Genomic DNA, 84,716 nt, shown 5'->3' with positions numbered 1-84,716 from the left:
GTGTGAGGCTTCTGATACTTCTGCCTGACAGCAGACTCCGGAGAATCCGCCGCCGCATTCCGCATCAAGCGCCCACACTTATCGACTGTTAGTTTTTAAAGATCGGTCCGCCAAACCCGCCGCGCCTCAACCACCCCTACCCGGCACTGCTTCGTTTGCGTCGCTGCGTCTGCAGCAGAGAGACGAGATTATGGAGAGCGGCCGACAACACGTCAATACCCTTCTCACAATTTATTTTAAAAAGTTGAAGAGCTTAAAAATTGAGCAGCGCCGCGTGCAACCTGAATTAGTTAGGCTTCCAATTGAATTCTCCGGAGCGCCGCGGCGAAAGGGAGAGATGAGTGGAGTTGCGAAAAGCCGTTAAGCAGCTTTTCCACAGAAAATGTTTGCAAGGCTGTGGATAACCGCTCCACAACCGCGGCAAGTGCTTGATCCAAAACCATTCTCGCGCGTTGCGCGCGAAGCATGGCCGCTTGCGCGGCCGCGTGTCACCGTCACAATCAGGCGGACTTCATCGTCACCCGCGCATTCGTACGCATAAAAGCGCTGCGCTCGACCATCGCGCCAAACAGCAGCCCGATCGTCGTCCACATGACCACCTGCATGCCGATCGCCGCGACGCGGAACTTCCACAGCAGCACAGCCGGGAACGCGGCCGGCACTTCATTGATGACCGGCATCGACAGTTGCACGGCCGCGATGATCACGACGAACAAGAGCCCCGCGACGATCGAACCGTTCCACGCACCCAGCTTCGCCGCCGCGCGACGCCGCACCTTCAGCGAAAACACCATCGTCGCGAGCGAAATCGCGATCATCAGAAAGAACAGGCCCGTGCGCGTGCCGATCGTCTCCGGATCACCGACCGACGGCGGATTGGCCGGATACTTGATATTCGGCACGATCACGAGCGTGATGAACGCGCCAAGCGCGAGCCACGCGGACAGCGCACGCACGCTCAACGTACCCGCGCGTCCATATGCATACGCAAACACCAGCGAGAACAGCCCGCCAAATGCCGCGCCATACGTGACCACGCCAGTCAGCAGGCCGAGGCCAGCCTGCGTCTGACGGCTCACGATTTCGGGCTCGGGCGCCTCGCCGCGCGCGGCGGCCGCTTTTTCTTCGAATGAAATGGCCTGATCGACCTGTGGTTCGCCGACGATTCGCGCGAACGCGAACGTGAGCAAGCCCGCGACGATGCCCGCGAGCATCCCGCGCACCAACAATTTACCTACCATGTCGAACTCCGTTAGTGGCAGGGAAAGCCGAGCAGATGGCGGCCGTCGTGCACGAACTCATGCACGTACATGCCGGGCACGAGCGACGTCGCGCCCTGTTCCGCACCAACGAAGTAAAGCGCGAGCAACAGCAGCAAGCCGCCGAACACGACCCACGGCAGCAGTTCGCGCAAAGGAATGGGAGTGGGCTGGGCCGCCGGTTGCGCGGCGCGATCAAGAACAGCTTCGGTCATGATGGACATCTCCTGGGGTGACGCGCCCCGAAAGTCGATTACAGAGGAATGGTGCGAAGCTCAGGTCTGGCTTTCGGCTCTTGTGGATTGCAATGCCGATTACAGTGGCGCGACCGCGCCGGGCTCTCACCGGCTTCCGTACTTCGCAGTGCCGCTATTCTACGCGCTAAACTGCGGCTTCCGTGACGGCGAGGGCTACCTCGCAACGCGCGCCGCGAGCCGATCAAACCACGCAGGCAAGTACGAATGAGGCGCCAAGGCAAAGAATGGATACGCGACTATTACTGGTGAGCCACGCGGCAACGGCCGCGCAACGCGCGGGCCGCTTCCCTGCCGACGATCCGCTCGACGCGCGCGGTCGCGCCGAAGCCGAAGCGGCGCGCGCGCGTCTCTCGCTTCCCGCCGACGCCGCCGTGTTCACCAGCCCCGCCGCCAGCGCGCACGAAACGGCCGCCGCGCTCGGTCTGAGCGCCACGCCTGCCGACGTATTGGCGGATATCGACTATGGCAAATGGCGCGGCCAGCGCCTCGCGGACATTGCCGACGCAACGCCCCGCGAACTCGCCGCCTGGACACGCGAGCCCGACGCCGCGCCGCCCGGCGGCGAATCGTTCGGTCAACTCGTGCAGCGGGTTGGAGAGTGGCTCGACGCGCAGCAGGCAGACGTGCGCTCATGCAATGCCGTCAACGAAGCAAGCTTCGCGGCCTTTGCGCACAGTCGAACCATCGTCGCCATCACCCACGCGGCTCTGCTGCGAGCGGCAATCGTGCACGCCCTCGGCGCATCGCCAACCGTGTTCTGTCGCATCGAGATCGCGCCGCTGTCGGTCGTCGAATTACGCCACTCGCGACGCGGCTGGTCGTGGTGGCCCGCCGCCACCGCCTGAACGGCACCGCCGCTTACCTGCCCGACACCACGAGCCGCAACCGGTTGGACCCCTCGGGCGTCAGCGTGATTTCGGTGCGTCGATCCTTCGCGCCGAGATAAAAGTGCTGACGCCCCGGCGAATTCAGATCGTGCGTTGCATCGGGCAGGCAGGACGCGACGTCGGCCGCGGCCGCTTCCAATGCATCCGCGTTCGAGCCCGCCGCCTGATGCGGCGTCCACGTGCACTGGAAACTTCGATGCGCGGCCGAACATTGCGCGTCATCGCCATAAGGTTGCGCAACGCCTTTGCCGTCGTCGGGTGTCAGCGAGGCGAAGCCGTCCGGCGCCGCGGCCACGATCCGTTTGAGCGCACCGCAAGGTCTGGGGCTATCGTCGGCGGATGCACTGACCGGCACCAGCGCAACGAGCGATGCCGCGGTAAGCGCGATAGCGGAAAGTCGACAGGTTTTCATAGTGTGCGTGAAGCTTCCCAAGTGCTGCTGAAGAAAAACTCGCAGCGAGCCACCTTTAACAGCACGCTTCATGCCCATGCGCGCGAGGCCCGAGCACGACGGCAATGCACGACGGCACACAAATTGCGTAGCGCCATACCGGCCGCGACATCGCGCCCGTTCCGATCAAAGCCACTGCCGACGTCATTTCAACCATCATGTCGACCACTACCGCCGCCCCTACCCCCGCTCGCATATCGTCGGGCATCGAAGGCATCGACGACATCCTCGGCGGTGGTCTTACGCCGAACCGCACGTACCTCGTGGAGGGTGTGCCAGGCACGGGTAAAACCACCCTCGCGTTGCAATTCTTACTCAAGGGCCTGCACGAAGGGCAGACGGGCCTTTATATCGCGCTGTCCGAAACCCGTGCTGAACTGCTCGCGATCGGCGTGAGCCACGGCTGGGATCTGAGCCGTTTCACGATACTGGAGCAACTGCCCGAAGAAGGGCTCGAACCGCAATACGAACAGACCGTGCTGCACCCGGCCGAAGTCGAACTCGGCGAAAGCGTGCGCAACGTGATCGAGCACGTCGACGAACTGAAGCCGGCGCGCGTCGTCCTGGACGGCCTGTCCGAACTGCGTCTGCTGGCGGAGAACCCATTGCGCTACCGTCGGCAGATTCTCGCGCTCAAGCACCATTTCTCGACGCGCGAATGCACGGTGCTGCTGCTCGACGACACGTCGGCCAGCGCCTCCGGCATTCAGCTTCACAGCATCGTGCACGGCGTGATCAGCCTCGAAAACGTCGCTCATGATTACGGCGGCAATCGCCGCCGTCTGCGCATCGCGAAGATGCGCGGCATCAAGTTCCGCGAGGGCTATCACGACTTCACGCTGAACACCGGCGGTCTGCGCGTCTATCCGCGCCTGGTCGCCGCCGAGCATCGCAGCGAATTCGGCACGAGCCCGATGAGCACCGGCACGCCCGGCCTCGACGCGCTGCTCGGCGGTGGCCTCGTCCCCGGCACCAATTCGCTGATCATCGGCCCGTCGGGGGTCGGCAAAACCACCACCGTCGTGTCGTGCCTGCTAGCCGCACTCGAACGCGGCGAGCGTTGCGCGTACTACGTATTCGACGAAACGCTCAGCACGCTGATCACACGCTGCGCGACGCTCGGCATGGATCTCGCGCCGCACGTCGAAAGCGGTCTGCTGATGCTGCGCCAGATCGATCCCGCGGAAATCTCGCCGGGCGAGCTGTCGAGCGACGTGCGCAACGCGGTCGAAAACGAGCGCGTGCGCTATGTCGCGGTCGACAGCCTGAACGCCTATCTGCAGGCGATGCCCGGCGAGCGCTACCTGCTGCTGCACATGCACGAATTGCTCGGCTATCTGAATCAGCAGGGCGTGGTCACGATGCTCGTGCTCGGGCAGCACGGCATCATCGGCGAAGTGCAGACTGAGGTCGACGTCAGTTATCTGAGCGACGTGGTCGTGCTGTTCCGCTATTTCGAGCACCAAGGCGAAGTGCTGACGGCAATAACCGCCGTCAAGAGCCGCGCGAACGATCATGAACGCACGATCCGCCAGTTCCGCCTCGGCACCGAAGGCGTCGAGGTCGGCGAAGCGCTGCGCGACTTCGAGGGCGTGCTGTCGGGCCTGCCCTCGTATCGCGGCAGCACCGCGATGCTCGGCGCGACGAACCATTTGATCGATACGTCAGGACAGTGAGCGATGGAGCAGCGTGTCCTCATCCTCGCACCGTTCGGCCGCGACGCCGAAGTGATCACCGCCGCTCTGCACAACGACGCACGCGCCTGCGTGACCTGCGACGACGCCGACGCGCTCACCACCGAGCTCGACGTCGGCGCGGGCACCGCGCTGCTCACCGAGGAAGCGCTCGCGAACGGCCACGGCTCGAACCTGTATGCGTGGCTCGAACGGCAGCCCGCATGGTCCGACTTCCCGTTCATCCTGCTGGCCGCCCGCAGCATCGGCCATCGATCCGCGCGCGGGCTCGAAGTGCTCGAACGGCTCGGCAACGTAGTGGTGCTCGAACGTCCGCTCAATTCGGAAACGTTGCGGCGCGCGGTCGCGTCGTCGTTGCGGGCCCGCGGACGGCAATATGAATCGCGGAGGCTGCTTGCCGAGCGCATCGAGGCACAGGACGCGCTGGAGCAGCTGAACGATTCGCTGGAAAGCCGCATCGCTGCGCGCACGCACGAACTTGCGTCAGCCAACGACCGGCTGATGGCCGAGATCCACGAACGCGCGAAGGTTCAGGCCGTGCTCGTGCAATCGCAAAAGATGGAGGCGCTCGGTCAGCTGACCGGCGGCATCGCGCACGACTTCAACAATCTGCTGAACGTGATCATGGTCAACGCGGAACTGATCGCGCGCGTGAGCGGCGACGAACGCCTGCGCGGCATGGCGGCCACCGTCAAGCGCGCGACCGAGCGCGGCGCGAAACTGACTGGCCAGTTGCTGACTTTTTCGCGCAACAGCAACCCGAATCTGAAAGCGATCGACGTGGTCGCGCTGCTGCAGGGCATGCGCGACATCATCGCGGTGTCGCTCGGCTCGAGCATCCGCTATGACAACGACTTCGAACGCACCGAAATGTGGACCCAGGCCGACGCAAATCAGCTCGAGCTCGCGGTGCTCAATCTCGCGATCAACGCGCGCGACGCGATGCCGGCCGGCGGGCGCCTCGACATCCTCGTGACCCTGCGCGACGCGCCCGACCAGACGCTGAAGCATGGCCGCTACGTCGTGATCGAAGTCGCCGACACGGGTGAGGGCATTCCGCCAGACGTCGTATCGCGCGTGTTCGATCCGTTCTTCACGACCAAGCCGATCGGCAAGGGCACGGGGCTAGGCCTGAGCCAGGTGTATGGCATCGCGAGGCAGGCGGGCGGCGCCGCGCGCATCTTCAGCGAAGAAGGTACCGGCACCACGGTGCAGATCTGGCTGCCGATGCGCGAGCGAGTGGCCGCGCACAGCGAAGCGGAGTCCGATGCGGAAGCGAACGCGGTCGGCGACAAGCGCGTGCTCGTGGTCGAGGACGACAGCGAAGTGCGCGCGATGCTCGTTGAATCGTTGCGCATGCTCGGCTATACGGTGACCGAGGCCGCCGACGGCCAGGCCGGCCTTGACCGCCTCGTCGACGATCATCCCGATCTGCTGATGGTCGACTTCGCGATGCCGGGCATGAACGGCATCGACGTGATCGCCGCGGCGCGCAAGCTTCGTGCCGATCTACCGGTGGTCCTGGCGACCGGTTATGCGGACGTCGACATTGCCGATCTCGCGGTCAAGCATTGCACGATCCTGCGCAAGCCGTTTCAGCTCGACGATCTGGCGCGCACGGTGCGGATCGGGCTGCTCGCGTGAATCAAGCTCAAGTGAATCAAGTAGACCACTTGCATCAAAATGCCGATTAAATCGCGGCGCACCGCACACCCAACGATTCTGTAAGCCCACCTCCTGGCCACCGATTTAATGCCGCTGTCGCATTCGCGCCGCAGACTCCTCCGGTTCGGCCACGATTTCCAATTCAATAGTTTGCTAACGAATATTTTGGAAATACAATACCGGCCATGTCGAATCTCGATGCCCTGCGCCGCACCGTCAGCAGCACGCTGGTCGTCGCCGCCAGAAAGTGGCGGCGCACCAGTCATGGTGTGCTCGCGGCCTTCAACGTATCCGAAGCGTGCGCGACGCCGCTTCTGACCGCGAGCCGGCTCGGCTCGGCGGTGCGTCAGGTCACGCTCGCCGATCACATCGGCATCGAGGGGCCGTCCCTCGTGCGGCTGCTCGACCAGTTGTGCGCGGCCGGCCTGATGCGCCGCGACGAAGATCCCGAAGACCGCCGCGCGAAGACCGTCGTACTGACCGACGAAGGCCGCGCCGTCACCGCGAAGATGGAAGAGGAGCTGGTCACGTTGCGCGCGCAGGCGCTCAAAGGCGTATCGCGCGACGATCTCGAAGCCGCCCTGCGCGTGCTCGGCGCATTCACGGCCGATGCCGCCGGACGCACCGAACCGGGAAGCGTCGAGCGCGACGCGCGTCACGAACGCGCGCAGCCGGTGCGCCCGGAATCGGTCAGGCACGAGGCGACGAAGCGCACCTCGTCGGCGAAGCGCGAGCCCGCCAAAGGCGAGGCGCTTGCCAGCAAGGTCAAACGGACGAGCGGCAAAAGCGCTGCCAAAACGGCCGGCAAATCACGCGGCACCGCCAAGGCGCGCAAGTCCACCAAGAGCGGCGCGCGAGCCACCGCGCCGCACAACGCCGATTCCGCGTAACGGTTTATGGTCTATCCCACTCTCCGCGACTGGCTGTTTTCCGTCAAAACGTTCGCCGCGGCCATGCTCGCGCTTTACATCGGCCTCGCGTTCGAACTGCCGCGGCCGTACTGGGCGATGGCGACCGTCTACATCGTGTCGAACCCGTTCGTCGGCGCGACCCGCTCGAAGGCGATCTATCGTGCGCTGGGCACTGCGCTCGGCGCGTCGGGCGCGGTGCTGCTGGTGCCGCCGTTCGTCGAATCGCCGTACCTGTTCAGCGTGATCGTCGCGGCGTGGACCGGCACGATGCTCTACCTCGCGGTGTCCGACCGCACCGCGCGCAGCTACGTGTTCATGCTGGCCGCCTATACGATGCCGATCATCGCGCTGCCGTCGGTGACGAATCCGACCGGCGTCTTCGATCTCGCCGTGAGCCGGACCGAGGAGATCATTCTCGGCATCGTCTGCGCGAGCATTGTCGGCAGCGCGGTGTTTCCGAGCCGGCTCGCGCCGACGATCATCGAGCGCACCGACGCATGGTTTCGCGACGCCGCGTTCTACGCGACCGAAACGCTGTCGGGCCGTATCGCAAGCTCGGCGATTTCCGGTGCCCGGCAACGACTCGCGAGCACGATCAACGGTCTCGAACTGCTGCTGAGCCAGCTCGCCTACGATCACACGCGGCCCGACGTCCTCGCGCGCGCGCATGAACTACGTGGCCGCATGCAACTGCTGCTGCCGATCATGTCGTCGCTCGCCGATCCGCTGCTCGCGCTCTACAACAACGGCCCGCAACACTGGCCCGAAGGACTTCAGACGCTGATCGACGACGTCATCAAGTGGTTCAACCAACCGCTGCCCGCGCCGAGCGAGGGTTATCACGCGGACGAGACCGCCAACGCGCTGCGCGCGCGCATCGCCGCGATGCACCCGCCCGCCGCCGCGCTCACGCATTGGGACGGCGCGCTGCTGTCGAATGCACTATGGCGCCTCGCGCAAGTGATCGACGTGTGGCAAGACTGCCGCTCGCTGCGCATCATCATCACGCGCGAGGAAGGTTCGTGGCGGCCGCATTTCCGTCACTGGCGACTCGGCGGCACCGAGCGCTTCTACGATCGCGGCATGATGCTGTTCGCGACCGTGTCGGCGGCCGCGGCTGTGGTGCTCGCGTGCGCGCTGTGGATCGGCTCGGGCTGGAACGACGGCGCGAGCGCGGTCACGCTCGCGGCGGTCGCCTGCTGCTTCTTCGCCGCGCTCGACGAACCCGCGCCGTTCGTGTTCCGCTTCTTCCTCGCGACTGGCGTCGCCGTCGTGGCCGCGGGTCTCTATCTGTTCGTCGTGCTGCCGCAGGTGCACGACTTCGCGATGCTGGTGATCCTGTTCGCCGCGCCGTTCATTCTGGTCGGCACGCTGATTCCGCGCCCGCAGTTCAACATGGTGACGGTGCTGGTCGCGGTGAACACGGCCACCTTCATCAGCATTCAGGACGCGTACGACGCGAACTTCCTGACGTTCCTGAACGCCAACCTCGCGGGCCTCTCCGGTCTGCTCTATGCATACCTGTGGACCCGCGTAACGCGCCCATTCGGCGCCGAGCTGGCCGCGGCGCGCCTGTTGCGCTCGAGCTGGGCCGACGTCGCGCTGAGCGCGTCGACGCGGCCGATCGAAGACCCGCGCAATCTCGCCGCGCGCATGCTCGACCGGCTGATGCAATTGATCCCGCGCCTCGCGGCCACCGACGACTACCGCCATCCGTCGATCGAGAGCTTCCGCGATCTGCGCATCGGCTTCAATGCGCTGGACCTGCGCCGCCTCACACGCAAGCTCGGCGGCGAAGCGGCCGGCGCGATCGACCATGTTCTCGATGGAGTGCGTACATACTACGAGAGCTGCATCGATCGACGCCACCGCGTTCCGGTGCCGGACAGCCTGATGTCGTTGATCGACGTGGCCGTCGCGCGCGTCACCGCGCAGGGGCTCGCCAATGCCGCGGCGCCGACCGAGACCTCGCAGACCTCGGCGCGTCAGTTGCGCGATGCGCTGCACGCGCTGGTCGGCTTGCGTCTTTCGCTGTTTCCGGCGACCCTCACGAAACCAACGCCGACCGAACCGGAGGCCGCCGCGTGATGCACCCATTCTTGCGCCCCTGCTTGCGCCCGCTTGCGCACCCCGCCCTCCCTTTTCCCAGTTCCCGCGATGATCGGTGAAATCGATATCTTCGGCGTGTTCGTACCGTCCGTGCTGGTGCTGATGTTGATCGCGTATCTGATCAACCTCGGCATTCGCACCGCGCTCGATTACACCGGCTTTTACCGCTTCGTCTGGCATCGCTCCATCTTCGATCTCGGCGTCTATGTGCTGGTGCTGGGCCTTGTCGTCGTCGTTTCGCACAGACTAATAACGTGAAAAAAACCTGGTTCTCCGTCGGTCAGATCCTGCTGACCCTGATCGTCGTAGTGGTCGCAGCATTGGTGCTGTGGAAACTCGTCAACTACTACATGTTCGCGCCGTGGACCCGCGACGGGCGCGTACGCGCCGACGTGATCCAGGTCGCGCCCGACGTGTCGGGACTGATTTCGTCGGTCGAGGTCACGGACAACCAGCAGGTCAAGCAAGGCCAGGTGCTGTTCAGGATCGATCAGGCGCGCTACACGCTCGCATTGCGTCAGGCCGAGGCAACGGCGCAGCAGCGCCGCGCGACGCTCGATCAGGCGCGCCGCGAATACGCGCGCAATCGTCAGCTCGGCAACCTCGTCGCCGCCGAAGTACTCGAAGAAAGCCGCTCGCGCGTCGAGGCGGGCGAAGCCGCGCTCGCCGACGCGAACGTCGCGATCGACACCGCGAAGCTGAACCTCGAGCGCTCGACGATCAAAAGCCCGGTAGACGGCTATCTGAACGACCGCGCGCCGCGCGTCGGCGAATTCGTCGCGGCCGGTCGCGCGGTGGTCGCGGTGGTCGACATGCATTCGTTCCGCGTCGACGGCTACTTCGAGGAAACCAAGCTGCGCGGCATCGACATCGGCCAGCCGGTCGACATCATCGTGATGGGCGAGCCGAAGCCGCTGCGCGGGCACGTGCAGAGCATCGTCGCCGGTATCGAAGACCGCGACCGCACGCAAAGCGCCAATCTGCTGCCGAACGTGAACCCGGCGTTCAGCTGGGTGCGGCTCGCGCAGCGCATTCCGGTGCGGGTCGCGCTCGATGAAGTGCCCGCTGATTTCCGCCTGATTGCGGGGCGTACCGCAACGGTGTCGGTGCGTGACCTGTCGCCGCTCAGGAGACGAGCCGTGTCGGGCACGGGTGGCGCATCTGGCACGGTCGCCGCTTCGGCTGCGCCGGTGGCGCCGGGTTCGTCGGTGGCGTCCGGGTCCGCTGGGTCTGGCACCGCACCGTCGGGCGCATCGCAATGAAGTTCGTGCGTACCTTGTCCTCGCTGGCGCCGCGCTTGCCGCTGCTGCCGCTGCTGCCGTTATTGCCGCTCACCGTCGCGCTGAACGGCTGCATCAACGTCGGGCCGAACTACACGCTGCCGAAACAGGCGCTCGTCAATGCCCCGCTCGCGAACGGAGCGATCGAGGGCGCCGATCCCAAGCTGACGTCAACCCTCAATCTGCCGACCGTCTGGTGGAAGCTGTACGACGATCCGGTGCTGAACGGTCTGGTCGACCAGGCGTTGAAATCGAATACCGACCTGCGCGTCGCGACCGCGAATCTCGCGCGCTCGCGCGAGGCGCTGGGCATAGCGCAAGCGCAGGGCGGTTTTTCGGGCAACGCGTCGGTGGCGATCCAGCGCGCGCAGGAATCGGCCGAGCAATACCTGCTCTTCGAGAAACTGCCGGTCGCCAACCTGGGTGACATGGGCATCAACGTCTCGTACGAAATCGACCTGTTCGGCAAGCTGCGCCGCGGCGTCGAAGCGGCGGCGGCGGACACCGAGGCCGTGGAAGCCGCGGGCGACCTCGCGCGCATCACTGTCGTCGCGGACGTGGTGCGCTCGTACGTCGAACAATGCTCGGCGGCCGAGGAGCTGCGCATCGCGCAGCAATCGCTCGCGCTACAGAAGGAGCGCGTGGACGTGTCGCGCCGTCTGCGCGACGCGGGACGCGGAAACCAGACCGCGGTCACGAGCGGCCAGACTCAGGTCGAGACTCTGACGGCCGACATTCCGCGCTACACCGCGCGCCGCAAGATCGCACAATACCGGCTCGCGATGCTGCTCGCCCAGGCGCCGTCGCAATTGCCGCCGGCCGTGCTCGCCTGCGACCGGCTGCCGCAAATCCACCAGCCGATTCCGATCGGCGACGGCGCCGGGCTGCTGCGGCGACGCCCGGACGTGCACGAAGCCGAGCGTCAGCTCGCGGCGTCGACGGCGCGCATCGGCGTCGCGACCGGGGCGCTCTATCCGAGCATCAGCATTGGCGCGTCGGCGGGCTTCACCGGCATTCTGGAAGACATTCCCACCTCGCCGACGGCGCGTTGGGCCTTCGGTCCGCTGATCAGCTGGACCTTCCCGGCCAATGGCGCGCGCCAACGGGTCCACGAAGCCGAAGCGTCGAGCCAGGTCGCGCTCGCGAAGTTCGACGGCGTGGTGCTGACCGCGCTGCGCGAAACCGAGACCAACCTCGCGACCTACGCGTCCGATTACGCGCGCGCCGAATCGCTGCGCGCGGCGCTGAAGTCGGCGGCGCAATCGGCGGATGAAACGCATCGGCTCTATCGCGCCGGGCGCGAGTCGTTCATCTCCGATCTCGACGCGACGCGCACGCTGACGGCCACGAAGTCGCAGCTCGCGGCGGCGGAGGGGCAGGTGGCGATCGATCAGGTCAATCTGTTCCTGTCGCTGGGCGGCGGGTGGGAAGTTGGCGGGCAAAGCACGCCGGGTGAAACGCGGCCGCAGCTGAAGGCAACACCTGTCGCGGCCAAGCCGTCCGCGAAGTCGGGAGCGTCGACGGCCGCAACTGAGAAAGCGCCTTGATCGGCAGACTTACGATTTATTTTTGACAATCTTTCTTTTTGCTTTCACTTTCGGTTAAATACGTGACACCACTTCACGCTACGAGGTCTCGTATGTCGCCATTCATGCAGGGTGCAGTCACGTTGGGCGGATGCATTGGTATCTTCACCGCGGTGGTCGCGGTGGTCGAAATGTTGGCTAATTAAGCTGGGCGGGCGGCGGACCGAAAGAGTGGCTAGCTGTTCCGCACTGTCGCCGCCGCCTGATGTATCGCCGCCCGTACCCGCGGATACGTGCCGCAGCGGCACACCACCGGCGTCATCGCCTCGTCGATGTCGGCATCGGTCGGATCGGGCTTGTGCTTCAGCAACGCGCAAGCCGCCATCAATTGCGCGCTCTGGCAATAGCCGCACTGCACCACATCGAGTTCGATCCACGCGGCCTTCAGCGCCTGCGCCTCGCGTCCCTGCAAACCCTCGATCGTCGTGATCTTCTGCGTATGCAGGCTCGACATCAACGTCTGGCACGCGAAGCACGCGGCATCGTCGAGATTGATCGTGCACGCGCCGCAGATGCCCACGCCGCAGCCGAACTTGGTGCCGGTCATGCCGAGATCGCAGCGCAGCACCCATAGCAGCGGCATGTCCGGATCGGCATCGACCTTCACCTTGCGTCCGTTGATATTCAGTACCGCCATGCTTGCCTCCTGAGTCGCCGCGCTACACCGCAAGCTTTTGCTCATCCACCGTCCATCATGCGAGCCGCAACGGCAGCGTCCGCAAACGCTGCCCCGTCAGTGCGAACACCGCATTGCCCACCGCCGGCGCGATCGGCGGCACGCCCGGCTCGCCGACACCTTGCGGGTGCAGCTGGCTCGGCATGATGTCGACCTCGATCGCAGGGCACCCGTTCATCCGCACGACCGGAAAGTCCACGAAGTTCTTCTGCTGCACCTGGCCGTTGACGATCGTGATCTCGTTCTGCAACGCGCTCGACAGCCCGAACACGATGCCGCCTTCCATCTGCTGACGGATCAGATTCGGATTCACCGGCAAGCCGCAATCGATCACGCACACCACCCGATGCACGCGAATCTGCCGGTTCGCGCCGATCGACACCTCCGCGACCTGCGCGACCACGCTGCCGAACGCCTCGTGCAACGCGACGCCACGAGCGCAACGCGCGCCATCGGCGGCGGGTTTTAGCGGACGCCCCCAGTCGGACAACTTCTCGACACGTTTCAGGACCGCCAGATGACGCGGATGCTGCGCGAGCAGCATCGCGCGAAACGCGATCGGGTCCTGGCCGGCCGCGGCGGCGGCTTCGTCGGTGAAGCTCTCGGTGAAGAAGGCCTGATGCGAGTGGCCGACCGAGCGCCAGAAGCCGATCGGCACCGGCAATTCGACTATCTTGTGCGACACGCGCGCGGCCGGCCACTCGTAGGGCTGATCGAACGCGCCTTCGCAGGTGGTCTTGTCGATCGGGATGTGCGGCACGCCGTAGTAACGCGCGAGCGCATCCGGCACGATCGCCTGACCCGCCGACTTCGCGTGCCAGGCGACCAGCGTGCCATGCTCGTCGAAGCCGGCCTGAAGCCATGCCGCGCATGCGGGCCGGTAGAAGTCGTGCGTGAAGTCCTGCGCGCGCGACCAGATGGTTTGCACCGGACGGCCATCGGCCTCGCGCGCGATCGCCGCGGCCTGCGCGACGAAATCGAGTTCGAGGCGCCGGCCGAACGCGCCGCCCAACAACTGCGTCTGTACATCGACGAGATCGACGTCGAGGCCGAGCACTTTGGCCGCATGATGCCGCGCCAGCCGCGGCATCTGCGTCGACACCCAGACGGTCGCAGCGCCGTCCGCGACCTGCACCGTGCAGTTCAGCGGCTCGACCGCGCCGTGCGCGAGATACGGTGCGTGATAGACCGCTTCGATCGTGCGCGCCGCGCGACTCATCGCGTTGTCGACGTTGCCGACGTGGTAATACACGTGGCCGTCCGTATGGTCGAGCGCCTCGACGAGGCGGCAGTCCACCGCCGCGCTCGACACCTTCGCGGCTGCGCCGTCATGCCAGGTCACGTTGATCGCCTCGACCGCGCTCATCGCGCGAAACGCGTTGTCCGCGATCACGGCCACGCCGCCGGTGCCGCCCGCGTACGGCGGCACGGCGAACGCCTTGATGAAGCCCCGTATCTTTTGCGCGGGCGTCGCGTCGAAATGCGCGACCGTGCCGCCGAGCGTCGGACACATCACGACGCTTGCATAGACCAAACCGTCGGGCAACACGTCGATGCCGAAGCGCGCCGCACCGTCGATTTTCGACGCGGCTTCGATGCGCCGCACGGGCTGGCCGATCAGCCTGAAGTCGGCCGGCTGCTTCAGGACGACGCTGCGCGGCAGCGGCTGGCGCGCAGCCATCGACGACAACTCGCCGAACGTCGCCTTGTGCCCCCACGGGTGCAGCACGTAGCCCTTTTCCGCGCGGCATTCGCGGACCGGCACGTCCCAGCGCTCGGCCGCCGCCTCGATCAGCATCACGCGCGCCGACGCGCCGGCTTCGCGCATCGGCGTCCAGAGATCGTTCATGCTCGAGGAGCCGCCCGTCATCATCGTGCCGATCTCACGCACTGCCTTGCTCGTGATCCACACCGTGCCGCGCCGGATGTAGCTGTCGTCGTCGGGGCGAAACGGCAGATCGTCGACGATGCTCTGCACCGCGTTGTAGATCCGGTCGATCGGCGCCTCTTCGACTTTCACCTGCGGCCAGTCGGCGTCGAGCTCCTCGGCGAGCAGCATCGCAAGCCCCGTATGGATGCCCTGCCCCATTTCGGCCTTCGGCACCATGATCGTCACGCGGTTGTCGGCGTCGATCTTGACCCAGCCGTTTAGCCCAACCTGAGTGCCTTGCGTCGGCAGCGGCGTCGACGTCATCAGGCGCTGGCGCGGCGGCACCACGGCCCAGCCGACCAGCAGCCCGCCCAACGCACTGGCGCCGCCAAGCAGAAAGGTTCTGCGCGTCAACATGGCATGGCTCGCCCGGCTGGCTCGATGGTAGGAAAGCGGCGACAGCGCCGATGCACCCGTCTTTGTCTGCGAATAGTAATAAGACGAATCGGCGAGCGTGAGACTTAAATGCGCGCGTGAACCTCGAGCGGCCATGCGGCGTGGGAAGGCGGGGACTGAAAGCGGCGGGGGAAAGTCGTGGGGTGTTTCATTAACTGCGACCGCGCAGAGGCGGCGGTGTGCCGGCGTAAGTCACCGCCGGTACACCGCGAACCTTGCGCTTGAGTCAATCAGGCGATCATGCGACCGGATCAACGGCGGTTCGAACCCGACACCACGTCGATCCACACGGCCAGCACGAGGATGCCGCCCTTCACGATCATCTGCCAGAACGCGTCGACGTCGAGCATGGACATGCCGTTGTCGAGGCTCGCCATGACGAGCGCGCCGATCAGCGCGCCATACACGGTGCCGGAGCCGCCGCGCATCGAGGTGCCGCCGATAAAGCACGCGGCGATCGCGTCGAGTTCGCCCATCGAGCCCGCCGACGGCGAACCGGCCGCGAGCCGCGCCGTGTTGACGATGCCGGCAAACGCGCACATCAGCCCCATCAGCGCGAAGATCGCGAGCTTCACGCGGTCGGTGTTGACACCCGACAGCCGCGTCGCTTCGAGGTTCGAGCCGACCGCGTAGATGCGGCGTCCGAACACGGTCTGCGTCGAAATCCACGTGAAGACGCCGAGCAGCGCGAGCAGCAGCAACACCGGCACCGGAATGCCGCCGTAAGTGTCGAGCATCGCGATGAAGCCGGCGAGAATCGCGCCTGCGCCGATCACCTTCGCGACGTCCTGCCAGAACGGCACGACGCGCAACTGATAACGCTGCCGATTCGCGCGCTGGCGGATCGTCAGGAATGCCAGCAGCAGGAACAGCACGACGGCGAGCGTGTCGCCGGCGAGCCGCGGCAGATAGCCCTGGCCGACGAACACGAAGCTGTCCGACACCGGCGCGATCGTCGACCCTCCGGTAATGCCGAGCAGAATGCCGCGATACGCGAGCATGCCGCCGAGCCCGACGATAAACGACGGCACGCGCCGATACGTCGACCACCAGCCGTTGAACATGCCGACCGCGATGCCGAGCAGCAACACGACCGGAATCGTCACGCCGATCGGCCAGTGCCGGTTCACGTCGAGAATCGCCGCAACGCCGCCGAGCAAACCGAGCAGCGAACCGACCGACAGATCGATTTCACCAGCGATGATCACGAACACCATGCCGCACGCGAGCATGCCGGTAATCGACATCTGCCGCAGTAGATTCGACAGATTGCGCGGCGTGACGAACGCGCCGTGCGTGAGCGCCGAAAAGAAAATCCAGATCACGGCGACGGCGATCAGCAGCGCGAGAATCTTGTAGCGCGCGAACAGTTGCTGGATCCGTTGCGTGCCGCCGAATGCGCCTCGCGGCGCGGCGTTGTCGGTGCGTTGGGAAGTTACTTCGGGAGTCATGCGGCACTCGCTGCGGTTGGGTTCGAAGATAGGTGCACGGGGCGGATCGCGGCGCCGAGAATGTCTTCCTGCGTGAGACCGTCGTTGATGAAGTCGCCGCGCAACTCGCCTTCGCCGATCACGAGCACTCGGTCGCTGATGCCGAGCACTTCCGGCAATTCGGACGACACCATCACGATCGACATGCCGCGCTGCGCCAGCTGGAAGATCAGCTTGTAGATCTCGTATTTGGCGCCGACGTCGACGCCGCGTGTCGGTTCGTCGAGAATCAGCACGGTCGGGTTGGTCAGCAGCATGCGCGTGAGCACGGCCTTCTGCTGATTGCCGCCCGACAGACTTGCAATCGATAACATCGGATTCGCGGCGCGCACGGAAAGCCGCTTCATTTCCGTCTGAATCGTGTCGAGTTCGGCCGCGGAATCGATACGTCCACCCGACGCGAAACGCTGCAACACCGCAAGCGTGATGTTATGGCCGACGCTCATGCCGGGCACGATGCCGTGGCGTTTGCGATCCTCGGGCACCATCGCGATGCCGGCGCGAATCGCGTCGATTGGCGCGCGAATTTTCAGCGGCTTGCCGTCGAGCACGACGTGCGCCTCGCTGATGCCTGCATACGCACCGAAAATCGCCTGCATCAGTTCGGTGCGGCCCGCGCCGACGAGCCCGGCGACACCGAGAATTTCGCCGCGCCGCAACGAGAACGACACGTCGTCCACGCGCTTGCGGCGCGGATTCGTCACGTCGAAACAGGTCACGTTGCGCGCTTCGAAGATCACGTCGCCGATCGGATGCGGCTCGCGCGGAAACAGGTTCTTGATCTCCCGGCCGACCATCAGCGAGATGATCCGCTCGGTCGTCAGGGCGTGCATCGGCTCGGTCGCGACATGGCGGCCGTCGCGAATCACGCTGATCGTGTCGCAGACGGCCGCGACTTCGTCGAGCTTGTGCGAAATGTACACGCAGGCAATGCCGCGCCGTTTCAGATCGCGCACGATATCGAGCAGAATCGCGATTTCGGAGGCGGTCAGCGACGACGACGGTTCGTCGAGGATCAGCAGCTTCGCGCGCTTGTTCAGCGCCTTCGCGATTTCGATCAACTGCTGATGGCCGCCCCCGTAGTTCATCACGGGCTGCGCGGCGTTGATGCCGCTGATGCCGAGTTCGCGCAACAGTTCGTCGGCACGCTGATACATCGCCGCGTAGTTCATGCGGCCGCCGGGCAGCGTGATTTCGTTGCCGAGAAAGATGTTTTCCGCGACCGACAACTCCGGCACGAGCATCAGTTCCTGGTGGATGATGATGATGCCCGCGCGTTCGGTGTCGCGCACGCTCGCGGCCTTCAGCGGCTGGCCTTCCCAGGTTATTTCGCCATCCCAGGTACCGTGCGGATACACGCCGGACAGCACCTTCATCAGCGTCGATTTGCCCGCGCCGTTTTCGCCGCACAGGCCCACGCATTCGCCCGGCGATACGGTCAGATCGATGCCGTCGAGCGCCTTCACGCCGGAAAAAGCTTTGACGATGCCGCGCATCGTCAGAACAGGTTGCGTCATTCGCTATGCCTCGCTGCAAGTTGGGCCAATGTTCGATCACGCTCCCGGGCGCGATGACCCGGGAGCGTGGCGTTCACATAGCCCGTCTCTGTGTTATTTGCTCGCGAGTTGCTCTTGCGTGTAGAAGCCGTCCTTCACGACGGTGTCGAGGTTCGCCTTGGTCAGCTTGGTCGGCTGCAGCAGCACCGTATCGACCTTCTTCTTGCCGTTGTCGTATTGCGCGTTGAACGCCGGCTTGTCACCCTTGGCAAGCGCGACCGACAGCTTCGCCGCTTCGCTCGCGATCAGCTTCAGCGGCTTGTAGACCGTCATCGTCTGCGTGCCGGCCGCCACGCGCTTCACGGCAGCGAGGTCGGCATCCTGACCCGAGATCGGTACCTTGCCCGCGAGGCCCTGCGCGGCGAGCGCCTGGATCGCGCCGCCAGCGGTGCCGTCATTCGACGCGACGACTGCGTCGATCTTGTTGTTGTTCGCGGTCAGCGCGTCTTCCATGATGCGCAGCGCGGTCGATGCGCTCCACTCCGGCACCCACTGCTGGCCGACCACCTTGATGTCGCCCTTGTCGATCGCCGGTTGCAGCACCTTCAACTGGCCCTTGCGCAGCATCTTCGCGTTGTTGTCGGTCGGTGCGCCGCCGAGCAGGAAGTAGTTGCCCTTCGGCCGCACGTCATAGACGCCCTGCGCCTGCATCTCGCCGACCTTCTCGTTGTCGAACGAGATATAGGCGTCGATATCGGCGTCGAGAATCAGGCGGTCATACGACACGACCTTGATGCCCGCTTTGCGTGCTTCGGCCACGACGTTGCCGAGCGTCTTCGAGTTGAACGGCACGATCACAATCACGTCGACGCCGCGCGAGATCAGGTTTTCGATCTGCGAGATCTGGCGCTCTTCGCTCGCATCGGCCGATTGCACCGACACCTTCGCGCCGAGCTTTTCCGCCGCGGCGACGAAATAGTCGCGATCGCGCGACCAGCGCTCGACGCGCAGATCGTCGATACAGAAGCCGATTTCCGGATGAGCCTTGCTGGCGTGCGCGAGCGGCGCGGCGAGCGACAGGCTGGCGAGTACCGCGCCGCACAACAGCGAACTCAGGACGTTACGACGCATTGCAAATTTCATTGATGTCTCCTTTTGTGTAGTGATAGCCGGAATACCGGACGTATCGGTCTGCGCTGCGAGCCGCAGACTCGGACAAGCGACAACCCACAGCTTGCTGGTGCGCGCGGTCGACGTGGCCGCGCGATCTTTATTCAACGTCCGCTATAAATCGCCTGATTTACGATGTTTTCCATGTGTTCCTGTTGCCCGCTCACATGCCGCGGATTCAGATCGCGCGCCAGCGTGTCCGCCGCAAGCGTCGACAGCGAGTAGTCGCCGGACAGGATCTTGCGGCCGAACTCGCCATCCCAGTCCGCGTAGCGTTGCCGCTTGAACTGCTCGAGGCGCTCGTTTTCGACCAGCACCGCGGCGCGTTCGAGGCCGAGCGCGAGGTTGTCGATCGCGCCGACGTGGCCATAAAACAGGTCTTCCGCATCGACACTCTGGCGCCGCACTTTCGCATCGAAGTTCATGCCGCCGCTCGTGAAACCGCCGTGGCGCAGGATTTCGTATAAGGCCAGCGTGAGTTCCTCGACGCTGTTGGGAAATTGGTCGGTGTCCCAGCCATTTTGCGGATCGCCGCGATTCGCATCGACGCTACCGAAGATGCCGAGCGCAAATGCGGTCGCAATCTCGTGATGGAACGAGTGCCCCGCGAGCGTCGCGTGATTCGCCTCGATGTTGACGCGAATCTCCTTGTCTAGGCCGTGCTGCAGCAGGAAGCCGTGCACGGTCGCGACGTCGTAGTCGTATTGATGCTTGGTCGGCTCCTGCGGCTTCGGCTCGATCAGCAGCGCGCCCTTGAAACCGATCCGGTGCTTGTGTTCGACCACCATGTGCAGGAAGCGCGCGAACTGCTCGCGCTCGCGCACGAGGTCGGTGTTCAGCAGCGTGTCGTAGCCTTCGCGGCCACCCCACAACACGTAGTTTTCACCGCCGAGGCGCAGCGTCGCGTCGAGCGCATGACGCACCTGGGTCGCCGCAAAGGCGAAAACTTCCGGATTCGGATTGGTCGCGGCGCCGGCCGCGTAACGCGGATGCGAAAACAGATTCGCGGTGCCCCACAGCAATTTGACACCGGTATCCTGCTGCTTGCGCGCGAGGTAGTCGGACACGCGCAGGAAGTTCTCGCTGTATTCCTTCACGCTCGCGCCTTCGGGCGCGACGTCGGTATCGTGGAACGTGTAGTACGGCGTGCCGAGCTTCGAGAAGAATTCGAACGCGGCGTCGGCCTTTTGCAGCGCCCGCTCCATTGCGTCGCCGGGTTGCTGCCACGGCCGCCGGAACGCGCCCTGACCGAAGATATCGATGCCGGGCCATACGAAGGTATGCCAGTAGCAGACGGCGATACGCAGATGTTCCTCGAGCGTCTTGCCGAGTACCTTCCTCGTTTTGTCGTAGTGACGGTACGCGAGCGGGTTGTCCGATTGCGGACCTTCGTAACGAATTTCCGGAATGTGTTCGAAGTAGGACATCGGCGTCTCCAATGTATGCTGCGTTGCAACCCACGCGAGAAGCCGCGCAGGCCGACAAAGTGACGCCATGCTGCCGCTTGCACGATGTGCCGGCAATTGCGAAATTGCGCAGCGCGCTTGATGTTTCTTACCGCCCGCGCGTTTGTTTACTGCCGTCGCGCGATTCGGCGCCTAGAATAACCAGACGCTTAAAAACGGGGTTGCTCCCAGGCACCCGACACAATGGAGACAAAGGCGCGTGGTCCATCGATCCACCCGCCGCTCACCGCCATGACCCGTCCACAAGCACCTCAGACAACCCATCGCATCGCGCTGCTGTTCAACGCGAACAAGGTCTACGATCGCGAGATCATCACCGGCATCGGCAACTACCTCCTGTCGACGCGCGTCGCATGGGATCTCTTCCTCGAAGAAGACTTCCGCTGCCGGCTCGCGGGTATCCAGCGCTTCGACGGCGACGGCATCATCGCGGACTTCGACGATCCCGCCGTCGACGAAGCCCTGCGCGACTGTCCACTGCCGGTGGTCGCGGTCGGTTCGTCGTACGAGGACCCGACGCAGTACCCCCCGGATTTACCCTATATCGCGACCGACAACAGCAAGCTCGTGTCGCTCGCGTACACGCACCTGATCGGCGCGGGCCTCGAAAACTTCGCGCTGTACAGCCTGCCGCAGGCGCAGGAAAACCGTTGGGCGCAACAGCGCGAACTCGCCTTCGCGCACCTGCGCAGCGCCAACGGACGCAGCGCGGCGCAGATCGATAGCGAGATCTATCGCGGTCTGTCGACGAGCGCGCCGTCCTGGAACCAGGCCATCGAACAGCTGACCACCTGGCTGCGGCAACTGCCGAAGCCGGTCGGCATCATCGCGGTGACCGACGCGCGTGCGCGGCATTTGCTGCAGGCATGTCTGATCGCGGGCATTCCGGTGCCCGAGGAAGTCGCGATCATCGGCATCGACAACGATCCGCTCACGCGGACGCTGACGCGCATTCCGCTGTCGTCGGTGATCCAGGGCACCGAGGAAATGGGCCGTACCGCCGCGCACATCCTGCATCAGATGCTGCACGGCGCGCGCTTTCCGGGGCGCCGCATTCTGGTGCCGCCGGTGGGCATCAACGTGCTCGAATCGACGCGGCATCAGCCGCTCGCGAGTCCTTACGTGATGCGCGCCCGCCATTTCATTCGCCAGTACGCGTGCCAGGGCATCCGCACCGAGCAGGTGGCCGACTATGTGGGCGTATCGCGTTCGTCGCTCGAAGAGTATTTCCGGCGCGAGCGTCAGTGCACCGTGCATCAGGAGATCCTGCGCCACAAGCTCGACGTCGCGAAGTCGCTGCTCGCGAAACGCGATGCGTCGAGCGCGGAAGTCGCGATCCGTTGCGGCTTCACGTCGCTGCAATACATGTACGCGGTATTTCGCCGCGAACTCGGCTGCACGCCGCGCGAATACCAGGAGCGCGTAGGCCCGAAGACCAAAACCGCTGGCTGAGCATGCTTTCTATTTTTTCTTCGCACTGACCACATGATCAGCATCGCACAACTCACTTCCGAGCCGTGGGGCACGCTGCAGGGCGGCGATCGCGTACGGCTTTACACGTTGCGCAACGCGCACGGCATGAAAGTCGCCATCAGCGACCTCGGTGCGACGCTGGTTTCATGGCACGCACCGGATCGCGCCGGACGTCTCGGCGATATTCTGCTCGGTCACGACACGCCCGCCGAATACGTGGCGGCCTCGACCTACATGGGCGGACTGATCGGCCGCTGGGCGAATCGCATTGCGGGCGCGCGCTTTTCGCTCGACGGCATCGAGTACACGCTCGATCGCAACGAAGGTCCGAATCTGCTGCACGGCGGCACGGTCGGTTTTCATCGGGCGTTGTGGGAGGTCGCCGAGGACGACGGCGCGTTGCTGATGCGGCTCGAGTCGCCCGAAGGCGATGCCGGTTTTCCGGGCAACGTGACGGTGCAAGTACGCTATTCGCTCGACGACGACGGCACGCTGACGATCGGCTACGAAGCGATCACCGACGCGCCGACGCCGCTCAATCTGACGAGCCATCCCTACTTCAACCTGACCGGGCGCGCGGGCACCGACATTCGCGGCCACGTGCTGTCGATCGACGCCGAGCGCTTTTTCGAAGTCGACGCGACGATGATTCCGTGCAAGCTCGCCGACGTCGCGGGCAACGCATTCGACTTCCGGCAGAGCGCGCCGATCGGCGGCCGGCTCGACTGGCCGCACGCGCAACTCGCGCGCGCTGGCGGCTTCGATCATTGCTACGTGCTGCGCGAGGCGCCGGCAAACGCGATGAAGGGCAACGACGGCCACGCGCCGCCGCTGCGCGAAGTCGCCTGTGCATACGATCCGGGCAGCGGACGCGAACTGACCGTCGCGACCGATCAGCGGGGCTTGCAGTTTTACACGGGCAACGCGTTGAACGGCAACCCGGGACGCGACGGTGTCCGCTATCAACGGCACGCCGGCTTGTGCCTCGAGGCGGGCGGTTTCCCGAACGAGGTCAATATGACCGGGCAGAACGAAGTGATCGTGCGACCCGGAGATACTTATCGGCAAATCACGAGTTATCGCGTCGATGTGCGCAAAGGTGTATGACCAGATTGACGGCCGCTTTTGCGCTGTTTTACGAGAACCCGCGACGGCGAGATTACAGCTCGCCGACTACCCGTTCTTTGCAATACTGAATTAGTCGGCTAGTGGTTTTCCCCAAGTTCACCCCCCTCTAGACTGCGCTTATGGCACCGGTATCGCTGCGGTGCCGGATAGACAACTACGGAGGGAAACATCATGAAATCGCTTATCCAGGCAGTTGCGCTTACGGCCCTGATCGCTGCGCCGGTCGCGTCGTTCGCGCAATCGGAACAGCCGATCACGCGGGCCGAAGTCAAGGCAGAGGTGCAGCAACTCGAACAGATTGGCTATAACCCGGCCATCGTGCTCGATGCCCAGTATCCCGCGGACATCCAGGCGGCCGAGGCACGCGTCTCCGCGATGAACGCGAAGGGCCAAGGCGACACGTCTGGCTATGGGTCGTCGATGGGTGGATCATCGCAAGCGGGCCATCATCCGATGTGGGTCAATCCGGACGGTCAGTGAGGAGTCGCGAACGTATAGCGAATGTCCGTAGCGAGGAAAGATTCTCGAGTTAACGGCCCTTTCCCCTCTTTGCGGTTTTCGCCGTTTCGAACCGGTATGAAGCGGGCGCATGTTTTCAAGGCATGCGCCCGCTCTTTACGTTTATGCGGCACTAACAACGTACCGCCAATTCTGACGCCGCGGCAGATTCACCCAGCCCGTGCCTGCGGGCATTCCGCCTGATACCAGATGTCCACCTGCCTCTGCGCGCGCTCGAGACTCGCCGGATAGTCAGGATCAAAGCGTCGTTCAGGGTGGTAGCCCGCTTGCCGCAGCGCTGTCAGTTCGCTCATGCTCCGCTGGTGCGTGGCCGGTGCCTTGTTCCTGAGGTCGGTCAGATCGCGGCATTGCGTTGCACTCAGATGCGTTTGCGCGCCGCCATTCCCGCCGCCTGCGGCGCAGCCAACGAGCGTGAGCACCAACACGGCAGGGATCGACCGCATCTGGGTCGCGATGTTCATGTTGTGCCTCCTTTGGGGAAATGACCTCGTCGCGAATGCCGTCTTCCCACTCGGCCCTTCGCATCTCTGAGCCGGCTTCTTCGCCTGTCGTCATTTTGAATTATTGGAAACGTCTGTGAAAGTCGCCACCCATTTCATCAACCACGGTTTCGATATGGACATAGACTTTCCCCTGGTGAATGCCGATTCGCCTGCGCAACAATTGGCGCGGCGTTTTCCCCTCAACGAGGGAGCCGCTCCCTCACACCAAGGAGACATGCGATGCCCCGCACCGCCGCTGAAAAACGCGCCGCTTTCCGCGCGCTGCACTCGTCTGGCTGTTTCGTGCTGCCCAATCCGTGGGACGCGGGCAGCGCCCGTTATCTGCATACACTCGGCTTCAAGGCGCTCGCGACGACGAGTTCCGGTTTTGCGTGGTCGACCGGACATGCGGACAACACATTGCCGCGCGAAACGATCCTCGCGCACCTGCGCGCAATCGTCGACGCGACCGATCTGCCGGTCAACGCCGACTTCGAAAACGGCTTCGGCCGCGACCCGGAAGAAGTCGCCGAGAGCGTGACGCTCGCGGTGGAAACAGGCGTCGCAGGTCTGTCGATCGAGGACTCGACCGGCAACCCCGCCGCGCCGCTGTTTCCGGTCGACGTCGCCGTGCAGCGGCTCAGCGCGGCCCGCCGTGCGATCGATCAGAACGGCGGCGACACGCTACTCGTCGGCCGCGCGGAGAATTTCTTCGCCGGCAAGCCCGATCTCGACGATGCCATTGCCCGTCTGAAGGCCTATGCGGCGGCGGGCGCCGACTGCCTGTATGCGCCCGGCATCCAGACGCGCGAGCAGATCGAAGCGGTCGTCGCGGCCGTCGCGCCGAAGCCCGTCAATCTGCTGATCGGCTCGACATCGACCCTGACGTTGCTGGACGTGGCCGCGCTCGGCGTGCGGCGGATCAGCGTCGGCGGCGGGCTCGCGCGCGCGGCGTGGGGTGGCTTCATGCACGCCGCTCAGGCGCTGGCCGATGGCCGCTTCGACTTCACCGGCGCGACGGCGGGCACCCAGCTCAATGAGCTTTTCAATCGCAGCGCGTGAAAAACGCCGCGCAAAGGACGCCTCATCAACTTGAGATCGCCACGCTGCGTCGAACTCATCGGAAAAGCCGCGACGTTTCCGATGAGAAAAGCGCACGAACGCCTGAATCGGCGCGCAAAGGCCCCGGCCACGCCAAATGTTATGATCGGAAACATTATTCGCCCGATCAAGCGCATACCCGACCAGCAGCAAGCCTCATGGACACCCACCTCACCAAATCCGCCGACACGTCCTCCACCGATCTCGGCCGGCGCGTGCGCGCCGCCCGTCAAGCGCAGGATCTGACGCTCGAAACCGCGAGCCGCCTGTGCGGTGTCTCGCGCTCGACGCTGTCGAAAGTCGAAAACGGCCTGATGTCCCCCACGTTCGACGTGCTGCAAAAAATCGTGCTGGGCCTGAAGATCGAAATTGGCGAACTGTTCGGCTCGACGCCGAAAGTCAGCGCGAGCGGCCGGCGCGCGCTGACGCGCAAGAACGAAGGCCAGCGCCACGCTTATCGCGGCTATCAGATGGAGTTGCTCGCCACCGACCTGGCACACAAGGCGATGCTGCCGTTTCGCATCCGCATCTCGGCGCACACGCTCGATGCATTCGACGACTGGGGCCGCCACGAAGGCGAGGAGTTTCTCTACGTGATCAGCGGCAGCGTGTGCCTCTATTCGGAGCTGTACGCGCCGACACATCTGAACACGGGCGACAGCCTCTACTTCGACAGCCGCACGGGCCACGCGGCGGTGTCGACCAGCGAGGAAGACGCCGAAGTGTTGTGGATGGCGACCAATGCGGACCTTCCGCATACACCGCCTGCCGCGAACGAGTCAGCGAAGAAATAAAATAGCGCGCCCTGCACTCAGCGCGCCGCCAGCGCCCGTTGCGCGAGTTGCGCGATATGCAGTGCGTGTCGCCCCGTGCCGTGCTCGATCTGCTCGCGACAACTGAAGCCGTTGGTCAGCACGATCGTTTCCGCATTCGCCGCCATAGCATCGCGCACGGCCTCAAACATGTCCTCGCCGATCTTTTCCGACAACGCGTGATGCTCGATGTTGAAGCCGAACGATCCCGCCATCCCGCAGCAGCCGGTATCGAGCAGCTTCCATTTGACGCCGAGCTTGTTCAGCAACGCCGTGTCGCCCTGCATGCCGAATAGCGCCTTCTGATGACAATGGCCATGCACGATCACATCGGCCGCGAGCGTCGGCCACTCGAACGGCTGACGCGCGACGAATTCGGCAAACAGATATGTTTGCGCGGACAGCTTCTTCGCCAACGCATGATCGGGGAGTTGCTTCAGCAACTCGTCCTTGAACACCGATAGACAGCCAGGTTCCAGACCGACCAGCGGCACGCCGGCGGCGATGTCGTCCGCGAGGTCGTCGACGATATGCGTGAGCAGCTCGCGCGCGCGTTCGAGCAGGCCGAAGTCGTACAGCGGACGCCCGCAACACAAACGTTTCTTCGGCAACACGACGTGCCAGCCGAGTTGCGTGAGCACCTCAGCGGCGGCCTGCGCGATCTCGGGCGTGAAGTGGTCGTTGAATGTATCGACCCACAGGATCACCTTCTTTGCGTCGCCGCCGAGCGCATGAATCGCGGATGCTTGCGACGACGCACTCCGTCTATAAGTTGCAGCGGCGAACCGCGGCAACGCACGCGTCTGCGCCACACCCGCGATCCATTTGCCGAGCGCGGACAAACCGGGCGCCGTCGTCAGAAAGTTCGTCGCGCGCGGAAAACGCGCGGCCCACGGTGCCCATTCGCCGATCCGCCCCATGAACAGCGCCTGACGCGGCCGACGATTGTTCTCATAGTAGTGGGAAAGGAACTCCGCCTTGTACGACGCCATGTCCGTATGCGTCGGGCAATCGGACTTGCAGCCCTTGCATGCGAGGCAGGTATCGAGCGCTTCTTTCACTTCGCGGCTATTCCAGCCGTCGGCGATCACGTCGCCTTGCAGCATTTCCCAGAACAGATGCGCACGCCCGCGCGTCGAGTACTTTTCCTCGCGCGTGCCGCGATAGCTCGGACACATCGTGCCGCCTTCGAGCGAGCGGCATTTGCCCATGCCGATGCAGCGTTCGATCGCACGCTGAAAACCGTCGCCTTCCTGGCTCGTGAACGCGAGCTTCGTATGCAGCATCACCGGCTTGTACGCAGGGCCCATGCGCAGGTTTTCGTCGGCGCGGTATGCATGCACGACTTTGCCCGGATTCAGACGATTCGCCGGGTCCCAGATCGCCTTGAACTGCTCCATCGCCTGCATCAGCTCGGGGCCGTACATGATCGGCAGAAACTCGGCCTTCGCCTGGCCATCGCCGTGTTCGCCCGACAGCGAGCCGCCGAATTCGACCACCAGTTCCGCCGCTTCGCGCAAGAACCCGCGCCACGTCGCGATACCTTCCGCGCTGCGCAGATCGAACGTGATGCGCGCGTGCACGCAGCCGTCGCCGAAATGGCCGTACAGGCTCGTCTCGTAGCCATGGCGATCGACGAGCGCCTGAAACGCGCGCAGATAATCGCCGAGCCGCAGCGGATCGACCGCCGCGTCTTCCCAGCCGACCACCGGATCGGGCTTGTCGCGATCCACTGACAACGCGACCGCCGACGCCCCCGTCTCGCGAATCGACCACACCTTCGCCTGCAACGCGCGATCTTCGACGAGCATCGTCGAGATTTGCGGCCCGGCCGCGCCCGATTGGAAATACGCGGCGGCGTCGCGTGCCTGTTGCAGCACCTCGTCCTGCGTGTCCGCGCCGAATTCGAGCACGACCCACGCCTCGCCTTCGGGCAGCAGTGCGATCTCGTCCTTCTTCAGGCCGCGCGCCTGCAAGCCGCGAATGATCGCGCGGTCGAGTCCCTCGACTGCGATCGGCCCGCAGCGCATGAAATGCGGCACCGCGTCCGCCGCCGTATAGATGTCGGTAAAGCCGACCACGACGATCACGCGCCTGGCCGGACTCTTCACGAGCCTCACTTTCGCCTGCAACGTGACCGCGCACGTGCCTTCGCTACCGACGAGCGCACGCGCGACGTTGAAGCCGTTTTCCGGCAGCAGTTGATCGAGATTGAAGCCTGACACGCGCCGCTTGATCTGCGAGAATTTCGCGCGAATCCGTTCGGCGTAGGTGTCGCGCAGTTGCTTGAGCGCCGCGTAGATTTCGCCTTGTCGGCCACCCGCCGCGGTGATGCGTTCGAGTTCTTCCCCGGAGGTCGGGCCGACCCAGAAACGCTCGCCGTCGAAGGTCGCGATTTCGAGCGCTTCGATGTTCTCGACGGTCTTACCGGCCATCACCGAATGCGCGCCGCACGAGTTGTTCGCGATCATGCCGCCGAGCGTGCAGCGGCTATGCGTGGCGGGATCGGGTGCGAACGTGAGGCCGTGCTGTTCGGCGGCATCGCGCAAGGAGTCGCACACCACGCCCGGCTCGACGACCGCGACGCCCGCAAGCGGATCGATCGAGACGACGCGGTTCAGATACTTGCTCGCGTCGGCCACGACCGCGACGTTCACGCATTGGCCGTTCTGCGACGTGCCGCCACCGCGCGCGAGAAACGGCACGTCGTTGCGACGGCATGCGGCGAGCGTTGCGAGCAGATCGTCGATATCGGCCGGCACCACGACACCGAGCGGGACTTGCCGATAGTTCGACGCATCCGCTGCGTACAATGCTTTGGAACCCGGATCGAATCGCACCTCGCCGCGCACGTGCTCGCGCAGGTCGCTTTCGAGCGCCTGCAATAGCTCCGCGCTGGCCGAGAAAGGCGTGGCGACACGCGGTTCATGCAAAGCACCCCGCTGCGCGCCAACCCGCCGCTCTTCATCCAATGACAATGACGTCCCCACTGCGCACCTCGTCTGCGATGCCGGCGCTCGCGCCGCCGTAAGCGCTCAGGCCGCCTGGCTCGCGGTCATCCGGAAGATGCCCTGTGCGTTGCCCGCGTCGAAACGCAGGTCCGTTTCCCAGCGGCGCGCGTCCTGATCGAAACTGCGCTTGCGCGTAATGAATTCGTAGAACGAGCCCGGCACGTCGCGCGTGACGACGCTGCCGTCGGCCGCGCGAAATTCACGCTGCACGACATCCGCGCGATACGCGGTCTGGAACACGCGGCCGGAACGCGAATGCTCGACTTCGGGCTTCATCGGCCGACCCTTCGCCTTCTGTTCGTCCGACAGCTTGAAGACGTCCGCGACGCGATCGGTCGCGTGATTGAACGCGTTACCTTCGGTAGCGATCCACGCCATCTCCGCCGATTCCTTCAACAATACTTCGTAATCGGCTTCGCGTGGCATCTCGTGCTGACGCGCGAACGCACCGACGATCACCGGTAGCAACTCCTGCGCCGCATCGAGCGGCAGCACGCCATCGCGTTCGAGTTCCCACAAGAGGCCATGGGCGCGCGGCGTCAACGGATCGCGCGAGGCACCGATCACGTTCGTCACCGCCTGCTGGAACGCCGCGGAAAAACGCTCCGGGTGCAGTTCGCTGACGAAGAACTGCGCGATCTCGTCGGCGGCGTCCTCATGCGCCCACGCGCGGCCGGTCATGCCGAGACGATCGAGCGGGTAACGGCCGTTGATCCGAAAGCCGAGCGGCCGCAGGATGCGCGCGAACGCGGCCTCGCCGGGCGGCAGCGCGCCGCTGTGCGGCCAGCGCACGGTGCGCAGCGCGCCATGATCGAAGTACACGCTGCCGCCGGCGGCGACGGTTTCCTCCGTATAGCGGCGGCCGTTTTCCGAGCGCGCGAGCAGATCGTCGAACAGCGCCATGTTTATCGCCTGTGCGAGTTCGGCGCGCGTGACGCTGCCGCTTTCCCACTCGTTCAACACACGCGGATGATTCAGCGTCGCAAAAAGGCGCGCGGCTTTCTCCGCGCCCAGCAGCTTCACCAGTAGTTGTTCGACGTTCGCATTCTTCAGGTTTCGCATCCGGCTTCTCCACGCTATACGTTGAGCGCTGCACGAGCGCCTCATAACGGGCGAGATTATTCGAAATGCGCTGCGCCCCGTAAAGCGAGATAAACTCGCCACTTGATGCGTTTTTGGAATTAACGTGCGAAAGTTCAAGATTCCCAACATGGGCGCGCTGCTCGCGTTCGAAGCCGCCGCGCGGCACCAGAGCTTCACGCATGCGGCGCGCGAACTGTTCCTCACCGAAAGCGCGGTGTCGCGACAGATCAATACGCTCGAAAGCAATCTCGGCGTGCGGCTGTTCGTGCGCGTCAAGCAACGCGTGGTGCTGACGCGCGCGGGCAAGGTCTACAGCGCGCAGGTGAGACGCTCGCTCGAACACCTCGATCGCGACACGCTATCGATCATCGCGCACGGCAGCGGCGGCGGCTATCTGGAACTCGCGGTATTGCCGACGTTCGCATCGCAATGGCTGATTCCGCGCATGGCCACATTCAATGAACAATACCCGGACGTGCGCGTGAACATGGGCGTGCGTACCGCGACGTTTCCGTTCGCCGAGACGCATTTCGAAGCGGCAATTCATTACGGCAAGCCGACGTGGCCGGGTACGTCGGCCGATTTTCTGTTCCGCGAGGAAGTGGTGCCGGTCTGCGCGGCGAATCTGCTGAAGCGGCCGGTCCGCAACGTCGCCGAATTGCTCAACTATCCGCTGCTGCATTCGACGACGCGACCCGACGGCTGGGCGAACTGGTTCTCGAATCTCGGCGTCGACGACAACCGCACGATGCAGGGCGTGCGCTACGAACTGCACACGATGCTGATCAGCGCTGCCGCGGCCGGACTCGGCATCGCGCTGGTGCCGCGCTTTTTCGTCGACACGCAGTTGCAGCAGTTCGGTCTCGTGATTCCGTTCGACACACCCGCGCTCGCCGTGGCCGCGTACTACCTTGTCTATCCGACCGAGTTGAGTCACGGCAAGCCGCTCGCGAGTTTCCGCGAGTGGCTGCTGCGTGAGGCCGCCGCATACGGCGCGATTTATCCGGAGTTGGTGGAGCGGCCCGAGGGGGCGTGAGGTGACGAAAGCCGCATGCGTGAGTGATCCAATCACGCAGCGACTACGCGCAGTGTTCAGCTGCCGGTGCGTGCCTGGGCCAATGCGGCAAGATTGCCTTCGCCGAAGCCATGATGTCCCTGGCGTTGCACGATCTCGAAGAAAATCTCGCCGGCGCGGCGCCGCACGAAGGTCTGGAAAAACAGCAGCGGCACGCCGTCCGCGCCGATCTCGCCATCTACGAGCACATGCGTGCGCCGCAGTCGCTCGACATCGAGCCCGTGGCCCGGCAAACGTGCATCGAGCTGCTCGTAGTAGCGCGGCGGCGGCTCGACGAATTCGACGCCGTTCGCGAGCAGACGCTCGACGCACGCGAAGATGTCGTCGGTGGCGAGCGCGATGTGCTGCACGCCTTCGCCCGGATGATCGGGCAAATACTCGTGCATCAGGTTGGTCCGGCCCGTGCCTTCCTCGTACAGCGGCACGCGGATCGCGCCGCACGGCGACACCATCACGCGCGATTCCGCCGACACATGCCAGTTGGCGTGCAGCTCGTGGATCTCGCGGAAATTCAGCAGGTCGCGATAGAAGTCGATCCACTCCTGCATGCGGCCTTCGCCAACGGTTTGCGTCAGATGGTCGACCGCGATCAGGCCGCTGCCCGCGTGATTCAGATCGGCTGCGGCCGTGTCGATTTCGATGGGCCGGAAGTCGATGTCGAAGATCGAGATATCGCCGAGGCCGCCGCGCTGACCGCCCCGCCCGCGCCAACGATCGACGAAATAGATGTGCGAATCGCCGATGCCTTGAATGGCCGGAATCAGCAGTTCGCCGGCACCGAGGCGTTCGCCTTCGAACGCCCACGCGCCGAGTTCCACCGCGCGTTCGAACGCGCGCTGTGCGTCGGCGACGCGAATCCCGATCGCGCAGATGCCGACCCCGTATTCTTCCGCGTAGCGCGCTGCGAACGAATCGGGCTCCGCGTTGATCAGGAAATTCATCTCGCCCTGGCGATACAGCGTCACATCCTTGCTGATATGACGCGCGATCGCCTTGAAGCCGAGCCGCGTGAAAGTCTCGCCGAGCGCCTGCGGATCGCGCGCGGCGAACTCGACGAACTCGAGGCCGGCCGTGCCGAGCGGATTGTGCTGCGGCGCCAATACGGCGCGCTGCGCGGCCTCTGGAGTGGGCAAGTCGCTGGGCATGGCAATCTCCTTGTACGGTCTTTCGACGCGGGGGCCGGTCTTTCCGGGTTCGGCGCGAAGTGTTCCGGTCGTTCGCGAGGGGCTGCGTGGTGCGTGCTCGCTCGTGGCGCGCACGCGGCGTGCCGCAGGAACAACGGGCTGCGGCGGCTTTCGCACCGTGTTTTTACACCGGGTCGCGGGGCGTTCGCAACCGTCTGCCCCGCGCGACCTCGCGCACCGCCTCGATGAACGCGCGTCCCACCGTCGACGGCTGCGTATCCGAGCGACGAATCAGCCCCACCGGCTCGCCGGTGCCCGCAAACGGCAGCGGCAAGCGCACCAGCATGCCGTGCGCGAGTTCGTATTCGACCGCGCTTTGCGGCACGAACCACACCGCGCCGTTTTCGAGCGTCAGCGCGCGCCCCGTCGATACCGACAGCACCTCGACGAACGCCGACAACGGCGGCACGCCCCACGCGCCGAGCAGGCTCTCGGCCGATTGGCGGATCAGCGTGCCGAACGGCGGCAGCACGATCGGAAATTCCTCCAGCGACGTGGCGGGCAAGGCCTTCCCTTGCGCCAGCGGATGCCCGGCGCGCACGACCGCGATCAGCGGCTCGGTAAACAGTTGCTCGAAACTCAGGCCGACCATCCGCTCCGGGTCCGCGAGGCGGCCGATCGCGAATTCGATCGACCCCGCTTTCAGGCGTTCGAGCAATTCCGGATTTGCGCCGGTCGCGAGGCGCACGATCACGCGCGGCCACTGCGTCGCGAACTGTCTCAGCACGGGCGGTACAAGCACCGCGGCGACGGTGGGCAGCACACCGACTTCGAGCGTCGCGGCGGCCGCGCCCTCGGCCCGCGCAAGCAGATCGACGCCCTGGCGCAGCGCGCTCACGCAGGCGCTCGCGTGCGGCATGAAAAGCTGCCCCTCGCGCGTCGGCACCGCGCCGTGACGGCCGCGCTCGAACAGCTTCACGCCGAGAATGGTCTCCAGCTCGGCGACCGTCTTCGATACCGCCGGCTGCGTGATGGACAAACTGTCCGCCGCCCGCTGGACGCTGCCGAACTGCGCGACGGCCAGAAAGCACTGGAGATGACGGAATTTGACGCGGCTATCCGCGAGACTGCGTTGCATAACGGAAGGTTATACGAAACGGGCAAAAACGTCATTTTTCATAACCGCACGCTTTGTATAAAGTGCGAGTCATAACGCCGCATCCCCCGATTCCTCCAACGGAGACACCTCATGGAAGATTCAATTCTTTCGCCGCGAGATTTCGCGTCCCATCCCGAGTACATCTATCCGCCGTACGGTTCGTCGGTCAAACGCGGTCCGTCGCGTCCGCTGATTCCGCTGAAGGAACGGCTGCGCGACCAGCGCGTACCGGTCTACGGCACCGACGACCTCGACCCGCTCGACAGCGACCTGACCCGCAACGCGGTGCGCAATGGCGAACCGCTCGGCGAGCGCATCATCGTGACGGGCCGTGTGCTCGACGAAGGCGGCCGCCCGGTGCGCAACACGCTGGTGGAAGTCTGGCAAGCGAACGCCGCCGGCCGCTATGTGCACAAGGCCGATCAGCACGACGCGCCGCTCGACCCGAACTTCCTCGGCGCGGGCCGCTGCATCACCGACAACGAAGGCCGTTACCGCTTCATGACCATCAAGCCGGGCGCGTATCCGTGGGGCAACCATCCGAACGCCTGGCGTCCGCAGCACATCCATTTCTCGCTGTTCGGCGACCACTTCGGCTCGCGTCTCGTCACGCAGATGTACTTTCCCGGCGATCCGCTGCTCGCATTCGACCCGATCTACCAGGGCACGCCCGAGCGCGCCCGTGAGCGCATGGTCTCGAAGTTCTCGCTCGACACCACGCAAGAGGCCTACGCGCTCGGCTACGATTTCGACATCGTGCTGCGCGGCCCGAACGAAACCCCGATGGAGCGCTAAGCCATGACGACTCTCAAGCAAACGCCTTCGCAAACCGTTGGTCCGTACTTCGCCTACGGTCTTTGCCCGCAGCAATACGATTTCGACTTCAAGAGCCTGTTCACAAACGTTCTGGCCGACATGGAAGCGGCCGGCGAGCACATCACGATCGTCGGTCAGGTGTTCGACGGCGACGGCAAGGTGATCGGCGACGCGATGATCGAGATGTCGCAAGTCGACTCGAACGGCCACTATCCGGAATCGCGCGAAGAAATTTTGAAGACGGGCTTTCACGGCTTTGCGCGCGTCGGTACGGGCACGGATCCGCACAAGCGCTTCATCGTCGAGACGGTGAAGCCGGGCCGCCCGAATCCCGACGAAGCGCCGCACATCGACGTCATCCTGACGATGCGCGGCATGCTGCTACACACGTTCACGCGCATCTATTTCGAGGACGAAGCGCAGGCGAACGAGCAGGACACCGTGCTGGCGTCGGTGCCGGCCGAGCGCCGTAATACGCTGATCGCGCGCCGCGTTGCCGGTACGGCCAACGTGTATCGCTTCGACATCCACATGCAGGGCGATCAGGAAACCGTGTTTTTCGACCTGTGATGCGCGATTCGTCGCGAGACTCCGAGCAGTAAAGATCGAGCCCGCCTTGCGCGGGCTTTTTTGCGCGCGGGCGTTTCGCGGTGCGCCTGCGCGCGCTCAGCAGCGGAAATGATCGATGCTTTGTCCGGCGTGAATCGCGCGCGCGAGCCACGCCGGTTTATCGCCGCGACCGTCCCACGTGTTACCGAACGCGTCGCGATACAGCACCGCGGCCACGGCGTTCGCATCGGCTTCGAGCGATTCGGCCAGCGCTTCGAATGTGATGCCGTGGTCGTCCATGCGTCGGCGGATCCACGCGATCATGCGCTCGCGCAGGTTCTCGTCGCGTTCGAACAGTCGTTGTTGTTGTTTCATAACGTATTGGTGTCGCAGCTCTTGCTGGCATTAGACAAACGGGCAACTCGCATAGCAACGCGAGGCTCGTGCGTAATTCAATTTGAATGGAAGCAATTCGACGAATTCACGCGATCCATGCAAATGCGTGAAAACCCGCGTTTGCAAGTGATGCCTGTCAGATCCTGAATTAAAGCGCCTGAGTTGAAGCGCTGGAATCAGGCGAATCGGCTACTCGAAAAATCGGCGTGGCTCGAATTGCGCCCGTGTTTCGCGTCGTGCGTCGCCTCGTCGTGACGAGGGAGCTTCCGCGTATGGAAAGTCATTCTAGCATTCGATGTGTTTTGGCCGCAGCAAAGAACTTTTTCTAATTGCATTGATTGCGCGACTTCCGAGTTTTCGGTATTCGTGGCTTCCGCCGCGCGATTGGCGGACAATGCGAGACTCTGTATTCGCCAGAACTTCTGGCATCGGCCCGACATCAGGAGACACGACCATGCCCGCCTCGACCGCCATCCTCACGATCCTCGCCGCGCTGCTATTGGGCGCGATGAGTCCGGGGCCCAGCTTCGTCATCGTCGCACGCAATGCGATCGGTCTGTCGCGCGGCGACGGTCTCGCGACAGCGCTCGGCATGGGCATCGGCGGTGTGTTTTTTAGCGGCATCGCGCTGCTCGGGCTCTATACGCTGCTCGCGACGGTCGAATGGCTCTACGTCGGGCTGAAAGTGGCCGGCGGCGTCTACCTGGTCTATCTGGCGTCGAAAATCTGGCGCGGCGCCGCGAAGCCGCTCGCGTTCAGCGAAACGCGAGCCGGCAGCGGCGGCAATCCGCGCAAGTCGTTCTGGATCGGCTTGAGCACGCAGCTCAGCAATCCGAAAACGGCTGTCTATTACGGCAGTATCTTCGCTGCGCTGCTGCCGCAGCATCCGCCGGTGTGGTGCTATTTCGCGCTGCCGCCGGCGATCTTCGCGATCGAGGCGGGCTGGTATACGATCGTCGCACTGTGCTTTTCGAGCCAACGGCCGCGCGAAATCTATCTGCGCTGGAAGGGGTGGATCGATCGCATCGCCGCGAGCGCGGTGACCGCGCTGGGCCTGCGGCTGATTTTTAACGCGCACAAGGTGGGAATTTGACGGCAACACGAAGCGGCGCGCGCCGTCGCGACTCGATGCGCGCCACTCGCGCCGCCCTGAATCAGCGGTAATCGCGGCGCGTCACCCTTTCCCCTCCGCCTTGATCCGCGCGCGCAACTCGAACTTCTGGATCTTCCCCGTCGACGTCTTGGGCAACTCGCCAAAGCGCACCGCCTTCGGCAACTTGTAGCCGGCCAGAAACAGCCGGCAGTGCGCGATGATTTCCTCCTCGGTCACCTGCGCGCCTTCCTTCAACTCGATGAACGCGCACGGCACCTCGCCCCACTTCGGATCGGCCATCGCGACCACCGCCGCCACCGACACCGCGGGATGCCGGTACAGCGTGTCCTCGACCTCGATGCTCGAAATGTTCTCACCGCCCGAAATGATGATGTCCTTGCTGCGGTCGCGGATGCGGATATAGCCGTCGGCCGTGCGCACGCCGAGATCGCCGGTATGGAACCAGCCGCCGTTGAAAGCCGCTTCGGTCGCGCGCTCGTTCTTCAGATAGCCCTTCATGCAGATGTTGCCGCGAAACATGATCTCGCCGATCGTTTCGCCGTCGTCCGGCACCGGCGCGAGCGTGTCCGCATCGAGCACCGCGACCGCCGCCTGCAGGTGATAACGCACGCCCTGGCGCGCGGTCAGGTCGGCGCGGATTTGATCGTCGAGCGCGTCCCATTCGTCCTGCTTTGCGCAGACGGCCGCCGGTCCGTAGGTTTCGGTGAGCCCGTACACGTGCGTCAGATCGAAGCCGATCTGCTTCATCTTCGCGATCACCGCGGGCGGTGGCGCGGCGCCCGCGACCATCGTCGACACGCGATGCGTGATGCCCCCGCGCCATTCGGCCGGCGCATTCACGAGCGAACTCTGTACGATCGGCGCTCCGCAGTAATGCGTGATGTGTTCGCGGCGAATCAACTCGAACACGATCTTCGCGTCGAACTTGCGCAGACAAACGTTGACGCCCGCGCGGGCGGCCACCGTCCACGGAAAGCACCAGCCGTTGCAGTGGAACAGCGGCAGCGTCCACAGATAGACCGCGTGCTTCGGCATGTCCCATTCGAGAATGTTGCTCAGCGCGTTCAGATATGCGCCACGGTGATGGTAGACGACGCCCTTCGGGTCACCGGTCGTGCCCGATGTGTAGTTCAGCGCGATCGCGTCCCATTCGTCGGCGGGCGAGGTCCACTCGAAGGACGGGTCGCCGGTTTGCAGGAACTGCTCATAGTCTGTCGCGCGAATGAACTGCGCGGCGTCGGCGGGCTGCGCGTCGGCCACGCTGATCACGCGGAGCTCCGGGAATTCTAGCGCCGCGCGATGCGCGAACTCGCCGTATTCGGTGTCGACGATCAGCGCCTTCGCCTCACCGTGGCGCAGCATGAACAGCAGCGTCGCGACGTCGAGCCGCGTGTTCAGTGTATTCAGCACGGCGCCGGCCATCGGCACGCCGAAGTGCGCCTCGACCATCGGCGGGATGTTCGGCAGCAGCGCGGCGACCGTGTCGCCGCGGCCGATGCCGGCCTCGTGCAGCGCGCTCGCGAGCCGCCGCGCACGCTCATAGGTCTCGCGCCAGTTGCGGCGGATCTCCCCATGGACGATCGCGAGCCGCTCGCCATACACTTGCGCTGCGCGCACGAGGAAATCGATCGGCGTCAACGGGACATAATTGGCCTCGCGCCGCCCGAGGCCTTCGTCGAACATGTGCTGTGTCATTGCTTCGTCTCCTGAGGCGCGAGCCGCGCCGCCGATTGTCGTGACCGTGTTCTATGAATGAACCAGGGCCTAGCCTAGCAATTGTCGTCATGAACTGTCTGTCATTCAAATGACAGAGTGGCGCCACTGACGCCCCGCCTTGACCTGGCTCAGCCGGCACCGCTCCCAAACCGCTTATCGCCGATGACCGACGCTCCGCTGACTGACCGCGCCGACACCCGGCCGCCCCAACGTGTCGCGCCCGCCGACCTCGCGCGACTGTTCGTCGCGTGCGCGTGGTTTCGCGCGCTCGCCGCCGATCATCAGGCGATGGTGCTCGCCAGCACACACGCCGAGCGCTTTGAAAGCGGTGCGTGGATCGCCCGCCGCCAGCAACCGTCCGACTATTGGATCGGCGTGCACTCGGGGCTCGTCAAGCTCGCTATCTACAACGCGTCGGGCCGCAGCTGCACGCTGTCGGGCGTGCCGCCGGGCGGCTGGTTCGGCGAAGGCAGCGTGATCAAGCGCGAATTGCGCAAATACGACGTGGCCGCGATCCAGCCGTCGCTCGTGATGTTCGTGCCGTCCGCGACCTTCCATGCGTTGCTCGAATCGAGTCTGCCGTTCACGGGCTTCGTGATCCGGCAATTGAACAACCGGATGGGGGAATTCATCGCGTCGATCCAGAACACCCGGCTGCTCGACGTGGACGCACGCGTCGCGCAATCGCTCGCGCAGCTGTTCAATCCGGATCTGTATCCGGACACGGGTCGCACACTGGCGATTTCACAGGAAGAAGTCGGTCTGCTCGCGGGAGTGTCGCGGCAGCGCATCAATCAGGCGCTGCAGAACCTCGAGAAGCTGCGGATTTTGCGACTGTCGTATAACCGGATCGAGGTGCTCGATCTCGAGCGGCTGGCTGCGTACGGGCGGGAACAGATCTAGCGGCGCGACTGGCGCTCGCTACCCGGCGCGCACGCCGCCCTTGCGCGTCGCGCGCGTTTCGAGAGCGTCGTCGGTCTTGAACAGCGCGAGCATGATCGCGCTCAACACGCCCGTTTTTTTCCAGCGCAGATAGTAGCGATGCGCGGTCTGGTACGGGACGTAGTGCTCGGGCATTGCGCTCCACGGCGCGCGCGTGTGCAGCACCCACATCACGCTATTGAGCACGTGGCGAATTTCGATCGGCGGACGACCACGGCGCGGGCCGTCATCATGCAAGGTTTCAGGTAACAGCGGCGCGACCCGCTGCCATTGCTCGTCGGTCAGCTCCTGAACGACCGGCGAGGTCGCGATGGATTCGGAAGATGGACTATTCATGCGTGAAAGCGCACGCGTAAAACGCGTGCTGGCGTCGCCCCGAAAGTCGTGTCGATACGTCAATTCGCTCGAGACTACTCGAAGCTTGCCTGGGAGAAAGTCAACTTTTTGTCACCAGGAACGGCGCAATTGTCAAAAATGGCAATAGGTCATTGCGCGAGAGCGGCGATGGCGCGGCACGGACGGTGATCTATCATCGGCGCGCCCGGCGGCGCCCCACTCGGCGCGCGCCGCGTCCGAACTAGAGAATCTCTCCACACGCAGGAAGTCCTTTGAGACCCATCCGCTTTATCAAGACCGCCGCGCTCGTCGGCGGCGCCGCCGTTGCCGCGACGTCCGAACAAGCTTCGGCACAAAGCTCGATCACGCTGTATGGCGTCGCCGACGTCAGCGTGCGCTATCTGACGAACTCGAACGCCAAAAACGACGATCGTCGGCTCGGCCTCGGATAGCCGGCGTTTTTTTTCAAAGGCCTGACGGTGGCCGCGATGTACTCATTCGGCACGAACTCGGAATCGACCGGCGGCGGCGGCTTCTCGGGCCAGGTGCCAGGCCATCTCGGCGCGGGCAAGATGTACGGCTTCACGCTGTCGTACGTGGCGGGTCCGCTGTCGGTCGCGGCCGGCGTGCAGCAGAACAGCGACAACAGCAATCACAAGCAGACCATCTTCAACGCGAACGCGGTCTATGCGTTCAACTCGACGAAGCTGTACGTCGGCTATCTGCATTCGAAGGACGACACCGGCTTCGTCGACAGCGCGCTCGCGCAGCAGACGCTCGTGGCGGGCGTCGATATCGTCAAGGGCTCGGGCCGCATCGACAACGGACCGTTCGCCGGCGTCACGTGGCATGCCACGCGCGCGCTGACGCTGACGGGCGCCGCGTACTACGACCACATGTCGAACGCGGCGAGCGGCGCCGGTCAGCTCGGCAGTGGCTATCGCTACAGGTTCGTCGCACTGGCCGAGTACGCGCTGTCGAAGCGCACCGAGGTGTACGGCACCATCGATTTCGACAAGGTGTCGGGCGCGGCGTCGGTCGAACTGCCGGGCCGCGACAACCAGACCGGCGTTGCGCTCGGTTTGCGGACAATTTTCTGAATCGTTTCACGTCGTCATGGCAAAACGGGCGTCCCCAGGGACGCCCGTTTTTTTCGCCTCGCATACGGAAACCGGCTCACCGGTCTGCCGCGCGCATAAAAAAAGGTGCCGCGAACGGCACCTTTCTGTACTACAGGCAGCTTCTGCTGAAGCTTAGAAGCGGTGACGCAGACCGACCGTAGCAGCCGTCTGGTTCTTCGACGACGAGGTCGGAACCGTGTTGTCGCCGCTGTAGATCGAAGCCACGCCGCCGTCACCCATTGCGTGCTGGTATACAGCCTGAGCGTAGACGTCGGTGCGACGCGACAGCGAGTAGTCAGCCTGCAGGCCGATCTGGTGGTAACGGGTCTTCATGTCGTTACCGTCGGCGTTGATGCCGTAGCCGCGCGCGTCGGTGAACGTGTACGCGACGCCGAGAGCCATAGCCGGGGTCACGTTGTACTTGCCGTTGATTTCGTAGTTGTTGGTGTGGCCTTGACGCTGACCAGGAGCTGCACCAACCAGGTTGTCGACGCGCGATTGCGTCCATGCCACGCCAACCAGCGCCGGGCCGAAGCCGTACGAAGCGCCTGCGCCGAACTGACGCTGACGGAAGTCGCCTTGCAGCACGCCCGCGGTGTTCGCCAGAACGCCGTCCGATGCGCCGCTTGCGTTAGCAGCCGGGTTGTTTTGCTGAGCGTAGGCAGCACCGAGGTGCAGGCCTTGCCACTGGTATGCGGCGCCCAAGCTGTACTGACGGTTGTTTGCGAAGCCACCAGCCTGGTTCGAGAAGCCGTACGTGCCGCCGAACGTGAAGCCAGCGTAGTTAGCGCTCGAGTACTTGACCGAGTTGTTGACCGACAGACCACCGTTGGTGTTCAGGTTGTCGTTGTTGAACGGGTGCGCGAAGTACGTGCCGCCCCAGCTGCCCGTTGCGGTCAGCGGTGCGAGGTAGTCCTGCGCTGCGTCGTACTGGCGACCCAGCGTGACCGTACCGAATTGCGAGCTCGACAGACCGACGAAGGCCTGGCGGTTGAACATGCCGTTGTTGTTAGCGTACTTGCCGTTGTTGATGTTGAAGCCGCTTTCCAACGTGAAGATTGCCTTCAGACCGCCGCCCAGATCTTCCGAACCACGCAGGCCGAACATGCTCTGGTTGATGCCGCCGCTACCTGCTGCCCACTTGGAGTTGTGGGCAACGTTGCTGGTGTACGTCAGACCTGCGTCGAGCAGACCGTACAGGGTCACGCTGCTTTGTGCGTGAGCGACCGAAGCGAACGATGCGGCAGCCGAAACGACGATGAGACTCTTTTTCATGGGAACTCCAATTCGAAAAATTTATACGGGGAGCAGGACCTGCTTCAGCAGCCGATGCATCGCATTTGCCACCGCCCGCTTGGCCGAACCGTGGGGATCGACCGGGCACCCTTGAAGCGAAGCGTGAGTGTAGGGGGACACCCTGGTACCGACGCAGGCAATTCACGCAACAGGATTTTTCGAAATTCGCAACAATGTTGGAGCCGATGGGGATAACTTCTTGTTTTTCCACCGTTTATTGCAAGATCTAGGTGCCGGATCGCCAGCTCCACCCAAAACGAATTTGCAACGCGTCAATATTCTAAGTTGCGCGTTTGCAACAGTGCTTTAATACGCGTGACGTAATCGGGTCGGAGCAAATTGACGAAAAGACCCGCCATATTTTTTGTAATCAAATGGTTGAAGTGACGGTTTTCCGGGTCGTGTGAGATTTATTTTTGAAGCGCCGGAACTTAATAGAGTTAAATGCAGTCTTGCTCGCACCCGCCAATTAATGGTTTCCGGCGGGGCGATTAACTCGTCGAATCACCAAGACGGCTTATTCACCTAATCTTTATTGACCGAGGCAAGCAATCGCTGCCGCCCCCGGGCAGCGCAACGGTTCGAGCCCACCGCGTCGAATCAGCATTCACTATTGAGACACTGCCATTGCGGCGGTCTTCTGATTTCTCGCTTTAGCGAGCACCCTCTGTCACGTCTCTATAAGATGCGCGTGCGATTCGAAAAAACCTTCAGCACGGGCGTTGCCCGGAGGTGAATTGCGACGCCGGCCGCCGCGTGACAAGACCCGCGCTGAAAACGGACGGCATGCATCGACATGCCTTCCGCATTCAATTAACGGCGGGGTTGCGCCCGCTTTTACACGGAGTTTCCCTGATTACGCGTGATCACCGCTTATGGCTGGCGCGGAGCGCGCTTAAGCGCCTCCTCGTCCGCGGGCGAGGCCCGGCGCGAGCGGGTCGGTGTCGGGCGGTGTGTGGGGCAACGGACGCCGCTCGCCGGGGTTGAGGCTGGCACTGGGTCGCCCAGCGGAGGCAGTCGAAGGCCGCCCAAAAACAAAAAAGGGTTCCGGAATTCGGAACCCTTTTTTCGATACTTTGGTGGGCCGGGTGGGGTTCGAACCCACGATGTCCTTTCGGAGGTGGATTATGAGTCCACTGCCTGCAACCAACACGGCGTCCAGCCCAAGAAAAAAAGACCCGGTCGTGAAGGCCGGGCCCGTTTCGTCGATTGGCCGACATACTACACGAAAAAGGAGCCTCCGCAACCGCTTCGCTTCGGCGAAACGACCGGGAGGCCCCTTTGATCGCATCATTTGCGGCCAACCGCGGCCGTCGCCGTCAATTCCCTTCGAGGAATGACTTCAGCTTGTCCGAACGGCTCGGATGACGCAGCTTGCGCAGCGCCTTCGCCTCGATCTGACGAATTCGCTCACGCGTCACGTCGAACTGCTTACCGACTTCTTCGAGCGTGTGATCCGTGCTCATCTCGATACCGAAACGCATGCGCAACACCTTCGCTTCGCGCGGCGTCAGCGAATCGAGCACGTCCTTCACGACGTCGCGCATACTCGCGTGCAACGCCGCATCCGCCGGGGCGACCGTGTTCGTATCTTCGATGAAGTCGCCCAGATGAGAATCGTCGTCGTCACCGATCGGCGTTTCCATCGAGATCGGCTCCTTCGCGATCTTCATGATCTTGCGGATCTTGTCTTCCGGCATTTCCATCTTCTCGGCCAGCGTCGCCGGATCCGGCTCGAGACCGGTTTCCTGCAGGATCTGACGCGAGATGCGGTTCATCTTGTTGATCGTTTCAATCATGTGAACCGGAATCCGGATCGTGCGCGCCTGGTCGGCGATCGAACGCGTAATGGCCTGGCGGATCCACCACGTCGCATACGTGGAGAACTTGTAGCCACGACGGTATTCGAACTTGTCCACCGCCTTCATCAGGCCGATGTTGCCTTCCTGAATCAGGTCGAGGAACTGCAGACCGCGGTTCGTGTACTTCTTCGCGATCGAGATCACGAGACGCAGGTTGGCCTCGGTCATCTCGCGCTTCGCCTGGCGCGCCTTAAGCTCGCCGGCCGCCATCTGACGGTTGGTTTCCTTCAGGTCCTTCAGCGGCAGCACCACGCGCGCCTGCAGATCGAGCAGACGTTGCTGCTGTTCGCGGATCGCCGGAATGTTGCGCGTGAGGATTGCGCTATACCCGTGACCTTCGGCGACGATCTTGTCGGCCCATTCGAGGTCCGTCTCGCTGCCCGGGAAACGCGCGATGAATTCCGCACGCGGCATGCCGCACTTGTCGACGACCGTATGCAGGATCTGACGCTCGACCTGACGCACTTCATCCACCTGCGCGCGCAGCGTGTCGCACAGACGCTCGACGGTACGCGCGGTGAAGCGGATCGTCATCAGCTCGTTCTGGATGGTTTCCTGCGCCTTCAGATACGACTTGGACTTGTAGCCTTCCTTCTCGAACGCGCGACGCATCTTGTCGAACCATTCGCTGATCGACGCGAATTTTTCGAGCGACGCGCGCCGCAGCGCTTCGAGCTGCGCGGCGTTGGCGGTGGCTTGCGCCGCGCCATCGTCTTCTTCCTCGTCCTCTTCGTCCTCTTCCTCGGCTTCCTCGTCTTCATTCTCGATCGCTTCCGCCTCCTGCGCGGAGAAGCCGTCGGCGTCTGCCGCGTCGGCGTCGATCAGACCGTCGACGAGTTCGTCGATGCGCGCTTCGTCGTTGGCGACGCGCTCGGCCATCGCGAGAATGTCGGCGATCGTGGTCGGGCACGCGGAGATGGCCATCACCATGTGCTTCAGGCCGTCTTCGATGCGCTTCGCGATTTCGATTTCGCCTTCACGCGTAAGCAGCTCGACCGTGCCCATTTCGCGCATGTACATACGCACGGGATCGGTGGTGCGGCCAAATTCGGAGTCGACGGTGGACAGCGCGACTTCAGCTTCCTCTTCGACTTCGTCGTCCGACGAAGCCGCGGGCGCGTTGTCGTTGAGCAGCAGCGTTTCAGCGTCCGGGGCCTGTTCGTAGACCGCGACGCCCATGTCGTTGAACGTGCTGATGATGCCTTCGATCGCCTCGGTCTCGGTGAAGTTGTCCGGCAGGTGATCGTTGATTTCAGCGTACGTGAGGAAGCCGCGCTCCTTGCCGAGCTTGATCAGGGCGCGCAGCTTGGAGCGACGCTCCTCGAGTTCCTCCACCGTGCCAGGCTGCGACGACGCGAACGCATCCTTCAGCAGCGCTTTTTCCTTTGCACGACGGTCGCGAGCCTTGACCTTCTCCGGCTTGCCCGGTGCGGCGGCAGCGGTTTCTTCGGTCTGGGTTGCATCGTCATCGACGGGTACTTCATTCAGCTTTTTCGTCATGGAGTTCGCCGTACCGGCTGTAGTCTCGACCCCCGGCTGTTGGACAACAGCCGGTTGAACCGTGGATACTGAAGTCACGCGCGCTACCGCATCGTCCTGAACGGCAGCCGCTTCCCTTGCGCTTCTGACACCCGCCCGCTTGGCAGCCGGCGGTGCTACAGCTTTCGCCGCCCGAACCGGTGCGGCCTGCGCGGCCGCAGTGGTCGACGACTTCTTCCCGGCAGCCGGTGCAACGCTGACAGCAGACGTTCTTCTGGCGGATGCAGTCAGCTTGGCTTCGGTAACTTTTCCGGTGCGCTCTTTAGCGCGTGAGCCCGTTGCATGATTTCCGCCTGTCGTCTTTGCCATCGCATCGCCTTTCGCCTTTGCTAGGAAAACCCTTGAAAAAACAAACCGCTAGAAACTTTTGATTATACCATCCGAGGTTTCGGCCTCGCCGCTACAGCCCGAGTTGACGCTTCATGTCGGCCCGCTTCCGGTTGAGCTCCGAAAACTCGGCAAACTCTTCCGGCGTATGCCGCGACTGTCGCGAAAGCTGTTCGAGACGATCGCAATAAGCGTCGTATCGCATCTTCAAAATCGCGGCTTTCAGCTCCTCGCCGACAATTCGTTCCTGCTCGCGCCGTTCCTCGATGACGGCCGCGTCCTGCGGATCTTTCAGCAGCAAATCCCGGACGTTTTCATCATAGTCTAGAATTTTGCGAAAGATTTCCTCGAAAGTTGGGGCGTTCGCGCCATTTCGCAAGAGATCGGACAACAACTGGAACGCTGCCGAATCGCCGAGGGCTCGCGCGTGCGTCGTCACTTCCGCGAACAGTTCGCCGTGCCGGGTCACGGTGAGCAGCGCCTCTTCGGCCGCTTCGTCGAGCATCGCGACCGTGCGCGGATACATCACCAGATTGCGCAGCGTCTTTTCCTCGATGCCGGTCACGCTGCGCCGGTCCTTGCGGGCCGGCGCCTTGCGCGACGCGGCCGCGATCCGCGCGTCGACTTCGCAAAGCGCCGCGACTTCGCTGAATGGCACGTCGAGCCGGTCTGCGAACATATGCATGATCTGCGCGCGCAGCGCATTGGCCGGCAACGCCTGCAGCAGCGGTTTCGCGTCGAACAGCGCGCGGGCCTTGCCTTCGGGCTGATCGAGCTCCTTGCCGGTCAACACCTCGTTGAGCATGAACTGCGACAACGGCATCGCCCGTTCGACCTGCTCGGCGAAAGCCTCGGTGCCGAACTCGCGCACGTAGCTGTCGGGATCATGCTCGCTGGGCAGGAACAGGAAACGGATCGTCCGGTTGTCGGCGGCGTGCGGCAGGCACGCATCGAGCGCGCGACGCGCGGCGCGCCGGCCGGCCGCGTCGCCGTCGAAACTGAAGATGACCGTATCGGTCTGGCGCATCAGTTTCTGCACATGAATCGGCGTGCAAGCGGTGCCGAGGGTCGCGACGGCGTTCTGGAAGCCCAATTGGGCCAGCGCGACCACGTCCATATAACCTTCGACGACCAGCACGTAATGTTGCTCTCGAATCGCAAGACGCGCCTCGAACAGCCCGTACAGCTCGCTGCCCTTGTTAAATAGCGGCGTTTCCGGTGAATTCAAATACTTTGGCTCGCCGCCGTCGAGCACGCGGCCGCCGAAGCCGATCACCTGCCCTTTGACATTGCGGATCGGGAACATGATCCGCTCGCGAAAGCGGTCGTAGCGGCGGTTCTGACCCTGCGCGTCCGACTTTTCGCTGACGATCACGAGACCCGCTTCGACCAGGGCGTCGTCGCGATAGTTCGGGAACGCCGTCTCGAGGTTTTGCCACCCGTCCGGCGCATAGCCGAGACCGAAGCGCGCGGCGACTTCGCCGGTCAGGCCGCGCTTCTTCAAATATTGGATCGCGCCCGGCGCACCGCGCAGTTGCTTACGGTAGTAGTCGCAGGCGGTCTGCATGAGATCGGACAGCGCGGTTGTCACGGCCCTCGATGCCGCCGGCGCGTAGCCGCCGCCAGCTCCGCCACCACCGCCGCCATATCCGGGAGAAGGCTCGTGCGGTACGGTGAGACCCACCGATTGCGCGAGCTCGTTGACCGCTTCGGGAAACGACGCGCCCACGTGTTCCATCAGGAAACCGATGGCCGTACCATGCGCACCGCAGCCGAAGCAGTGATAAAACTGTTTAGTCGGACTAACCGTAAACGAGGGGCTCTTCTCGTTGTGAAACGGGCACAGCCCCATGAAGTTCGCGCCGCCCTTTTTCAGCTGCACATACCGGCCGACCACGTCGACGATATCGACGCGGTTGAGCAGGTCCTGCAGGAATGACGGTGGGATCACAGTAAATGACGCTGCCTGGAAAGCCTCAAAATCCAAGCCCGGAGCCCGGGCTCGACACCGCGCCCGGGTCCCGCGCCTCGCCTTCAGGAGGCGCGCGACCCGGACAAATCGACAGAGTTACTTAGCGAGCGCGGCCTTGACCTGTGCGGAGACGGCGGTCATGTCGGCGCGGCCGGCCAACTTCGGCTTCAGCACGCCCATCACCTTGCCCATGTCCTGCGGGCCGGCAGCGCCGGTTTGCGCGACCGCCGCCTGCACCTCGGCAACGATTTCCGCTTCGGACATCTGCTCAGGCATGTACGCGGAAAGAATGGCCAACTCGGCCTTTTCCTTGTCCGCAAGATCCGTACGTCCTGCGGCCTCGAACTGGCTGATCGAATCCTTGCGCTGCTTGATCATCTTGTCGATGACGGAGGTTATGGCGGCATCGTCGAGCGTGACCCGCTCATCGACTTCACGCTGCTTGATCGCGGCGAGCAGCAGGCGGATCGTCCCGAGCCGTTCGGTCTCGCGCGCCCGCATGGCAGCTTTCATATCGTCGTTGATCCGGTCCTTGAGACTCATCACTCACCTGAATTGCGTTGAAAAGTTGAAAAACCGGCCGGTCGACGGCGGCGATACTGCCGCATCAGCACAAAAACCCGCTTGGGACTTCTTCCTCAAGCGGGTTGGCGCAATTTTGCGTAGTGGATGCGACCCTGCCGGATGGCCCGATGGGCCGGTTTTGCCATGATGACACCTGTCGTGCCGCCATCGGCTTGGATGCTGCCGCGCCGCGTACAGCGGGCAACGCCAGAATCAGTAGAGCTTCCTTGGCAGCATCTGGCCACGCAGACGCTTGAAATGACGCTTCACTGCCGCCGCTTTCTTGCGCTTGCGTTCGGCTGTGGGTTTCTCGTAAAACTCGCGAGCGCGAAGTTCCGTCAGTAAGCCGTTTTTCTCCATGGTGCGCTTGAAACGGCGCATGGCGACTTCGAACGGCTCATTGTCTTTTACGCGGATGGTCGTCATTTTTCAATAACGGAACTTTGTAAAGGTTCAGGAGTATAGCAGAGCTTTCTCACAAAGCCATTGCGCCGTCAAGCCCCCGGGCATATTCGGCCGCCGCCTCGCCCGCCGCGACACCCGACGCCCACGCCCACTGGAAGTTGTAGCCGCCGAGCCAACCGGTCACGTCGACCGCCTCGCCGATGAAGTAGAGGCCCGGCACCCGCGCGCTCATCATCGTGGTCGATGACAAACCGCGCGTATCGACCCCGCCGCGCGTCACTTCGGCCTTGCGATAACCCTCGGTGCCGTTCGGCGTGAGGGTCCAGCGCGACAGCGCCGCACCGATGCCGCGCAGCGCCTTGTCCGGCAGATCGGCGACGCGGGCCTCGGCGGCCATCTGGTGAGTGTCGAGCCACACATGCGCGAGCCGCTGCGGCACCCATTCCGATAGCAGATTGGCGATCTGCCGCTTCGTGCCGCTTTTCGCGTCGATGAGCGCAGTCGCGGCGTCGCGCTCCGGCAGCAGATTGATGTGAATCGGCTCGCCGGGCTGCCAGTAGCTCGAGATCTGCAGCACGCCTGGGCCCGACAGGCCGCGGTGCGTGAGCAGCAGATCTTCGGTGAATTCGGCGCCGGTCTTCGTATTGCCAGTCGACAGCTGTACTTCAAGCGACACGCCCGATAGCGCCGCGAACGGCTCCCAGTCGGCCGGAGCGAAGGTCAGCGGAACCAGCGCGGGACGCGTGTCGATCAACTTGTGGCCGAACTGCCTGGCGATCCGGTACGCGAAATCGGTCGCGCCGATCTTCGGGATCGACAGACCGCCCGTCGCGATCACGAGCGCACGGGCGGCGATCGTGCCCGCCGTCGTGCCGAGCAGGAACTGTCCTTCGGCGTCCTGGCGCACCTCTTCGACCGACAGCGGCGTGCGCCATGCAACCCCGCCGGCGTCGCACTCGTTCTTCAGCACGTCGATGACCGCGTCGCTCGACTGATCGCAGAACAGCTGGCCCTTGTGCTTCTCGTGCCATGTCACGCGATGCTGCTTCAGCAGCGCCATGAAATCGCGCGGCGTATAGCGCGCGAGCGCCGAGCGGCAAAAATGCGGATTCGCCGACAGATAATTGGCCGGCCCCGCATACAGATTCGTGAAGTTGCACCGGCCACCGCCGGAAATGCGGATTTTTTCCGCGAGACGCTGCGAGTGGTCGATCAGCGCCACACGCCGGCCGAGTTGACCGGCCACGGCCGCGCACATCATGCCGGCCGCGCCCGCGCCGATCACCGCGATATCGAAGGATTCCATGGGGCCGCATTGTACCTGCCGGGCCCTCGCGTCCATGCCCGTGCTCAGCCGGCCGCCTGCGGCTGCCTGTCCGCGCTGGTATACTTTTAAGCTTACCTTTCACTTCCGGACGCGCGTCGCGCGCGTCCGTCTCAAGCGATTCATCATGCTCGTTCTCGGCATCGAAAGCTCCTGCGACGAAACCGGTCTCGCGCTCTACGACACGGAGCGCGGCCTGCTCGCGCACGCGCTGCATTCGCAGATTGCGATGCATCGGGAGTATGGCGGCGTCGTGCCGGAGCTTGCATCGCGCGACCACATCCGCCGCGCGCTGCCGCTGCTCGAAGAGGTGATGGAGCGCGCCGGCGTCGCGCGCGGCGACATCGACGCGATCGCTTACACGCAAGGGCCCGGGCTCGCGGGCGCGCTGCTGGTCGGCGCGAGCGTCGCGAATTCGCTGGCGATGGCGTGGAACAAGCCGACCGTGGGCATTCACCATCTCGAAGGGCATCTGCTGTCGCCGCTGCTGGTCGACGAGCCGCCGCCGTTCCCGTTCGTCGCGCTGCTGGTCTCGGGCGGCCACACGCAGTTGATGCGCGTGACGGACGTCGGCTTCTACGAGACGCTCGGCGAGACGCTCGACGACGCCGCCGGCGAAGCCTTCGACAAAACCGCCAAGCTGCTGGGCCTCGGCTATCCGGGCGGCCCCGAAGTCTCGCGCATGGCCGAGTTCGGTACACCCGGCGCAGTCGTGCTGCCGCGCCCGATGCTGCATTCCGGCGACCTCGATTTCAGCTTCAGCGGCCTGAAGACCGCCGTGCTCACGCACGCGAACCGGCTGGGCGGCGCGAACATCTGCGAGCAGGCCAAGGCCGACCTCGCGCGCGGTTTCGTCGATGCCGCCGTCGACGTGCTGGCCGCGAAATCTCTAGCGGCGCTCAAGCGCACGAAGCTGAACCGGCTGGTGGTGGCGGGCGGCGTCGGCGCGAACCGGCAATTGCGCGAAGCGCTGTCGGCCGCCGCGCAGAAGCGCAATTTCTACGTCCACTACCCGGACCTGTCGCTGTGCACGGACAACGGGGCGATGATCGCGCTGGCCGGCGCGCTGCGTTTGCAACGCTGGCCCGAACAGGCCGGCCACGACTACGCGTTCACCGTGAAGCCGCGTTGGGATCTGACGTCGCTCGCGCACTGAACCGCCGCCCCAAGAGGACAAAAAGCCGCTTTACAAGCGGCTTTTCGCTTCAATGCTTTCGCAACGAAACGGCGTGGAGCGATCAGGAACGTATCAGGCGAGGCGCTTGTCCCGCTCGATCACCGCATACGCGCTGTGATTGTGAATCGACTCGAAGTTCTCCGCTTCGAGCACATACGCGACGATGCGCTCGTCGGCATTCAGACGCTGGGCAACGTCGCGCACGAGGTCTTCGACGAACTTCGGATTTTCATACGCGCGCTCGGTGACGAACTTCTCGTCCGGGCGCTTGAGCAGGCCCCACAGTTCACACGACGCTTCTTCCTCGGCGATACGGATCAACTCTTCGACAGCGACGTCGCCGTTCAGCTCGGCATCGATCGTCACGTGCGAACGCTGATTGTGTGCGCCGTACTGCGAGATCTTCTTCGAGCACGGGCACAGGCTCGTGACCGGCACCAGCACCTTCAGGAACACCCGCGTCGCGCCATGGCGGGTCTCGCCGGTCAGCGTGACTTCATAATCGAGCAAGCTCTGCACGCCCGACACCGGCGCGGTCTTGTTCACGAAGTACGGGAACGACACTTCGATGCGGCCCGCCTCCGCCTCGAGTTTTTCGAGCATAGCCGCGAGCATCGTGCGGAACGTGGCCGGTTCGAGCGGCGCCTTGTTCTCTTCGAGCAACGCGACGAAGCGCGACATGTGGGTGCCCTTCTGCTCGGCCGGCAGATGCACGTCGAGATTCCACGTGCCGACCGACGGCTGCACTTCGCCACCTTGCGTGCGAATCGTCAACGGATGACGCACGCCCCTCACGCCGACCCGCTGGATCGGAATCTGGCGCGTGTCGGGGGTGCTTTGCACGTCGGGCATCACGAAAGCGGGATTCATCTGATTCATTCTTTTGTCCTTTCTGGAAAGCGCCGGGCTGCACCAAGGTCTCGCTGCATCGGCGACTATCGCGCAGCGAGTTCGAGGCGCCCAGCGGCCATGCGGATCAGCGCGCGCAACGGCGAACGCCGGCTCGCGCCGGCGTTGGGTGACGGGCCGCAACACCCGTCGGTTCAAACTGGAAATTGCCGAAGCCGACAGCGCTTTACGCGACGCGCTTCACGGACGACTGACCGCCGACCGCGCCGCTCGCAAGGAAGCGTTCGCGGATCGACCGGGCGATACCCGCGGCGTCGAGACCGCACGCGGCGAGCAGCTTGGCCGGGTCCCCGTGATCGATGAACCGATCGGGGAGGCCCAATTGTAGTACGGGACGCATAACCCCACTTGCGAGCAGGGCTTCAACGCACGCCGAACCCGCGCCACCCATGATGGAGCCTTCCTCGACGGTGACGATCGCGTCGTGCGTCTCGGCCAGCCTGCGCACGAGTTCGGTGTCGAGCGGCTTCACGAAGCGCATGTTCGCGACGGTGGCGTCGAGTTGCTCAGCAGCCGCGAGCGACGGCGCGACCATCGTGCCGAACGCGAGAATCGCGACGCGCTTGCCGGCCGGCGCCGACGTCTCGCGACGCACTTCACCCTTGCCGAGCGGCAACGCGGCCATCTGCTTGACCGTTGCGACCCCGGTACCCGCGCCGCGCGGGTAGCGCACAGCGGTCGGATGCGACTGCTGCAACGCGGTGTACAGCATCTGGCGGCACTCGTTTTCGTCAGACGGCGCCATCACGGTCATGTTCGGAATACAACGCATGAACGCGAGGTCGTACGCGCCCGCATGCGTCGCGCCGTCCGCACCAACGAGACCCGCACGATCGATTGCGAACACCACCGGCAGGTTTTGCAGCGCGACGTCGTGAATCAGCTGGTCATACGCGCGTTGCAGAAAGGTCGAATAGATCGCGACGACAGGCTTCATGCCGTCCGCGGCAAGGCCGCCCGCGAACGTCACCGCGTGCTGCTCGGCGATGCCGACGTCGAAGTAACGATCCGGGAAGCGCTTTTCGAACTCGACCATGCCCGAGCCTTCACGCATTGCCGGCGTAATGCCGATCACGCGCGAGTCGAGCTCGGCCGCGTCGCACAGCCACTCGCCGAACACCTGCGTGTAGGTCTTTTTCGACGGCGTCGCGGCCGGTTTGATACCCTCGGCCGGATTGAACTTGCCGGGGCCGTGGTACAGCACCGGATCAGCCTCGGCCAGCTTGTAGCCCTGGCCTTTCTTCGTGACCACGTGCAGGAATTGCGGCCCGCGCAGTTCCTTGATGTTTTGCAGCGTCGGAATCAGCGAATCGAGATCGTGACCGTCGATCGGCCCTATGTAGTTGAAGCCGAACTCTTCGAACAGCGTCGCCGGCACGATCATGCCCTTCGCGTGCTCCTCGAGCTTGCGCGCGAGATCGAGCACTGGCGGCGCGACGCGCAGCACGCGCTCGACGCCCGCGCGCGCGGCCGCATAGAAGCGCCCAGACATCAGACGCGCGAGATGGCGATTCAGCGCGCCGACCGGCGGCGAGATCGACATGTCGTTGTCGTTGAGGATCACGAGCAGCGGCACGTCGTCTTCGACGCCCGCGTTGTTCATTGCCTCGAAGGCCATGCCGGCCGTCATCGCGCCGTCGCCGATCACGGCGATGCCCATGCGGTTGTCGCCTTGCAGCTTGCTCGCGATCGCCATGCCGAGCGCGGCCGAAATCGACGTGCTCGAGTGCGCGGTGCCGAAGGTGTCGTATTCCGATTCGTCGCGCTTCGGGAAGCCCGAGATGCCGCCCAACTGACGCAGCGTGTGCATCTGGTCGCGACGACCGGTCAGGATTTTGTGCGGATAGGTCTGATGGCCGACGTCCCAGACGATCCGGTCGTGCGGCGTATCGAAGACATAGTGCAGCGCGATGGTCAACTCGACCGTGCCGAGGTTGGACGAGAGATGGCCGCCCGTCTGCGATACGCTGTCGAGCACGAAGGCACGCAACTCGTCGGCAAGCGGTTGCAATTGGCGGCGATCGAGGCGGCGCAGGGCTGCCGGGTCGTCGATGGTTTTCAGCAAGTCGTACATCGTCGTTCCATTGTAGGAAAACTTACGCGCCCGCACTTCATACATGCACCCCGGGGATGGAGGGTGCGCGGCGGCGGGCTTTCGCGTTCAGCTGACCCGGTTCACCACCAGGTCGGCCAGTTCGGCAAGACGCTGCGCGCGCGCGCCGAACGGCGCGAGCGCGGCGTGCGCGTCGCCGCGCAGTTGCGCCGCGAGCGCGCGCGACGCGTCGAGCCCAATAATCGACACGTAGGTCGGCTTGCCGTCCTTCGCGTCCTTGCCGGCGGTCTTGCCGAGCGTTGCGGAGTCGGTCGTGACGTCGAGAATGTCGTCGACGACCTGAAACGCGAGACCGACCGCGGCGGCGTAGGCGTCGAGCGACGCCAGACCCTGCGCGTCCGGCGTCTCGCCGGCCAATGCGCCCATGCGCACGGCCGCGCGCAGCAGCGCGCCGGTCTTCATGCGATGCATGGTCTCGAGCTGCGGGCGGGTCAGCGTGTGGCCGACGCTCGCCAGATCGATGGCCTGGCCGCCGCACATGCCGATCGAGCCGCTTGCGAGCGCGAGTTCGCGTACGAGCGAGGCCTGCTGCGGCCGGCCGAGTACGTCGGACGTGAGCACGATGAATGCCTGCGACTGCAGCGCGTCGCCGACCAGCAGCGCGGTCGCTTCGTCATACTTGACATGGACCGTCGGCTTGCCGCGGCGCAGTTCGTCGTCGTCCATGCAGGGCATGTCGTCGTGCACGAGCGAGTACACGTGAATCATTTCCAGCGCCGCCGCCGCCGCATCGAGGCATTCGGCACGCGCGCCGGTCAGCTCGCCGGCCGCGTGGCACAGGAGCGGCCGCACCCGCTTGCCGCCGCCGAGCACCGCATAGCGCATCGCCTCGTGCAGCCTGGCGGGTTCGGTCGTCTCGGCCGGCAGATAGTGTTCCAGAGCCGTTTCGACGCGTTCGAGCACCGAGCGCGTCCATTGTTCGAATGTCATAGGTCGTCCCCGCTCTCAGTCGCGGCTGTTCCTGCGGTATTCATGGGCAGCGGCTTGAGGGTCTCGCCATCGAGGACCCGCACCTGCTGCTCGACCTTTTCGAGCTGCTGTTGACAGAATGCGACAAGTGCCGCCCCGCGACGGTAAGCGGCCAGCGATTCCTCGAGGCTCAGACTGCCGCCCTCCATGCGCGCGACGAGCTCTTCCAGTTCGGTCTGCGCGGCCTCGTAGTTCTCCGGCAGCGGCGCGCTATCGCCGCTTTCGGCTGGTGCGGCGGCGGAATCGTTCGATGCGGTCTTCGCCATGAATAGTCGCAAAATTAAAACAAGTCGGACATTCTACGGCAAAAGCGACATTTTCGATCCGCTCGGCGGCCTGCGCCCCGCCGTGCGGTCTCGCTTCGAGCCTGTCCGATGCCCACCCTTGCCCCGCTTCGACCCTGAAGTCTCGCAGAAAAAAAGCTCGAGGTCTGCGGCGAAAATGCCGAACTTTCTTGACATTTTTAACCCAAATCAGGGACTTAAGTGCCCCTGACACAGGGAAACGGGTATAATTGCGGGCTCCCTAAATCGAATCTTCGATGGTTGGGTTGTTCACTGCTTTCACGTCTTCATCGGGAGTGGGAATGTCCAATCTGAGCAATGCATTGCAGTTGCGGTCTGTTCACAGCCAGCTGCCAGTCACGGCTTACTTTGACGAAGCGCTTCTTACGCGCGAAATAGACACCCTTTTCAAGAAAGGTCCTCGCTACATCGGCCACGATCTCATGGTGCCCGAAGCGGGGGATTATTTTGCCTTGCCCAGCGAACGCGAGGGGCGGGTACTCGTCCGTAACCAGCAGTCGCAAGTCGAGTTGCTGTCGAACGTGTGCCGCCACCGGCAAGCCATCATGCTCAACGGCCGCGGCCAGACGCAGAACATCGTCTGTCCGCTGCATCGCTGGACGTACGACCTGAAGGGCGCGCTGCTCGGCGCGCCCCATTTCGCCGACAACCCTTGCCTGAATCTCGGCGCCACGCCGCTGCAGAACTGGCAGGGTCTGCTGTTCGAGGCCCAAGGTCGGGACGTCGCGAAAGATCTCGCACGCCTCGGCACCAAGCGTCATTTCGATTTCGCGGGCTTCATGTTCGATCACGTCGAAGTCCATGAGTGCAACTACAACTGGAAGACCTTCATCGAGGTCTATCTGGAGGACTATCACGTCGCACCGTTCCATCCGGGCCTCGGCAGCTTCGTCAATTGCGACGATCTGACGTGGGAGTTCGGCGACTGGTACAGCGTGCAGACGGTCGGCGTGCACAAGGCGCTCGAGCAACCGGGCAGTCCGACGTATCGCAAGTGGCACGACGAAGTGCTGCGCTTTCGCGACGGCAATCCGCCCGAGTTCGGCGCGATCTGGATGGTGTACTACCCGGGCATCATGATCGAGTGGTATCCGCACGTGCTGGTCGTGTCGTGGCTGATTCCGCGCGGTCCGCAGAAGACCACCAACGTGGTGGAGTTCTATTACCCCGAGGAAATCGCGCTGTTCGAGCGCGACTTCGTCGAAGCCGAGCGCGCCGCCTATATGGAGACAGCCCGCGAAGACGACGAGATCGCCGAGCGCATGGACGCCGGCCGCCTCGCGTTGATGGAGCGCGGCGAATCACAGGTCGGACCGTATCAGAGCCCGATGGAAGACGGTATGCAGCACTTCCACGAGTTTCTGCGGCGCGAACTCGGCACGATCTGATCCGCGCCGCGTGGCGCATCGATCGACTCAAGGAAAGACGGGCTTCGACCCGTCTTTTTTTGTTTAGACTACCGATATCGACCGGCCGTGCGCCAGCCGCGTGAACGACGCGGCCCGCAGCCGCCATCGCCCGTATCGAGGAGACGCTCATGCCCCACACTCATTACACTACCCTGATCTCCGCGACCAATCTTGCCGAGCGGCTCTCGGCCGCGCCGGGCAGCGTGTTCGTGATCGACTGCCGGTTCGACCTCGCCGATACCGACGCGGGCGAGAAAGCCTGGCTGGCCGGCCATCTGCCGGGCGCGCACTATCTGCATCTCGATCGCGATCTGTCCGGGCCGAAGAACGGCTCGAACGGCCGGCATCCGCTGCCCGATCGCGCGCGGCTCGTCGAAACGCTGGAGTCGCGGGGACTGAAGCAAGGTCAACAGGTCGTCGCATATGACGCACAAGGCGGCATGTACGCGGCGCGCGTCTGGTGGCTGTTGCGCTGGCTCGGTCACGACGCGGTCGCGCTGCTCGACGGCGGGCTGCAGGCATGGGAAGCGGCTGGCCAACCGCTGACGCAGGACGTGCCCGCGCAGAACACCGGCGACTTCAAGGCGGCCGCGCCGCTCGCCGTGACTATCGATACCCAGGCGGTCGAGCGCAACCTCGGTTCCAAGGAGCGAATTGTCGTCGATGCGCGCGCGGCCGATCGCTATCGCGGCGAAAACGAGACGCTCGACCGCGTCGGCGGCCATATCCCGGGCGCGCTGAACCGCTTCTTCAAGGACAACCTGACCCCCGACGGCCGCTTCAAGCCGGCGCACACACTGCGTGAGGAATTCCACGCGCTGCTCGGCGACACGCCGCCCGAACACGTGGTGCTGCAATGCGGCTCGGGCGTGACCGCCTGCATCAATTCGCTTGCGATGGAGGTTGCCGGCCTGCATGGTTCAGCGTTGTACGCGGGCTCCTGGAGCGAATGGAGTTCCGATCCGAAACGGCCGGTGGCGACGGGGGCGAAACCTTGAGCGCGAGCCGCCGCAAGTCGTAACCAGACGCGAGGAATTCGAGCAGCGCTTCAAGCCACGCCGTGCTGCTTGAACCACACGAGCGTACGACGCCAGCCATCCTCGGCATCGGCCTTCCTGTAGCTCGGACGGTAATCGGCGAAAAACGCGTGACCCGCGTCGTCATAAACGACGAACTGCGAGCCGCGTCCTGCTTGCGGCCCTTGCGCGATCGCCTGCTTCATCTGCTCGAGCGTGTCCTGCGGATTGCTTTGATCCTGGCGCCCGTACAGGCCGAGCACCGGCGCATGAAGGTCAGCGACGAGATCGATCGGATTGGCCGGCGTCATCGCATTCTTCGCGCCGGTCACGCGACCGTACCAGGCGACCCCCGCCTTCACGCGCGGATTGTGTTCGGCATAGAGCCACGAGATGCGCCCACCCCAGCAGAAGCCGTTCACGCCGAGCCGGTTCAGGTCGCCGCCGTTTTCGCCGGCCCACGCGACGGCTGCGTCGAGGTCGGCCAGCACCTGCTCGTCGGGTACCTTGCTGAGCAGTTGCTCGCTCAGTTGCTGGATGCTCGTGTAGACGGTCGGATCGCCCTCGCGCTCGAACAGGTTGGGCGCGATTGCCAGATAGCCCAGCTTCGCGAAGCGCCGGCAGACGTCCGCGATATGCTCGTGCACGCCGAAAGCCTCATGCACGACGAGGATCACCGGCAGATGCGTCTTGCCCTTCGGTTGCGCGCGGTAGGCCGGTATCAGCGTACCGAGCGAATGAAACGCCACCTCCCCTGCTTCGAGGCCGTCGCTGTCGGTATGAATGGTTTGCGCCGAGACTGGCAGCACCGCCGCCGCGAAACCGGTGCCCAGCGCCGCCTTGATGAAGGTGCGCCGATCGAAGGGAACGTGCGGGACCAGGCAGTCGACCTCAGGCTTCAGCATGTGGCGCTCCTCAAAGAATTGTTAGAGGCAACAGGATACGCCTTGCGCGCATCCCGTTGCACATTCAACTGAGGAGATCGTCCGCGCGCGTCAGTGCAGCTTGACACGCGGCAGCGTGGTACGGCGCAACCAATGCGCGAAGGTGTCGAGCACCATGCGCGGATAGCCGTGCAGCGCCGCGATATGCAGCCGGTACAGCGACATGTACATGAAGCGCGCGAACAGCCCTTCGATCAGCATATTACCGCCAATCACCCCGCCCATCAGATTGCCGACCGCGCTGAAGTGGCCGAGCGAGACCAGCGAGCCGAAGTCGCGATAGGTGAATTCCGGCAGCGGCTTGTTGTCGAGGCGTGCCGCCAGTGCCTTCAGCAGAAAGCTCGCCTGCTGATGCGCGGCCTGCGCGCGCGGCGGCACGTTGCGCTCGTTGCCGGGCCACTCGCAGGCCGCGCAGTCGCCGAGCGCGAAGATGTTGTCGTCGATCCCGGTTTGCAGCGTACGGCGCACGATCAGCTGGCCGAGCCGGTTGACCGGCAAGCCGTCGAGCTGACCGAGCACCGCCGGCGCCTTGATGCCCGCCGCCCACACGGTCAGATCGGCCCGCACGGTGTGACCGCTCGCGGTGCGGATGTAGCCAGGCGCGACCTCGGCCGCCGTCTCGCCGATCATCAGCTTCACGCCGAGCTTGGTCAGCAATTCAGCGGTGGCCGTGGAAACGCGCTCCTGCAACGCGGGCAGAATGCGCGGCCCCGCCTCGATCAGCACGATGCCGACGTCATGCCGCGGATCGAGCTTGTGCAAGCCATACGCGGACAACACCTGCGCGGTATTGCGCAACTCCGCCGACAACTCGACCCCCGTCGCGCCGCCGCCGACGATCGCCACCTGAATGCGCGGCTCGCTCGACGTCCACGTGCCGGGTCCCGGTCTCGACTCGACGGGTTCGTGCGCCTGATGCTCGGCGCGCACGCACGCCGCTATCAGGCGCTTGCGGAAACGCTCTGCCTCGCTAACCGTATCCAGTGCGAAGGAGAATTCGGCCGCTCCCTTGACGCCGAAGAAGGCCGTGGTACTGCCAATCGCGATGATCAGCGTGTCGTACTCGAGCTCGCGTTCGGGCAGCAGTTCAGCGCCGTCGTCGTCCAGCACGGTGCCGAGCGTAATGCGTCGGTTCGTGCGGTCGAGTGCGGTCAGGTCGCCTTGCTGGAATGCGAAGCCATGCCAGCGCGCCTGCGCCGCGTACGGGAGCTCCTGCGTGAACGGGTCCATGCTGCCCGCCGCCACCTCGTGCAGCAGCGGCTTCCAGATATGCGTCGGATAGCGGTCGACCAGCGTGACCTGGGCCTGCGCGCTGCGCCCCTTCTTGTCGGCCCGATAGCGATCGCCAAGACGCGTGGCCAGTTCCAATCCTCCCGCACCTCCGCCAACGACGATAAATCGATGCATTGCACTTCTCCGTGTAGCCGATGAATTATCTGTCGCGACGCTGCGCATGAATGCGCCGTCCTGAACCGATTGTCCTCGACCCGCCTGGGAAGTCACAAGTCGCCAAAACCCATGTGTGACATGCGCACGACGTTATCGTGCGCATGTCACGGGCATGTCAATGCGCTTCCTCCCAGTTCAGGCCCGCACCGACCTCGGCGACGAGCGGCACCTTCAGCGCGGCGACGCCGCACATCAGTTCTGGCAGGCGCTTGCGGACTTCGGATAACTCAGCGTCGGGCACTTCGAGAATCAGTTCGTCATGCACCTGCATGATCATCCGCGTGCCGATCTTCGAGTCTTCGATCCAGTTCTGCACGGCGATCATCGAAAGCTTGATCAGGTCAGCCGCGGTGCCCTGCATCGGCGCGTTGATCGCGGCACGCTCGGCGGCCTGGCGGCGCGGACCGTTGCCGCCGTTGATCTCGGGCAGCCACAGACGACGGCCGAACACCGTTTCGACGTAGCCCTTCGCCTTCGCGCTCAAACGCGTCTCGTCCATATAGCGCGCGACGCCGGGATAGCGCGCGAAGTAGCGGTCGATATAAATCTTCGCCGCATCGCGCGTGATGCCGAGGTTCGACGCGAGTCCGAACGCGCTCATGCCGTAGATGAGCCCAAAGTTGATGACCTTCGCGACGCGCCGCTGATCGCTCGACACTTCGAGCGGCGTCACGCTGAAGATTTCCGACGCGGTCGCGCGGTGAATGTCCTCGCCCTGCGAAAACGCGCGCAACAACGATTCGTCGCCCGAGATGTGGGCCATGATGCGCAATTCGATCTGCGAATAATCGGCGGAGACGAGCTTGTGCCCGAGCGGCGCGATGAACGCCTCGCGGATGCGCCGACCTTCGCCGGTACGCACCGGAATGTTCTGCAGGTTCGGATCGTTCGATGCGAGCCGCCCCGTCACCGCGACGGCCTGCGCGTAGTTCGTATGCACGCGGCCGGTGTGCGGATTGACCATGCGCGGCAGCTTGTCGGTATAGGTCGACTTCAGTTTCGACAGGCCGCGATGTTCGAGCAGAATCTTCGGCAGCGGATAGTCTTCGGCGAGCTTCTGCAACACCTCTTCGTCGGTGGAAGGCGCACCGCTCGGCGTCTTCTTGATGACCGGCAGTTCTAGCTTCTCGAAGAAAATCTGACCAATCTGCTTTGGCGAGCCGAGGTTGAATTCGCCGCCGGCCAGTTCGTACGCTTTGCCTTCGAGTTCGATCAGACGCGTGGCGATCTCACTGCTCTGCTGACGCAGCTTCTCCGCGTCGATCAGCACGCCGGTCCGCTCCATCTTGCGCAGTACGCGCGAAGTCGGCACTTCGATCTCGCGATACACGTGGTCGAGCGACTTCTCCGCGGCGATCTGCGGATACAAGGCCTGATGCAAACGCAGCGTGATGTCTGCGTCTTCGGCCGCATATTCGGCGGCTTTGTCGAGCGCGACTTCGTCGAAGCCGATCTGCTGCGCGCCCTTGCCCGCGACCTCTTCGTACTTGATCGTCTTCACGCCGAGATGACGCAGCGCGAGGCTGTCCATGTCGTGCGTGCGATGCGATTCGAGCACGTACGACTCGAGCAGCGTGTCATGCTCGACGCCGCGCATTTCGATGCCGTAATTCGCGAGCACCTGTTCGTCGTACTTCAGATGCTGGCCGACCTTCTTGTGGCCGGCGCTTTCGAGCCACGGCTTGAGCTTCGCGAGCACTTCGTCGCGCGGCAGTTGCACCGGCGCGTCGGGGCCGCGATGCGCGAGCGGCACATACGCGGCGCGGCCCGCTTCGACCGACAGCGACAAGCCGACGATCTGCGCGATCATCGGATCGAGCGACGTGGTCTCGGTATCGAACGAGGTCAGCTCGGCCGCATTGATCCTGTCGAGCCACGCGTCGAGCTGCTCCCATGTTTGCACGGTCTCGTAGTGGCGCTCGTGATCGACGGACAACGCGGGGGGCACGTCGGTTTCCGGACCTTCGACCGCATCGGCGATTTCGACTTCGCGCAGCCACGTCTTGAAGCCGTGGCGCGTGAACACCTCGCGCAACTCTTCGCGCGATTCGGGAAGGCTCGGCAAACTCTCCTCGATCGACACGATGTGCCCGGTCAGATCGCAATGACGCTCGACTGTGACGAGCTTGCGCGCCATCGGCAAAAAGCCCAGCGCGCGGCGCAGATTCTCGCCGACCGCGCCCTTGATCTCGCTCGCATGCCCGACGATGCCATCTAGCGACTCATATTGCGTCAGCCATTTGACCGCGGTTTTCGGACCGCACTTCTCGACGCCCGGCACGTTGTCGACGGTATCGCCGATCAGCGACAGATAATCGACGATGCGCTCCGGCGGCACACCGAACTTCGCGACCACGCCGTCGCGGTCGAGCGTTTCGTTGGTCATCGTATTGACGAGCGTCACGCGGTTCGACACGAGCTGCGCGAGGTCCTTGTCGCCGGTCGACACGACCACGTTCATGCCGAGCTTTTCCGCTTCGGTGCACAGCGTGCCGATCACGTCATCCGCTTCGACGCGATCGATCATCAGCAGCGGCCAGCCGAGCGCACGCACCGCGACGTGAATCGGCTCGATCTGACGGGCAAGATCTTCCGGCATCGACGGACGGTTCGCCTTGTATTCCGGATACCAGTCGTCGCGAAACGTTTTGCCCTTGGCGTCGAACACGCACGCGCTATACTCTGCTGTGACTTCCTTGCGCATGCGCCGCAGCATGTTGATCATCCCGTAGAGCGCACCCGTCGGGCCACCCTCGGGACCGCGCAGATCAGGCATCGCATGGTAGGCCCGGTACAGATAACTCGAACCGTCGACCAACAGCAGGGTCTTACCTTCAAGGCTTCGTTCTTCAGGCATTATGACTAAGAGAAAAGTGATTCCGAGTCTGCGATCGCTCGCAGATCAAGAGCGCGCAACGGCCAAGAAAGCCCGCGCATCGTGGCAGATGTTCACGATTATGGCAGAGTTTATCGAGGCGACCGAGTACCTGTCGGAGATTCGCCCGGCGGTCAGCATCTACGGTTCGGCGCGCCTGAAACCGAACTCGCCGTACTACAAACTCGCCACGCAGATCGCGCGCAAATTGTCGGATGCTGGCTTCGCGGTGATCTCCGGCGGCGGCCCCGGCATCATGGAAGCGGCCAACAAGGGCGCGCATGCGGGCAAGGCGCCTTCGGTCGGTCTGAACATCGAGTTGCCGCACGAGCAGTCGGGCAACCAGTGGCAGGACATCTCGCTGCGCTTCCGCCATTTCTTCACGCGCAAGGTCACGTTCGTGAAGAACTCGGACGCGGTGATCGTGATGCCCGGCGGCTTCGGCACGCTCGACGAACTGGCCGAAGTGCTCACGCTGATCCAGACCAAGAAGTCGCGCCATGTGCCGATCATTCTGGTCGGCGCCGAGTTCTGGGAAGGTCTGCTCGCGTGGTTCAAGAGCGCTCTGATTCCGATGGGTTTGATCAATCCGACCGACATCGATCTGATGCAGGTGATCGACAATCCGGACCAGGTGCTCGAAGCGGTGCTCAAGTTCTACGAAGACCGCGAGGAAGGCGAAGTTCATCCGGTCAAGTCGGAAGAAGACCGGATGTTCTACCTGTGATGGCAAGAGGCTGCGCGGCTCGCATTGCGCGTAGCACGATGCCCATCGTCGCGCACATGGCGGGCAGCCTTCGGGCTGCCCGCTTTCGTTTAGCGGGCCAGTTTGCGGCGCGCTGACTGTCAACCGGATTGGCGAACAAATCGTTTGCACGCTTGCCGTCCGGCGCTAACGTGCTCAGTTGGTACTCGAAGCTCGCAATATGAACGAACTCACCTCACCCGAAGCCGCGCTCGCGCCGACGTTGCGTGAGATCTTCAGCGGTTTTCTCGGCCCCGGTCTCATTTCATTCGGCGACGCGTTGCCGCTCGCGCCGCGCACTCGTCGATGCTGCGACTGCCGCTGCTGCCGACGATGCTCGTGCTCACGCCGCTCAGCATTTATCTTGCTGCAAGGAGCGCGCGATGAACGACACGCTCGTTTCCCTTGCGGCGATTTTTAGTCAGCTGGCGCTGCTCGCGTTCGGCGGCGGCAATACGATCCTTCCGGAGATGCAGCGGCCGGTGGTCGACGTGCATCATTGGATGCCGGCCAGGAGCTTGATCGGGTTGACCCGGTTTCGGGCAGGGTTGAGCCGGCGAGCGTCACCTCGACAACCAACGAAGCCGATTGGTTCCGACCTCGCTCGCGAGCCAATTTCAAAGCGGCACATCCAGCGTAAGCGGGCTGTTTATCAGTGCCTCGGTCTGAGTTACTGAAACGCGACTTCCGCGAAACTGCGCAGCTTGCGGCTATGCAATCGATGCAGCCCATTCATCCGCAGCAGTTCCATCGCCTTCACGCCGATCTGCAGATGCTGATCGACCTGCGCGCGATAGAACTGATCGGCCATGCCCGGCAGCTTCAGCTCGCCGTGCAGCGGCTTGTCCGACACGCACAGCAACGTGCCGTAAGGCACGCGGAAGCGGAAGCCGTTCGCGGCGATCGTCGCGCTTTCCATATCGAGCGCGATTGCACGGCTTTGCGACAGCCGCTGCACCGGCTCGCGATGATCGCGCAGCTCCCAGTTGCGATTGTCGACGCTCGCCACCGTGCCCGTGCGCATCACGCGCTTCAGCTCGACGCCGTCGAGCTGCGTGACCTGCGCGACCGCGCGCTCGAGCGCGACCTGCACTTCGGCGAGCGCCGGAATCGGCACCCACAGCGGCAGATCGGCATCGAGCACATGATCTTCGCGCACATAGCCGTGCGCGAGCACGTAGTCGCCGAGACGCTGCGTGTTGCGCAGTCCCGCGCAGTGGCCGAGCATGATCCACGCATGCGGACGCAGCACCGCGATGTGATCGGTGATGGTCTTCGCATTCGACGGCCCGACCCCAATGTTGATCATCGTGATGCCGCTGCCGTCCGCGCGTTTCAGGTGATAGGCCGGCATCTGCGGCAGACGTGGCGGCAGCGTGCCCTCCTGCGCCTGCTCGCCGAGATTCTCGTTGTAGGTGATGACGTCGCCGGGCTCGACGAACGACGTGTATTCGCTGCGATAGGCGCGCAATTCCTCGTCGTCGGTACGGGCCATCATGCCCCGGCCGAGCTTGACGAATTCGTCGATATAGAACTGGTAGTTGGTGTACAGCACGTAGTTCTGCACATGCGTCGGCGAGGTCGCCGTGTAGTGCTTCAGCCGATGCAGTGAAAAATCGACGCGCGCCGCCGTGAACAACGCGAGCGGATGCGGCTCGCCCGGCAGCGGCTCGTACGTGCCGTTGACGATGCGGTCGTCGAGCAGCGCGAGGTCCGGTATATCGAAGATGTCGCGCATCAGGAACAGGCGCTCGCGGTCCAGATCGCCTTCGAGGTGGATGCCCTCGGCGAACGCGAAATGAATCGGAATCGGCTGGTCCGACACGCCGACTTCGATCTGGACGTGATGATTCTTCGCCAGCAGCCGCAGTTGCTCGCGATAGTAGTTGCCGAACAGGTCTGGCCGCGTGACGGTCGTCTCGAACACGCCCGGCCCCGCGACGAAACCGTACGAGCGGCGTGAATCGACGTGCGTGTTGACCTCGGTACGCACGCGCACGAACGGATAACAGGCGCGCACGCGATGGTCGAACTGCTCGTTGCGGCGATAGCGCGCGAACGCATCGCGCAGGAACGATGTGTTCGCCTCGTAGATCGCGGCGAGGCGGGTGACGGCCTCGGCCGCGTCGTCGAAGCCTTCGGTTGGGAAGCTGTTGGCGGGAGTCTGCACCGTGCGCTGATTGATATCGTTGTTGATCATCATCGTTCACCCTTTTTGATGAGACGACATTACCACGGAACCCGCTGTTGCCAAATGTCGGCGGCGACGCTTGCAACAGCGCCCGCGAGAACGCGCGCAGGTTGCGCGAAAGCGGCGCAAAATAAGGCTTCGCGCCCGTGCGTCAGGCCGGATTTGCTAGAATCCGGGCACCCAATCGGAGAATCACCATGAAGCTGCTTCTTCCCATCGCTGTTGCGCTGGCTCTCGCCTTCGGCAACGCCGCGATGGCTGCCCAGCCCGTCGACGAACCGCCGGCCGCCGGCGTGCCCCAGTCCGCCAATGAACGGGCCGGTCTGCCGGACCTGGACAAGATCAATCGTCCGGGCGCAGAGGTCAGCTCGAAGGTCGACATCAACGTTCCGCGCACGCCGAGCTTTCACGAAGTCAGCCCGAACGGCACCGAAATCACCGAATTCCGCGACAAGGGCAAGCCGGTCGAAATCGACGTGCATTCGAATTTCGGCACCCGGTACCAGATGAGCGCGTCGCCCGACACGTCGCCCACCGTCCACGACAGCGGCAAGCCCAGTACGCGCTTGCCATCGGTGAATCTCCACTATTGATCGTTACGAAAGCGGCACGCCGGCAACGGCGGCCGCGGCGCGACCGCGCCCCCGCTCAACCCGATCGCGGCCGCTGCGCGATGAACCCGCGCTGAATGCGGCGACGCTTGCACTTCGCTGTTCCGCATTCGTCGCCCGCTCCGCCACATTCGTTTGTCTCACCTCGCACTGGCCGCACCGCGCCAGCCCGAACAACCTGATCCGACGTTTCCGCATGGCCGTCTTCACCGCTGTCAACGAATCCCAACTCGCAGAATGGATGAGTCACTACGATCTCGGCGATGTCGTCGAGTTTCGCGGCATTTCGTCCGGCATTGAAAACAGCAACTTCTTTCTGACGACGACGTGCGGCGAATACGTGCTGACGATTTTCGAAAAGCTGACAGCTGAACAACTGCCGTTCTATCTGAACCTGATGCGGCATCTTGCCGCGCATCGCGTGCCGGTACCGGATCCGATGCCGCGTCTCGACGGCGCGCTGTTCGGCATGCTGCTCGGCAAACCCGCGACCATCGTGACGAAGCTCGAAGGCACACCCGAACTCTCGCCGGGCGTCGAGCATTGCGTCGAGGTCGGCCAGATGCTCGCGCGCCTGCACCTCGCGGGCCGCGACTATCCGCGCTATCAGCCGAACCTGCGCAGCCTGCCGTGGTGGCGCGAAACCGTGCCGACGATCCTGCCGTATCTGGAAGGCGAGCAGCGCGATCTGCTGGCGTCCGAGCTTGCACATCAGGAAGCGTTCTTCGCCTCCGCCGATTACGCGGCAATGCCCGCGGGCCCGTGCCACGCCGACCTGTTCCGCGACAACGCGATGTTCGCTCACGCGGCGCCCGACACCGGCCACGAAGTGCGGCTCGGTGGTTTCTTCGATTTCTATTTCGCCGGCTGCGACAAGTGGCTGTTCGACGTCGCGGTGACGGTCAACGACTGGTGCGTCGACCTCGCGACCGGCAAGCTCGACGCCGAGCGCACCGAGGCGCTGTTGCGCGCGTATCAGACGGTGCGGCCGTTCACCGTCGAGGAAAACCATCACTGGGGCGACATGCTGCGTGCGGGCGCATACCGTTTCTGGGTCTCGCGCCTGTATGATTTTCATTTGCCGCGTGCGGCCGAACTGCTGAAGCCGCACGACCCCGGTCATTTCGAACGCATTCTGCGCGAGCGCCTGCAGGGCGTCGCGAATCCAGGCATCCATACCTCATGCAACTGATCGAAGTCCCCGCGAAAACCGGCTATGTGTGGTTCCGCCAGGGTATCTGGCTATTCCGCAAGAATCCGCTCGCCTTTCTGACGCTGTTCTTCACCTATTTGCTGGTGATGACGCTCGTGTCACAGATTCCAGTGGTCGGCGGCGTGTTGCCGCTATTGTTCATTCCCGGTGTCGCGGTCGGCTTCATGGCCGCATGCCGCAACACGATCGCGGGCAAACCAGTGTTTCCGACCATCCTTGTCGACGGCTTTCATTCGTATGGCCCGGTGGTCGCGCGGCGGCTGCTCGTGCTCGGCGTGCTGTATGTCATCGCCATGGCGCTCGTGCTGGCAGGCTCGGCGCTCGCCGACGGCGGCATGCTGCTGAAGGTGATGCTCGGCAACGCGTCGATGGACGAGAACACGATCGCCAACAGCAATATCCCGCTCGCGGTGATCACCGCGCTCGCGTTCTACATACCGGTCGCGATGCTGTTCTGGTTCTCGCCCATCCTCGCCGCCTGGCACGACGTGCCGCCCGTCAAGGCCATGTTCTTCAGCGTCGTCAGTTGCTGGCGCAATCGCGGCGCTTTCGTCGTATTCGCGGCGCTGTGGTTTGCAGTCGCAACGGTCGTGTCGATCGGGCTGTCCGTGCTGATGCAGGCGCTCGGCGCGGCCGACTTCGCGTTCGCGATCCTGATGCCCGCGACGATGATCGTCACGACCATGCTGTACTGCTCGTTCTACGCGACCTATCGCGGCTGCTTCGGCGTGCAGACGCCGCAAACGCCGGATCTGCCGACCACGCCGGCGGCCTGAACCGTCGTTCCCGCGCGGGAGCCGTTCTGGCGCCCGCGCGCGCCGCGTGTTCCGCGCGCACCTTCCCGACGTCTCTGTCGACACACCTGTTCCCGACGCTCGGCATCCTGAATCGACTTGCGGCACAATGGTTTGCGTGCAATCCATTTGCACGCTCTTTTTGCCGAGATGAATCATGACCCAGCGCCCCGCTCTCCCCTTCACGCTCGACGAGCAACTGTGCTTCGCGCTCTACTCGACCTCGCTCGCGATGACGAAAGCGTACAAGCCGCTGCTCGAAAAGCTCGGACTCACGTATCCACAGTATCTGGCGATGCTCGTGCTGTGGGAAACCGACGACGTCACCGTCAAGGACATGGCCGCGCGCCTGAATCTCGATCCGGCGACGGTCACGCCGCTGCTCAAGCGCCTCGAAGCGCAGGGACTCGTCGAGCGCGCGCGCGGCACCGACGATGAGCGCCTCGTTTACATTCGCCTGACGGGCGCGGGCAAGGCGCTCAAGCGTCAGGCGCGCGACGTGCCCGGCGAAATCTTCTGCGCGACGCAGCAGACGGCGGACTTCCTGCTGCGTCTGCGCGACGACCTCACACGCCTGCGCACGACGCTCAACGACTTCATGGACCAGTAGTGCGATAACTGAAAAGGACTAATTCCGGTTCCATCGCCAAATTCATTTGCACACAAATGATTTGTGTACTATCTTGGCCACCTGCCGCTTCGCTAGCGCTTCGCCAGACCGGCGAACCGGCAGCCAGCGGCAAACAAGCCAACCCTGACACCCCAGACTAGGAACCGCACCATGAACATCCTCTACAAGGCAAGCGCAACGAGCACCGGAGGCCGCGACGGCCGCGCCGTATCGTCGGACGAAGCATTGAACGTGAAGCTGGCGGCACCGCGTGAACTCGGCGGAAATGGCGCAGCAGGCACGAATCCCGAACAGCTGTTTGCAGCCGGCTACTCGGCCTGTTTCCTGAGCGCCATGAAGTTTGTCGCCGGCCAGCGCAAACAGGCCCTGCCGGCCGACGCGCAGGTTTCCGCCGACGTCGGCATCGGTCCGAACGACAAGGGCGGCTTCGCGCTCGACATCGACCTGCGCATCACTCTGCCGGGTCTGGCTGCGGACGCTGCCAGGGAACTGGTGGATGCAGCGCACCAGGTCTGCCCGTACTCGAACGCTACGCGTAACAACGTCGCGGTTCGTCTGCACGTCGCTTGAGGTCAGGTCGGCCGTTGCGCCGATCAGCAATGCCAAGAAGAACCGCTCACGGCGCATTACCCTGCGCCGTCGCGAGCAGCGTCCGCACCCTGCACAATAGGGCCGGGCGCTGATTGTTTTCGCGCGCACGGCACGCATCCTGCGTAGCCGGTCCTCGACCACCTTCAGCCCGAGCGCCTCTCCCGATGACACGCGCCCGCCGCCTGCACGACAGCTTCGACTCCGGCCTCGTCTGGTTCCGCCGCGATCTGTGCAGCACCGATCATGCCGCGCTGTACTACGCGCCCAAGCATTGCGAGCGTATCTGGTGCGTGTTCGTGTTCGACACGACGATCCTGCAGCCGATTGTCGATGCCTGGCAGACGCGCCACCCAGGCGAGCCGGTGCAGGATCGCCTCACTCGACCAGCTCGGCTTCGCGCCTGGCAACCTGACGGACTTGCAACTGCCCGCCGGCATGAGCGGCGCCCAACAGCTGTTCGACGATTTCCTCACGCGCATCGACAGCTACGCGGAACGGCGCGATTTCCCCGCTGCGAAAAGCCGAGCTATCTGTCGGTGCATCTGCGCTTCGGCACGGTGTCGATCCGCACATTGGCGCGGCTCGCGTACGAGATGTCGCTGCAACCCGACGGCAAAGGCGCCGCGACGTGGCTGTCGGGACTGATCTGGTGGGATTTTTACTTCATGGTCCTCGCGCACCACCCGCGCCTCGCGAAAAGCGCGCCGTTCAAGCCGGAATACGAGCAGTTGCACTGGGAAAAAGGCCGCTCGGCCGACGCAGCGTTCGCCGCCTTGCGACGGCCGCACCGGCTATCCGCTCGTCGATGCCGCGATGCTGCAGTTGAACCAGATCGGCTATATGCACAACCGTCTGCGGATGGTCACGGCAAGCTTCCTCGCGAAGGATCTCGGCATCGACTGGCGGCTCGGCGAGCGATACTTCGCCGATTTGCTGAACGACTTCGATTTCTCGGCGAACAACGGCGGCTGGCAGTGGGCCGCCTCGACCGGCTACGGCGCGCAACCTTACTCCCGTATTTTCAATCCGGTCACGCGATCCGAAAAATTCGACCCCGACGGCGCTTTATCAAACGATATCTACCGCAGCTCGCGAACTTGCCGGCAAAATGGATTCACGCGCGGTGGCTGGCCGGCGCGGAGCGGCTCGCGGAATTCGGTGCATGGTACGGCGGGAATTATCCCGAACGGATCGTCGACCAGGCACAGGCCCGCGAGCGCACACTGGCTTGATACGGAAAGTGAGTGCCTGCTCACATTATTGAATAAGAAGGTCTGAAGGGGGCGAAGATGCGCCGTCTGCCGTCGCTGCTCGTGTTTTTGATCCTGACGCTGGCGGCCGGCTGGGCCGCGAGTCTGTCTCTGCCGGACGCGTGGTACACGGGCCTGCAAAAGCCTGTGTTCAATCCGCCGAACTGGGTTTTCCCACCGGTCTGGACCGTACTTTACGTGCTGATGGCGTTTTCCGCGTGGCGCGTGTGGAAGCGCGACGGCCTGACCGCGGCGATCGTACTGTGGGTCGTGCAACTGGTGTTCAACGCCGCGTGGATGTGGCTGTTTTTCGGCCTGCATCGGCCGGAGACGGCGCTGATCGACATCCTGATTCTGCTGCTACTGATCGTGATGCTGACGTATGTGTTCTGGCGGCGCGATCGCCTCGCGGGCATTCTGCTCGTGCCGTATGTCGTGTGGGTCGCGTACGCCGCGCTTTTGAACTACGCGTTGTGGCAGCTGAATCCGGCTGCTTGAGTGGAGTCTGCCAAGCGGGCGCGAAGGCCGCGCGATGAGAAAAGGGGAGTGCGCGACACGGGCAATGGCCTTGATGGCCAACCCCAAACACCAGCGCCTCACCACGCGCCGATGTTCCGATTGCTGACTGCCTCACGCCGATTACAGGCAGTCGGCTTAGCCGTAGTGCTGGCTCATCCACGACGGACGCGCGTTCGTCTCTTGATCGAGCTTGCGCATGCGGAATTCGAGATCGTAGAGATCGGTCGCTTCAGCGAGATAGGCGTCAGCGCGCTCCTTCGCGAGCTGGTCCGGCGACTTGGTCAGAAACAGGAACAGGCGGCTGATCAGATACATGGTTCACCTCGGCAGTGATAGCTAGGCGGTTACGCCTAAGGGATAACCCGTATTATAGGGAAAACCCTGATTACATGCCACTGCTCATTTTCGAGGTGTTGCTCGGACGTCACCGCCCGACCGACGATGCCGCCAATCCTTCCGCGATGCGGCCCGCGTCGTCCGTACGACGTTGATGCCGGAAAAACTCCCACAGCATGGCGCTCGCGTCCGGGCCCTTGGACGAATGGAAGGGCAGCGCATCGTCGCCGCCGGCCCATGCGTGACCCAGCCCCTGCACACGACAAACCCGTACCACGCGCCGCCCGCCGCGCAGATAATCGCGCATCACGACGCCATTTTTGCGGTCCTCGCGCGTCTCGCCGGCTTTGCGCGCGCCGTTTGCGTCAATGAGGCGGTTCAGACGCAGGAACTGCGTCGCCAACTGGTCCGCGTTGACTGGCGCCACCACATGGTCGGCATCGCCGTGGACGATCAATGCCGGCATGCCCGGGTATTGCGCGACGTTCGTGGTTTCGTCGACGAGTTCCGCCGGCTCGCGACGCGCGCCGCGCCGCATCACGTCCATCGCGGTAATGCCGGAGCGCGCCTCGCCGAAAGCGGGGCCGGAATGCAGCGCGACCGCGGCGAAATGCCCGGGGTACTTGACGGCCAATAGCGCGGTCAGCCCCGCGCCCGCCGAAATCCCCGCCACGTAGACACGCGCGCGGTCAAAGCCGTGTTGCTCGACCAGCGAATCCACCAGCGACACGACCGCGCGCGCTTCCGCGCCGCCCGCGTTATCGCCGGCATCGTACCAGTGCCAGCAGCGGTGCGAGTGCGCGTGCTTCGATTGCTCCGGATACACGACCGCGAAGCCGTAGCGGTCGGCGAGCAGGTTCATGCGCGTACCCTCGGCGAATTCGTCGATCGACTGCGTGCAGCCATGCAGCATCACGACCAGCGGCATCGCCTCATGCGCGTGCCCGGACGGGATATAGAGCCCGTACTGCAGGTGATTGACCAGCCGGCCCGGCGCGGCCGGCGCGGAATGGAACGAGCGCGTCCACGCGCCGCTCGCCCACGCGGCCGCGCGTGGACGCACGCGCGACTCGCGCGGCGCTTCGCGTTTCATCGGCGTGCGTAGCGCGGCAGCCGGCTTCAGTGGATGAGCCTTGCTCGACGGTTTGGTGGTGGCGGCGCGAACCGGTCGCGCCTGCGCTCGCTTGGCGGTTTTTTGCGCGTGTTCGGTTTGGATCGCGAGCAGGCGCTTGAAACCACGAAGCCAGATTTTCGACAGGCTTTTTGCCATCGGCGATAACCTCGCAAAAGGGACAAATGCGGACCCCAAAACTGCGGATCAGATGAAGTTGTGCAATGCACAATAACATCATTTTTCCTGCGGCGCTGAACACAGCGCCGCTCTTCGTGCCCCATTTCGATCGTCGCGAACCTTGGCGGGGCCCTGTCGTCAAACCACGTCGATAGCCGTTCGGCAGCTCACATTCGGCGTGCAAAAGCGCTGTGCGCCGCAAGACCGTCGCGCGACACCCGACTATACTGGCGGTTGATCTCCCGACGTGTCGATCCGGGCCGCATCGGCGTTTCGTGCCGGCCGCGCGCCGATTTCCACCAACCCGATTTCACGCGACCCGCGTCGCGCTCCCGCCATGCCCGATTTACCGATCCACCTGTGGTATTCGATCACCAGCCTCGGCGGCGCCGGCTTGACGCTGCCGCTCGCGCTCGCCATCGCGCTGTGGTTGGCGGTCGGCTACTCGTGGCGGCTCGCGGCCTGCTGGCTCGCGCTGCTCGGTACGGCGATCGGCGTCGTGACCTTGACCAAGCTCGCCTTCCTCGGCTGGGGCGTCGGCGTGCGCGAGCTCGATTTCACCGGCGTCAGCGGTCACTCCATGCTGTCCACGGCCGTCTATCCGGTCGCGCTGTTTTTGATGCTATTGCCGGCGCGCCGCGCCGTCCGGCTGCTCGGCGTGCTCGGGGGGCTTGCCGCCGGCCTGGCGGTGGGCTTGTCGCGCGTGGTGCTGAGCGCGCATTCGCCGTCCGAAGCCGTGACTGGCTGCCTCGTCGGCGCGCTCACCGCGCTCGTGTTCGTGCGCATCGCGTGGAATGCGGAGCCGGGCCGGCTGTCGGCGCTCCCGGTCACCGTCAGCCTGATGGTGCTGGCAATCCTGATGCACGGCGTGCACGTGCCCACGCAGCGCTGGGTCACGCATATCGCATTGAAGGTGTCCGGCCACGACCGGCCGTTCATTCGCGCGAAATGGCTGTCCCCACGCGACATTCGACCGTCGGCCGCGCCGCTGTCGCAAACGCGCAATACGCTCCAGCCGATGCGCGCGTCGGACATCTGAGCACGCTGCGCCGGCCCTTCCGCCGCGTTTTCAAGCTTCCTTTTACAGTTTCGTAGCAATTCCCTCGCTCTTCACGCCATACGTGAAGCGCTGCGCCGAATCGACCGTTTCGCGCACCGCTATAACCGCGCATATATTACGATAGCGTTTTTAAGCTATTGCTTCCCGTTCACGTCAGACTCCAGGTCCTTCATGACACCCTCTTGCCATCTGAAGCAGTACGCGCTGTGCGTCGCAGCCGCCGTCGCCGTCGTGGTCAGCGTCAAGGCCCACGCCGATGAACTGGTGGTCTCGGCCGCCGCCAGCCTGACCAATGCGTTCAAGGCGGTCGGCGACGCGTTCGAGCAACAGCATCCGGGCACCAAGGTTCTGTTGAACTTCGGCGCGTCCGACGTGCTGATGCAACAAATCGTCAAAGGCGCGCCCGCCGACGTATTCGCGTCCGCGGATCAGAAGGCAATGGACAAGGCCGCCGCCGAAAAGGTGATCGTGCCGTCGACGCGGCGCGACTTCGCCGCCAACTCGCTGGTGCTGATCGTGCCAGCCGACAGTCATTTCGCGCCCGCCAACCTCAACGCGCTGACGACCGCGAACGTCAAGCGAGTCGCGTTCGGCGATCCGGCCTCGGTGCCGGTTGGCCGCTACACGCAGGGCGCGCTTCAGGCCGCCGGCGTGTGGGACGCGGTCAGCGCGAAGGCGGTGCTCGCGTCGAACGTGCGTCAGAGCCTTGATTACGTCGCGCGCGGCGAAGTCGACGCCGGCTTCGTGTTCGGCACCGATGCCGCGATCATGCCCGACAAGGTCAAGGTCGCGCTGAACCTGCCGACGCAAACGCCGATCAGCTATCCGATCGCGCAGGTCGAAGGAAGCCATCACGCGGCCGACGCGCAAGCCTTCATCGACTTCGTGCTGTCGCCGGCCGGCCAGGCGGTGCTCGCGAAGTACGGCTTCAAGCCGGCGCATTGATTCACGGGGAGAGCACACGCTCATGCAACAGGCCTGGGTTCCGCTGCTGCTATCGCTGAAGGTCGCAGGCTGGGCCACCGCGCTCACTCTCGTGCTCGGCGTCGCGGCCGCGTTCGGCCTGTCGCGCTGGCGCTCCGGCGCGCGCGACGTGATCGATTCGCTGCTGATGCTGCCGCTCGTGCTGCCGCCCACCGTGCTCGGCTATTACCTGCTCGTGCTGCTCGGCCGACGCGGCGTGATCGGCGCGTGGCTCGACCGCTTCGACATCCAGCTCGTCTTCACGTGGCAGGGCGCGGTGATCGCGTCGACGGTGGTCGCGTTTCCGCTCGTGCTGAAGTCCGCGCGCGCCGCCTTTGAAGGCGTCGATCCGCAGTTGGAGCGCGCGGCGCGCACGCTCGGCGTCAGCGAAGCCGCGGTGTTTTTCCGCGTGACGCTGCCGCTCGCCGCGCGCGGGATCCTCGCGGGCGGCCTGCTCGCGTTCGCGCGCGCGCTCGGCGAATTCGGCGCGACGCTGATGATCGCGGGCAATCTGCCAGGCCGCACGCAGACACTGTCGGTCGCGGTCTATTCGGCGGTGCAGGCCGGCGACGACAGCACCGCCAACTTCCTCGTGCTCGTGACATCGGTCGCGTGCGTGACGATCCTGCTGCTCGCCGGGCGTCTCGTGCCGCAGCACACGCTTCTGAGAGCCCGCTGACATGCCGCTCAACGTCGCCATCCGCAAGACCTTCGAGACCGCCGAGCGGCGCTTCTCGCTCGACGTCGCGTTCAGCGCGAGCACGCAGCGGCTCGTGCTGTTCGGGCCGTCGGGCGCGGGCAAGAGCCTGACCTTGCAGGCGATCGCCGGCTTGCTGCGTCCCGATGAAGGGACCATCACGCTGCACGGCACCACCTTGTTCGATAGCGCGGTCGGCATCGATCAGAAGCCGCAGGCGCGCAAGATCGCGTATCTGTTTCAGGACTACGCGCTGTTTCCGCATCTGAACGTGCGGCAGAACATCGGCTTCGGGCTGCGCCGGGGCTGGCTCAATCCGCGTGCGCGCGGCGCGCATGCGCAGGTCGATTACTGGCTCGATGCGCTCGAATTGAGGGGCTTGGCGGGCAATCACCCGGCGCAGCTGTCGGGCGGGCAGAAGCAGCGCGTGGCGCTCGCGCGCGCGCTGGTTTCGCAGCCGCGCCTGCTGCTGCTCGACGAGCCGTTTTCCGCACTGGATAGTGAGTTGCGCCAGCGCATGCGACGCGAGCTATCGGACCTGCAAACGCGGCTCGATATTCCGATGGTGCTGATCACGCACGATCCGGACGACGTCGCCGCATTCGGCGATCAGGTCGTGCAGGTCAGCGACGGCCGCGTGCGCGAGGATCATCCGTTCGCAGGATATGCGCGCAGCGAGGCGTCACCTCGTTGAGCGGGTGGCATTGCGCCTTCGTTACGCCCCGGCAACCTCAATCCTTCACGCCAAGTATCACGCTCGACGCCTTGAACACCGCGACCGCGCTCGCGCCTTCCTGCAAACCGAGCATGTCGACGCTGCCATTGGTGACGACCGCCGTGACCACCGCGCCGCCTTCGAGCCCGAGCGACACTTCCGCGTTCACCGCGCCGCGCTTCACGCGGTGCACGGTGCCAGACAACTGATTGCGCGCCGACAGGTTCAACGGCGCATCGCGATCGCCATCACCCGGTACGAGCAAAACGACCCACGACGCCTTGATCAGCGCAAACGCCGCCACGCCGACCGCGAGCCCGAGGGCTTCGGTGCTCTCGTGCGTGAGCACGGCGACGATCGTGTGGCCGCCGGGCAGCGCGAGCGACACTTCGTCGTTGACGGTGCCGCGCTCGATCGCCGACACCGTGCCGTAGAACTGATTGCGCGCGCTCGTTTTCACGCCGATGCGGCCGATCAGGTCCCAGTCCGTCGCGAAGCCTTCGCCGATCGCCGCGCCGGCGCGTTCGAGAAAGCGCCGATGCTCGCGCTCGACCGCGCGAAACGTCTCGATCAGCTTCACCGCGCGCGGCGTCAGCGTCGTGCCGCCGCCGCCCTTGCCGCCGGTCAGACGCACGACGAGCGGCTCGCCGGCGAGGTTGTTCATCGTGTCGATGGCATCCCACGCGCCTTTGTAGCTGATGCCGACCGCCTTCGCCGCGCTCGTGATCGAGCCGGTCTCGCCAATCGCCGCAAGCAGCGCGATGCGGGCCGCGCCGCCGAGCGTCTGCGTGCCCGCCTGAAACCAGACGGAGCCGCCGAGTTCGAGGGCATCGCGGGGAGGATCGGGGCGGTCGACGGTCATGGCAGAGAGTGGTTGAGGGTACGTGGTAGGGCGGCGAATCATTATAGCGACGCGCTCTTCCGCCGCTGGCCCCTACGCTTGCCGCTCACCATGGCACGACTCTGCCGAGGTAGTCGAGGTAATGCAAACCGGCACGGCCCTCGTAAGCGTCGATCGTGCTGACCAGGTTCGGGATGCTTTCGTCGATGCTCAGACGCGCGTCCGGCCCGCCCATGTCGGTTCGCACCCAGCCGGGCGCCATCAGCAGCAGGGTTCTGGTATCGCTTCGATGACGCGCGGCAAAGCTGCGCATGAACATGTTGAGCGCGGCCTTGCTGCCGCGATAGACCTCATAGTTGCCATTCTCGTTGTTGGCGACGCTGCCCTGCCCCGACGACATCACGCCGATCGTGCCAGTCGGCCGAACGAGATCCTGCAAGGCCTCGACGACCCGCATCGGACTCAACGCGTTCGTCACCATCACGCGCACGAATTCGTCGGTCGATACATCCGCAATCGTTTCACTATCGTCGTTCTTGACGCCGGCGTTGACGAACAGCAGGTCGATCGGACGTCCTTCGAGGCGGCCCCGCAACGCGGCGACCTGTTCGGGCATCGTGATGTCGACCGTTTCGACTTCGAGTGCGTCATGTGACGCTTTCGCAAGCTGAAGGAGTCTGGTCGTGGAATTTTGTCTGCCGGTCGCGATGACTCGCCAGCCGCGCTTCAGATACTCCTCGACCATCGCGAAGCCGAGACCGCGCGAGGCGCCGATCAGAAGCACGGTTTTTTGCTGGTTTGCGGATTGCATGGAACGTTTCCTGTCGATGGACTCGGGTTAAAGCCGGTCCAGGAAATATAGTCCCGCGTGATACAGCGCGGAAGATGCAATGCTTGCACTTACCGACCGTGAATCGTCGACAATGAGCAAACGCCCGAACCAGGAGACCGCGCGATGTCACCCTCTCGTGAATACTGGTTCCCAGCCAAACGCTATGGCTGGGGTTGGGGCCTTCCCGTGCGCTGGCAAGGATGGATGACGCTGCTCGCGTATGTCGTGTCGCTCGGGGTGGTCGTTTTCCGGTTTCAACCCGCGGGTCATCCGCTCACGTTCGCCTTGCTGGTCGCGCTATTAACCGTGGCTCTCGTGGTCGTGTGCCGGCTGAAGGGCGAGCCGCCGCGCTGGCGGTGGGGTAAGGACTAGCAAGTCCGCTCAGCCACGCCAACACCCGCGTCTCCAGCCGGGTTTGCAGGTGGTCGGGTTCATTCGGTTTCGCTGTCGTCGGTGTCGGCATTGGAGTTGATTTCGTGTCGCATCGCCGAGCCTGCAAGTACGCTCGCTTGCAGGGGCGCGGCCTCCTTGCGCTCGCTGTATCGATCGGTCAGATAGTCCGAACGGTCCCGCACGAGCAGCGTGAACTTGATCAGTTCTTCCATCACGTCGACCACGCGATCATAGTAGGACGAGGGCTTCATACGGCCATCGGAATCGAATTCCTGGTATGCCTTCGCGACCGACGACTGATTGGGGATGGTCACCATCCGCATCCAGCGGCCAAGCACGCGCAGCGCGTTTACCGCATTGAACGATTGCGAGCCTCCGCACACCTGCATCACAGCCAGCGTGCGCCCCTGGGTCGGCCGTATTCCCGCGCTTTCGAGCGGCAGCCAGTCGATCTGATTCTTGAATACGGCCGTGAGATTGCCGTGGCGTTCCGGACTGCACCAAACCTGCCCCTCCGACCACTCGGACAGCTTGCGCAGTTCGACGACCTTCGGATGATCTGCCGGGACGCTATCGGCGAGCGGCAGGCCGTGCGGGTCGAATACCCGCGTTTGCGCTCCGAAATGACGGAGGATGCGCTCGGCTTCGAGCGTCAGCAGCCGGCTATACGACGTTGCTCGCAGCGACCCGTAAAGCAGCAGGATGCGTGGCGGATGCGTTGAAGTGGTCACGGGTGCCAGCTTGTCCACGTCCGGTATATCGAGGTGAATAGGGCTGACGTTCGGCAGATCACTCATCACGATCCGTTTCTCCCCAAGTTGGGCGCGACTTTCCGCTGCCCTGATTCGTACCATGCTTGCGAACGGTTCACGACCCCCACGACGAGCAGCATCACGGGGACCTCGATCAGAACCCCAACCACCGTCGCCAGTGCGGCACCCGAATGAAAGCCGAACAGGCTGATTGCGGTGGCCACGGCGAGTTCGAAGAAGTTGCTTGCGCCAATCAGACTCGACGGGCCAGCGACGCAATGTGCGACGCCCAGCTGGCGGTTGAGCAGGTAGGCCAGTCCCGAGTTCAGAAACACCTGAATGAGGATTGGCACGGCGAGCATCGCGATCACCAGCGGCTGCTCAACGATCTGCCGACCCTGAAACGCAAACAGCAGGACCAGCGTCACGAGCAAGGCGCAGATGGACCAGGGACCGAGACGGGCAACGACGCTACGGAAATGCGCTTCGCCCTTTCGAAGAAAGCGTTGGCGCAGCAGTTGCGCGAGGATGACCGGGATCACTATGTAAAGGCCAACCGAAGCGATCAGTGTGTCCCAAGGCACTGTAATCGCGGACAGCCCGAGTAGCAACGCGACGAGTGGCGCGAACGCCACGACCATGATCGAGTCGTTCAGCGCGACCTGCGACAGAGTGAAATACGGGTCGCCCTTGCACAGCTGCGACCACACGAAGACCATTGCCGTGCACGGCGCGGCGGCGAGCAGGATGAGACCTGCGAGGTAGCTGTCGAGTTGCTCGACGGGCAGCCACGGCCTGAACACGTGACGAATGAACACCCAGCCCAACACGGCCATCGAGAACGGTTTGACGAGCCAGTTGACCACGAGCGTCACGCCGATGCCGCGCCATTGGCTGCCGACCTGCTTCATCGCCGAGAAGTCGATCTTGATGAGCATCGGGATGATCATCACCCAGATCAGCACGCCGACGGGCAGGTTGACGTGCGCGAGTTCCATGCGCCCGAGCGCCTGAAATGCGCCCGGCAACAACTGGCCGAGTATCACGCCTGCCACGATGCACAGCGCGACCCACACCGTCAGATAGCGCTCGAAGAAGCCGATAGCCGGGCGCGCGGCTGCACGAGCCTCAGCGCGACTCATTGGTTTCCTCTGCCGGACGCTCGCCAATGGCACGCATTTCGCGCTGGATTGCGTCGTGGTTGAGCGCGTGCAGCGGCAGGTTCACGAACTGGCTCACGCGATTCATGATCTGTCGATAGACGTTGTCGAAAACTTCGCGCTTCTCGTCGTCGGTTCCCTGGCAGGCTGCGGGATCTTCAAAGCCCCAGTGCGCGCTGATCGGCTTGCCGGGCCAGATCGGGCAGACCTCGCCCGCGGCCTGATCGCATACGGTAATGACGAAGTCCATCTGCGGCGCGTTGGGCGTTGCGAACTCGTCCCAGCTCTTACTGCGCATCTTCGCGGTGTCGTAGCCCAGTGCCGCGCATTTCTCGATCGCGAACGGATTGACTGCGCCGGATGGATGGCTGCCCGCGCTGTACGCGCGAGACTGTCCTTTGCCGAGCACGTTGAACAGCGCCTCGGCCATGATGCTGCGTGCGCTGTTGCCGGTGCAGAGAATCAGTACGGAATACGGTTTGCCGCTCATGTGCGGCTCCGAAATGAAATGCTTGTCTGGGACGGAGCGCAGCAGGCTGCCGCGGATTCGTTTGCTGCCAATGCCTCCTGGGTATGAGATTGCCCATAGATGGGAGCCGATTCGAGCGTCAGAAAGGTTTCCCAGGCCACGCCTTGCGGATCGACGGTCCACGCCTTGTCCGACTTCGCGTAACAGCATGTCGTGCCGCTCTGGTGCTGCACGGGAACTTCAGCGGCGGCGAAGCGCGCGTTCATCTCTGCCAGTTCCTCATCGGTTTCGACCTGGATGCCAATGTGATCGACGCCAGGTTTCGCCCCGCGTTGCGAGATCGCGAAGTTCACGACGGGGTCGCTCAACTCCCACTTGCAGTAATCGCTCTTGATGACCGTCGGCTCGACGTTGCCAAACATCGCGCTGTAGAAGCGGATGCTGTCGGCGAGATTGTCGACAGCCACGTGAATGTGCATGCGTTTCATGTTTCGTCTCGGCAGCAGTTGGAAAGGTCGCTCGCGGCGCACGATGCACCGGAGCAGCAGTTCTCTGTGAGGAAGTCGATCAGCGACGTCATCGCGTCGAAGTTTGCGGTGTAGATGACGAAGCGCCCTTCCTGTCGCGGACTCACCAGTCCGGCGTGTGTCAGGTCTTTCAGGTGGAATGAAAGGCCGGAAGGCGAAATGCCTAACTGCTGCGCTATTTCGCCAGCCGCCATGCCTTCGGGGCCGGCAACGACGAGCTGGCGAAAGATCGCGAGACGGGATTCGTGAGCGAGCGCGCCGAGCGCGCGTACGGCATTGATCGTGTCCATAAAGACACTATATCCACTTCACCGCTATATTTCAATATTTGTTGAAATATCGCAATTTGGTCGGTGGTTCGCTCTTTGATGACGGATGGCGCTAGTCGGGACGGCTTGCGTACTGCGCAATCCCATTCCCAAACGACCAGTTCTCCTTCTCGACCTCGACGAGATTGATGAACACATCCTCGGGCCGCACGCCCGGCGACTTCCCGAGTTCATCGACGATGCGCCGATACAGCGCCTTCTTCTGCTCGACCGAGCGCGTGTTGCTGACGGTCAGTTGGATCACGACGAGATCGTCGCCGCGCTCGATATTCTGGTACTGCCGGTCATAGATCATGTTGTCGGTCGTATGCTCGGTGATCAGCATGAACATGTCGTCCTTCGGCACGTTGAACGTATCCACCAGCGAGCGCTGGATACCGGCGCTCAGCGCCTGGCGGTAATCGGCCGGCTTGCCGGCGCGCAGTGAGATCCGGGTGAGCGGCATGATGGGCTCCTTGTTTGCGGTGTTGGGTTGAACACAGCTTAGGCGCGCTCGGTCATAATAAACAGATATCCCTGTCTATTTCATCCATTTCCATCCGAAATGAAAGTCCTCGATCTCGATGCGGTGCGCGCCTTCGTGCTGGTCGCCGATCTGCGCAGCTTCACGCGCGCCGCAGACGCGCTCGACACCACGCAATCGGCCGTCAGCCTGAAGCTGAAGCGACTGGAGGCGCACCTGGGCAAGCAGTTGCTGGAGCGCACGCCGCGCATCGTGCGTCTGTCCGCCGACGGCCACGCGTTTCTCGGCGCCGCGCGCGAGTTGCTGAACGCGCACGAGCGTGCGCTCGGCGCGCTGTCGGTGGAGCGGCGGCGGCTCGTGCTCGGGCTCAGCGAGCACGTTGCGGGCTCCGATCTGCCGCACCTGCTCGGCCGGCTCAACGCACACGATCCGGGCCTCGTGGTCGAGTTGCATATGGGCACATCGGCGGCGTTGCTCGCGCAGTTCGACGAACGCCGGCTCGATGCGGCGATCGTCCGCTACGGCGCCGACGAACCGCCGCGCGATGACGCGCAGACGCTATTCAGCGAACCCCTCGGTTGGCTCGCGACGCCGACATGGCTGCCGCGAGTCGGTGAGCCGCTAGCGCTCGCGCTATTGAGCCCGCCGTGCAACGTGCGTGACGTCGCGTTGCGCACGCTGACGGCGGCGGGGATCGCCTGGCAGGAGGTGTTTGTGGGTGGTGGCGTCGCGGCAGTGGGCGCGGCTGTGGCCGCTGGGCTCGCCGTGTCGCCGCTCGCGCGTCGGGTTGCGCCGCGCGGTCTGATCGACGTCGGCGTGCGGCTCAGCCTGCCGGCGCTGCCGGAATCGCGTGTGACGCTGCATTCGCGCGTGCGCGAGGCCCGCTCGGCGGAAACGCTGCGGCTGCTTGCAAACGGCCTCGCCACGGCGTGACGCCCGACCGATGCCACACCGCGCCGCTCGAAGCAGTCTTAGTGGATGATCGGCGGCAGCGAACCGCTGCTGGCGGTCGCCGGATTGGGTACGGAGCCCATCGGCGCGATGTCGCTAACGTTTGCGGACGCGTCCGGCGAAGTCCGCACGGGCGGTTTGATCAGATTCGCACGGGAAAGCGCGGGCTTCGCCGCGACCTTGTCCACATGCGGACGCGCGGTGTGAGCCGCCGCGAAATCGGTGTGCACGACCTTGCCCCGAGCCGGCTTCGCGTGCGCCAGTTGCACATGTGGCTGCGCGTGCTTCGCGGTCTGCGCGGTCACGGTCGGGTGCGACCGGTTCGGCCCCGACGCCGCGACTTTCGTACCGCCTTTCACGTTCCCGCCCGCCACGAGATGTTTCTCGCCGTTCTCATGCGCCGCGAGTTTGCCGCCGTGGGCCGCGCCGGCCGACGCGACATGGGTTGCCGCGTGCCGGGCGCTCGCCGTCTGCCGCGCATGCGCACCAGCTTTGGTCTTGATTCCGCCCTTGGCGCCCGCCTTCACTTTCACCACCTCGGGTTTTTTCCGCGCGTGCGCCTGCCGGGTAACGTGTCCGCTCGCGATATGCCCGCTCGCCTCCGGCGGATTCCACACTTCCGCATAACCGGCAGCCAACGCCACCTCCGACACACACCACACGGCCAGCGCCGCTGCTACTGCTCGAACCCGCATCTGCTGCTTCTCCTGATCGACGACTGCCAAAACGAGCCGGGATTATATTCTCTTGCAGAAATCCACTTTTGGACTAATATCATTAAACAGTACACATAGGGACCTACCCGCAATGACTCACGCTGCCCGAATTTCCTCGCCCGAGGCATCGCCGCGACAATCGCTTTCGGAACCCACGCTGACGCAGATGTCCGCGGCCGGTCTGCGTGCGTTCTTCAACATCGCGCGCGACTGGGACCTGAGCGCCGACGAGCAGATCGTGCTACTCGGCAAGCCGGGCCGCTCGACGTTCTTCAAGTGGAGGGCGACGCCCGAGACCGCGCGCCTCAGCCACGACACGCTGGAGCGATTGTCGCTGCTGCTCGGCATCTACAAGGCGCTGCAGATTCTGCTGCCGCAGCCGAGCGCCGCCGACACCTGGGTCAAACGTCCCAACAGCGCGCCGCCGTTCGGCGGCAAACGCGCGCTGGACCGCATGCTGGCGGGCAACATCAGCGATCTCGTGGCCGTGCGCCAGTATCTCGACGCAATGCGAGGCGGCTGGGCGTGACACAACCGCAAT

Annotated in this window: 78 protein-coding genes, 1 tRNA gene, 3 pseudogenes and 1 riboswitch (1 of these 83 only partly in view); of the genes and pseudogenes, 39 read left to right on the top strand and 43 right to left on the bottom strand. The window is 64.0% G+C overall.

Features of this window, described 5'->3' with window-relative positions; genetic code table 11:
* Nucleotides 1-500: 500 nt before the first annotated feature.
* Both F6X39_RS18030 and F6X39_RS18025 read right to left on the bottom strand, forming a co-directional pair.
* The gene (locus F6X39_RS18030; protein ID WP_187617595.1) at nucleotides 501-1,241 is read right to left on the bottom strand and encodes a CbtA family protein; all 741 of its coding nucleotides are present in this window, start codon (nucleotides 1,239-1,241) and stop codon (nucleotides 501-503) included.
* A gap of 11 nt (nucleotides 1,242-1,252) precedes the next feature.
* Entirely contained in the window at nucleotides 1,253-1,474 is a 222-nt protein-coding gene (locus F6X39_RS18025) for a CbtB domain-containing protein (protein ID WP_184011521.1), read from the bottom strand.
* Between the two features lie 41 nt (nucleotides 1,475-1,515).
* Nucleotides 1,516-1,663: riboswitch (cobalamin riboswitch) on the bottom strand.
* Nucleotides 1,664-1,740: 77 nt separating this feature from the next.
* Here F6X39_RS18025 and F6X39_RS18020 point away from each other — a divergent pair.
* Complete coding sequence (locus F6X39_RS18020) at nucleotides 1,741-2,361, top strand: histidine phosphatase family protein (RefSeq protein WP_187617594.1); 621 nt, start codon at nucleotides 1,741-1,743, stop codon at nucleotides 2,359-2,361.
* A 13-nt stretch (nucleotides 2,362-2,374) separates the two neighbouring features.
* Here the strand turns inward: F6X39_RS18020 and F6X39_RS18015 are convergent, their stop codons facing one another.
* Nucleotides 2,375-2,815 (bottom strand): hypothetical protein, encoded by a 441-nt coding sequence (locus F6X39_RS18015; protein WP_187617593.1) that lies wholly within the window; start codon nucleotides 2,813-2,815, stop codon nucleotides 2,375-2,377.
* A 197-nt stretch (nucleotides 2,816-3,012) separates the two neighbouring features.
* Here F6X39_RS18015 and F6X39_RS18010 point away from each other — a divergent pair, with 197 nt between their 5' ends.
* From F6X39_RS18010 to F6X39_RS17980, 7 genes are all read left to right on the top strand, one after another.
* Nucleotides 3,013-4,530: an ATPase domain-containing protein gene (locus tag F6X39_RS18010; protein WP_187617592.1), complete on the top strand. Its 1,518-nt coding sequence runs from the start codon at nucleotides 3,013-3,015 to the stop codon at nucleotides 4,528-4,530.
* A gap of 3 nt (nucleotides 4,531-4,533) precedes the next feature.
* The gene (locus tag F6X39_RS18005) at nucleotides 4,534-6,192 is read left to right on the top strand and encodes an ATP-binding protein (RefSeq protein ID WP_187617591.1); all 1,659 of its coding nucleotides are present in this window, start codon (nucleotides 4,534-4,536) and stop codon (nucleotides 6,190-6,192) included.
* Nucleotides 6,193-6,398: 206 nt separating this feature from the next.
* Entirely contained in the window at nucleotides 6,399-7,103 is a 705-nt protein-coding gene (locus F6X39_RS18000) for a MarR family winged helix-turn-helix transcriptional regulator (RefSeq protein WP_187617590.1), read from the top strand.
* A 6-nt stretch (nucleotides 7,104-7,109) separates the two neighbouring features.
* Complete coding sequence (locus F6X39_RS17995; protein WP_187617589.1) at nucleotides 7,110-9,212, top strand: FUSC family protein; 2,103 nt, start codon at nucleotides 7,110-7,112, stop codon at nucleotides 9,210-9,212.
* A 69-nt stretch (nucleotides 9,213-9,281) separates the two neighbouring features.
* Nucleotides 9,282-9,491, top strand: coding sequence for a DUF1656 domain-containing protein (locus tag F6X39_RS17990; RefSeq protein ID WP_090808477.1), 210 nt, complete (start codon nucleotides 9,282-9,284; stop codon nucleotides 9,489-9,491).
* On the top strand, nucleotides 9,488-10,495 hold the full coding sequence (locus tag F6X39_RS17985; RefSeq protein WP_187617588.1) for an efflux RND transporter periplasmic adaptor subunit: 1,008 nt from the start codon (nucleotides 9,488-9,490) through the stop codon (nucleotides 10,493-10,495). The genes F6X39_RS17990 and F6X39_RS17985 overlap by 4 nt, the downstream gene beginning before the upstream one ends.
* Nucleotides 10,492-12,060 (top strand): efflux transporter outer membrane subunit, encoded by a 1,569-nt coding sequence (locus tag F6X39_RS17980; RefSeq protein ID WP_187617587.1) that lies wholly within the window; start codon nucleotides 10,492-10,494, stop codon nucleotides 12,058-12,060. Before F6X39_RS17985 ends, F6X39_RS17980 begins: the two co-directional genes overlap by 4 nt.
* 214 nt (nucleotides 12,061-12,274) lie before the next feature.
* On the opposite strand, the gene F6X39_RS17975 is transcribed toward F6X39_RS17980, so the two are convergent.
* From F6X39_RS17975 to xylA, 6 genes are all read right to left on the bottom strand, one after another.
* Entirely contained in the window at nucleotides 12,275-12,736 is a 462-nt protein-coding gene (locus tag F6X39_RS17975; protein ID WP_187617586.1) for a (2Fe-2S)-binding protein, read from the bottom strand.
* Nucleotides 12,737-12,791: 55 nt separating this feature from the next.
* Nucleotides 12,792-15,062: a xanthine dehydrogenase family protein molybdopterin-binding subunit gene (locus F6X39_RS17970; RefSeq protein ID WP_187617585.1), complete on the bottom strand. Its 2,271-nt coding sequence runs from the start codon at nucleotides 15,060-15,062 to the stop codon at nucleotides 12,792-12,794.
* A 290-nt stretch (nucleotides 15,063-15,352) separates the two neighbouring features.
* Nucleotides 15,353-16,552 (bottom strand): sugar ABC transporter permease, encoded by a 1,200-nt coding sequence (locus F6X39_RS17965; protein WP_187617584.1) that lies wholly within the window; start codon nucleotides 16,550-16,552, stop codon nucleotides 15,353-15,355.
* A complete protein-coding gene (xylG, locus tag F6X39_RS17960; protein WP_184057424.1) occupies nucleotides 16,549-18,108 on the bottom strand; it encodes a D-xylose ABC transporter ATP-binding protein in 1,560 nt (519 codons plus the stop codon). The genes F6X39_RS17965 and xylG overlap by 4 nt, the downstream gene beginning before the upstream one ends.
* A gap of 93 nt (nucleotides 18,109-18,201) precedes the next feature.
* A complete protein-coding gene (gene xylF / locus F6X39_RS17955) occupies nucleotides 18,202-19,230 on the bottom strand; it encodes a D-xylose ABC transporter substrate-binding protein (RefSeq protein ID WP_184036310.1) in 1,029 nt (342 codons plus the stop codon).
* Nucleotides 19,231-19,361: 131 nt separating this feature from the next.
* Nucleotides 19,362-20,684, bottom strand: coding sequence for a xylose isomerase (gene xylA / locus F6X39_RS17950; RefSeq protein WP_187617583.1), 1,323 nt, complete (start codon nucleotides 20,682-20,684; stop codon nucleotides 19,362-19,364).
* Between the two features lie 270 nt (nucleotides 20,685-20,954).
* Between xylA and F6X39_RS17945 the strand changes: the two genes are divergently transcribed.
* From F6X39_RS17945 to F6X39_RS17935, 3 genes are all read left to right on the top strand, one after another.
* Nucleotides 20,955-22,175: a XylR family transcriptional regulator gene (locus tag F6X39_RS17945; RefSeq protein ID WP_187617582.1), complete on the top strand. Its 1,221-nt coding sequence runs from the start codon at nucleotides 20,955-20,957 to the stop codon at nucleotides 22,173-22,175.
* Nucleotides 22,176-22,208: 33 nt separating this feature from the next.
* Nucleotides 22,209-23,303, top strand: a complete 1,095-nt coding sequence (locus F6X39_RS17940; RefSeq protein WP_187617581.1) for an aldose epimerase family protein — start codon at nucleotides 22,209-22,211, stop codon at nucleotides 23,301-23,303.
* 192 nt (nucleotides 23,304-23,495) lie between these two features.
* Nucleotides 23,496-23,804, top strand: a complete 309-nt coding sequence (locus F6X39_RS17935) for a DUF4148 domain-containing protein (RefSeq protein ID WP_187617580.1) — start codon at nucleotides 23,496-23,498, stop codon at nucleotides 23,802-23,804.
* 188 nt (nucleotides 23,805-23,992) lie between these two features.
* Here F6X39_RS17935 and F6X39_RS17930 read toward each other — a convergent pair whose 3' ends face one another.
* Complete coding sequence (locus tag F6X39_RS17930; protein WP_187617579.1) at nucleotides 23,993-24,304, bottom strand: hypothetical protein; 312 nt, start codon at nucleotides 24,302-24,304, stop codon at nucleotides 23,993-23,995.
* Nucleotides 24,305-24,565: 261 nt separating this feature from the next.
* Here F6X39_RS17930 and F6X39_RS17925 point away from each other — a divergent pair, with 261 nt between their 5' ends.
* Both F6X39_RS17925 and F6X39_RS17920 read left to right on the top strand, forming a co-directional pair.
* A complete protein-coding gene (locus F6X39_RS17925) occupies nucleotides 24,566-25,387 on the top strand; it encodes an oxaloacetate decarboxylase (RefSeq protein WP_187617578.1) in 822 nt (273 codons plus the stop codon).
* 197 nt (nucleotides 25,388-25,584) lie between these two features.
* Nucleotides 25,585-26,220 carry a helix-turn-helix domain-containing protein gene (locus F6X39_RS17920; RefSeq protein ID WP_090808454.1) on the top strand — a complete coding sequence of 212 codons (636 nt, stop codon included), beginning with the start codon at nucleotides 25,585-25,587 and terminating at the stop codon, nucleotides 26,218-26,220.
* A 17-nt stretch (nucleotides 26,221-26,237) separates the two neighbouring features.
* Here F6X39_RS17920 and F6X39_RS17915 read toward each other — a convergent pair whose 3' ends face one another.
* Nucleotides 26,238-29,210, bottom strand: a complete 2,973-nt coding sequence (locus F6X39_RS17915) for an FAD-binding and (Fe-S)-binding domain-containing protein (RefSeq protein WP_187617596.1) — start codon at nucleotides 29,208-29,210, stop codon at nucleotides 26,238-26,240.
* Between the two features lie 63 nt (nucleotides 29,211-29,273).
* A complete protein-coding gene (locus F6X39_RS17910; protein ID WP_187617577.1) occupies nucleotides 29,274-30,311 on the bottom strand; it encodes a DUF1338 domain-containing protein in 1,038 nt (345 codons plus the stop codon).
* Between the two features lie 124 nt (nucleotides 30,312-30,435).
* Between F6X39_RS17910 and F6X39_RS17905 the strand changes: the two genes are divergently transcribed.
* Nucleotides 30,436-31,368 (top strand): LysR substrate-binding domain-containing protein, encoded by a 933-nt coding sequence (locus F6X39_RS17905; protein ID WP_187617576.1) that lies wholly within the window; start codon nucleotides 30,436-30,438, stop codon nucleotides 31,366-31,368.
* A 56-nt stretch (nucleotides 31,369-31,424) separates the two neighbouring features.
* Here the strand turns inward: F6X39_RS17905 and F6X39_RS17900 are convergent, their stop codons facing one another.
* Complete coding sequence (locus tag F6X39_RS17900) at nucleotides 31,425-32,552, bottom strand: 4-hydroxyphenylpyruvate dioxygenase family protein (protein ID WP_187617575.1); 1,128 nt, start codon at nucleotides 32,550-32,552, stop codon at nucleotides 31,425-31,427.
* Nucleotides 32,553-32,715: 163 nt separating this feature from the next.
* Nucleotides 32,716-33,669, bottom strand: coding sequence for a pca operon transcription factor PcaQ (gene pcaQ / locus F6X39_RS17895; RefSeq protein WP_090808443.1), 954 nt, complete (start codon nucleotides 33,667-33,669; stop codon nucleotides 32,716-32,718).
* A 111-nt stretch (nucleotides 33,670-33,780) separates the two neighbouring features.
* On the opposite strand from pcaQ, the gene pcaH reads away from it, so the two are divergent.
* Nucleotides 33,781-34,485, top strand: a complete 705-nt coding sequence (gene pcaH, locus F6X39_RS17890) for a protocatechuate 3,4-dioxygenase subunit beta (protein WP_187617574.1) — start codon at nucleotides 33,781-33,783, stop codon at nucleotides 34,483-34,485.
* Nucleotides 34,486-34,488: 3 nt separating this feature from the next.
* Nucleotides 34,489-35,076, top strand: coding sequence for a protocatechuate 3,4-dioxygenase subunit alpha (gene pcaG / locus F6X39_RS17885; protein WP_187617573.1), 588 nt, complete (start codon nucleotides 34,489-34,491; stop codon nucleotides 35,074-35,076).
* A gap of 96 nt (nucleotides 35,077-35,172) precedes the next feature.
* Here pcaG and F6X39_RS17880 read toward each other — a convergent pair whose 3' ends face one another.
* Nucleotides 35,173-35,430 (bottom strand): H-NS family nucleoid-associated regulatory protein, encoded by a 258-nt coding sequence (locus F6X39_RS17880; RefSeq protein ID WP_184036253.1) that lies wholly within the window; start codon nucleotides 35,428-35,430, stop codon nucleotides 35,173-35,175.
* Between the two features lie 475 nt (nucleotides 35,431-35,905).
* On the opposite strand from F6X39_RS17880, the gene F6X39_RS17875 reads away from it, so the two are divergent.
* Complete coding sequence (locus tag F6X39_RS17875) at nucleotides 35,906-36,544, top strand: LysE family translocator (RefSeq protein WP_187617572.1); 639 nt, start codon at nucleotides 35,906-35,908, stop codon at nucleotides 36,542-36,544.
* A gap of 81 nt (nucleotides 36,545-36,625) precedes the next feature.
* Here F6X39_RS17875 and F6X39_RS17870 read toward each other — a convergent pair whose 3' ends face one another.
* Nucleotides 36,626-38,260 (bottom strand): acyl-CoA synthetase, encoded by a 1,635-nt coding sequence (locus F6X39_RS17870; protein WP_187617571.1) that lies wholly within the window; start codon nucleotides 38,258-38,260, stop codon nucleotides 36,626-36,628.
* A 183-nt stretch (nucleotides 38,261-38,443) separates the two neighbouring features.
* Between F6X39_RS17870 and F6X39_RS17865 the strand changes: the two genes are divergently transcribed.
* Entirely contained in the window at nucleotides 38,444-39,184 is a 741-nt protein-coding gene (locus F6X39_RS17865) for a Crp/Fnr family transcriptional regulator (RefSeq protein ID WP_187617570.1), read from the top strand.
* 18 nt (nucleotides 39,185-39,202) lie between these two features.
* On the opposite strand, the gene F6X39_RS17860 is transcribed toward F6X39_RS17865, so the two are convergent.
* Nucleotides 39,203-39,559 (bottom strand): transposase, encoded by a 357-nt coding sequence (locus F6X39_RS17860; RefSeq protein WP_187617569.1) that lies wholly within the window; start codon nucleotides 39,557-39,559, stop codon nucleotides 39,203-39,205.
* Nucleotides 39,560-39,831: 272 nt separating this feature from the next.
* Here F6X39_RS17860 and F6X39_RS17855 point away from each other — a divergent pair.
* A pseudogene (locus F6X39_RS17855) lies at nucleotides 39,832-40,659 on the top strand (porin).
* Nucleotides 40,660-40,812: 153 nt separating this feature from the next.
* Here the strand turns inward: F6X39_RS17855 and F6X39_RS17850 are convergent.
* The 7 genes from F6X39_RS17850 to F6X39_RS17820 all read right to left on the bottom strand — a co-directional run bounded on the left by F6X39_RS17850 (nucleotide 40,813) and on the right by F6X39_RS17820 (nucleotide 49,951).
* Nucleotides 40,813-41,955 (bottom strand): porin, encoded by a 1,143-nt coding sequence (locus F6X39_RS17850; protein ID WP_184036238.1) that lies wholly within the window; start codon nucleotides 41,953-41,955, stop codon nucleotides 40,813-40,815.
* A 1,098-nt stretch (nucleotides 41,956-43,053) separates the two neighbouring features.
* Nucleotides 43,054-43,141: transfer RNA gene (locus F6X39_RS17845), tRNA-Ile, on the bottom strand.
* Nucleotides 43,142-43,295: 154 nt separating this feature from the next.
* Nucleotides 43,296-45,686 (bottom strand): RNA polymerase sigma factor RpoD, encoded by a 2,391-nt coding sequence (gene rpoD / locus F6X39_RS17840; protein ID WP_184036235.1) that lies wholly within the window; start codon nucleotides 45,684-45,686, stop codon nucleotides 43,296-43,298.
* 91 nt (nucleotides 45,687-45,777) lie between these two features.
* Nucleotides 45,778-47,655 (bottom strand): DNA primase, encoded by a 1,878-nt coding sequence (gene dnaG / locus F6X39_RS17835; protein WP_187617568.1) that lies wholly within the window; start codon nucleotides 47,653-47,655, stop codon nucleotides 45,778-45,780.
* Nucleotides 47,656-47,772: 117 nt separating this feature from the next.
* Complete coding sequence (locus F6X39_RS17830; RefSeq protein WP_184057455.1) at nucleotides 47,773-48,219, bottom strand: GatB/YqeY domain-containing protein; 447 nt, start codon at nucleotides 48,217-48,219, stop codon at nucleotides 47,773-47,775.
* Between the two features lie 234 nt (nucleotides 48,220-48,453).
* Nucleotides 48,454-48,666, bottom strand: coding sequence for a 30S ribosomal protein S21 (rpsU, locus tag F6X39_RS17825; RefSeq protein WP_018424196.1), 213 nt, complete (start codon nucleotides 48,664-48,666; stop codon nucleotides 48,454-48,456).
* 49 nt (nucleotides 48,667-48,715) lie between these two features.
* Entirely contained in the window at nucleotides 48,716-49,951 is a 1,236-nt protein-coding gene (locus F6X39_RS17820; protein WP_187617567.1) for an NAD(P)/FAD-dependent oxidoreductase, read from the bottom strand.
* A 145-nt stretch (nucleotides 49,952-50,096) separates the two neighbouring features.
* On the opposite strand from F6X39_RS17820, the gene tsaD reads away from it, so the two are divergent.
* A complete protein-coding gene (tsaD, locus tag F6X39_RS17815) occupies nucleotides 50,097-51,125 on the top strand; it encodes a tRNA (adenosine(37)-N6)-threonylcarbamoyltransferase complex transferase subunit TsaD (protein ID WP_184054832.1) in 1,029 nt (342 codons plus the stop codon).
* 93 nt (nucleotides 51,126-51,218) lie between these two features.
* Here the strand turns inward: tsaD and folE2 are convergent, their stop codons facing one another.
* The 4 genes from folE2 to F6X39_RS17795 form a co-directional block, all read right to left on the bottom strand.
* Nucleotides 51,219-52,025, bottom strand: coding sequence for a GTP cyclohydrolase FolE2 (gene folE2, locus F6X39_RS17810; RefSeq protein ID WP_187612167.1), 807 nt, complete (start codon nucleotides 52,023-52,025; stop codon nucleotides 51,219-51,221).
* 196 nt (nucleotides 52,026-52,221) lie between these two features.
* Nucleotides 52,222-54,129 (bottom strand): 1-deoxy-D-xylulose-5-phosphate synthase, encoded by a 1,908-nt coding sequence (gene dxs, locus F6X39_RS17805; RefSeq protein WP_187617566.1) that lies wholly within the window; start codon nucleotides 54,127-54,129, stop codon nucleotides 52,222-52,224.
* An 87-nt stretch (nucleotides 54,130-54,216) separates the two neighbouring features.
* Complete coding sequence (locus tag F6X39_RS17800) at nucleotides 54,217-55,098, bottom strand: polyprenyl synthetase family protein (RefSeq protein WP_184072176.1); 882 nt, start codon at nucleotides 55,096-55,098, stop codon at nucleotides 54,217-54,219.
* Nucleotides 55,095-55,403: an exodeoxyribonuclease VII small subunit gene (locus F6X39_RS17795; protein WP_090808406.1), complete on the bottom strand. Its 309-nt coding sequence runs from the start codon at nucleotides 55,401-55,403 to the stop codon at nucleotides 55,095-55,097. Before F6X39_RS17795 ends, F6X39_RS17800 begins: the two co-directional genes overlap by 4 nt.
* A gap of 320 nt (nucleotides 55,404-55,723) precedes the next feature.
* Here F6X39_RS17795 and F6X39_RS17790 point away from each other — a divergent pair, with 320 nt between their 5' ends.
* Both F6X39_RS17790 and F6X39_RS17785 read left to right on the top strand, forming a co-directional pair.
* Complete coding sequence (locus tag F6X39_RS17790) at nucleotides 55,724-56,830, top strand: aromatic ring-hydroxylating oxygenase subunit alpha (protein WP_187617565.1); 1,107 nt, start codon at nucleotides 55,724-55,726, stop codon at nucleotides 56,828-56,830.
* 149 nt (nucleotides 56,831-56,979) lie between these two features.
* On the top strand, nucleotides 56,980-57,849 hold the full coding sequence (locus F6X39_RS17785; RefSeq protein WP_187617564.1) for a sulfurtransferase: 870 nt from the start codon (nucleotides 56,980-56,982) through the stop codon (nucleotides 57,847-57,849).
* A 50-nt stretch (nucleotides 57,850-57,899) separates the two neighbouring features.
* Here the strand turns inward: F6X39_RS17785 and F6X39_RS17780 are convergent, their stop codons facing one another.
* From F6X39_RS17780 to polA, 3 genes are all read right to left on the bottom strand, one after another.
* Nucleotides 57,900-58,772, bottom strand: coding sequence for a dienelactone hydrolase family protein (locus F6X39_RS17780; RefSeq protein ID WP_184057465.1), 873 nt, complete (start codon nucleotides 58,770-58,772; stop codon nucleotides 57,900-57,902).
* Between the two features lie 90 nt (nucleotides 58,773-58,862).
* Nucleotides 58,863-60,218, bottom strand: coding sequence for an NAD(P)/FAD-dependent oxidoreductase (locus F6X39_RS17775; protein WP_187617563.1), 1,356 nt, complete (start codon nucleotides 60,216-60,218; stop codon nucleotides 58,863-58,865).
* A gap of 157 nt (nucleotides 60,219-60,375) precedes the next feature.
* Nucleotides 60,376-63,117, bottom strand: coding sequence for a DNA polymerase I (gene polA / locus F6X39_RS17770; protein ID WP_187617562.1), 2,742 nt, complete (start codon nucleotides 63,115-63,117; stop codon nucleotides 60,376-60,378).
* A gap of 1 nt (nucleotide 63,118) precedes the next feature.
* Here polA and F6X39_RS17765 point away from each other — a divergent pair, with 1 nt between their 5' ends.
* Together F6X39_RS17765 and F6X39_RS17760 are read left to right on the top strand one after the other, a co-directional pair.
* A complete protein-coding gene (locus F6X39_RS17765; protein ID WP_035471771.1) occupies nucleotides 63,119-63,862 on the top strand; it encodes a TIGR00730 family Rossman fold protein in 744 nt (247 codons plus the stop codon).
* A gap of 401 nt (nucleotides 63,863-64,263) precedes the next feature.
* A pseudogene (locus F6X39_RS17760) lies at nucleotides 64,264-64,410 on the top strand (chromate transporter); the annotation flags it as partial.
* A gap of 140 nt (nucleotides 64,411-64,550) precedes the next feature.
* Here the strand turns inward: F6X39_RS17760 and F6X39_RS17755 are convergent.
* The gene (locus tag F6X39_RS17755; protein ID WP_409259241.1) at nucleotides 64,551-66,077 is read right to left on the bottom strand and encodes an AMP nucleosidase; all 1,527 of its coding nucleotides are present in this window, start codon (nucleotides 66,075-66,077) and stop codon (nucleotides 64,551-64,553) included.
* 191 nt (nucleotides 66,078-66,268) lie between these two features.
* Between F6X39_RS17755 and F6X39_RS17750 the strand changes: the two genes are divergently transcribed.
* The 7 genes and pseudogenes from F6X39_RS17750 (at nucleotide 66,269) to F6X39_RS17720 (ending at nucleotide 71,659) form a co-directional block, all read left to right on the top strand.
* Complete coding sequence (locus F6X39_RS17750; protein WP_184036200.1) at nucleotides 66,269-66,664, top strand: hypothetical protein; 396 nt, start codon at nucleotides 66,269-66,271, stop codon at nucleotides 66,662-66,664.
* Between the two features lie 214 nt (nucleotides 66,665-66,878).
* The gene (locus F6X39_RS17745; RefSeq protein WP_187617561.1) at nucleotides 66,879-67,874 is read left to right on the top strand and encodes a homoserine kinase; all 996 of its coding nucleotides are present in this window, start codon (nucleotides 66,879-66,881) and stop codon (nucleotides 67,872-67,874) included.
* Nucleotides 67,865-68,671: a BPSS1780 family membrane protein gene (locus tag F6X39_RS17740; RefSeq protein ID WP_090808390.1), complete on the top strand. Its 807-nt coding sequence runs from the start codon at nucleotides 67,865-67,867 to the stop codon at nucleotides 68,669-68,671. The genes F6X39_RS17745 and F6X39_RS17740 overlap by 10 nt, the downstream gene beginning before the upstream one ends.
* A 175-nt stretch (nucleotides 68,672-68,846) precedes the next feature.
* Complete coding sequence (locus F6X39_RS17735; protein ID WP_090808388.1) at nucleotides 68,847-69,299, top strand: MarR family winged helix-turn-helix transcriptional regulator; 453 nt, start codon at nucleotides 68,847-68,849, stop codon at nucleotides 69,297-69,299.
* 171 nt (nucleotides 69,300-69,470) lie between these two features.
* The gene (locus F6X39_RS17730; protein ID WP_187617560.1) at nucleotides 69,471-69,890 is read left to right on the top strand and encodes an organic hydroperoxide resistance protein; all 420 of its coding nucleotides are present in this window, start codon (nucleotides 69,471-69,473) and stop codon (nucleotides 69,888-69,890) included.
* A 185-nt stretch (nucleotides 69,891-70,075) separates the two neighbouring features.
* Nucleotides 70,076-71,143 (top strand): annotated as a pseudogene (locus tag F6X39_RS17725) (cryptochrome/photolyase family protein).
* A gap of 57 nt (nucleotides 71,144-71,200) precedes the next feature.
* Nucleotides 71,201-71,659, top strand: a complete 459-nt coding sequence (locus F6X39_RS17720) for a TspO/MBR family protein (protein ID WP_090808383.1) — start codon at nucleotides 71,201-71,203, stop codon at nucleotides 71,657-71,659.
* A 156-nt stretch (nucleotides 71,660-71,815) separates the two neighbouring features.
* Here F6X39_RS17720 and F6X39_RS17715 read toward each other — a convergent pair whose 3' ends face one another.
* Together F6X39_RS17715 and F6X39_RS17710 are read right to left on the bottom strand one after the other, a co-directional pair.
* Nucleotides 71,816-71,995 carry a DUF3563 family protein gene (locus F6X39_RS17715; RefSeq protein ID WP_090808381.1) on the bottom strand — a complete coding sequence of 60 codons (180 nt, stop codon included), beginning with the start codon at nucleotides 71,993-71,995 and terminating at the stop codon, nucleotides 71,816-71,818.
* A gap of 109 nt (nucleotides 71,996-72,104) precedes the next feature.
* A complete protein-coding gene (locus F6X39_RS17710) occupies nucleotides 72,105-73,286 on the bottom strand; it encodes a PHB depolymerase family esterase (protein WP_187617559.1) in 1,182 nt (393 codons plus the stop codon).
* Between the two features lie 358 nt (nucleotides 73,287-73,644).
* On the opposite strand from F6X39_RS17710, the gene F6X39_RS17705 reads away from it, so the two are divergent.
* The 4 genes from F6X39_RS17705 (at nucleotide 73,645) to F6X39_RS17690 (ending at nucleotide 76,721) form a co-directional block, all read left to right on the top strand.
* Nucleotides 73,645-74,346: a phosphatase PAP2 family protein gene (locus tag F6X39_RS17705; protein ID WP_184072188.1), complete on the top strand. Its 702-nt coding sequence runs from the start codon at nucleotides 73,645-73,647 to the stop codon at nucleotides 74,344-74,346.
* Between the two features lie 192 nt (nucleotides 74,347-74,538).
* The gene (gene modA, locus F6X39_RS17700; protein WP_187617558.1) at nucleotides 74,539-75,312 is read left to right on the top strand and encodes a molybdate ABC transporter substrate-binding protein; all 774 of its coding nucleotides are present in this window, start codon (nucleotides 74,539-74,541) and stop codon (nucleotides 75,310-75,312) included.
* A gap of 22 nt (nucleotides 75,313-75,334) precedes the next feature.
* Nucleotides 75,335-76,009, top strand: coding sequence for a molybdate ABC transporter permease subunit (gene modB / locus F6X39_RS17695; RefSeq protein WP_184036157.1), 675 nt, complete (start codon nucleotides 75,335-75,337; stop codon nucleotides 76,007-76,009).
* 1 nt (nucleotide 76,010) lies between these two features.
* A complete protein-coding gene (locus F6X39_RS17690) occupies nucleotides 76,011-76,721 on the top strand; it encodes a sulfate/molybdate ABC transporter ATP-binding protein (protein ID WP_187617557.1) in 711 nt (236 codons plus the stop codon).
* Nucleotides 76,722-76,758: 37 nt separating this feature from the next.
* Here F6X39_RS17690 and F6X39_RS17685 read toward each other — a convergent pair whose 3' ends face one another.
* Together F6X39_RS17685 and F6X39_RS17680 are read right to left on the bottom strand one after the other, a co-directional pair.
* Nucleotides 76,759-77,604: a TOBE domain-containing protein gene (locus F6X39_RS17685; protein WP_187617556.1), complete on the bottom strand. Its 846-nt coding sequence runs from the start codon at nucleotides 77,602-77,604 to the stop codon at nucleotides 76,759-76,761.
* Between the two features lie 85 nt (nucleotides 77,605-77,689).
* Nucleotides 77,690-78,394, bottom strand: a complete 705-nt coding sequence (locus tag F6X39_RS17680; RefSeq protein WP_187617555.1) for an SDR family NAD(P)-dependent oxidoreductase — start codon at nucleotides 78,392-78,394, stop codon at nucleotides 77,690-77,692.
* 144 nt (nucleotides 78,395-78,538) lie between these two features.
* Here F6X39_RS17680 and F6X39_RS17675 point away from each other — a divergent pair, with 144 nt between their 5' ends.
* Nucleotides 78,539-78,787: a hypothetical protein gene (locus F6X39_RS17675; protein WP_187617554.1), complete on the top strand. Its 249-nt coding sequence runs from the start codon at nucleotides 78,539-78,541 to the stop codon at nucleotides 78,785-78,787.
* A 59-nt stretch (nucleotides 78,788-78,846) separates the two neighbouring features.
* Here the strand turns inward: F6X39_RS17675 and arsH are convergent, their stop codons facing one another.
* The 6 genes from arsH to F6X39_RS17645 all read right to left on the bottom strand — a co-directional run bounded on the left by arsH (nucleotide 78,847) and on the right by F6X39_RS17645 (nucleotide 82,490).
* Entirely contained in the window at nucleotides 78,847-79,608 is a 762-nt protein-coding gene (gene arsH, locus F6X39_RS17670) for an arsenical resistance protein ArsH (RefSeq protein WP_184072195.1), read from the bottom strand.
* A complete protein-coding gene (gene arsB / locus F6X39_RS17665; RefSeq protein WP_187617553.1) occupies nucleotides 79,605-80,702 on the bottom strand; it encodes an ACR3 family arsenite efflux transporter in 1,098 nt (365 codons plus the stop codon). The genes arsH and arsB overlap by 4 nt, the downstream gene beginning before the upstream one ends.
* The gene (locus F6X39_RS17660) at nucleotides 80,689-81,210 is read right to left on the bottom strand and encodes an arsenate reductase ArsC (RefSeq protein WP_187617552.1); all 522 of its coding nucleotides are present in this window, start codon (nucleotides 81,208-81,210) and stop codon (nucleotides 80,689-80,691) included. Before F6X39_RS17660 ends, arsB begins: the two co-directional genes overlap by 14 nt.
* Nucleotides 81,207-81,677 (bottom strand): ArsI/CadI family heavy metal resistance metalloenzyme, encoded by a 471-nt coding sequence (locus tag F6X39_RS17655; protein ID WP_184057496.1) that lies wholly within the window; start codon nucleotides 81,675-81,677, stop codon nucleotides 81,207-81,209. Before F6X39_RS17655 ends, F6X39_RS17660 begins: the two co-directional genes overlap by 4 nt.
* The gene (locus F6X39_RS17650; protein WP_187617551.1) at nucleotides 81,674-82,006 is read right to left on the bottom strand and encodes an ArsR/SmtB family transcription factor; all 333 of its coding nucleotides are present in this window, start codon (nucleotides 82,004-82,006) and stop codon (nucleotides 81,674-81,676) included. The genes F6X39_RS17655 and F6X39_RS17650 overlap by 4 nt, the downstream gene beginning before the upstream one ends.
* A 91-nt stretch (nucleotides 82,007-82,097) precedes the next feature.
* A complete protein-coding gene (locus tag F6X39_RS17645; protein ID WP_187617550.1) occupies nucleotides 82,098-82,490 on the bottom strand; it encodes a tautomerase family protein in 393 nt (130 codons plus the stop codon).
* A gap of 99 nt (nucleotides 82,491-82,589) precedes the next feature.
* Here F6X39_RS17645 and F6X39_RS17640 point away from each other — a divergent pair, with 99 nt between their 5' ends.
* Entirely contained in the window at nucleotides 82,590-83,441 is an 852-nt protein-coding gene (locus tag F6X39_RS17640; protein ID WP_184072199.1) for a LysR family transcriptional regulator, read from the top strand.
* A gap of 38 nt (nucleotides 83,442-83,479) precedes the next feature.
* Here the strand turns inward: F6X39_RS17640 and F6X39_RS17635 are convergent, their stop codons facing one another.
* On the bottom strand, nucleotides 83,480-84,154 hold the full coding sequence (locus F6X39_RS17635; protein WP_187617549.1) for a hypothetical protein: 675 nt from the start codon (nucleotides 84,152-84,154) through the stop codon (nucleotides 83,480-83,482).
* Nucleotides 84,155-84,341: 187 nt separating this feature from the next.
* Here F6X39_RS17635 and F6X39_RS17630 point away from each other — a divergent pair, with 187 nt between their 5' ends.
* Complete coding sequence (locus tag F6X39_RS17630) at nucleotides 84,342-84,704, top strand: MbcA/ParS/Xre antitoxin family protein (protein WP_018424156.1); 363 nt, start codon at nucleotides 84,342-84,344, stop codon at nucleotides 84,702-84,704.
* A protein-coding gene (locus F6X39_RS17625) for an RES family NAD+ phosphorylase (protein ID WP_187617548.1) crosses the window boundary here: on the top strand, nucleotides 84,701-84,716 show its 5' end (the start). The gene runs 686 nt beyond the window's last position; the window shows 16 of its 702 coding nt (coding positions 1-16); the start codon lies at nucleotides 84,701-84,703; its stop codon lies off the right edge, out of view. The genes F6X39_RS17630 and F6X39_RS17625 overlap by 4 nt, the downstream gene beginning before the upstream one ends.

This window comes from Paraburkholderia sp. UCT2, from assembly GCF_014397665.1.
Lineage (GTDB): Bacteria > Pseudomonadota > Gammaproteobacteria > Burkholderiales > Burkholderiaceae > Paraburkholderia > Paraburkholderia tuberum.
The sequence above is the reverse complement of the archived record's forward strand: the minus strand, read 5'-3'. Positions and strand labels throughout refer to the sequence as shown.

What these genes read in the sequence shown, in the direction of transcription:
- F6X39_RS18030 (WP_187617595.1), bottom strand. Translation starts at nt 1,241, where the DNA reads ATGGTAGGTAAATTGTTGGTGCGCGGGATGCTCGCGGGCATCGTCGCG.
- F6X39_RS18025 (WP_184011521.1), bottom strand. Translation starts at nt 1,474, where the DNA reads ATGACCGAAGCTGTTCTTGATCGCGCCGCGCAACCGGCGGCCCAGCCC.
- F6X39_RS18020 (WP_187617594.1), top strand. Translation starts at nt 1,741, where the DNA reads ATGGATACGCGACTATTACTGGTGAGCCACGCGGCAACGGCCGCGCAA.
- F6X39_RS18015 (WP_187617593.1), bottom strand. Translation starts at nt 2,815, where the DNA reads ATGAAAACCTGTCGACTTTCCGCTATCGCGCTTACCGCGGCATCGCTC.
- F6X39_RS18010 (WP_187617592.1), top strand. Translation starts at nt 3,013, where the DNA reads ATGTCGACCACTACCGCCGCCCCTACCCCCGCTCGCATATCGTCGGGC.
- F6X39_RS18005 (WP_187617591.1), top strand. Translation starts at nt 4,534, where the DNA reads ATGGAGCAGCGTGTCCTCATCCTCGCACCGTTCGGCCGCGACGCCGAA.
- F6X39_RS18000 (WP_187617590.1), top strand. Translation starts at nt 6,399, where the DNA reads ATGTCGAATCTCGATGCCCTGCGCCGCACCGTCAGCAGCACGCTGGTC.
- F6X39_RS17995 (WP_187617589.1), top strand. Translation starts at nt 7,110, where the DNA reads ATGGTCTATCCCACTCTCCGCGACTGGCTGTTTTCCGTCAAAACGTTC.
- F6X39_RS17990 (WP_090808477.1), top strand. Translation starts at nt 9,282, where the DNA reads ATGATCGGTGAAATCGATATCTTCGGCGTGTTCGTACCGTCCGTGCTG.
- F6X39_RS17980 (WP_187617587.1), top strand. Translation starts at nt 10,492, where the DNA reads ATGAAGTTCGTGCGTACCTTGTCCTCGCTGGCGCCGCGCTTGCCGCTG.
- F6X39_RS17975 (WP_187617586.1), bottom strand. Translation starts at nt 12,736, where the DNA reads ATGGCGGTACTGAATATCAACGGACGCAAGGTGAAGGTCGATGCCGAT.
- F6X39_RS17970 (WP_187617585.1), bottom strand. Translation starts at nt 15,062, where the DNA reads ATGTTGACGCGCAGAACCTTTCTGCTTGGCGGCGCCAGTGCGTTGGGC.
- F6X39_RS17965 (WP_187617584.1), bottom strand. Translation starts at nt 16,552, where the DNA reads ATGACTCCCGAAGTAACTTCCCAACGCACCGACAACGCCGCGCCGCGA.
- xylG (WP_184057424.1), bottom strand. Translation starts at nt 18,108, where the DNA reads ATGACGCAACCTGTTCTGACGATGCGCGGCATCGTCAAAGCTTTTTCC.
- xylF (WP_184036310.1), bottom strand. Translation starts at nt 19,230, where the DNA reads ATGAAATTTGCAATGCGTCGTAACGTCCTGAGTTCGCTGTTGTGCGGC.
- xylA (WP_187617583.1), bottom strand. Translation starts at nt 20,684, where the DNA reads ATGTCCTACTTCGAACACATTCCGGAAATTCGTTACGAAGGTCCGCAA.
- F6X39_RS17945 (WP_187617582.1), top strand. Translation starts at nt 20,955, where the DNA reads ATGACCCGTCCACAAGCACCTCAGACAACCCATCGCATCGCGCTGCTG.
- F6X39_RS17940 (WP_187617581.1), top strand. Translation starts at nt 22,209, where the DNA reads ATGATCAGCATCGCACAACTCACTTCCGAGCCGTGGGGCACGCTGCAG.
- F6X39_RS17935 (WP_187617580.1), top strand. Translation starts at nt 23,496, where the DNA reads ATGAAATCGCTTATCCAGGCAGTTGCGCTTACGGCCCTGATCGCTGCG.
- F6X39_RS17930 (WP_187617579.1), bottom strand. Translation starts at nt 24,304, where the DNA reads ATGAACATCGCGACCCAGATGCGGTCGATCCCTGCCGTGTTGGTGCTC.
- F6X39_RS17925 (WP_187617578.1), top strand. Translation starts at nt 24,566, where the DNA reads ATGCCCCGCACCGCCGCTGAAAAACGCGCCGCTTTCCGCGCGCTGCAC.
- F6X39_RS17920 (WP_090808454.1), top strand. Translation starts at nt 25,585, where the DNA reads ATGGACACCCACCTCACCAAATCCGCCGACACGTCCTCCACCGATCTC.
- F6X39_RS17910 (WP_187617577.1), bottom strand. Translation starts at nt 30,311, where the DNA reads ATGCGAAACCTGAAGAATGCGAACGTCGAACAACTACTGGTGAAGCTG.
- F6X39_RS17900 (WP_187617575.1), bottom strand. Translation starts at nt 32,552, where the DNA reads ATGCCCAGCGACTTGCCCACTCCAGAGGCCGCGCAGCGCGCCGTATTG.
- pcaQ (WP_090808443.1), bottom strand. Translation starts at nt 33,669, where the DNA reads ATGCAACGCAGTCTCGCGGATAGCCGCGTCAAATTCCGTCATCTCCAG.
- pcaH (WP_187617574.1), top strand. Translation starts at nt 33,781, where the DNA reads ATGGAAGATTCAATTCTTTCGCCGCGAGATTTCGCGTCCCATCCCGAG.
- pcaG (WP_187617573.1), top strand. Translation starts at nt 34,489, where the DNA reads ATGACGACTCTCAAGCAAACGCCTTCGCAAACCGTTGGTCCGTACTTC.
- F6X39_RS17880 (WP_184036253.1), bottom strand. Translation starts at nt 35,430, where the DNA reads ATGAAACAACAACAACGACTGTTCGAACGCGACGAGAACCTGCGCGAG.
- F6X39_RS17875 (WP_187617572.1), top strand. Translation starts at nt 35,906, where the DNA reads ATGCCCGCCTCGACCGCCATCCTCACGATCCTCGCCGCGCTGCTATTG.
- F6X39_RS17870 (WP_187617571.1), bottom strand. Translation starts at nt 38,260, where the DNA reads ATGACACAGCACATGTTCGACGAAGGCCTCGGGCGGCGCGAGGCCAAT.
- F6X39_RS17865 (WP_187617570.1), top strand. Translation starts at nt 38,444, where the DNA reads ATGACCGACGCTCCGCTGACTGACCGCGCCGACACCCGGCCGCCCCAA.
- F6X39_RS17860 (WP_187617569.1), bottom strand. Translation starts at nt 39,559, where the DNA reads ATGAATAGTCCATCTTCCGAATCCATCGCGACCTCGCCGGTCGTTCAG.
- F6X39_RS17850 (WP_184036238.1), bottom strand. Translation starts at nt 41,955, where the DNA reads ATGAAAAAGAGTCTCATCGTCGTTTCGGCTGCCGCATCGTTCGCTTCG.
- rpoD (WP_184036235.1), bottom strand. Translation starts at nt 45,686, where the DNA reads ATGGCAAAGACGACAGGCGGAAATCATGCAACGGGCTCACGCGCTAAA.
- F6X39_RS17830 (WP_184057455.1), bottom strand. Translation starts at nt 48,219, where the DNA reads ATGAGTCTCAAGGACCGGATCAACGACGATATGAAAGCTGCCATGCGG.
- rpsU (WP_018424196.1), bottom strand. Translation starts at nt 48,666, where the DNA reads ATGACGACCATCCGCGTAAAAGACAATGAGCCGTTCGAAGTCGCCATG.
- F6X39_RS17820 (WP_187617567.1), bottom strand. Translation starts at nt 49,951, where the DNA reads ATGGAATCCTTCGATATCGCGGTGATCGGCGCGGGCGCGGCCGGCATG.
- tsaD (WP_184054832.1), top strand. Translation starts at nt 50,097, where the DNA reads ATGCTCGTTCTCGGCATCGAAAGCTCCTGCGACGAAACCGGTCTCGCG.
- folE2 (WP_187612167.1), bottom strand. Translation starts at nt 52,025, where the DNA reads ATGAATCAGATGAATCCCGCTTTCGTGATGCCCGACGTGCAAAGCACC.
- dxs (WP_187617566.1), bottom strand. Translation starts at nt 54,129, where the DNA reads ATGTACGACTTGCTGAAAACCATCGACGACCCGGCAGCCCTGCGCCGC.
- F6X39_RS17800 (WP_184072176.1), bottom strand. Translation starts at nt 55,098, where the DNA reads ATGACATTCGAACAATGGACGCGCTCGGTGCTCGAACGCGTCGAAACG.
- F6X39_RS17795 (WP_090808406.1), bottom strand. Translation starts at nt 55,403, where the DNA reads ATGGCGAAGACCGCATCGAACGATTCCGCCGCCGCACCAGCCGAAAGC.
- F6X39_RS17790 (WP_187617565.1), top strand. Translation starts at nt 55,724, where the DNA reads ATGTCCAATCTGAGCAATGCATTGCAGTTGCGGTCTGTTCACAGCCAG.
- F6X39_RS17785 (WP_187617564.1), top strand. Translation starts at nt 56,980, where the DNA reads ATGCCCCACACTCATTACACTACCCTGATCTCCGCGACCAATCTTGCC.
- F6X39_RS17780 (WP_184057465.1), bottom strand. Translation starts at nt 58,772, where the DNA reads ATGCTGAAGCCTGAGGTCGACTGCCTGGTCCCGCACGTTCCCTTCGAT.
- F6X39_RS17775 (WP_187617563.1), bottom strand. Translation starts at nt 60,218, where the DNA reads ATGCATCGATTTATCGTCGTTGGCGGAGGTGCGGGAGGATTGGAACTG.
- polA (WP_187617562.1), bottom strand. Translation starts at nt 63,117, where the DNA reads ATGCCTGAAGAACGAAGCCTTGAAGGTAAGACCCTGCTGTTGGTCGAC.
- F6X39_RS17765 (WP_035471771.1), top strand. Translation starts at nt 63,119, where the DNA reads ATGACTAAGAGAAAAGTGATTCCGAGTCTGCGATCGCTCGCAGATCAA.
- F6X39_RS17750 (WP_184036200.1), top strand. Translation starts at nt 66,269, where the DNA reads ATGAAGCTGCTTCTTCCCATCGCTGTTGCGCTGGCTCTCGCCTTCGGC.
- F6X39_RS17745 (WP_187617561.1), top strand. Translation starts at nt 66,879, where the DNA reads ATGGCCGTCTTCACCGCTGTCAACGAATCCCAACTCGCAGAATGGATG.
- F6X39_RS17740 (WP_090808390.1), top strand. Translation starts at nt 67,865, where the DNA reads ATGCAACTGATCGAAGTCCCCGCGAAAACCGGCTATGTGTGGTTCCGC.
- F6X39_RS17735 (WP_090808388.1), top strand. Translation starts at nt 68,847, where the DNA reads ATGACCCAGCGCCCCGCTCTCCCCTTCACGCTCGACGAGCAACTGTGC.
- F6X39_RS17730 (WP_187617560.1), top strand. Translation starts at nt 69,471, where the DNA reads ATGAACATCCTCTACAAGGCAAGCGCAACGAGCACCGGAGGCCGCGAC.
- F6X39_RS17720 (WP_090808383.1), top strand. Translation starts at nt 71,201, where the DNA reads ATGCGCCGTCTGCCGTCGCTGCTCGTGTTTTTGATCCTGACGCTGGCG.
- F6X39_RS17715 (WP_090808381.1), bottom strand. Translation starts at nt 71,995, where the DNA reads ATGTATCTGATCAGCCGCCTGTTCCTGTTTCTGACCAAGTCGCCGGAC.
- F6X39_RS17710 (WP_187617559.1), bottom strand. Translation starts at nt 73,286, where the DNA reads ATGGCAAAAAGCCTGTCGAAAATCTGGCTTCGTGGTTTCAAGCGCCTG.
- F6X39_RS17705 (WP_184072188.1), top strand. Translation starts at nt 73,645, where the DNA reads ATGCCCGATTTACCGATCCACCTGTGGTATTCGATCACCAGCCTCGGC.
- modA (WP_187617558.1), top strand. Translation starts at nt 74,539, where the DNA reads ATGACACCCTCTTGCCATCTGAAGCAGTACGCGCTGTGCGTCGCAGCC.
- modB (WP_184036157.1), top strand. Translation starts at nt 75,335, where the DNA reads ATGCAACAGGCCTGGGTTCCGCTGCTGCTATCGCTGAAGGTCGCAGGC.
- F6X39_RS17690 (WP_187617557.1), top strand. Translation starts at nt 76,011, where the DNA reads ATGCCGCTCAACGTCGCCATCCGCAAGACCTTCGAGACCGCCGAGCGG.
- F6X39_RS17685 (WP_187617556.1), bottom strand. Translation starts at nt 77,604, where the DNA reads ATGACCGTCGACCGCCCCGATCCTCCCCGCGATGCCCTCGAACTCGGC.
- F6X39_RS17680 (WP_187617555.1), bottom strand. Translation starts at nt 78,394, where the DNA reads ATGCAATCCGCAAACCAGCAAAAAACCGTGCTTCTGATCGGCGCCTCG.
- F6X39_RS17675 (WP_187617554.1), top strand. Translation starts at nt 78,539, where the DNA reads ATGTCACCCTCTCGTGAATACTGGTTCCCAGCCAAACGCTATGGCTGG.
- arsB (WP_187617553.1), bottom strand. Translation starts at nt 80,702, where the DNA reads ATGAGTCGCGCTGAGGCTCGTGCAGCCGCGCGCCCGGCTATCGGCTTC.
- F6X39_RS17660 (WP_187617552.1), bottom strand. Translation starts at nt 81,210, where the DNA reads ATGAGCGGCAAACCGTATTCCGTACTGATTCTCTGCACCGGCAACAGC.
- F6X39_RS17655 (WP_184057496.1), bottom strand. Translation starts at nt 81,677, where the DNA reads ATGAAACGCATGCACATTCACGTGGCTGTCGACAATCTCGCCGACAGC.
- F6X39_RS17650 (WP_187617551.1), bottom strand. Translation starts at nt 82,006, where the DNA reads ATGGACACGATCAATGCCGTACGCGCGCTCGGCGCGCTCGCTCACGAA.
- F6X39_RS17645 (WP_187617550.1), bottom strand. Translation starts at nt 82,490, where the DNA reads ATGCCGCTCACCCGGATCTCACTGCGCGCCGGCAAGCCGGCCGATTAC.
- F6X39_RS17640 (WP_184072199.1), top strand. Translation starts at nt 82,590, where the DNA reads ATGAAAGTCCTCGATCTCGATGCGGTGCGCGCCTTCGTGCTGGTCGCC.
- F6X39_RS17635 (WP_187617549.1), bottom strand. Translation starts at nt 84,154, where the DNA reads ATGCGGGTTCGAGCAGTAGCAGCGGCGCTGGCCGTGTGGTGTGTGTCG.
- F6X39_RS17630 (WP_018424156.1), top strand. Translation starts at nt 84,342, where the DNA reads ATGTCCGCGGCCGGTCTGCGTGCGTTCTTCAACATCGCGCGCGACTGG.